Origin of the sequence: Micromonospora okii (genome assembly GCF_020884795.1) — a bacterium.
GTDB lineage: Bacteria > Actinomycetota > Actinomycetes > Mycobacteriales > Micromonosporaceae > Micromonospora > Micromonospora okii.
Genome location: NZ_BBZF01000017.1, coordinates 214,211 through 326,509 on the forward strand (window position 1 = coordinate 214,211; position 112,299 = coordinate 326,509).

General features: G+C 74.6%; 109 protein-coding genes, 1 tRNA gene and 2 riboswitches (2 of these 112 only partly in view). Of the genes, 71 read left to right on the forward strand and 39 right to left on the reverse strand.

The annotated features are described in order from the left end of the window. From LPU43_RS14640 to LPU43_RS14650, 3 genes are all read right to left on the reverse strand, one after another. Window positions 1–427, reverse strand: the start of a protein-coding gene (locus tag LPU43_RS14640) for an MFS transporter (RefSeq protein WP_229400950.1). The gene continues 815 nt to the left of window position 1, outside the view; only the first 427 of its 1,242 coding nucleotides appear in the window; its start codon is at window positions 425–427; the stop codon falls past the left edge of the window. A 95-nt stretch (window positions 428–522) separates the two neighbouring features. Next, a complete protein-coding gene (locus LPU43_RS14645) occupies window positions 523–981 on the reverse strand; it encodes a hypothetical protein (RefSeq protein ID WP_229400951.1) in 459 nt (152 codons plus the stop codon). 442 nt (window positions 982–1,423) lie between these two features. Further along, complete coding sequence (locus LPU43_RS14650) at window positions 1,424–2,590, reverse strand: homogentisate 1,2-dioxygenase (RefSeq protein WP_229400952.1); 1,167 nt, start codon at window positions 2,588–2,590, stop codon at window positions 1,424–1,426. A gap of 94 nt (window positions 2,591–2,684) precedes the next feature. On the opposite strand from LPU43_RS14650, the gene LPU43_RS14655 reads away from it, so the two are divergent. The 8 genes from LPU43_RS14655 to LPU43_RS14690 all read left to right on the forward strand — a co-directional run bounded on the left by LPU43_RS14655 (window position 2,685) and on the right by LPU43_RS14690 (window position 9,419). Continuing rightward, complete coding sequence (locus LPU43_RS14655; RefSeq protein WP_229400953.1) at window positions 2,685–3,551, forward strand: hypothetical protein; 867 nt, start codon at window positions 2,685–2,687, stop codon at window positions 3,549–3,551. Continuing rightward, a complete protein-coding gene (fahA, locus tag LPU43_RS14660; RefSeq protein WP_229400954.1) occupies window positions 3,548–4,744 on the forward strand; it encodes a fumarylacetoacetase in 1,197 nt (398 codons plus the stop codon). The genes LPU43_RS14655 and fahA overlap by 4 nt, the downstream gene beginning before the upstream one ends. A gap of 209 nt (window positions 4,745–4,953) precedes the next feature. Further along, window positions 4,954–5,163 carry a DUF397 domain-containing protein gene (locus tag LPU43_RS14665; RefSeq protein WP_229400955.1) on the forward strand — a complete coding sequence of 70 codons (210 nt, stop codon included), beginning with the start codon at window positions 4,954–4,956 and terminating at the stop codon, window positions 5,161–5,163. 117 nt (window positions 5,164–5,280) lie between these two features. Further along, the gene (locus LPU43_RS14670; RefSeq protein WP_229400956.1) at window positions 5,281–5,763 is read left to right on the forward strand and encodes an SRPBCC family protein; all 483 of its coding nucleotides are present in this window, start codon (window positions 5,281–5,283) and stop codon (window positions 5,761–5,763) included. A 49-nt stretch (window positions 5,764–5,812) separates the two neighbouring features. Then, a complete protein-coding gene (locus LPU43_RS14675) occupies window positions 5,813–7,066 on the forward strand; it encodes an outer membrane protein assembly factor BamB family protein (RefSeq protein WP_229400957.1) in 1,254 nt (417 codons plus the stop codon). A gap of 49 nt (window positions 7,067–7,115) precedes the next feature. After that, window positions 7,116–7,649, forward strand: a complete 534-nt coding sequence (locus LPU43_RS14680; RefSeq protein ID WP_229400958.1) for a hypothetical protein — start codon at window positions 7,116–7,118, stop codon at window positions 7,647–7,649. 59 nt (window positions 7,650–7,708) lie between these two features. Then, window positions 7,709–8,254 (forward strand): hypothetical protein, encoded by a 546-nt coding sequence (locus tag LPU43_RS14685; RefSeq protein WP_229400959.1) that lies wholly within the window; start codon window positions 7,709–7,711, stop codon window positions 8,252–8,254. Window positions 8,255–8,363: 109 nt separating this feature from the next. Beyond that, window positions 8,364–9,419, forward strand: a complete 1,056-nt coding sequence (locus tag LPU43_RS14690; protein ID WP_229400960.1) for a COG1361 family protein — start codon at window positions 8,364–8,366, stop codon at window positions 9,417–9,419. A gap of 46 nt (window positions 9,420–9,465) precedes the next feature. Here LPU43_RS14690 and hisC read toward each other — a convergent pair whose 3' ends face one another. The 4 genes from hisC to hppD are packed head-to-tail and all read right to left on the reverse strand — an operon-like array spanning window position 9,466 to window position 13,673. Then, window positions 9,466–10,569 carry a histidinol-phosphate transaminase gene (hisC, locus tag LPU43_RS14695; protein WP_229400961.1) on the reverse strand — a complete coding sequence of 368 codons (1,104 nt, stop codon included), beginning with the start codon at window positions 10,567–10,569 and terminating at the stop codon, window positions 9,466–9,468. After that, window positions 10,566–11,681, reverse strand: coding sequence for an RDD family protein (locus LPU43_RS14700; RefSeq protein WP_229400962.1), 1,116 nt, complete (start codon window positions 11,679–11,681; stop codon window positions 10,566–10,568). Before LPU43_RS14700 ends, hisC begins: the two co-directional genes overlap by 4 nt. Next, window positions 11,678–12,445 carry an RDD family protein gene (locus LPU43_RS14705; RefSeq protein WP_229400963.1) on the reverse strand — a complete coding sequence of 256 codons (768 nt, stop codon included), beginning with the start codon at window positions 12,443–12,445 and terminating at the stop codon, window positions 11,678–11,680. The genes LPU43_RS14700 and LPU43_RS14705 overlap by 4 nt, the downstream gene beginning before the upstream one ends. 22 nt (window positions 12,446–12,467) lie before the next feature. Beyond that, on the reverse strand, window positions 12,468–13,673 hold the full coding sequence (gene hppD, locus LPU43_RS14710; protein ID WP_229400964.1) for a 4-hydroxyphenylpyruvate dioxygenase: 1,206 nt from the start codon (window positions 13,671–13,673) through the stop codon (window positions 12,468–12,470). Window positions 13,674–13,811: 138 nt separating this feature from the next. Here hppD and LPU43_RS14715 point away from each other — a divergent pair, with 138 nt between their 5' ends. The 9 genes from LPU43_RS14715 (at window position 13,812) to LPU43_RS14750 (ending at window position 23,349) form a co-directional block, all read left to right on the forward strand. Next, entirely contained in the window at window positions 13,812–14,300 is a 489-nt protein-coding gene (locus tag LPU43_RS14715) for an Lrp/AsnC family transcriptional regulator (protein WP_229400965.1), read from the forward strand. A gap of 142 nt (window positions 14,301–14,442) precedes the next feature. Beyond that, window positions 14,443–15,918, forward strand: coding sequence for an outer membrane protein assembly factor BamB family protein (locus tag LPU43_RS14720; protein ID WP_229400966.1), 1,476 nt, complete (start codon window positions 14,443–14,445; stop codon window positions 15,916–15,918). Window positions 15,919–15,996: 78 nt separating this feature from the next. Further along, window positions 15,997–17,664: a fumarate hydratase gene (locus LPU43_RS14725; protein ID WP_229400967.1), complete on the forward strand. Its 1,668-nt coding sequence runs from the start codon at window positions 15,997–15,999 to the stop codon at window positions 17,662–17,664. A gap of 275 nt (window positions 17,665–17,939) precedes the next feature. Further along, window positions 17,940–18,197 carry a hypothetical protein gene (locus LPU43_RS14730; RefSeq protein ID WP_229400968.1) on the forward strand — a complete coding sequence of 86 codons (258 nt, stop codon included), beginning with the start codon at window positions 17,940–17,942 and terminating at the stop codon, window positions 18,195–18,197. A gap of 87 nt (window positions 18,198–18,284) precedes the next feature. Next, window positions 18,285–18,524, forward strand: a complete 240-nt coding sequence (locus LPU43_RS28920; protein ID WP_373321716.1) for a GntR family transcriptional regulator — start codon at window positions 18,285–18,287, stop codon at window positions 18,522–18,524. Window positions 18,525–18,714: 190 nt separating this feature from the next. Next, window positions 18,715–20,124, forward strand: a complete 1,410-nt coding sequence (locus LPU43_RS14735; RefSeq protein WP_229400969.1) for a class II fumarate hydratase — start codon at window positions 18,715–18,717, stop codon at window positions 20,122–20,124. A gap of 303 nt (window positions 20,125–20,427) precedes the next feature. Continuing rightward, entirely contained in the window at window positions 20,428–20,838 is a 411-nt protein-coding gene (locus LPU43_RS14740; protein ID WP_229400970.1) for a pyridoxamine 5'-phosphate oxidase family protein, read from the forward strand. Window positions 20,839–20,884: 46 nt separating this feature from the next. Next, entirely contained in the window at window positions 20,885–21,577 is a 693-nt protein-coding gene (locus LPU43_RS14745) for an HAD family hydrolase (RefSeq protein WP_229400971.1), read from the forward strand. A gap of 89 nt (window positions 21,578–21,666) precedes the next feature. Continuing rightward, complete coding sequence (locus tag LPU43_RS14750) at window positions 21,667–23,349, forward strand: S8 family serine peptidase (protein ID WP_229400972.1); 1,683 nt, start codon at window positions 21,667–21,669, stop codon at window positions 23,347–23,349. A 183-nt stretch (window positions 23,350–23,532) separates the two neighbouring features. Here the strand turns inward: LPU43_RS14750 and LPU43_RS14755 are convergent, their stop codons facing one another. Next, window positions 23,533–24,837: a DUF559 domain-containing protein gene (locus LPU43_RS14755; protein WP_229400973.1), complete on the reverse strand. Its 1,305-nt coding sequence runs from the start codon at window positions 24,835–24,837 to the stop codon at window positions 23,533–23,535. Between the two features lie 289 nt (window positions 24,838–25,126). Continuing rightward, window positions 25,127–25,816, reverse strand: coding sequence for an IclR family transcriptional regulator (locus tag LPU43_RS14760; protein WP_229400974.1), 690 nt, complete (start codon window positions 25,814–25,816; stop codon window positions 25,127–25,129). Window positions 25,817–25,879: 63 nt separating this feature from the next. Between LPU43_RS14760 and cysS the strand changes: the two genes are divergently transcribed. After that, window positions 25,880–27,295, forward strand: a complete 1,416-nt coding sequence (gene cysS / locus LPU43_RS14765) for a cysteine--tRNA ligase (protein WP_229400975.1) — start codon at window positions 25,880–25,882, stop codon at window positions 27,293–27,295. Then, complete coding sequence (gene rlmB / locus LPU43_RS14770; protein ID WP_229400976.1) at window positions 27,295–28,440, forward strand: 23S rRNA (guanosine(2251)-2'-O)-methyltransferase RlmB; 1,146 nt, start codon at window positions 27,295–27,297, stop codon at window positions 28,438–28,440. Before cysS ends, rlmB begins: the two co-directional genes overlap by 1 nt. 197 nt (window positions 28,441–28,637) lie before the next feature. On the opposite strand, the gene LPU43_RS14775 is transcribed toward rlmB, so the two are convergent. After that, the gene (locus LPU43_RS14775) at window positions 28,638–29,729 is read right to left on the reverse strand and encodes an ABC transporter ATP-binding protein (RefSeq protein WP_229400977.1); all 1,092 of its coding nucleotides are present in this window, start codon (window positions 29,727–29,729) and stop codon (window positions 28,638–28,640) included. Between the two features lie 365 nt (window positions 29,730–30,094). Here LPU43_RS14775 and LPU43_RS14780 point away from each other — a divergent pair. The 4 genes from LPU43_RS14780 to LPU43_RS14795 all read left to right on the forward strand — a co-directional run bounded on the left by LPU43_RS14780 (window position 30,095) and on the right by LPU43_RS14795 (window position 31,767). After that, window positions 30,095–30,168: transfer RNA gene (locus LPU43_RS14780), tRNA-Thr, on the forward strand. Between the two features lie 64 nt (window positions 30,169–30,232). Further along, window positions 30,233–30,631: a helix-turn-helix domain-containing protein gene (locus LPU43_RS14785; RefSeq protein ID WP_229400978.1), complete on the forward strand. Its 399-nt coding sequence runs from the start codon at window positions 30,233–30,235 to the stop codon at window positions 30,629–30,631. Between the two features lie 35 nt (window positions 30,632–30,666). Then, window positions 30,667–31,086, forward strand: a complete 420-nt coding sequence (locus tag LPU43_RS14790) for a VOC family protein (RefSeq protein ID WP_229400979.1) — start codon at window positions 30,667–30,669, stop codon at window positions 31,084–31,086. A gap of 57 nt (window positions 31,087–31,143) precedes the next feature. After that, a complete protein-coding gene (locus tag LPU43_RS14795) occupies window positions 31,144–31,767 on the forward strand; it encodes a histidine phosphatase family protein (RefSeq protein WP_229400980.1) in 624 nt (207 codons plus the stop codon). Here the strand turns inward: LPU43_RS14795 and LPU43_RS14800 are convergent. Then, a complete protein-coding gene (locus tag LPU43_RS14800; protein WP_229400981.1) occupies window positions 31,755–32,339 on the reverse strand; it encodes a hypothetical protein in 585 nt (194 codons plus the stop codon). The two genes, LPU43_RS14795 and LPU43_RS14800, sit on opposite strands and share 13 nt — an antisense overlap. Before the next feature lie 223 nt (window positions 32,340–32,562). Continuing rightward, on the reverse strand, window positions 32,563–33,096 hold the full coding sequence (locus LPU43_RS14805) for a hypothetical protein (protein WP_229400982.1): 534 nt from the start codon (window positions 33,094–33,096) through the stop codon (window positions 32,563–32,565). 165 nt (window positions 33,097–33,261) lie between these two features. Between LPU43_RS14805 and LPU43_RS14810 the strand changes: the two genes are divergently transcribed. After that, on the forward strand, window positions 33,262–35,643 hold the full coding sequence (locus LPU43_RS14810; protein ID WP_229400983.1) for a M4 family metallopeptidase: 2,382 nt from the start codon (window positions 33,262–33,264) through the stop codon (window positions 35,641–35,643). Between the two features lie 143 nt (window positions 35,644–35,786). After that, window positions 35,787–36,554, forward strand: coding sequence for an enoyl-CoA hydratase/isomerase family protein (locus LPU43_RS14815; RefSeq protein ID WP_229400984.1), 768 nt, complete (start codon window positions 35,787–35,789; stop codon window positions 36,552–36,554). 79 nt (window positions 36,555–36,633) lie between these two features. On the opposite strand, the gene LPU43_RS14820 is transcribed toward LPU43_RS14815, so the two are convergent. The 3 genes from LPU43_RS14820 to LPU43_RS14830 form a co-directional block, all read right to left on the reverse strand. Next, entirely contained in the window at window positions 36,634–37,941 is a 1,308-nt protein-coding gene (locus LPU43_RS14820) for a hypothetical protein (RefSeq protein WP_229400985.1), read from the reverse strand. Window positions 37,942–38,071: 130 nt separating this feature from the next. Further along, window positions 38,072–39,607, reverse strand: coding sequence for an FAD-dependent oxidoreductase (locus LPU43_RS14825; protein WP_229400986.1), 1,536 nt, complete (start codon window positions 39,605–39,607; stop codon window positions 38,072–38,074). Between the two features lie 58 nt (window positions 39,608–39,665). After that, window positions 39,666–40,148 (reverse strand): MSMEG_6728 family protein, encoded by a 483-nt coding sequence (locus LPU43_RS14830; RefSeq protein WP_229400988.1) that lies wholly within the window; start codon window positions 40,146–40,148, stop codon window positions 39,666–39,668. Window positions 40,149–40,235: 87 nt separating this feature from the next. Here LPU43_RS14830 and LPU43_RS14835 point away from each other — a divergent pair, with 87 nt between their 5' ends. The 3 genes from LPU43_RS14835 to LPU43_RS14845 are packed head-to-tail and all read left to right on the forward strand — an operon-like array spanning window position 40,236 to window position 42,882. After that, window positions 40,236–42,020, forward strand: coding sequence for a potassium channel protein (locus LPU43_RS14835; protein WP_229400989.1), 1,785 nt, complete (start codon window positions 40,236–40,238; stop codon window positions 42,018–42,020). A gap of 47 nt (window positions 42,021–42,067) precedes the next feature. Beyond that, window positions 42,068–42,532 (forward strand): hypothetical protein, encoded by a 465-nt coding sequence (locus LPU43_RS14840; protein ID WP_373321717.1) that lies wholly within the window; start codon window positions 42,068–42,070, stop codon window positions 42,530–42,532. Beyond that, window positions 42,529–42,882 carry a hypothetical protein gene (locus tag LPU43_RS14845; protein WP_229400992.1) on the forward strand — a complete coding sequence of 118 codons (354 nt, stop codon included), beginning with the start codon at window positions 42,529–42,531 and terminating at the stop codon, window positions 42,880–42,882. Before LPU43_RS14840 ends, LPU43_RS14845 begins: the two co-directional genes overlap by 4 nt. Window positions 42,883–42,893: 11 nt before the next feature. On the opposite strand, the gene LPU43_RS14850 is transcribed toward LPU43_RS14845, so the two are convergent. Then, the gene (locus LPU43_RS14850) at window positions 42,894–43,667 is read right to left on the reverse strand and encodes a phosphatase PAP2 family protein (RefSeq protein WP_229400993.1); all 774 of its coding nucleotides are present in this window, start codon (window positions 43,665–43,667) and stop codon (window positions 42,894–42,896) included. A 78-nt stretch (window positions 43,668–43,745) separates the two neighbouring features. Between LPU43_RS14850 and LPU43_RS14855 the strand changes: the two genes are divergently transcribed. Then, the gene (locus LPU43_RS14855; RefSeq protein ID WP_229400995.1) at window positions 43,746–44,969 is read left to right on the forward strand and encodes a DUF4032 domain-containing protein; all 1,224 of its coding nucleotides are present in this window, start codon (window positions 43,746–43,748) and stop codon (window positions 44,967–44,969) included. A gap of 61 nt (window positions 44,970–45,030) precedes the next feature. Here the strand turns inward: LPU43_RS14855 and nagA are convergent, their stop codons facing one another. Genes nagA through LPU43_RS14870 form a run of 3 tightly spaced genes read right to left on the reverse strand, consistent with a single transcriptional unit; the run spans window position 45,031 to window position 47,986 of the window. Then, window positions 45,031–46,140 (reverse strand): N-acetylglucosamine-6-phosphate deacetylase, encoded by a 1,110-nt coding sequence (gene nagA, locus LPU43_RS14860; protein WP_229400996.1) that lies wholly within the window; start codon window positions 46,138–46,140, stop codon window positions 45,031–45,033. Further along, complete coding sequence (locus tag LPU43_RS14865) at window positions 46,140–47,060, reverse strand: ROK family protein (protein WP_229400998.1); 921 nt, start codon at window positions 47,058–47,060, stop codon at window positions 46,140–46,142. The genes nagA and LPU43_RS14865 overlap by 1 nt, the downstream gene beginning before the upstream one ends. Next, complete coding sequence (locus LPU43_RS14870; RefSeq protein ID WP_229400999.1) at window positions 47,057–47,986, reverse strand: SIS domain-containing protein; 930 nt, start codon at window positions 47,984–47,986, stop codon at window positions 47,057–47,059. The genes LPU43_RS14865 and LPU43_RS14870 overlap by 4 nt, the downstream gene beginning before the upstream one ends. A 196-nt stretch (window positions 47,987–48,182) precedes the next feature. On the opposite strand from LPU43_RS14870, the gene LPU43_RS14875 reads away from it, so the two are divergent. The 16 genes from LPU43_RS14875 (at window position 48,183) to LPU43_RS14950 (ending at window position 59,684) form a co-directional block, all read left to right on the forward strand. Beyond that, a complete protein-coding gene (locus LPU43_RS14875; RefSeq protein ID WP_229401000.1) occupies window positions 48,183–48,968 on the forward strand; it encodes a DeoR/GlpR family DNA-binding transcription regulator in 786 nt (261 codons plus the stop codon). 240 nt (window positions 48,969–49,208) lie between these two features. After that, window positions 49,209–50,132, forward strand: coding sequence for an ATP-binding cassette domain-containing protein (locus LPU43_RS14880; protein ID WP_229401001.1), 924 nt, complete (start codon window positions 49,209–49,211; stop codon window positions 50,130–50,132). After that, complete coding sequence (locus LPU43_RS14885) at window positions 50,129–51,148, forward strand: ABC transporter permease subunit (protein WP_229401002.1); 1,020 nt, start codon at window positions 50,129–50,131, stop codon at window positions 51,146–51,148. The genes LPU43_RS14880 and LPU43_RS14885 overlap by 4 nt, the downstream gene beginning before the upstream one ends. Window positions 51,149–51,353: 205 nt before the next feature. After that, window positions 51,354–51,893: a DUF3263 domain-containing protein gene (locus LPU43_RS14890; protein ID WP_373321718.1), complete on the forward strand. Its 540-nt coding sequence runs from the start codon at window positions 51,354–51,356 to the stop codon at window positions 51,891–51,893. Window positions 51,894–51,982: 89 nt separating this feature from the next. Further along, the gene (locus LPU43_RS14895) at window positions 51,983–52,951 is read left to right on the forward strand and encodes a hypothetical protein (protein ID WP_229401110.1); all 969 of its coding nucleotides are present in this window, start codon (window positions 51,983–51,985) and stop codon (window positions 52,949–52,951) included. A gap of 251 nt (window positions 52,952–53,202) precedes the next feature. After that, the gene (locus tag LPU43_RS14900; RefSeq protein WP_229401003.1) at window positions 53,203–53,712 is read left to right on the forward strand and encodes a GNAT family N-acetyltransferase; all 510 of its coding nucleotides are present in this window, start codon (window positions 53,203–53,205) and stop codon (window positions 53,710–53,712) included. A gap of 280 nt (window positions 53,713–53,992) precedes the next feature. Beyond that, the gene (locus LPU43_RS14905) at window positions 53,993–54,601 is read left to right on the forward strand and encodes a hypothetical protein (RefSeq protein ID WP_229401004.1); all 609 of its coding nucleotides are present in this window, start codon (window positions 53,993–53,995) and stop codon (window positions 54,599–54,601) included. A gap of 2 nt (window positions 54,602–54,603) precedes the next feature. Beyond that, complete coding sequence (locus tag LPU43_RS14910) at window positions 54,604–55,821, forward strand: SRPBCC family protein (protein WP_229401006.1); 1,218 nt, start codon at window positions 54,604–54,606, stop codon at window positions 55,819–55,821. After that, window positions 55,818–56,252: a gas vesicle protein GvpJ gene (gene gvpJ / locus LPU43_RS14915; RefSeq protein WP_229401007.1), complete on the forward strand. Its 435-nt coding sequence runs from the start codon at window positions 55,818–55,820 to the stop codon at window positions 56,250–56,252. The genes LPU43_RS14910 and gvpJ overlap by 4 nt, the downstream gene beginning before the upstream one ends. 1 nt (window position 56,253) lies before the next feature. After that, complete coding sequence (locus tag LPU43_RS14920; protein WP_229401008.1) at window positions 56,254–57,009, forward strand: GvpL/GvpF family gas vesicle protein; 756 nt, start codon at window positions 56,254–56,256, stop codon at window positions 57,007–57,009. Between the two features lie 3 nt (window positions 57,010–57,012). Next, window positions 57,013–57,393: a gas vesicle protein GvpG gene (locus tag LPU43_RS14925; RefSeq protein ID WP_229401009.1), complete on the forward strand. Its 381-nt coding sequence runs from the start codon at window positions 57,013–57,015 to the stop codon at window positions 57,391–57,393. Further along, window positions 57,390–57,728 carry a gas vesicle protein GvpO gene (locus LPU43_RS14930; RefSeq protein WP_229401010.1) on the forward strand — a complete coding sequence of 113 codons (339 nt, stop codon included), beginning with the start codon at window positions 57,390–57,392 and terminating at the stop codon, window positions 57,726–57,728. The genes LPU43_RS14925 and LPU43_RS14930 overlap by 4 nt, the downstream gene beginning before the upstream one ends. Before the next feature lies 1 nt (window position 57,729). Next, on the forward strand, window positions 57,730–58,104 hold the full coding sequence (locus LPU43_RS29035) for a gas vesicle protein (RefSeq protein ID WP_229401011.1): 375 nt from the start codon (window positions 57,730–57,732) through the stop codon (window positions 58,102–58,104). Next, entirely contained in the window at window positions 58,088–58,936 is an 849-nt protein-coding gene (locus LPU43_RS14940) for a GvpL/GvpF family gas vesicle protein (RefSeq protein WP_229401012.1), read from the forward strand. The genes LPU43_RS29035 and LPU43_RS14940 overlap by 17 nt, the downstream gene beginning before the upstream one ends. After that, a complete protein-coding gene (locus LPU43_RS14945; protein ID WP_229401014.1) occupies window positions 58,930–59,280 on the forward strand; it encodes a gas vesicle protein in 351 nt (116 codons plus the stop codon). Before LPU43_RS14940 ends, LPU43_RS14945 begins: the two co-directional genes overlap by 7 nt. Beyond that, the gene (locus LPU43_RS14950) at window positions 59,277–59,684 is read left to right on the forward strand and encodes a gas vesicle protein K (RefSeq protein WP_229401015.1); all 408 of its coding nucleotides are present in this window, start codon (window positions 59,277–59,279) and stop codon (window positions 59,682–59,684) included. The genes LPU43_RS14945 and LPU43_RS14950 overlap by 4 nt, the downstream gene beginning before the upstream one ends. A gap of 159 nt (window positions 59,685–59,843) precedes the next feature. Here LPU43_RS14950 and LPU43_RS14955 read toward each other — a convergent pair whose 3' ends face one another. Then, window positions 59,844–62,174: an AAA family ATPase gene (locus LPU43_RS14955; RefSeq protein WP_229401016.1), complete on the reverse strand. Its 2,331-nt coding sequence runs from the start codon at window positions 62,172–62,174 to the stop codon at window positions 59,844–59,846. 116 nt (window positions 62,175–62,290) lie between these two features. On the opposite strand from LPU43_RS14955, the gene LPU43_RS14960 reads away from it, so the two are divergent. From LPU43_RS14960 to LPU43_RS14970, 3 genes are all read left to right on the forward strand, one after another. Beyond that, window positions 62,291–65,161 carry an alpha/beta fold hydrolase gene (locus LPU43_RS14960; RefSeq protein WP_229401018.1) on the forward strand — a complete coding sequence of 957 codons (2,871 nt, stop codon included), beginning with the start codon at window positions 62,291–62,293 and terminating at the stop codon, window positions 65,159–65,161. After that, a complete protein-coding gene (locus tag LPU43_RS14965; protein ID WP_229401019.1) occupies window positions 65,161–66,036 on the forward strand; it encodes a DUF2705 family protein in 876 nt (291 codons plus the stop codon). The genes LPU43_RS14960 and LPU43_RS14965 overlap by 1 nt, the downstream gene beginning before the upstream one ends. A 454-nt stretch (window positions 66,037–66,490) precedes the next feature. Beyond that, window positions 66,491–66,940, forward strand: a complete 450-nt coding sequence (locus tag LPU43_RS14970) for a DoxX family protein (RefSeq protein WP_229401020.1) — start codon at window positions 66,491–66,493, stop codon at window positions 66,938–66,940. A gap of 94 nt (window positions 66,941–67,034) precedes the next feature. Here LPU43_RS14970 and LPU43_RS14975 read toward each other — a convergent pair whose 3' ends face one another. Further along, window positions 67,035–67,343: a hypothetical protein gene (locus LPU43_RS14975; protein ID WP_229401021.1), complete on the reverse strand. Its 309-nt coding sequence runs from the start codon at window positions 67,341–67,343 to the stop codon at window positions 67,035–67,037. Window positions 67,344–67,450: 107 nt separating this feature from the next. Then, window positions 67,451–67,582, forward strand: a riboswitch (SAM riboswitch). A 12-nt stretch (window positions 67,583–67,594) separates the two neighbouring features. On the opposite strand from LPU43_RS14975, the gene thrC reads away from it, so the two are divergent. The 3 genes from thrC to paaN all read left to right on the forward strand — a co-directional run bounded on the left by thrC (window position 67,595) and on the right by paaN (window position 72,150). Further along, window positions 67,595–68,914 carry a threonine synthase gene (gene thrC, locus LPU43_RS14980; RefSeq protein ID WP_229401022.1) on the forward strand — a complete coding sequence of 440 codons (1,320 nt, stop codon included), beginning with the start codon at window positions 67,595–67,597 and terminating at the stop codon, window positions 68,912–68,914. Window positions 68,915–69,403: 489 nt separating this feature from the next. Continuing rightward, the gene (locus LPU43_RS14985) at window positions 69,404–70,468 is read left to right on the forward strand and encodes a GNAT family N-acetyltransferase (protein WP_229401023.1); all 1,065 of its coding nucleotides are present in this window, start codon (window positions 69,404–69,406) and stop codon (window positions 70,466–70,468) included. An 8-nt stretch (window positions 70,469–70,476) separates the two neighbouring features. Next, window positions 70,477–72,150 (forward strand): phenylacetic acid degradation protein PaaN, encoded by a 1,674-nt coding sequence (gene paaN / locus LPU43_RS14990; RefSeq protein WP_229401024.1) that lies wholly within the window; start codon window positions 70,477–70,479, stop codon window positions 72,148–72,150. A gap of 72 nt (window positions 72,151–72,222) precedes the next feature. Here the strand turns inward: paaN and LPU43_RS14995 are convergent, their stop codons facing one another. Further along, a complete protein-coding gene (locus tag LPU43_RS14995) occupies window positions 72,223–72,702 on the reverse strand; it encodes a GNAT family N-acetyltransferase (protein WP_229401111.1) in 480 nt (159 codons plus the stop codon). Between the two features lie 375 nt (window positions 72,703–73,077). Here LPU43_RS14995 and LPU43_RS15000 point away from each other — a divergent pair, with 375 nt between their 5' ends. The 3 genes from LPU43_RS15000 (at window position 73,078) to groL (ending at window position 76,665) form a co-directional block, all read left to right on the forward strand. Continuing rightward, window positions 73,078–73,281: a cold-shock protein gene (locus LPU43_RS15000; RefSeq protein ID WP_007073263.1), complete on the forward strand. Its 204-nt coding sequence runs from the start codon at window positions 73,078–73,080 to the stop codon at window positions 73,279–73,281. Between the two features lie 143 nt (window positions 73,282–73,424). Then, the gene (locus LPU43_RS15005; RefSeq protein ID WP_229401025.1) at window positions 73,425–74,603 is read left to right on the forward strand and encodes a collagen-like domain-containing protein; all 1,179 of its coding nucleotides are present in this window, start codon (window positions 73,425–73,427) and stop codon (window positions 74,601–74,603) included. Between the two features lie 439 nt (window positions 74,604–75,042). Continuing rightward, window positions 75,043–76,665, forward strand: a complete 1,623-nt coding sequence (gene groL / locus LPU43_RS15010) for a chaperonin GroEL (RefSeq protein WP_229401026.1) — start codon at window positions 75,043–75,045, stop codon at window positions 76,663–76,665. A gap of 202 nt (window positions 76,666–76,867) precedes the next feature. Here groL and LPU43_RS15015 read toward each other — a convergent pair whose 3' ends face one another. The 3 genes from LPU43_RS15015 to LPU43_RS15025 form a co-directional block, all read right to left on the reverse strand. Beyond that, window positions 76,868–77,113, reverse strand: a complete 246-nt coding sequence (locus LPU43_RS15015; RefSeq protein WP_229401027.1) for a hypothetical protein — start codon at window positions 77,111–77,113, stop codon at window positions 76,868–76,870. Between the two features lie 191 nt (window positions 77,114–77,304). After that, window positions 77,305–78,396: a GNAT family N-acetyltransferase gene (locus tag LPU43_RS15020; protein WP_229401028.1), complete on the reverse strand. Its 1,092-nt coding sequence runs from the start codon at window positions 78,394–78,396 to the stop codon at window positions 77,305–77,307. Window positions 78,397–78,515: 119 nt separating this feature from the next. After that, window positions 78,516–81,032, reverse strand: coding sequence for a S8 family serine peptidase (locus tag LPU43_RS15025; protein ID WP_229401029.1), 2,517 nt, complete (start codon window positions 81,030–81,032; stop codon window positions 78,516–78,518). Between the two features lie 63 nt (window positions 81,033–81,095). Here LPU43_RS15025 and LPU43_RS15030 point away from each other — a divergent pair, with 63 nt between their 5' ends. Continuing rightward, window positions 81,096–82,931: a glycerol-3-phosphate dehydrogenase/oxidase gene (locus tag LPU43_RS15030; RefSeq protein ID WP_229401030.1), complete on the forward strand. Its 1,836-nt coding sequence runs from the start codon at window positions 81,096–81,098 to the stop codon at window positions 82,929–82,931. 49 nt (window positions 82,932–82,980) lie between these two features. Here the strand turns inward: LPU43_RS15030 and LPU43_RS15035 are convergent, their stop codons facing one another. Then, on the reverse strand, window positions 82,981–84,381 hold the full coding sequence (locus LPU43_RS15035; protein ID WP_229401031.1) for an FAD-binding oxidoreductase: 1,401 nt from the start codon (window positions 84,379–84,381) through the stop codon (window positions 82,981–82,983). Window positions 84,382–84,526: 145 nt separating this feature from the next. Between LPU43_RS15035 and LPU43_RS15040 the strand changes: the two genes are divergently transcribed. Further along, a complete protein-coding gene (locus tag LPU43_RS15040) occupies window positions 84,527–85,744 on the forward strand; it encodes an FUSC family protein (protein WP_229401112.1) in 1,218 nt (405 codons plus the stop codon). 71 nt (window positions 85,745–85,815) lie between these two features. Here LPU43_RS15040 and LPU43_RS15045 read toward each other — a convergent pair whose 3' ends face one another. Further along, on the reverse strand, window positions 85,816–87,072 hold the full coding sequence (locus tag LPU43_RS15045; RefSeq protein ID WP_229401032.1) for an aminotransferase class V-fold PLP-dependent enzyme: 1,257 nt from the start codon (window positions 87,070–87,072) through the stop codon (window positions 85,816–85,818). A 48-nt stretch (window positions 87,073–87,120) separates the two neighbouring features. After that, a riboswitch (SAM riboswitch) is annotated at window positions 87,121–87,240 on the reverse strand. Window positions 87,241–87,263: 23 nt separating this feature from the next. Between LPU43_RS15045 and LPU43_RS15050 the strand changes: the two genes are divergently transcribed. Continuing rightward, window positions 87,264–88,829 carry a PrsW family intramembrane metalloprotease gene (locus LPU43_RS15050; protein WP_229401034.1) on the forward strand — a complete coding sequence of 522 codons (1,566 nt, stop codon included), beginning with the start codon at window positions 87,264–87,266 and terminating at the stop codon, window positions 88,827–88,829. A gap of 144 nt (window positions 88,830–88,973) precedes the next feature. On the opposite strand, the gene LPU43_RS15055 is transcribed toward LPU43_RS15050, so the two are convergent. Continuing rightward, entirely contained in the window at window positions 88,974–89,141 is a 168-nt protein-coding gene (locus tag LPU43_RS15055) for a hypothetical protein (RefSeq protein ID WP_229401035.1), read from the reverse strand. A gap of 275 nt (window positions 89,142–89,416) precedes the next feature. Then, window positions 89,417–89,764: a GroES family chaperonin gene (locus LPU43_RS15060; protein ID WP_229401037.1), complete on the reverse strand. Its 348-nt coding sequence runs from the start codon at window positions 89,762–89,764 to the stop codon at window positions 89,417–89,419. Window positions 89,765–89,904: 140 nt separating this feature from the next. Here LPU43_RS15060 and LPU43_RS15065 point away from each other — a divergent pair, with 140 nt between their 5' ends. Beyond that, window positions 89,905–91,224, forward strand: coding sequence for an AI-2E family transporter (locus LPU43_RS15065; protein WP_306416137.1), 1,320 nt, complete (start codon window positions 89,905–89,907; stop codon window positions 91,222–91,224). Window positions 91,225–91,332: 108 nt separating this feature from the next. Here LPU43_RS15065 and LPU43_RS15070 read toward each other — a convergent pair whose 3' ends face one another. Beyond that, window positions 91,333–93,507, reverse strand: a complete 2,175-nt coding sequence (locus LPU43_RS15070) for an ATP-dependent DNA helicase (protein ID WP_229401039.1) — start codon at window positions 93,505–93,507, stop codon at window positions 91,333–91,335. 138 nt (window positions 93,508–93,645) lie between these two features. On the opposite strand from LPU43_RS15070, the gene LPU43_RS15075 reads away from it, so the two are divergent. From LPU43_RS15075 to LPU43_RS15090, 4 genes are all read left to right on the forward strand, one after another. Then, window positions 93,646–94,152: a DUF402 domain-containing protein gene (locus LPU43_RS15075; RefSeq protein ID WP_229401040.1), complete on the forward strand. Its 507-nt coding sequence runs from the start codon at window positions 93,646–93,648 to the stop codon at window positions 94,150–94,152. Window positions 94,153–94,203: 51 nt separating this feature from the next. Beyond that, a complete protein-coding gene (locus tag LPU43_RS15080; RefSeq protein ID WP_229401041.1) occupies window positions 94,204–95,160 on the forward strand; it encodes a PPK2 family polyphosphate kinase in 957 nt (318 codons plus the stop codon). Window positions 95,161–95,314: 154 nt separating this feature from the next. Continuing rightward, complete coding sequence (locus LPU43_RS15085; protein WP_229401042.1) at window positions 95,315–95,941, forward strand: DUF47 domain-containing protein; 627 nt, start codon at window positions 95,315–95,317, stop codon at window positions 95,939–95,941. A gap of 4 nt (window positions 95,942–95,945) precedes the next feature. Continuing rightward, window positions 95,946–96,953, forward strand: coding sequence for an inorganic phosphate transporter (locus tag LPU43_RS15090; RefSeq protein ID WP_229401043.1), 1,008 nt, complete (start codon window positions 95,946–95,948; stop codon window positions 96,951–96,953). A 61-nt stretch (window positions 96,954–97,014) separates the two neighbouring features. On the opposite strand, the gene LPU43_RS15095 is transcribed toward LPU43_RS15090, so the two are convergent. Then, window positions 97,015–97,983: a Gfo/Idh/MocA family protein gene (locus LPU43_RS15095; RefSeq protein WP_229401045.1), complete on the reverse strand. Its 969-nt coding sequence runs from the start codon at window positions 97,981–97,983 to the stop codon at window positions 97,015–97,017. 80 nt (window positions 97,984–98,063) lie between these two features. Here LPU43_RS15095 and LPU43_RS15100 point away from each other — a divergent pair, with 80 nt between their 5' ends. Continuing rightward, window positions 98,064–98,897 (forward strand): NUDIX hydrolase, encoded by an 834-nt coding sequence (locus LPU43_RS15100; protein ID WP_229401046.1) that lies wholly within the window; start codon window positions 98,064–98,066, stop codon window positions 98,895–98,897. Between the two features lie 67 nt (window positions 98,898–98,964). Here the strand turns inward: LPU43_RS15100 and pstB are convergent, their stop codons facing one another. The 7 genes from pstB to LPU43_RS15135 all read right to left on the reverse strand — a co-directional run bounded on the left by pstB (window position 98,965) and on the right by LPU43_RS15135 (window position 106,368). Then, entirely contained in the window at window positions 98,965–99,741 is a 777-nt protein-coding gene (gene pstB, locus LPU43_RS15105; RefSeq protein WP_229401113.1) for a phosphate ABC transporter ATP-binding protein PstB, read from the reverse strand. A 20-nt stretch (window positions 99,742–99,761) separates the two neighbouring features. Then, a complete protein-coding gene (pstA, locus tag LPU43_RS15110; protein WP_229401047.1) occupies window positions 99,762–100,850 on the reverse strand; it encodes a phosphate ABC transporter permease PstA in 1,089 nt (362 codons plus the stop codon). 241 nt (window positions 100,851–101,091) lie between these two features. Further along, a complete protein-coding gene (gene pstC / locus LPU43_RS15115; RefSeq protein ID WP_229401048.1) occupies window positions 101,092–102,132 on the reverse strand; it encodes a phosphate ABC transporter permease subunit PstC in 1,041 nt (346 codons plus the stop codon). Window positions 102,133–102,176: 44 nt separating this feature from the next. Further along, window positions 102,177–103,274, reverse strand: coding sequence for a phosphate ABC transporter substrate-binding protein PstS (gene pstS / locus LPU43_RS15120; protein ID WP_229401049.1), 1,098 nt, complete (start codon window positions 103,272–103,274; stop codon window positions 102,177–102,179). A gap of 218 nt (window positions 103,275–103,492) precedes the next feature. Continuing rightward, window positions 103,493–104,419, reverse strand: coding sequence for a mycothiol synthase (mshD, locus tag LPU43_RS15125; RefSeq protein ID WP_229401050.1), 927 nt, complete (start codon window positions 104,417–104,419; stop codon window positions 103,493–103,495). 128 nt (window positions 104,420–104,547) lie between these two features. After that, window positions 104,548–105,486: a polysaccharide deacetylase family protein gene (locus LPU43_RS15130; RefSeq protein WP_229401052.1), complete on the reverse strand. Its 939-nt coding sequence runs from the start codon at window positions 105,484–105,486 to the stop codon at window positions 104,548–104,550. A 162-nt stretch (window positions 105,487–105,648) separates the two neighbouring features. After that, window positions 105,649–106,368 carry a winged helix-turn-helix transcriptional regulator gene (locus LPU43_RS15135; RefSeq protein ID WP_229401114.1) on the reverse strand — a complete coding sequence of 240 codons (720 nt, stop codon included), beginning with the start codon at window positions 106,366–106,368 and terminating at the stop codon, window positions 105,649–105,651. Window positions 106,369–106,613: 245 nt separating this feature from the next. On the opposite strand from LPU43_RS15135, the gene LPU43_RS15140 reads away from it, so the two are divergent. From LPU43_RS15140 to LPU43_RS15160, 6 genes are all read left to right on the forward strand, one after another. Then, window positions 106,614–107,660 carry a hypothetical protein gene (locus LPU43_RS15140; protein ID WP_229401055.1) on the forward strand — a complete coding sequence of 349 codons (1,047 nt, stop codon included), beginning with the start codon at window positions 106,614–106,616 and terminating at the stop codon, window positions 107,658–107,660. Between the two features lie 135 nt (window positions 107,661–107,795). Then, a complete protein-coding gene (locus LPU43_RS15145; RefSeq protein ID WP_229401057.1) occupies window positions 107,796–108,584 on the forward strand; it encodes an LmeA family phospholipid-binding protein in 789 nt (262 codons plus the stop codon). A gap of 104 nt (window positions 108,585–108,688) precedes the next feature. After that, entirely contained in the window at window positions 108,689–108,766 is a 78-nt protein-coding gene (locus LPU43_RS28930; protein WP_311202345.1) for an Ms5788A family Cys-rich leader peptide, read from the forward strand. Window positions 108,767–108,978: 212 nt separating this feature from the next. Next, entirely contained in the window at window positions 108,979–109,827 is an 849-nt protein-coding gene (locus LPU43_RS15150; RefSeq protein WP_229401059.1) for a sulfurtransferase, read from the forward strand. Between the two features lie 3 nt (window positions 109,828–109,830). Next, a complete protein-coding gene (locus tag LPU43_RS15155) occupies window positions 109,831–110,154 on the forward strand; it encodes a DUF1416 domain-containing protein (RefSeq protein ID WP_229401061.1) in 324 nt (107 codons plus the stop codon). A gap of 398 nt (window positions 110,155–110,552) precedes the next feature. After that, complete coding sequence (locus LPU43_RS15160; RefSeq protein ID WP_229401062.1) at window positions 110,553–111,401, forward strand: hypothetical protein; 849 nt, start codon at window positions 110,553–110,555, stop codon at window positions 111,399–111,401. A 121-nt stretch (window positions 111,402–111,522) separates the two neighbouring features. On the opposite strand, the gene LPU43_RS15165 is transcribed toward LPU43_RS15160, so the two are convergent. After that, complete coding sequence (locus LPU43_RS15165) at window positions 111,523–111,885, reverse strand: DsrE family protein (protein ID WP_229401063.1); 363 nt, start codon at window positions 111,883–111,885, stop codon at window positions 111,523–111,525. A gap of 23 nt (window positions 111,886–111,908) precedes the next feature. Here LPU43_RS15165 and mtfM point away from each other — a divergent pair, with 23 nt between their 5' ends. Both mtfM and LPU43_RS15170 read left to right on the forward strand, forming a co-directional pair. Next, window positions 111,909–112,013 carry a small membrane protein MtfM gene (mtfM, locus tag LPU43_RS28685; RefSeq protein ID WP_043966460.1) on the forward strand — a complete coding sequence of 35 codons (105 nt, stop codon included), beginning with the start codon at window positions 111,909–111,911 and terminating at the stop codon, window positions 112,011–112,013. A gap of 55 nt (window positions 112,014–112,068) precedes the next feature. Further along, a protein-coding gene (locus LPU43_RS15170) for a heme-binding beta-barrel domain-containing protein (RefSeq protein WP_229401064.1) crosses the window boundary here: on the forward strand, window positions 112,069–112,299 show its start. The gene runs 363 nt beyond the window's last position; the window shows 231 of its 594 coding nt (coding positions 1–231); it begins with the start codon at window positions 112,069–112,071; the stop codon falls past the right edge of the window.

Below are 112,299 nucleotides of genomic sequence, written 5' to 3' on the forward strand. Positions count from 1 at the left end.
CGTCGGGCACCAGCCGTCGCGGCATCGAGCCGGAACTCGGCAGGTAGAAAGCGTCGACGACGCCGATGACGAAGGCGGCGGCGAGAAGCAGACCGGGCCGGGTGCCGAGCAGCAGGAGGGCACCGCCCAGGAGGATCGTGGCGACTGCCATGGTCACGTCTGCGGTGATCATGATTCGCCAGGGGCCGATCCGATCGGCCAGCGCGCCGCCGAGGAGCAGCAGGAGCACGCGCGGGAGGGTGATCGCGGTCAGCACGAGGCCGGCGAGGGCCCCGCCGCCTTCTGCGGCGATCCACGTCATCCCGAAGGCCATGATCTGCGAGCCGAGCAGGGAGAGCAGCACCCCGCCCAGCCAGACCCAGTAGTGGCCGGGAACGGGCGGGGCAGTTCCCTGGACGAGGGTCTTCTCTTCCGCCTGTTGCGCCACGTCGCCTTCTCCCGCCTGTGCGTCGTTCGACGCGCTCACCCTCGGCCCTCGATCAGGTCGAGGGTCAAGCCGTGGCCGGGCTGGCTACGGGGTGCTCACCGCGTGGCGAGGGCGGCGAGGCGGTGGACGGAGACGCAGGAGGTGGCGGCGAGGCCCAGCGCGGCGTCGACGTAGTAGCCCCGGCCGCGGGTGCGGTCGGGCTCCTCCAAGATCGGCACACCGCCGGCCGCCAGGGCGGGCAGGACCGTGTCGGCGAGGCGGTCCCGCAGCACGGGGGAGTCGAGGACGGTGAACCGCAGCCGTGGCGCGGCGTGCGGCACCAGGCGGGCGAGGACCCGCTGCCAGTAGTCGAGGTGCAGTGTCAGCAGCCGGGCCTCGGTGCGGCCCGAGCCGGCGTCGCGGGCGCTGGAGACCAGGGCGAAGAGGCGGAAGTGCGTCTGTAGTCCCGCGCCGAACCGCTGGGCCCGCAGCACCCGGTGGCTGGCCGCGAGGTGCACCTCGTCCGGGCCGTCCCCACGTAGCCGCCGGTCGGCGGCCTCGACCGGCGAGGGCATTGGTGGGGTCGCTGAGGACCTCGACCGGGCGGGTGGCCGTGACGATCCGGTTCTGGCTGGCCGGGGTGACCGCAGCGCAGGTGCCCAGCGGCACGACGGGGGACAGCTCCACGCCCGCGACCTCGGCGGGGAGAAGGTCCCACAGCAGCGCCTGGACGGCGATCGTCGCGCGCGGGTCGCAGTCGGCCGGGCGGACGAAGCGGTCCTCCCGCCAGCGGCGCAGCACCTCGGTCGGCCGCACCCGCGCGGCCCGGGTTCGGGCCAGGGAGAGCAGGAGCGTGGTCAGGTCCGAGGCGGGCAGGGCGACCAAGGTCTCGCGTACGTCGTCCGGCAGTGCGGCCCACACCCGCCGCTCGGCGTCCGACATCCGGTCGTCGTTCATCCCGGCAGGATGGTCGACGGGGCCGGCGCGGTCCATCGATTTGCGTCGGCCGCCTGGTGGCTAGGGGCGGCGGGACCAGGTCCAGGCGTAGGCTTCGTCCTCGCACTCCGACGCCGCGTCGCAGAGGTCGAGGGGGCGGAACGTGTCGACCATGACGGCCAGCTCGTCGAAGAAGTCCGCGCCGATCGAGCGCTCGGCCGCGCCCGGCTGGGGGCCGTGGGTGAAGCCGGACGGGTGCAGCGAGATCGAGCCCTGCTCGATGCCGGAGCCGCGCCGCGCCTCGTAGTTGCCGCCGGTGTAGAAGAGCATCTCGTCGGAGTCGACGTTGTGGTGGTTGTACGGCACCGGGATGGCGTCGGGGTGGTAGTCCACCTTGCGGGGGACGAAGGAGCAGATCACGAAGTTGGGACCCTGGAACGTCTGGTGCACGGGCGGCGGCTGGTGGATGCGGCCGGTGATCGGCTCGAAGTCGTGGATGGAGAACGCCCACGGGTAGAGGTGCCCGTCCCAGCCGACCACGTCGAACGGGTGGTTGGCGTAGACGTACCTCGTCCAGCCGCGCCGGTGCTTCACCAGCACCTCGACGTCCTCGCCGTCGACCAGCAGCGGGGCGTCCGGCCCCCGGACGTCGCGCTCGCAGTACGGCGAGTGCTCCAGGAACTGGCCCCGGACGGAGAGGTAGCGCTTGGGCGGGCCGATGTGGCCGGCCGCCTCGACGGCCAGCAGCCGCACCGGCTCGTCGCCGGTAGGGACGAGCCGGTGGATGGTCGAGGTGGGGATGACGACGTAGTCGCCGGGCACCGCGTCGAGCGCGCCGAACGGGGACTCCACCCGCAGGGTGCCGGACTCCAGGTAGAGGCAGTGGTCGCCGGTGGCGTCGCGGAACAGCGGGGAGGGGCGGTCGGCCAGCACGTACGCGATCCGCACGTCGTCGTTGGCGAGCAGGTACCGCCGGCCGAGGATCGGGTCGGCCCCGGCGCCGGCGAGCTTGTGGGTGCGCAGGTGGCGGGGCTTGAGTGGCAGGTTCGCCACCCGGGTGAGGGCGGGCGGGGCGTACTCCTCGGCGGCGACGATCGCGGTCGGGGCGTGCCGGTGGTAGAGCAGGGACGAGTCGGAGGAGAAGCCCTCCTGGCCCATCAGCTCCTCCGCGTAGAGGCTGCCGTCGGGCTGACGGAACTGGGTGTGCCGCTTGCGGGGCACCTCACCGACGCTGCGGTAGTACGGCATGTCGCCTCCCGATTCGTCCCGTTCACCGGCCGTTCGCGTCCGATAATCGGACGCTGTTGTCCGTTCCTTGTAGCGTCCCGTAAGTTCTTGTCTCGTGTCAACGCAGGTGCCCCGTCTCCTTGCCGGCCTCGTCGACGATGCCGCCGTCTTCCCGCCCGGCAGCGCGACGCTTCCCGACGCGGTCGCCGCGCACCGCCGGTACCGCGTGTCCTGGTACGCCGGCCTGGTCGGCCCGCTGCTCGTCCCCGCCTCGGCCGTCGTCGCCGGCGAGCTGCGCCCGCTGGTCGACCCCGGCGAAGGCCTCGTGGTGGGCCTGATCGGCGACACCGGCGTCGGGGGGCTGCCGGCCGCGCTGTCGGCCCTGGCGGCGGGCGGCGTCACCGCCCGCCAGATCGAGGTGGCCGTCGCCAGGCGCGGCGAGGACCCGCAGCCCGGCCTCGCCGAGCTGCTGAGGCTGGCCGGGCAGCCCGGGGGCGTCGACGTGTACGCCGAGCTGCCGCTGACCTTCGGGCTGATGGCGGCCCTGGACACGGTCGCCGCCGCCCGCGCCGACGGGGTGCCGGTCGCGGCCAAGTTCCGCACCGGCGGGCTGGCCGCCGAGCTGTTCCCGACCCCGGTGGAGCTGGCCGCCGTGATCTGCGCCTGCCGGGACCGGGAGCTGCCGTTCAAGCTGACCGCCGGGCTGCACCACGCCGTGCGGCACCGCGACGCGGAGACCGGCTTCACCCACCACGGCTTCGCCAACGTGCTCGCCGCGACGCTCGCCGCCGTCGACGGGGCCGAGGTGGACGAGGTGGCCGCCCTGCTCGCCGCGACCGACCCGGAGCCGCTGGCCGAGCCGGCCCGCGCCGCCCGGGACGCCGACCGGCCGCTGTGGGTGGGCTTCGGCTCGTGCAGCATCGAGGAACCACTGACCGATCTGATCCGGCTGGGGCTGGTGAACGGGGGATACGAGGCATGACGTGGGTGACGGGCGCCGAGGGCTCGGCGTACGGGGTGCGCAACCTGCCGTACGGCGTGTTCCGCTCCGGCGGGGACGCCCCGCGCGTGGGCGTGCGGATCGGCGACTTCGTGCTCGACCTGGCCGGCGCCGAGGCGGCCGGGCTGGTGCTGGCCGCCGGCGCGCTGGGGCGGCCCACCCTGAACGCCTTCATGGCGCTCGGCCGTCCGCAGTGGACGGCGGTCCGGCAGCGGGTCACCGAGCTGCTCACCGACTCCGCCCACCGGGCGGCCGTGGAGCCGCTGCTCGTCCCGCTCGCCGAGGTCGAGCTGCTGCTGCCGTTTGAGGTGGCCGACTACGTCGACTTCTACTCCTCGGAGCACCACGCGGCCAACGTCGGGCAGATCTTCCGGCCCGGCCAGCCGCCGCTGCTGCCGAACTGGAAGCACCTGCCGATCGGCTACCACGGCCGGGCCGGCACGGTGGTGGTCTCCGGCACGCCGGTCGTCCGCCCCGTGGGGCAGCGGGCCACCCCGCAGGGCCCGGTGGTCGGCCCCTCCGTGCGCCTCGACATCGAGGCCGAGGTCGGCTTCGTCGTCGGCGTGCCGACCGGGCTGGGGGACCGGGTGGCCGCGGCCGACCTGGCGGACCACGTCTTCGGGGTGGTGCTGGTCAACGACTGGTCGGCCCGGGACATCCAGGCGTGGGAGTACCAGCCGCTCGGGCCGTTCCTCGGCAAGTCCTTCGCCACCTCCGTCTCGGCCTGGGTGACCCCGCTGGACGCGCTCGCCGAGGCGTTCGTGTCGGCGCCCGACCAGGACCCGCCGGTGGCGGAGTACCTGCGCGACGCGCCGCACGTCGGGCTGGACCTGCGGCTGGCCGTGGAGTGGAACGGGGAGCGGGTCAGCGAGCCGCCCTTCGCCACCATGTACTGGACGCCCGCGCAGCAGCTCGCCCACCTCACCGTCAACGGGGCGTCCCTGCGCACGGGCGACCTGTACGCCTCCGGCACCGTCTCCGGCCCCGAGCGGGGCCAGGTCGGCTCGTTCCTGGAGCTGACCTGGGGCGGCGCGGAGCCGGTGAAGGTCGGTGACGAGACGCGGACCTTCCTGGCCGACGGCGACACCGTCACCCTGACGGCCACCGCCCCGGGCCCAGACGGCACCACCATCGCCCTCGGCGAGGTCACCGGCACCGTCCGCCCCGCCCGCTGAGCGGGCAGGCCCCGGCACCGTCCACCCCGCCCGCCGAACCGGCGCGGCCTCCCGTCCCGACCATCCGAACCCGGTCGCACATCCGGTGCGACCGGGTTCCGGCGTATCCGCGTTGATCCGCCGGGTCCGCCCCGTCCCGGCGGTGCCCGGCGGGCGGCGCCACGCGGCGTCGTCGGCCTCGTGGGACGTCCAACGGACAGGAGGCAACGATGACCGATCTCGCGGGCGCCGTCTGGCGCACCAGCAGCCGCTCCAACGACCAGGGACTGTGCGTCGAGGTGGCGGACAACCTGGTGGACACCGCCGGCGTGGTCGCCGTACGCGATTCGAAGGACCCGGCCGGGCCGGCGCTGGCCGTCAGCCCGCCGGGCTGGAGCGCCTTCGTCGGCGCGATCCAGGTCGGACGGTTCCGGGCGTGACGTGACAGCGGGGGTGCTCCCGGGTGCCCCCGGATCGGCCACCAGCGGCGGAAATCCCGCCGCTGGGGCCCCGCCGGCCGTTGACTCCCCGTACCGTGGGGGACACGGGAGGTGGCGATGTCGACGGTCACGGTCACCCAGTTCATCGAGGCGCCCGCCGTCGACCTCTGGCGGCTCCTGGTCGACCTGCCGGTCCGCGCCGACTGGCTCTGCACGGTCGGCGCGGTCGAGCTGCTCACCCCCGGCCCCCTCGCCGCCGGCACGGCGTGGCGGGAGACCCGCGCCCGGCCCGGCGGCGGCGCGCAGGCCGAGGAGTTCGTGGTGCTGGAGGCGGTCCCGCCCCGACGACTGGTGCTCGCCTCGTCCGGCCCCGGCGTGTCCTACCGGACCACCTGGGCCCTGCGCACCACGCAGCGCCGCCGCCGGGACTGCACGGCCGTCACGGTGCGGCAGGAGGCGGTGGCCACCGGCCCGTACGGCCGGTTCCTCGCCCTGTTCTTCGGGGGCCTGGCCGTCCGGGCGGTCGAGGGCGCGTTCCGCCGCGACCTCGCCGACCTCGCCCGCGCCGCCCGCCCCCCGGCGTCCGCCCAGGCGGCCTGACCGGGCCCGCGGCGGCCCCCCTCGGTAGGGTGCCGGGCGGAGGTGCGGCATGGGTGTGGCGAAGGGGCGGCGGGGCGCGGCGGTGGCGGTAGCGGCGCTGCTGGCCGTCGCGGCGGTAGCGGTCGTCGTGCACCGGGTCCTCGCCCCCGCCGAGGTCGTCACGGCGGCCCGGGCGACCTATCCGGCGTCGGTCAACCCGGCGATCGGCGTGGTGGGCCGGCTGCCGGTGGCCCCGCTGATCGTGGACGGCCGGCTGCGCGTCTACGCCGCCACCCGCCAGGTCTACGCCGACCAGCCGGCGGACAGCCGGTACCGGGTCACCCCGTACTGGTCGTACCGGCGCTGGCCGGCGGAGGTCAGCGGGGTGGTGGCGGAGGGGACCACGGTGGTCAGCCACTGGTCGGACGGGCGGCTGGTGGCGCTGGACGCGCGTACCGGGCGGGTGGCCTGGCAGGCCGACGGCCCCGCACCCGCCGACGGCTGGACCGCCCGCCGCACCGGGGCCGGCGCGGTCTGGGCCCCGCCGGGGCTCTTCCTCGCCCGGGACGCCGACGGGCGGGCGGTGCTGGTGGTCTCCGGGCCGGACCGGGTGGCCGGCTTCGCGCTCGCCGACGGCCGGCGGCTCTGGTCCGCCGACGTCGACGGCGGGTGCCGCGCGGACGTGGGCACCACGGCGGCCGGGCGGTTCGTGGCCGTCGACCGCTGCGCCGGGCCGGCCGTGGTCGAGTTCCGCGACGTCGCCACCGGGGCGCCGGCGACCCGCTGGCAGCCGCCGGACGCCGCCGCCGAGCTGGCCGTCACCCCGGTCGGCTGCGTGCAGCCCCGGTCCCGGTGCCGGGGCCTGCGCACCACCGGCCCGGGGGAGGGGTCCGGGCGTGGCTGGCTGGCCGGCTCCGGCGCCCCGGTCGCCGCGCCCGGGCTGGACTCCGCCGGGTCCGAGTTGGACGGCGAGCGGGCCGTGGTGACGGCCGGCGGGGTGGTGACCGGGCGGGCCGCCCGCACGGGCGAGGAGCTGTGGCGTCGGGCCGACCTCGGCCCGGCCCGGGTCCTGGCCGTCCAGCCCGGCCGGGTGCACCTGCTGACCGAGGCCAACGACCTGGTCACCCTGGACCCGAGCACCGGCGCGGAGCGTTCCCGCTTCCCGCTGGAGGTGGGCCGCGACGGCCTCGGCTGGGCCCCCGGCCTGGCGTACGCGGGGGGCGGCTACGTGGCGGTGGAGCGGCTCCGCGAGCCGGTCGACCCGGACGCCGACGACCAGCGCCACTTCCTGACGTCCGAGCCGGTGGTGCTGGCGGCGACGTGAGGATACGTCGAATTGGACAAATGACCACATAATCCCTAGAATTGCCCCCGTGCGAGTGCTGCCCACCATCCTCGGCCCCCTGCTGGCGCTCGGCGGGGTGGGCCTCACGCCCCGGGAGACCCCGGGCCCGACCGTGGTCCTTCCCCGCGCCGAGGGGCTGGACATCACGGTCCCGGCCACGGCCAACCTGGGCGCGGGTTTCGTGGGCGGCGCCGTGACCGGCCAGCTCGGCACCGTCGAGGTGCGCGACCAGCGCGGCCCGCTGAACCCGAACCCCTGGGTCGTCACGGTGAGCGCGACCGCCTTCGTCAGCGGCGCGGGGGGGCCGAGCCGGACCATCGCGCGGGGGCAGGTGTCGTACTGGTCGGGGCCGGTGGTGCGGAGCACCGGCGGCGGGGTCCTGGTGCCCGGCCAGCCGACCCAGGCGCAGGCGGTGGCGCTCTCCGTGCCCCGGGAGGCGTTCCGGAAGACCCTCGGGAACGGCAACAACACGGTGAGCTGGGTGCCGTCGATCCGGATCGCGATCCCCGCCGGGGTGGTCGCCGGCACGTACACCGGGACGATCACCCACTCCATCGCCTGATCGGGTCACTTATCCGATTTGTGCCTTTGTGGTGTTTTTGTCGGTCTAGCGTCGGTCGCATGAGGAAGCCACTACTCGCCCTTGCCGCCGGAGCCGCAGCCGCAGCGCTCGCCGTGGCGTCTCCGGCCGCCGCCGCGCCCTCGGGCGACACCACCGTCACCTTCACCGTCTCCACCGCCAACCTGGACATCTCCGTGCCGCCCTCGATCAACCTCGGCGCCGTCTTCGCCGGCACGACGATCGGCGGCCCGCTCGGCAACGTCACCGTGCGGGACGAGCGCGCGGCGCTCAACGCCACCTGGACGGCAACGGTCAGCAGCTCCGCCTTCACGACCGGCGGCAAAACCCCCGAGGAGACCATCCTGCCGAACCTCGTCGAGTACTGGTCCGGCCGGGTCGTCGCCCAGACCGGCACCGGCACCCTCGTGCCCGGCCAGCCCACCTCCGACGACGCCGTGACGCTCAACGTGCCGCGGGTCGCCTTCTCGAAGACGTCCGGCAGCGGCGACAACTCGGCCACCTGGAACCCGTCGATCCGGATCACCATCCCGGGCAGCGCGGTCGGCGGCACCTACACGGGGGTGATCACCCATTCGGTGGCCTGATCGGACCCACGTCCGCGTCCTCGCCCTGGCCGCGACCGCCCTGGTCGCCGCCGGGGCGGCGGCGCTGCCAGCGACCGCCCCGCCTGCCCGGGCGGCGACACCCTCCGCCGTGCCGGCCGTGGCGGCGGCACCGCCCGCGCCGCTGGTCGAGGCGGCGGCCCGCGCGGCGCGACCCGACCCCGGCCTGGTCGAGGCCGGGCAACCCGTCCAGAAGGACGGCCGCGACGGCCAACCGTCGAGCGCCCCGAGCCAGCCTCCCGGCCCGGCCACCGAGGTCGGTATCCGCCTCCTCGACGCCCCGGTCGACCGGCGGGACGACAGCCGGGCGCACAAGTACGTCGTCGACCACGTGCGCCCCGGCACCGTGATCAAGCGCCGCATCGTGGTGAAGAACCCGTCGAAGATCCGCCGGCCGGTCGCCGTGTACGCCGCCGCGGCCGAGGTGGACCGGAAGGGGTTCGTGCTCGCCCCCGGGCGGGCCGAGAACGAGCTGAGTAGCTGGATCTCGGTGGAGCGCGGCGGGCTGAAGCTGGACCCGGGCGAGGAAGCCGTGCTCCGGGCCACCATCACCGTGCCGGAGCGCGCCTCGGCCGGGGAGCGGTACGCAGTCGTCTGGGCCGAGGTATCCGGCGTCGACGGGCAGAACGTCCGCAACATCGGGCGCGCCGGCATCCGCGTCTACCTGTCGGTCGGGCCCGGCGGCGAGCCGCCGTCGAGCTTCGACATCGGCACCCTCGGCGGCACCCGGGACCCGGACGGGGCCCCCGTGGTGACCGCCGACGTCCGCAACACCGGCCGGCGGGCCCTGGACCTGGCGGGTCAGCTCTGGCTCTCCGACGGGCCCGGTGGGCTCTCCGCCGGGCCGGTACGGGTCGAGGCGAAGACCCTCGCGCCGGGGGACAGCACCAGCATGCGCATCGTCCTGGACCGCCGGCTGCCGGACGGGCCCTGGTCGGCCAAGCTGGAACTCGCCAGCGGCTGGACGAAGCGGGAGGCCACCGGCCAGGTCACCTTCGGGGCGAACGCCGCCGTCACCACCGGGACGGACCGGACCGGCCAGGTGCTGACCGGCGGGCTGGTCGCCTCCGGCCTGGTGCTGGCCCTCCTCGCCGCGTTCGCGTACCGCCGTCGCGGTCGGGTGGGCGCGGCGGTGCCGGCCGCCTGAGCGGCGGCCCCCGTGGCACCGGACTGCCACGAGGGCCGCCGCCTCGTCAGGCCAGCGCCGCCTCCGCCACGGCGAGGAACGCGTCGTTCTCCGCCGGGGTGCCGATGGTCACCCGGACGCCGTCGCCCGCGAACGGCCGGACGATCACCCCGCGCGCCTCGCAGGCCCGGCCGAACTCGACCGCCCGGTCGCCCAGCGGCAGCCACACGAAGTTGGCCTGGCTGGCCGGCACGTCCGGCACGAACTTGCGCAGCGACTCGGCGACCCGGTCCCGCTCGGCGACGACCAGGGCGCAGCGCCGCTGGACCTCGTCGGCCTGGGCGAGCGCGGCGAGCGCGCCGGCCTGGGCGGCCATGCTGGTGGAGAACGGGGTGACCACCTTGCGCACGGCGGCGGCCACCTCGGGCGCGGCGACGAGGAAGCCGATGCGCAGGCCGGCCAGGCCCCACGCCTTGGACAGGGTGCGCAGCACCACCACGTTCGGCCGGTCGAGGTAGCTCAGGCCGTCCGGCACGTCGGGGTCGGTGACGAACTCCCGGTACGCCTCGTCGACGACCACCAGCACGTCCTCGCCCACCGAGTCGAGGAAGCGGTCCAGCTCCGCCCTGCGCACCGCCGTGCCGGTCGGGTTGTTCGGGTTGCAGACCAGCACCATGCGGGTCCGGTCGGTCACGGCCGCGGCCATCGCCGCGAGGTCGTGCCCGTGCCCGGCGTCGTTGGGCACCCGCACGCTGGTCGCGCCGCTGGTCGCCGCGATGATCGGGTACGCCTCGAAGGAGCGCCACGAGTACAGCAGCTCGTCGCCGGGCAGGCAGGTGGCCCGCACCAGGTGCTCGGCCAGCGCCACCGACCCACAGCCCGTGGCGATCCGGTCGGCGTCCACCCCGTACCGCTCGGCGAGCGCCGTCCGCAGCGCCACCACGCCCATGTCCGGGTAGCGGTGCGAGCCCGCCACCGCCTCGGCTACCGCCTCCACCACGCCGGGCAGCGGCCCGTACGGCACCTCGTTGCTGGCGAGCTTGATCGCCTCGGGCAGGCCCAGCTCCCGGGCCAGGTCGGCCGGGCTACGGCCGGGCACGTAGTTGGGCAGCGCGTCGAGGTCGGCGCGGGTCAGCCGCAGCGGCGGGCGGTGGCGTCCGGCGTCGGTCATGGGGTGTCTCCCGGGGGATTGGCGGGTTCGGACGGGGTGGCGGTGCCGCTGCCGGCACCGGGGGTGCGGGGGAGCTGAACCACCACGGTCTGCGCGCGCTTGTCGTGCAACGCCCGACGCAGCGGGTGGTCGAACAGGGGAGACACCGCGTCGACGAGCTGGAGCAGCAGGCCGAAGCCGCAGCAGTACCAGAGCAGGGTGGGCAGGCCCAGCGTGCTCCACCGGCGCAGCGCCCGCCCGAAGCCGAGCGGCGCGTCGGCCTCGACCGGGACGGCCCGCACGCCCATCAGCCGCTTGCCGAGGGTCTGCCCGTTGCCGGCCATCGCCGGCACCTCGTAGGCGAACCAGAGGGCGGTGGCGATCAGCAGGATGGCGACCTGGAGGCCGCCGGCCTGCTCGCCGGGCTGGGGCAGCCCCTCCGTCGACGTGTCGCCGGCCATGCTCCGGCGGAACACCTCGCGGAAGTACGGGGTGACCTCCTCGACGTACCGCCAGACGAACCAGCCGTTGACGGCCGCGTTGAGCAGGAACACCGCGCCGAAGTCGATGAGCCGGGCGACCAGCCGGGCACCGAAGGAGGCCAGCGGCAGCCCGTGCGGGCGCGGCTCGGGGGGAGGCCCCGGCCAGTGCGGCTGCGGCCAGCCGGGCGGCGGCCCCTGCGGGTGCCCGTGCCCGGGTGGCAGGCCGTGCCCGTGTCCCGGGCCGCCGACCGGTCCCTGCTGCGGGCCGGGCCCCGGCCAGCCGGGGAACGGGCCGGACCCGGACGGCCCCGGGCCGCCGACCGGTCCCTGCTGCGGGCCGGGCCCCGGCCAGCCGGGGAACGGGCCGGACCCGGACGGCCCCGGGCCGCCGGGCGACCCGGGCTGCTGCCCCGGGGGCGTCGCCTGCTGGCCGGGCGGCGCGGGCTGCTGCCCCGGGGGCGTCGCCTGCTGGTGGGGCAGCGCGGGCTGCGGCGCGGCAGGGCTGACCGGGGGCGGGGGCTCGGCCGGGGGCGGGCCCTCCGGCGGGGTGGCGTCGACCGGGATCGGCGCGCCGATCCAGCCCTCACCGTCCCAGTACCGCCTGGTCTCGGGCTCGGCGGGGTCGACGTACCAGCCTGGTTGCACGCTCACGCAGCAACCTTAACGACGACGGTGCGGGCGAACTTGTCGTGGAGGCACTGCTGCCAGGGCTTGTCCCACAGTTGCCAGAGCCCGTCGACGTAGCTGAGCCCGGGCACGAGCGTGGCCGCGACGAACTGCACCAGGTACCGCCGCCCGGCCGTGCCCCGGTCCAGCACCCCGTTCGGGTCGAGCGGGACGACCCGGATCCTCATCACCTTCTTGCCCAGCGTCTGCCCGGTCCGGCGCAGGTACTCCACGTGGTAGAGCCAGTAGAGCCCGAGCATCACGACGAGCAGCCCCAGCTCGACCAGGAGCAGCGGCAGCATGATGTCGGTCAGGAAGGTGCGCGGGTCGGGCTCGACGAGCGTGCCGTCCGGGGTGGTCCGGGTGAACTCGCGGAACATCCTGACATAGATGAACAGGAAGGCCGGCAGGAAGAGCACCATGGCGACCGCGCTGGCGACGGCGGTGTCGATCAAAAAGGCCAGCAGGCGGTCGCCGAAGGAGGCCAGCGGCTGCCCGTTGGGGGCGACCGGCGCCGGCGCGACCCCGGGACGCGGCGGAACCCAGCCGGGCGGCGGGGCGTACCCGGGCGGGCCGGTCCAGCCGGCCGGCGGCCCGGCGGCGGCACCCGGCGGGGCGTAGCCGGCGGGGCCGGGCTGCGCCGGGACGGCGTACCCGTGCGGGGCCGGAACGGGGGGCGGCGCGACGCCGCCGGCGGCGGGCGGCTGCCCACCGGACGGCGGCGTCGGGTACGTCGGAGGCTGGGTCACGCTCGACAGTCTCGCAGGCGGGCTACAGGTTGCCCCGCTTCTCCTGCTCCCGCTCGATGGCCTCGAACAGGGCCTTGAAGTTGCCCTTGCCGAAGCCGAGCGAGCCGTGCCGCTCGATCAGCTCGAAGAAGACCGTCGGGCGGTCCTGCACGGGCTTGGTGAAGATCTGGAGCAGGTAGCCGTCCTCGTCCCGGTCGACCAGGATCTTGCGGGCCTTCAGCTCCTCGATCGGCACCCGCACGTTGCCGATCCGGGCGCGCAGCTCCGGGTCGTCGTAGTACGAGTCCGGGGTGTCCAGGAAGTCCACGCCCGCCGCGCGCATCGCGTCGACGCTGGCCAGGATGTCGTTGGTGGCCACGGCGATGTGCTGGGCGCCCGGGCCCTGGTAGAACTCCAGGTACTCGTCGATCTGCGACTTCTTCCGGGCGACGGCCGGCTCGTTGAGCGGGAACTTCACCTTCCGGGTGCCGTTCGCGACGACCTTGCTCATCAGCGCCGAGTAGTCGGTGGCGATGTCGTCGCCGATGAACTCCGCCATGTTGGAGAAGCCCATGACGCGCTTGTAGAACTCGACCCACTCCTCCATCCGGCCCAGCTCCACGTTGCCGACGACGTGGTCGACGGCCTGGAAGAAGCGCTTCGGCTGGAGACCGGCGTCGATCATCGGCTGCCGGTCCACGATCGGGCCCCGGGCCACGAAGCCGGGCAGGAACGGGCCGGTGTAGCGGGACCGGTCGACCAGGGTGTGCCGGGTGTCGCCGTACGTGGCGATGGCCGCCATCCGCACCGTGCCGTGCTCGTCGGCGACGTCGTGCGGCTCCAGCAGGCCCGTCGCGCCCTGCGCGGTGGCGTGCGCGTACGCGGCGTCGACGTCCGGCACCTCCAGGGCGATGTCGGAGACGCCGTCGCTGTGCCTGGTCACGTGCTCGGCGCCGGGGGCGTCCGGGCGCACCGCGCCGGTCAGCACGAACCGGGCCGAGCCGCTGGTCAGCACGTACTGGGCGTGGTCCCGGTAGCCCTGCTCCGGCCCCCGGTACGCCACGCAGGTCATGCCGAACGCGGTGGAGTAGAAGTGCGCCGCCTGCTTGGCGTTGCCGACCAGGAAGTGCACGTGGTCGAGCCCCTTGACGGGGAACGGGTCACGGGTGATGTCGTGGTCGACGGCACCGACGAGCCGGTCGACGTCGACGTCCTCGGTCGACTGGGGTCGGTCGATCGCCTGGGTCATGGTGGCCTCCCTCGCGTACCGGCCGGCCCCGTGGGCCGCCGTGGTGGGTTCTGTGGCGAGGATCGCTAAGCCGCCCCCGGTTGGGCAACAGTTACGTCCGATGCTGGTCAGCTTGCGCATTCGGTATGGTCGGAACCCGTGACCGCTGTACAGGATGCCCAGATCGACGAGCTGGACGCGCGACTGATCGAACTCTTCGCCGAGGAGCCCCGGATCGGGGTGCTGGAGTGCTCCCGGCGGCTCGGGGTCGCCCGGGGCACCGTGCAGGCCCGGCTGGACAAGCTCCTCGACCGGGGCGTGATCACCAGCTTCGGCCCGGAGGTCTCGCCGGCCGCGATCGGCTTCGGGGTGACCAGCTTCGTCACGCTGGAGATCAGCCAGCGGCTCGGGCACGACTCGGTCACCGCCCACCTCGCGGCGATCCCCGAGGTGCTGGAGGCGCACACCATCACCGGCTCCAGCGACGTGCTCTGCCGGATCGTCGCCCGCTCCAACGCCGACCTCCAGCGGGTGATCGACCAGATCGTCTCGCACGAGGGCATCCGGCGGGCGTCGACGATCATCGCGCTGGCCGAGCAGATCCCGTACCGGGTGCTGCCGCTGGTCCGCTCGGCCGCCCAGCGGTAAGGAAGGGCCCCTCGTTAACGCTTTCGGTATAGGCGGGGCCCCTTCCTAACAGGCGCGCCAACTCGCGCATCACCCGAGAAAGCGCCGCGACACGGGCGCGGGGGCACTCGGCGTAGCGGTGGTCGTCGTTACCGTGTCCGATGTGGCGAAGGTGGGCGGCCTCAGGTTGCGTGGCTGGTTCCTGCTCGGCCTCGTCACCGTGGTCGCCCTCGCCGCGACCGGGGTGTGGAACCCGTTCCCCACCCTGTGGGACTGGGTCGACCGCAGCGAGCCGATCTCCGAGCCCGACGTGGTCTGGCAGCAGCGCGTCGGCGGGACCCCGAGGAGCGTCACCATCGCCGGTGACACCGTCGTCGTCGAGCAGCGCACCCGGGTCGAGGCGCGCAGCCTCGCCACCGGCGCCCAGCTCTGGGACCGCAAGGCCGACTGGGCGGCCGTGGCCGGCGCGGACCGGGACGCGGTCGTCGCCGTCGGCAAGCTCCTGTCGAAGGGGTACGAGCTGCTCGACCCCGCCACCGGCGCGACCCGCCGCCGCGACGCTCAGGCGGTGGCCGTCTGGACGTACCGGAACCTGCTGCTCGACGCCCGCTGCCTGGAGGCGACCGACTGCACGCTCAGCGCCTGGGACCCGCGCGGCACCGAGCCGCTGTGGACGGCGTTCCTGCCCGGCGTCAGCGCCGGGTTCCTCGCCGACAATCCCGACCTGCGCGGCACCCGCCGGCTCAGCAGCCCGCGCGTCGACGGCGGGGTGGCCGGGCCCGAGTCGGCGCCTCCGCTGCTCGGCTTCCCCGTGGACGGCCGGGTGCACGTCGTGGACACCGCCACCGGCCGGGTGCTCCAGAACGTCGAGCCCGGCCGCGACGAGCGGCTCGCCGTGATCGGCGGCCGGATGCTGCGGATGCGGGCGGTCGGCCAGGACGGGGTGTGCGCGTTCACCCTCACCGGGTACGACCCGGGGACCGGCCGGGAGGTGTGGCGGCGCACCGGGATCAACCCGCGCACCGCCGACAGCGCCGGCTGCGTTCAGCGGGAGGACCCACAGGGCGCGCGGAACGTGCTGCTCGGCGTCGCCCCGGACGGCCGGGAGGCGGTCGTCGACGGGTACGACGGCCGGCTGCTCCAGGTCAACGCCGAGGGCGAGCGGCTGGTCGCGGTCGACGACCGGTACGCGCTGGTGCGTACCGCCGACAGGCGCTCGATCGCGGCCAGGGAGCTGGGCGCGGACCGGACCCGGTGGACCCGGGCGGTCGGGGAGGGCGGCGGCGCGCTCACCCCGTACGCGGCGGTGCTCGCCCAGGAGAAGCCGAACCGGCTGATCGCGCTGGACCCGCGTACCGGAAGGGAGCTGGTCGTGCTGCGGACCTCGGCGAAGGCCCTGGCCGTGGGGCCGGCGGGCATGGTGATCGGCGAGGGCCGCGAGATCGGGTACGTCCGGTTCGGCGCGGGCGGGGCCGGCCCGGGCGCGCCGGCGGGGCCGCCGCCCGGTGGCGGCGACGACGGCGTCCCCGGCCCGGGGAGCAGCGGCGGCGTCCCGGACGGCGGCGGTGACCCGGGCGGTGACGACCCCTGCGGACCGAAGCGCGAGCTGTGCCCTGAGCCCGGCGGCAAGGACGGCTGAGCGCGAGGTGAGAGCGGGGTCCCAGGACCGACCCGTCGGGTGCCACCGATCGGTTGCTCTGCCCTAGGCTTTCCGCTCATGAGCAGTGCCGCCGCGTTCTCCTACGCCCCCTTGCTGCCGACCGGGCCCGACCAGACCGAATACCGCCTGGTCACCGACGAGGGCGTCGACGTCGTCAACGGTCCGGGGGGCCGTCGGTTCCTCACCGTGGACCCGGCCGCGCTGACCGCGCTGACCGCCGAGGCGATGCACGACATCGCCCACTACCTGCGCCCCGCCCACCTGGCCCAGCTCCGGTCGATCATCGACGACCCGGCGGCCTCGCCGAACGACCGCTTCGTCGCGCTGGACCTGCTGCGCAACGCGAACATCGCCGCCGGCGGGGTGCTGCCGATGTGCCAGGACACCGGCACCGCGATCGTGATGGGCAAGCGCGGTCGGCACGTGCTCACCGACGGCGGCGACGCCGAGGCGATCTCCCGGGGCGTCTACCAGGCGTACACGAAGCTCAACCTGCGCTACTCCCAGCTCGCCCCGCTGACCATGTGGGATGAGCGGAACACCGGCAGCAACCTGCCGGCGCAGGTGGAGATCTACGCCGAGGACCCGGACGGCCACCCCGACGCGTACAAGTTCCTGTTCATGGCCAAGGGCGGCGGCTCGGCCAACAAGTCCTACCTCTACCAGGAGACCAAGGCGCTGCTGAATCCGACGCGGATGATGCAGTTCCTGGAGGAGAAGCTGCGGCTCATCGGCACCTCGGCCTGCCCGCCGTACCACCTGGCCGTCGTCATCGGCGGCACGTCCGCCGAGTACGCGCTGAAGACCGCCAAGTACGCCTCGGCGAAGTACCTCGACACGCTGCCCACCTCCGGGTCGCCCACCGCGCACGGCTTCCGCGACCTGGAGCTGGAGGCGCAGGTGCTGGAGCTGACCCGCAACTTCGGCATCGGGGCGCAGTTCGGCGGCCGGTACTTCTGCCACGACGTGCGGGTGGTCCGGCTGCCCCGGCACGGCGCGTCCTGCCCGGTGGCGATCGCCGTCTCCTGCTCGGCGGACCGGCAGGCGGTCGCCAAGATCACCCCGTCGGGCGTGTGGCTGGAGCGGCTCGAAACCGACCCGGCGCGTTTTCTGCCCGACGTCACCGACGAGACGCTGGACGCCTCCGACGTGGTGCGCGTCGACCTGAACCGGCCGATGGCCGAGATCCGCGCCGAGCTGTCCAAGTACCCGGTGAAGACCCGGCTGTCGTTGACCGGCCCGCTGGTCGTGGCCCGGGACATCGCCCACGCGAAGATCGCCGAGCGGCTCGACGCGGGCGAGCCGATGCCGCAGTACCTCCGCGACCACGCCGTCTACTACGCCGGCCCGGCCAAGACCCCCGAGGGGTACGCCTCCGGCTCGTTCGGCCCGACCACCGCCGGCCGGATGGACGCGTACGTGGAGAAGTTCCAGGCCGCCGGCGGCTCCCAGGTGATGCTCGCCAAGGGCAACCGTTCCGCCCAGGTCACCCGCTCCTGCGCCCAGCACGGCGGCTTCTACCTCGGCTCGATCGGCGGCCCGGCCGCCCGCCTCGCCCAGGACTGCATTCGCCACGTCGAGGTGCTGGAATACCAGGAGCTGGGCATGGAGGCGGTCTGGAAGATCGAGGTGGAGGACTTCCCGGCCTTCATCGTGGTCGACGACAAGGGCAACGACTTCTTCGCCGAGGTCACCAAGCCGGTCCTCACCGTCGGCCGCCGCTGATCCACGCAGACCAAGGAGCCCCGGCCATCTGGCCGGTGCTCCTTGGGCGTCGCTGTGTTCGGATGACCCCCGGCAGTCGTACGACTCGTACTTGTAGAGGGCCGTCGCGCCGTCCCCGCGATCCTGGTCGGAGAGGGTCAGAGCGCTACCACGCGAGCCGGGGGCCGACTGCATGATGCCACTGCTGTAAGCCGTAGGTGGCCACCTGTAAATCAGTTAGGTTGCCTCCTGAATATGCCTTCAGTGGCAATATTGGTGCGTGTCAGAGTGGCCACATGGCGGGCGACCTTGAGGCAGCGTCGGAGGCGTACCGGGCGGCCCTCCAGCGGGTACAGGATGGGCTCGCGGAGGTCGCCTCGGCCCGTGCCGATGTTCCAAAGGTGCGCGAACGGCTGGCCGTCGCCATCGTGGCGGCGTACCAGAACGGCGCGCGGGTTGGTGAGATCGCCCGGGTCGCCGGCTACGGCCGCGAACAGGTCCGGCGGATCTTGCGAGCTGCCGGTGTGGAGTCTGGTAAGACCGGTGACGCTTGAGCGTCAAAGGGGTTGAGTAGCGCTGCGATTCTTGGCATGACTCCTGTTGCCCGTGATGATGAAGCCGTGACCGCGAGGATCAACCCGATGTCGCCGGTTCCGCGATACCGGCAACTCGCCGCAATCCTCCGAAAGGCGATTGAGGCCGGCGAGTACCCGCCGGGGAGCCGGCTCCCGTCCGAGAAGACGTTGCCCCAGACTTACGGTGTGGCGCGCGAGACCGCCTCCAAGGCAATGGACGCACTGGCGGCCGAGCGCCTGGCCGTCATGGTTCCCGGTGTGGGCTGGCATGTCCCGCCAGAGGCAGCCGGGATCCCCGACGCTTAGGGGCCTGTGTCGAAGGCGGGAGATGTAGGCCGAAGATCGTGCTCGATCCTGGAAAGAGTGGCCTCCGACTGGGAGTGTCACCCCTCTTTCCCTGATCGAGCGCGATCTTGTCCTCCCGGTCGAGCGGTCGCGGGCCCGCCCGTTCGCCGGAGCGGGCGATCATCTGCGGGCCGGCGGCGGGCGGGGCAGGATGGTACGCGTGACGACTCCAGAGGCAGCGGGCTACCGGATCGAACGCGACTCGATGGGCGAGGTGGAGGTGCCCGCCGACGCGCTGTGGCGCGCGCAGACCCAGCGCGCGGTGCAGAACTTCCCGATCTCCGGGCGCGGCATCGAACCGGCCCAGATCAAGGCGCTGGCCCAGATCAAGGGCGCGGCGGCGCAGGTGAACGGCGAGCTGGGCGTGATCGACACGGAGGTGGCCGCCGCCATCGCCACCGCCGCCGCGCACGTGGCCGACGGCGGGTACGACGACCAGTTCCCCATCGACGTCTTCCAGACCGGCTCGGGCACCTCGTCGAACATGAACACCAACGAGGTGATCGCCACCCTGGCCGGCCGGGAGCTGGGCCGGGACGTGCACCCGAACGACCACGTGAACGCCTCGCAGTCGAGCAACGACGTCTTCCCCTCCTCGATCCATCTGGCGGCGACCCAGTTCGTCGCGGAGGATCTGATCCCCTCGCTGAAGCACCTGGCCGAGGCGCTGGAGGGCAAGGCGGCCGAGTTCGAGACCGTCGTCAAGGCCGGCCGCACGCACCTGATGGACGCCACCCCGGTCACCCTCGGCCAGGAGTTCGGCGGGTACGCCGCCCAGGTCCGCTACGGCGTCGAGCGGCTGGAGTCGGCGCTGCCCCGGCTGGCCGAGCTGCCGCTCGGCGGCACCGCCGTGGGTACCGGGATCAACACCCCCCTCGGCTTCGCGGCGGCGGTGATCGACCGGCTGCGCGAGTCCACCGGCCTGCCGCTGACCGAGGCGCGCAACCACTTCGAGGCGCAGGGCGCCCGGGACGCGCTGGTGGAGACGTCCGGGCAGCTCCGCACAATCGCGGTCGGCCTCTACAAGATCGCCAACGACATCCGCTGGATGGGCTCGGGCCCCCGCGCCGGCCTGCGCGAGCTGCGCATCCCGGACCTTCAGCCCGGCTCCTCGATCATGCCCGGCAAGGTGAACCCGGTGGTCGCCGAGGCCGTCCGGCAGGTCTGCGCGCAGGTCGTCGGCAACGACGCGGCGGTGGCCTTCGCCGGCTCGCAGGGCGACTTCGAGCTGAACGTGATGCTGCCGGTGATGGCCCGCAACCTGCTGGAGTCGATCAAGCTGCTGGCCGCGTCGAGCCGCCTGCTGGCCGACCGCTGCGTGGCCGGCCTGGTCGCGAACGCCGACGTCTGCCTGGCGTACGCTGAGGGCTCGCCGTCGATCGTCACCCCCCTGAACCGCTACCTCGGGTACGACGAGGCCGCCTCGATCGCCAAGGAGGCGCTCGCCAAGGAGATGGCGATCCGGGACGTGGTGATCGCCCGGGGGCACGTGGCGGACGGCAAGCTCAGCGCCGAGCAACTGGACGAGGCCCTCGACCTGCTCCGGATGACGCACCCGTGACACACCCCTGAACCGCCGCCGGGGTCGTCCGGTCGGGGCGGGGGGATGCTGACAACTCCTCATCGAGCTGCCCCGTCCGTGCTACCAGTCCCGCCGGTCCGGGTCTCTAATCCGGTTCCTGATCTGTCCGGGTCCTCGCCGTCCCTCGGGCCGGCGGGGAGACCGATGTCGGATCTATCCTCGGCCGGGGGAGAGCCAGCCGAGGATAGGAAGTGGGGCAGGCATGGAGTTGACCGGCACCGACCGGCGCGGGAGCAGCCGCAACGGGTCCGACGCCGTGCGGGCCCTCGTGGCGGTGCCCCCGTGGTGACCGGCAGGGCCGAACCCCAGCCGGAGGTCCTGGACAGGCTCGACCGGGAGCGGATCGCATGGCTGTGCACGGTGCGGCCGGACGGCTCGCCGCACGTCACGCCCGTCTGGTTCCTCTACCGGGACGGCGAGTGGTGGATCTGCACCCAGGAGCGGAACCGCAAGTTCCGCAACGTCGTCGCCGACCCCCGGGTGTCGCTGGCGCTGCCCGACGGAGTATCCCCGGTCGTCGCCGAGGGCGATGCCGCCGTCGTACGTGCGCCCTTTCCCCGGGCGGTCGTGGACGGCTTCCGCCGCGAGTACGACTGGGACATCACCGTTCCGCCCGGTGGCAACGTCCTGCTCCGGGTCGTCGTCACCCGTTGGTTGATGGCCGGTTCCGCCCCGGACGACCGCCCCACCTGACCACACGGCCCTCACGCTCGTGGCAATCGGTGACATTCTTTCCGCCATGCTGACCCACGTCGTGTTCGACGCCGACGAGACCCTGCTCGACCTTCGCCCGGCGGTGACCGCCGGGCTGGCGCTCGTACTCGAGGAGATGCGGAGGCTGACCCCGGCGGCGGCCGGTGTCAGCCTCGCGGACCTGGAATCCGACTGGGCTGCGGTCTTCGGCGCGATGAGCGCCGCCCCGACCCTGGAGATCAGGCGGGCCGCGTTGGCCCGGTCGCTGGGCCGGGCCGGCCTCGAAGGGCACCTCGACGAGGTCGCGGCGCTCTTCTTCGCCCGGCGCTTCGCGCTGACCCGGCCGTTCCCCGACGCGCTGCCGGCGCTCGCCGCCCTGCGCGAGCGGTACACCCTGGGCTACGCCACCAACGGCAACAGCCGCGCGGAGCGCTGCGGCCTCGCCGGCCAGTTCGCCTTCGAGGTGTACGCGCACGAGAACGCCCTGCCGAAGAAGCCCGCGCCCGAGTTCTTCGCCGCGGTGGCCGCGGCGGCCGGGGCGCCGCCGGAGCGGATCGCGTACGTCGGCGACTCGCCGGGCCTCGATGTGCACGCCCCGCGGCGGGCCGGGATGCGGGCCGTCTGGCTCAACCGCACCGGCGTGCCGCGCCCGGACGACCTGCCTGCCGACGCCGAGGAGGTGTCCACCCTGGCCGAGCTCCCGGAGGTGCTCGCGCGGCTGGCGGCGATCAAAGCCTGATACGCGTCCATTACGGACTCCCGCCTGGCGGAACTGGTGCCGGTGAGATGGGATTGCTGCCACGTCCCTCAACGAGAGGATCTGATGTGGTGAGCAAGCGCTTCACCGCCAGCGCCGTCGCAGCCGCGACGGCGCTGGCACTGACGGTGACCGGCGTGGTGGGCCCGGCGAACGCCGAGCCGGCGGACACCCGGGAGTTCACCGTCGTGGCGGAGTCCGGCGTCTCCGCCGACGCGGCGGTCGCCGCGATCACGGCTGCGGGCGGCACGGTGGTGTCCCGCACCGACGAGGTCGGCCTGTTCCGGGTCACCAGCGACCGCGCCGACTTCGCCAGCCGGGCGACCGCGAACGCCGCCCTGCTCGGCGCCGCCCCGAAGCGGGCGATCGGCCGTAAGCCGAAGCTCGACCGGGTCGAGCAGGAGCACCTGCTGGCCCGCGCGAAGGCCACGGCCAAGGGCGCCGCAGCCAAGGGGGCCGCCAAGCGGGGCAAGAAGATGGACCCGCTCGACGAGCGGCTCTGGGGCCTGGACATGATCCGGGCCGACGAGGCCCGCAAGGTGGAGCCGGGCGACCGCCGGGTCACCGTCGGCGTCCTGGACACCGGCGTCGACGCCAGCAACCCCGACCTGGCGCCGAACTTCAGCTGGTCGCTGTCGCGCAACTTCGCGCCCGACATCCCCGAGGTCGACGGCGAGTGCGAGGTGGCGAGCTGCCTCGACCCGGTCGGCACCGACGACGGCGGCCACGGCACCCACGTCGCCGGCACCATCGGCGCAGCCGCCAACGGCTTCGGCCTCTCCGGCGTGGCCCCGAACGTCACGCTGGTCGAGCTCAAGGGCGGCCAGGACTCCGGCTACTTCTTCCTCGACCCGGTGGTCAACGCCCTCGTGCACGCCGGCAACGTCGGCCTGGACGTGGTCAACATGTCCTTCTACGTCGACCCGTGGCTGTACAACTGCACCGCGAACCCGGCCGACTCGCCGCAGGCGCAGGCCGAGCAGCGGGCGACCATCGAGGCCATGCGGCGGGCGCTCGACTTCGCGCACCGCAAGGGCGTGACCCTGGTCGGCTCGCTGGGCAACAACCACGAGGACCTGGGCGCGCCGCGCACCGACATCTCCAGCCCGGACTACGGGGCCGACCCGTACCCCCGGCCGATCGACAACGCCACGTGCTGGGACCTGCCGGTGGAGGGCCCGCACGTGATCGGCGTGTCGGCGGTCGGCCCGTCCGGCAAGAAGGCCGACTACTCCAACTACGGCACCGAGCAGATCTCGGTCGCAGCCCCGGGCGGCTGGTTCCGGGACGGCTTCGGCACGGACACCTACCGCCTCGACGCCAACATGATCCTCTCCACCTACCCGAAGCACGTCCTTCAGGAGGAGGGGTCGGTCGACGAGAACGGCAACATCGTCGCCGGCTTCGAGGAGTCGGTGTTCAAGGAGTGCCGACCCAACGGCGCCTGCGGCTACTACACCTACCTCCAGGGCACCTCGATGGCGTCGCCCCACGTCAGCGGCGTCGCCGCGCTGATCGTCAGCAAGTACGGCGAGAAGACCCGGGGTGACCTGGGCATGGACCCGGGCAAGGTGGAGCGGCAGCTCTACCGCACGGCCGCCGAGCGGGCCTGCCCCGAGCCGCGCCTGCAGACCTACACCAACGAGGGCCGGGACGCCGAGTTCGACGCGTACTGCGCCGGCGGCCCGTCGTTCAACGGCTTCTACGGTCACGGCATCATCGACGCGTACGCGGCGGTGACCAGGCGGATCTGACCGCCGGACGGATTGGGGGCCCGGGCGACGACCCTTGTCGCCCGGGCCCCGCCATGTCGGCGGCATGGGGCGTTCCGGTGGAGGCCGTTCCCGCCACGCCGCCGACATGGCGGCCGTGACCATGACGCTCCGGGGCGGCCCGGGGTGGCCCGGCCCGGTCCCCGGGTCGTCGGGGGCAGCCGGTCATCGCCGCCAACCGCGCGCGACCAGCGCGGCGCGCACCTCGCGGACGACGGACGGGAAGTCGCGCTGGAGCCGTTGGCTGGTCACGTGCAGCACGACCCAGCCGGCCCCGACGAGGTGGTTGAGGCGCTGGCGGTCCCGGTGGAGCTGGTCGGCGTCGGCGTGCCACTGCCCGTCGTACTCGACCGCGACCCGGAGATCGGGCCATGCCAGGTCCGGGTGCAGGACCCGCCCCGACGCCCCCGGGACCGGATGCTGGGTGACCGGGCGGGGCAGCCCGGCCAGGACGAGCCGGACCCGCAGGCGGGACTCCGCGGGCGACTGCGCGCCGGCGTCGGCCAGCCCGAACACCCAGCGGGCGCGCCGCCCGCCGGGACGGTCGGCGCTCTGCTCGGCGATCGCGGTCAACGCCGCCGGAGTGGTCAGGCCCATGCCGAGCAGGCTGTCGACGATGGCCACCGCCGGGACCGGGTCCAGCCACACGGCGCTCTCCCAGGCGGCCTGGGCCGGCAGGGTCCGCCGGATGCCGGTCGCCCGGCCTCCGGTCGCCATGCTGCCGCCGGTCGCCCGGCCTCCGGTCGCCATGCTGCCGCCGGACGCCCGGCTCCCGGTCGCCATGCTGCCGCCAGACGCCCGGCTCCCGGTCGCCATGCTGCCGCCGGACGCCCGGCTCCCGGTCGCCATGCTGCCGCCAGACGCCCGGCTCCCGGTCGCGAGGCCGCCGTTGAACTCCACGGCGTCGCCGGTCGACACGCTTCCGGTCACCAGGATGTCGCCGAGCGCCGGCGCGTCGCCGGTGGCCAGGCCGCTGCCGGTTGGCGGGCTGGCATCGAGCGCCAGGCCGTCGAGCGCCAAGCCGTCGAGCGCCAAGCCGTTGTTCGCCAAGGGGCCGCCCGCCAGGGCGTCGCCCGCTGGGCCGGCGGGGCTCGGCCCGACGGGCACCGGGGCGAGGGTGCAGGCCGCGCCGACGGTGTGCACGCGGATGCCCGCCTGGGAGTCGATCCGCGCCGACCGGGGGACGAGCACGTGCACGTCGTCGGTGAACGCGGCGGCGTGCGCGACCCCGTGCAGGTAGGCCGCCGACGGGCCGGCGACCAGCGCCTCCGGGGGCAGCCGCAGCAGCGCGGCGCGACAGGCCAGGCCGTGGTCGCGGGGGAGCCGGGAGTCGGCGTACACGTCCTGGCGCAGGCGCCGCCAGGACGCGCCGCGTAGCTGGTGCCGGGTGAGCAGCCCGCGCTGGACGGCGTCCGAGCCGCGGAAGACGTCCCAGGTCAGGGCCTCGGGTCGTACGTGTTTTGGGGGCATGTCGCCAGCGTGGTCCCTCCGCCGCCCCACGCGACAGCCCTGTGGACAACCGCTCGGCCCGGACCGTCCCCACCCTGTGGACAACCGCCCCGCCCCGCGCCATCTGTGGTAGTCGCGGTGCCATGTCGGCGACATGGCGGCATCCGGCCCACGGGGACCCCGCCATGTCGCCGACATTGCGGCCCGGCCCGGCGGCCCGGCCCGGCGGCCCCGGCCCGGCGGCCCCGGCCCGGCGGCCCCGGCCCGGCGGCCCCCGGCGGCCCGGCGGCTCGGTGGGCGGGTCGGTCGGTCAGGGGGACAGGGCCGTGGCGATGGCGCGGGCCGCCGCGAGCACCTGCTCCCCGACGACCTCCGGGTCCAGCGGGGTCAGCGCCACCACGCCGACGCTCGCCTCCAGCCCGGGCACGCCGAGCACCGGCGCGGCCACCCCGTGCGCCCCGGGCTGCAACTCGCCGCTGGAGGCCACCGGCCCGACGGAGCCCGCCCGCCCGGCGAGGATGGCCCGCCCGGCCGCGCCCCGGTCCAGCGGGTGCCGCGTCCCGGTCCGGTACGCGACGTGGAACGACGTCCAGCTCGGCTCCACCACGGCCAGGGCGATGCCCTCGCCGCCCTCGACCACCGTGAGGTGGGCGGTCGCGCCGGCCTGCTCGGCGAGCCGGCGCAGGGCGGGCAGCGCGCCCTCGGCGAGCAGCGGCTGCGCCCGCCGGGCCAGGTGCAGCACGCCCGCGCCGAGCCGCAGTCGGCCGTCGCCGTCGCGCCGCACCATGCCGTGCCCGCTCAGCGCGCCGACCAGCCGGTAGACGGCGGCCCGGCCGATGCGCAGCCGGTTCGCCGCCTCGGTGACGGTCAGCCCGCCCGGGGCGTCGGCGACCAGGTGCAGCAGCCGAAGCCCCCGGTCGAGGGTCTGGGACGTCTCGCCCGCGGGTGCCCCCGCGTCGCTACGGGCCGTCCTGCCGTCGTGCCGCGCCGCGTCATCCACGTGGGGCAGCGTACGACCCGGCACGGGACGACCCGGGTAGGTGTGGACGGCTACCCTTGTACGGTGACGCTACGCTTGTATGACACCGCCACCCGATCGGTGCGGGACTTCGTCCCGCGGGAAGCCGGCAAGGTGGGGGTCTACCTGTGTGGTCTCACGCTCCAGGGCCCTCCGCACATCGGTCACCTTCGATCGGGCGTCAATTACGACGTGTTGCGCCGCTGGCTGCTGGCGCAGGGGTTCGAGGTCCGGTTCATCCGCAACCTCACCGACATCGACGACAAGATCCTGGTCAGGGCCGTCGAGCAGGGCCGGCCGTTCTGGTCGATCGCGTACGCCAACGAGCGGGCGCTGAGCGAGGCGTACCGGGCGCTGAACGTGCTGCCGCCGACGTACGAGCCGCGCGCCACCGGGCATGTCCCCGAGATGCACGAGCTGATCGCGAGGCTGATCGACGCCGGGCACGCCTACCCGGCCACCGACGGCTCCGGCGACGTCTACTTCGACGTGGCCTCCTGGCCGGCGTACGGCGCACTGTCCAACCAGTCGCCCGACGCGATGCAGGCCGCCGACGACGCCCCGGAGCGGGGCAAGCGCGACCCGCGCGACTTCGCCCTGTGGAAGGGCGCGAAGCCCGACGAGCCGGCCGACGCGTACTGGCCCTCCCCGTGGGGGCGGGGGCGGCCCGGCTGGCACATCGAGTGCTCCGCGATGTGCTGGCGCTACCTGGGGGCCGAGTTCGACATCCACGGCGGCGGGCTCGACCTGACCTTCCCGCATCACGAGAACGAGCTGGCCCAGTCCCAGGCCGCCGGCCTGCCGTTCGCCCGCTACTGGGTGCACCACGGCCTGCTCAGCATCGCCGGCGCGAAGATGGGCAAGTCCCTCGGCAACGCCCTCGACCTGGCGTACGTCGCGTCGCTCGGGGTGCGCCCGGTCGAGCTGCGCTACTACTACGCCGCCGCGCACTACCGCTCCCGCATCGACTACACGGAGGAGTCGCTGCGCGAGTGGGCCAGCGGCTACCGCCGGATCGAGGGGTTCGTCCAGCGGGCCGCCGAGCGGGTCGGCCCCGCGCAGCGCGGCGAGCTGCCCGCCGGCTTCGTCGCGGCGATGGACGACGACCTGAACACCTCGGCCGCGCTGGCCGTGCTCCAGGACGTGCTGCGGGACGGCAACACCGCCCTGGCGACCGGCGACGATGTGACCGTCCGCACGGCGCTCGGCTCGACGCGGGCGATGCTGGATATCCTCGGCATCGACCCCCTCGACGAGGGCTGGGCCGGTGACGCCCGCGCGGACGACCTGCGCGGCGTGGTCGACTCCCTGGTCGCGCTGGCCCTGGAGCAGCGCGCGCAGGCCCGCAGTCGCAAGGACTGGGCCGCGGCGGACGCCGTCCGCGACCAGCTCAAGCTGGCCGGCGTGGTCGTCGAGGACACCCCCCAGGGGCCCCGTTGGACTATTGGAGAGCAGGACTGATGGCCGGCAACTCGCAGCGCCGTGGCCGGCGACTGACGCCGAAGGCGGGTGCCCCGAAGGGCTCCGGCGGCAAGAACAAGGACGCCCTCGCGGGCCGGGGCAGGACACTGCCCGCCGACGAGCGGCCCTGGCACAAGGCGTACTCGGGCACCGAGAAGCTGCCCCAGCGCACCGCGTGGAAGCAGGACAAGGAGCGCCGGGCGGCGGTCGAGGAGGGGCGCGCCCCGAAGATCGGCAAGCCCGGCACCAAGGACACCACCTGGGGCAAGGGCAGCCGGGCCGGCGTGCCGCTGCGCGGCGGCGCGGGCGGGCGGGGCGGCGCGGGCGGCCGGGGCGGCAACACCGGCGGGCGTACGGGCCCCCGGGTCGCGCCGGGCCGCAAGTCCAACCCGTCGAAGGACACCCCGGAGCTGCTGGTCGGGCGGAACCCGGTGCTGGAGTCGCTGCGCGCCCAGGTGCCGGCCACCGCCCTCTACACGGCGCACGGCATCGAGACGGACGACCGGGTCAACGAGATCGTCCGCACCGCCGCCGACCGGGGCATCGCCATCCTGGAGATCAGCCGGGCCGAGCTGGACCGGATGACCGGCGGGGTGCTGCACCAGGGCGTCGGCCTCCAGGTGCCGCCGTTCGCGTACCAGCCGTTCGAGGACCTGGTGGCCGCGTCGCTGGAGCAGAGCGCCCCGCTGCTGGTCGCGCTGGACGGCGTCACCGACCCGCGCAACCTCGGCGCGGTGATCCGCTCCGCCGCCGCGTTCGGCGCGCAGGGCGTCTTCGTACCGGAGCGGCGGGCGGCCGGGATCACCGCGACCGCCTGGCGGACCAGCGCGGGCGCGGCGGCGCGGGTCCCCGTCGCCCAGGTCACCAACCTGACCCGGTCGCTGAAGGCGTGCCAGGAGGCGGGCTTCATGGTCGTCGGCCTGGACGCCGACGGCGAGACCGACCTCTACGACCTGGAGGCCGCCGTCGGCCCGCTGGTCGTGGTCGTCGGCTCCGAGGGGCGCGGGCTGTCCCGGCTGGTCGGCGAGACCTGCGACCTGACCGTGAGCATTCCCATGATCTCCGAGGTGGAGTCGCTCAACGCCAGCGTCGCCGCCGCCGTGACCCTCGCCGAGGTGGCCCGCCGCCGCGCCGCGGAGGCGTGACCGGGCCTCATCAGAACGCCGACCGGCGGGCCGTCCCCACCCGGGGGCGGCCCGCCGCCTGTCAGGGCCCCCCTTCGCCGGTACGAGGAGGGGGCCGTCCGCCGCCCGTCCGGGCCCTTCGGCCGTACGACGAAGGGGGCGGCCCGCCGTTCGGCGGACCGCCCCCTCAGCGTCGCTGAGTGGTGCTGGCGGCTACGTCAGATCCGCTTACCGGTGGCGGCGTTGAAGACGTGCGTACGACCGGCGTGCGGCCTGACGAACACGGTGTCGCCCATGTTCGGCATGGTGCGCCGGTCGGTGCGCACCACGAAGCGCTCGTTGTGGCCCCCCAGCGCGGCGTGGCCGTACACGTTGGCGTCCGAGCCGAGGTCCTCCACCAGCTCGACGACGATCGGGATACCGCCGTCGTGCGGGCTCACCAGCTCGCAGTCCTCCGGGCGGAAGCCCACGGTCACCTTTCCGTCGCCGCCCTCGGCGCGGGCCGCCTCGACCTGCTCGCGGGTCAGCGGGAGGTGCAGGTCGGCGAACGCCGCGCCCCGCTCGGTCAGCGGGACGGTCTTGATGTTCATGGCGGGGGAGCCCATGAAGCCGGCGACGAAGACGTTGGCCGGGGTGTCGTAGAGCGCCCGGGGGGTGTCCACCTGCTGGAGGACGCCGTCGAGCAAGACCGCCACCCGGTGACCCATGGTCATGGCCTCGACCTGGTCGTGGGTGACGTAGACCGTGGTGATGCCGAGCTTTGCCTGCATCGACGCGATCTGGGTACGGGTCTGCACCCGGAGCTTGGCGTCGAGGTTCGACAGCGGCTCGTCCATGAGGAAGACCTGCGGCTCCCGGACGATCGCCCGGCCCATCGCGACCCGCTGGCGCTGACCGCCGGAGAGGGCCTTGGGCTTGCGGCCGAGGAACTCGTCGAGCTGGAGCATCCCGGCAGCCTCCTTGACCCGCCGGTCGATCTCGTCCTTCGGGGTCTTGCGCAGCTTCAGCGCGAACGCCATGTTCTCGTACACCGACATGTGCGGGTAGAGGGCGTAGTTCTGGAAGACCATCGCGATGTCGCGGGCCTTCGGCGGCAGGTGGGTGACGTCGCGGTCGCCGATGTAGATCGCACCGTCGTCGACGTCCTCCAGGCCGGCGAGCATGCGCAGGCTGGTGGACTTGCCGCAACCGGAGGGGCCGACGAGGACGAGGAACTCGCCGTCGCCGATCTGAAGGTCGAGCTGGTTCACTGCGGGACGCTCGGTGCCCGCGTAGATGCGGGACGCCTTCGCGTAGGTGACCGTGGCCATGCTGGAGCGCTTCCTCTCACCGGCAGGAACGTGCCGGACGATCCGAGTGAAGGAGCGACCGGCGCCGTGCGGCGCCGGCCTTCGGGCGACGTGCCGGGCAGCCGGAGGCCGCCGGAGATGTCATCCGTGTCACTGCACCGTAAACGGGTTTCCGCAACCTGCCAAGACGGGAAGCCCCGGATGGGACGGACCCCATGCACATTCCGGGCAGTCGGGCACAGCCAGGCATCAATCTCCGCACCGCCGCCGTCACCCACCGCCGAACGTTCCATGACGGAGTCGGGCAGATGACGTTTTCCGTGCTCGGAGGGCCTGCCCGGGGGCAGGTGCGGTGCCCTGTCGCTTATGCTGACCACGCACGACCTGCCCCTGTAGCTCAGCTGGCCAGAGCACTCGCCTTGTAAGCGAGATGTCGCCGGTTCGATCCCGGCCGGGGGCTCCGCAGTTCCACCGGCGTCCCGGGAGGCGGGATTCCGGCGTCCGACGGCCGTACTGGGAGTGGGATGAGCCGCGCCGTGGAGGAGTCCAACCGCGCGATGCTGCGCGCCCGGGACGCCATGGACCGGGCGTACGCCGAGCCGCTCGACATTCCCGCCCTGGCCCGGATCGCGCACGTCTCCCCGGCGCACTTCATCCGCACCTTCCGCGCCACCTTCGGCGAGACCCCGCACCGCTACCTGCAACGGCGGCGCGTCGAGCGGGCCATGTACCTGCTGACCCAGACCGGGCGCGACGTCACCGAGGTCTGCTACGCGGTGGGCTTCGGCAGCCTCGGCACCTTCAGCCGGACGTTCCGGCGGATCGTGGGCGAGTCGCCGACGGAGTACCGCCGCCGCAGGGCCCCGGCGGACGTGCCCGGGTGCTTCGCGATGGCCTGGATGCGACCCAGCAGTTTTGGATAAGCGCCGGGTCGGGCCGGACGCCTAGCGTGATCGGCATGACGATGAACGCGATCAGCCGCTCCCAGATCTACGTCCTCGACCAGGACGAGGCGCTCGACTTCTACGTCGGCAAGCTCGGCATGGAGGTCAACACCGACGCGGATCTCGGTTTCATGCGCTGGCTGACGGTCAACCTCCCCGGCGACCCGGAGCGGGAGATCCTGCTGGAGAAGCCCGGCCCGCCGGCCCTCGACCCGGCGACCGCCGAGCAGGTCCGGGAGCTGCTCACCAAGGGAGCGCTGCCCGGCTCCCTCTTCATGACCACCGACGACGCCCACCGGACGCACAAGGAGCTGGTGGCGAAGGGGGTGGAGGTCACCGACGAGCCGACCGACCGCCCGTACGGCATCGACTTCGGCATCCGGGACCCGTTCGGCAACAAGATCCGCATCGGTCAGATGTTCCCGCGCGGCTGAGCCGGGGGCCCGTCGGGGGCGCGGGTAACATCGCGCCTCCCGACGTGTGAGGTGACGATGGCGAGCCGCCTGCTCTACCTGGCCCGGCACGGCGAGCAGGACCGGTCGTCCGGCGCGGCGGACGACCCGCCGGAGGTCGGCCTCTCCGACCGGGGCCGCCGGCAGGCCGAGCTGCTCGGCGAGCGGTTGGCCGCCGTGCCGTTGGCCGCCGTCCACCACGGGCCGCTGCCCCGGGCCGCCGAGACGGCCGCGCTGGTCGCCCGGTCGCTGCCCGGGGTTCCGGTGTACGCCACCGAGCTGGCCGGGGACCATCTGCCGCACGACACCGACCCGGTCGGCCTGCCCCCGTCGCACGCGCGGCTCCTGGCCTCCTACTCGCCGGCCGAGCGGGTCGACGGGCCGCGGCTGACGGCGGCGGCCGTGGCCCGGTTCGCCACCACCCCAGCCGACGGCGACGACCGGGTGCTGGTGGTCACCCACACCTTCCTGATCGCCTGGCTGGTCCGGCAGGCGCTGGACGCCCCGCCGGGGCGCTGGCTCGGGCTCAGCCACCAAAACGCCGGGCTCACGGTGATCCGCTACAGCTCGGCCGGCCCGCCGGTCCTGGTCGCCGTCAACGACGTGGCCCACCTGCCGGCCGAGCTGCGCGGCACCGGGCTGCCCCCGGACTACCGTTTTTGACGCCCACCCGCGTGCTCCAGCGCGCCGCGTACCTCGACGAGGCGCTCCTCGGGACGCTTGCCGGCCGGTAAGTTCAACATGCTCACCAGGGCAAAGCTCCCGCTGTCGGCCCACGCGCAGGCGTGTGCGGTGAGGCCGTTGGACGAGTAGCGGCTGCACGCCGCGACGCCGCCCAGCGGCCCCGGGGGCACCGCCCGCACGTCGCTCACCTTTGGCAGGCCGGAGAAGACCCGGGCCAGGGTCGCCTGTGGATCGCGGACCCGCCCGGAGACGCCGCTGACCATGAGCGCTGCTCCGCCTTTGACGGGCGCCCAAGCGGTGCCGACGGCGCTAATCGTGTCGCCGTCGAGGAACTGCCTGAACTGGCCCATGTTCTTCTCGGCGGGCCCGCGGAGGTGTCTGTCCAGCGACTGGGGCCAGTCGAGCAGGACGTCCGGCGCGTCCAGTCGCACCTCAACCGCCGGTGTGGGCACCGGTTGCTCGGCGGGCCGGCGGCCGGCGTCGTCGGAGAGGCGGGCGCATCCCGTGGCGAGTAGCACCCCGCAGAGCGCGAGCGCGGCGACGCGAGCCACCCGTGGTCCCGCCCCCGCCGGCCTCGTTCCCGTCATGCGCCACCCCCGCTCTCGTCCTCGGCGGCAGGACGATACCGTACGTGTTCTCCGCTTGGTGCCCCGCTGGTCACGGGCCGCCGGCTGCGGATCCTGTGCGGAGGCTACAAGGGGCTCATCCCAGCCGCGGCCGGGGGCGGCCGACTCGGGGTGCGGGGTGACGGGCCGGGTCAGCCGGTGGGCCGGATCAGCCGGCGGTGGTGAGCACGAGCGCCGCCAGTTCCGCCGCGATCGGCGGCGGCGTGCCCGCCACCGGGCAGTCGGTCCAGTCGACGGTGACGCCGCCGACGGTGAGCCGGTACTCGAAGGCGTCCGAGCACCGACCGTCGGGGCCCGCGATGCCGCCCGAGGCGAGCCGGGGGTCGGCGGCGAGCCGCCGCAGCCGGTCGAGGTCCGCCCCCGCCAGGCGGCCGGTACGGCGGGCGCCGGCCCGGTCGACGGCCGTCCACCGCCCGTCCGGCTCGACGGTGACCGTGTCGTCGCGGCCGGCGTAGCCGCCCGAGCGGGACACCACGAGGCGGGCCGCCGTCGGGGCCGGGGACGCCTCCGCCGGGGCGGTGCCACCGGGATTCCCGGGGAGGGCCGGCGACCCCGTCGCGGCCGACGACGGTACGGGGCCGGGCGGCGGCGGTGCGGGCGGGCCGGGGTCGCCGGCCGAGCACCCGCCGGTCGCCGCGAGGAGTGCGCCGACGAGGGCGGCGCGCAGGCGAGTCGATCTCATGACCGTCGGACGTGTCCCGATCGCGCCCGGTTCCGTCGCCTTGGCTCCTCACCCTTTCGGTCAATGTTCCGGCCTGGAAGCGCTTCCCCCTTCCCCTCGCCTCGAAAGATCTCTATATCTACATGCGTGACTACCCCCGTCACACTTCTCCTCCCTGGAGGGCACGTGAAAAGAACCATCGCCGCCGCCGGTGCAGCGCTGCTCACCGGCGGCCTGCTCGCCGGCGTCGCCAGCACGGCGCAGGCGGCAACCCCCGCCGCCCCCGCCCCGGACCGCGCCGAGTCGGTCCTCCGCAGCAACCCCGGCGCCGTCCAGGGCACCAGCGCGGAGGCGTACCAGGCGGTCCGCACGAAGGTGGACGCCAACGGCGCGTCGCACACCCGCTACACCCGGACGTACAACGGCCTGCGGGTGTACGGCGGTGACTTCGTCATCCACGCCGCGCCCAACGGCGACCTCGCCGGGACCTCGGTGGGCCTCGCGGCGCCGCTGACCCTCGGCACCAGCCCGAAGGTCACCGCGGCCAAGGCCAAGGAGGCCGCCGGCAAGGCGTTCTCCGGCTCGCTGACCTCGGTGGGCGCCCCGGAGCTCTTCGTCGACGCCAGCTCCGGCAAGGGCCGCCTCGCCTGGGAGACCGTCGCCTCCGGCTGGAAGGCCGACAAGCAGACGCCGTCGAAGCTGCACGTCATCACCGACGCGGTCACCGGCAAGGTCATCGGCTCGTACGACGAGATCGAGTCGGTCGCCGGCACCGGCACCGGCGTCTACAGCGGCGCGGTCAGCATCGACACCACGCTCTCCGGCAGCACGTACCAGTTGATCGACCCGGTGCGTGGCAACGGTCGTACCTGCGACATGAACAACGGCACGTCGACCTGCACCACGCTCACCGACCCCGACAACGCGTGGGGCACCGGCGCCACCTCCAACCGGCAGTCCGCCGCCGTGGACGCCCACTTCGGGGCCGCCAAGACGTACGACTACTTCAAGAACGTGCACGGCCGCAACGGCATCTTCGGCGACGGCCGGGGCCTGCCGAGCCGGGTGCACTACGGCAACAACTACAACAACGCCTTCTGGGACGGCGCCCAGATGACGTACGGCGACGGCGCCAGCAACTCCCGCCCGCTGGTCTCCCTCGACGTGGCCGGCCACGAGATGAGCCACGGCGTCACCGAGGCGGTCGCCGGCCTGGTCTACTCCGGCGAGTCCGGCGGCCTGAACGAGTCCACCAGCGACATCTTCGGCAACATGGTGGAGTTCTACGCCAACGCGCCGAGCGACGCGGGCGACTACCAGGTCGGCGAGAAGATCAACATCAACGGCAACGGCACGCCGCTGCGCTACATGTACAACCCGTCGCTGGACGGCTCGTCCGACTCGTGCTGGTCGACCAGCACGAAGAGCAAGAACGTGCACTACTCCTCGGGCGTGGGCAACCACTTCTTCTTCAACCTCGCCGAGGGCAGCGGCTCCACCGCGTACGGCACCTCGCCGGTCTGCGGCTCCGCCCCGGCGGTGACCGGGATCGGCCGGGCCAAGGCCGAGAAGATCTGGTTCCGGGCGCTGGACACCTACTTCACCTCGAACACGTCCTACGTCAACACCACCACCCCGGCGAACACCTCCCGCGCCTACACGCTGCGGGCGGCCACCGACCTGTACGGCAACTGCTCCACCGAGTACAAGGCCGTCCAGGCGGCGTGGACCTCGGTGAACGTCGCCGGCAACGACGCGCCCTGCTCGTCGAACCCCGGCAACGACTTCTCGGTCTCGCTCTCCCCGACCTCCGGCTCGGTGGCGGCAGGCAGCTCGGTCTCCACCACCGTGGCGACCGCGACCACCGCCGGCTCCGCGCAGACCGTGGCGCTCTCCGCGTCCGGCCTGCCGAGCGGCGCGACCGCGTCGTTCAGCCCGGCCTCGGTGACCTCGGGCGCCTCGTCCACCCTCACCATCGCCACCACGACTGACACGCCGTCGGGCACCTACACCGTCACGGTCACCGGCACCGGCGCGGCGGCCAAGACGGCCACGTATTCGCTGACCGTCACCGGCGGCGGCACCGGCTGCGGCAGCGCGGGCCAGAAGCTCGGCAACGCCGGCTTCGAGTCCGGCAACACGACGTGGACGGCCAGCTCCGGCGTCATCGCCCAGCACGGCACCAGCCAGCCCGCCCGCACCGGCACCTGGAGCGCCTGGCTGAACGGCGCCGGCACCACCCGCACCGAGACCCTGTCCCAGTCGGTGAGCCTGCCGGCCGGGTGCAGCTCGTACAACTTCAGCTTCTGGCTGCACATCGACACGGCCGAGACCACCACCAGCACCCAGTACGACAAGCTCACGGTGCAGGTGCTCAACTCGTCCGGCACCGTGCTGTCGACCCTGGCCACGTACTCGAACCTGAACAAGGCCACCGGCTACAGCCAGAAGTCGTTCTCGCTGGCCTCGTACGCCGGACAGACCGTCACGCTGAAGTTCACCGGCACGGAGGACGCCTCCCTCCAGACCTCCTTCGTCGTCGACGACACCGCGGTCGACGTCGCCTGACGTAGCCGTACCGCCGGCACCTGAGCGTGCCGTCGACGGGCCCGGCGGCCACCCACGCGGGTGGTCGCCGGGCCCACGGGCGTTATGGTCGCCGCACCGGCCCGGCGCACCCGCGCCCCGGCCGGGCGAAGGAAGGTGGGACGGTGTCGGACGCGGAGCTGACCGTCGAGGTGACGGGCGCGGTGGCCACGGTCTTGATCAGCAACCCGGCGCGGCGCAACGCGATGACCCCGGCCATGTGGCGGCAGCTCCCGACGCTGCTGGACCGGCTGGAGGCGGACGATCGGGTCCGGTCGCTGGTGCTCACCGGGGCGGGCGGCACCTTCTGCGCGGGCGCCGACCTGGGCGACCTCGACGAGCTGCTGGACGCCGGTGACACCAGCATCGCCGTCGCCGCCGAGGAGCGGCTCGCCGCCTTCGCCCGCCCGACCGTCGCCGCGATCTCCGGTGCCTGCGTCGGGGGCGGCTGCCAGCTCGCGGTCGCCTGCGACCTGCGGCTCGCCGCCGCCGACGCCCGGTTCGGCGTGCCGCCGGCCCGGCTGGGATTGGTCTATCCCGCGCCCACCACCCGGCGGCTGGCCGGGCTGGTCGGCCCGTCCGCCGCGAAGCACCTGCTGTTCACCGCCGAGCTGATCGACGCCGAGCGGGCCCTGCGGATCGGGCTGGTCGACGAGGTGCTGCCGCCCGACGCGCTCGCCGCCCGGGTGGCGGCGCTCACCGCCACGATCGCCGAGCGCTCGCGCCTCACCGTCACCGCCGCGAAGGAGATCGTCGACGGGCGGGCGGACCCGGACCGGATCGCCTGGTGGCACGGGCAGGTCCGGGCCAGCGGGGAGGCCCGGGAGGGCGTCGCGGCGGCCAGCGAACGCCGGCCGCCCCGGTTCCGCTGGGCCCCGCCCACCGCCGGCTGATGCCCGGCTGGCGGCCGGTTGGCGGCGCGGGACGGTGGCCGGTTGGCGGCGCGGGACGGCGGCCGGCGGCGGGTGGTGATCACGGTAGGTCGGCGGGGGAGAGCCCGGCGACGTGCTCCGACCTGCCGACCACCTCGTCGGGGCGGCGCTGCCGGCCGCTGCGGGCGGCGGCCCGGGCGCTGGCCAGCGGGCGGTCGACCCGGTCGGCCATCCGCACGATCAGCTCGCCGTCCAGCAGTGGCCGGTTCACCTCACCGGCCACCGCGAGGGCCGGCCCGGAGACCGACCGCCAGATCGCGGCCAGCCCGGCACCAAGCCCGACCAGGGCGACGGCGGCGCGGGCGGTGGGGGAGCCGGTCGCGGCCACCGCGCTCACCCCGACCACCGCGAGGAGCGCCACCAGCAGCGGTACGAGGACCGGCCAGAAGATCCCCCGGGCGGCCTGCACCACCAGCTTCCGGTCCCGGATGATCACATTTCGGGCGACGACCGCGTAGTCGTCCTCGTCGAGCAGGTCCCGGGGGTTCAGCCCCCCGGTCAGTACGCCCCGCCACAGCTCGCCCTGGTTGCGCAGCTCCCGGGCCAGCTCGCCGAGGCCGGCCTCGGCCGGGTCGCCCATCCCGGCCCGGGCGACGGCGTCGGCCCAGGCCGCGAGCGACCGACGCACCACCGCGGCCGAGTACGGCGGCAGCACGCTCGCCAGCTCGTCGAGCCAGCGTCCGATCTGGAACCGGCGGCCGGCGAAGCGCCACGGCACCTGGTCGGCGTCGCCGCGCCGGACGGTGTCGGCCAGCGACCGGCCGAGCCGGTACGCCAGCCCCACCCGGTGGTTGGTGGCCGTCGCCCAGCGGAGCACGTCGACGTTGAGGTCGTCGAGGGCGAGCAGGAACTCGTCCGCCTCGGTCGGCGGGACCGCCCGGACGGCGGTAGTGGACGGCGGAACCCCGGGGCTGTCGGCTCCGACCGAGCCGGCCTCCGTGCCGGCGCTGCCGGAGCCGGAGCCGGCGGTGCCGGGGTCGGGGTCGGGACGGGTGCCGGGGCCGGGCGCGGCGGCCCGGGTGGAGGCGGGGCCGGGCGGGGCGGCGCGGGTCAGGTCGGCGATCTGGGCGAGGGCGACGTCGACGCCGTCCAGGTACATCCGCATCCGCCGCCGACCGGACATCTCGGTGACGTTGGTGAGCTTCGCCGGTGGCGTCTTCGGCCGCTCGTCCGTGGTCAGGTCGGCGGTCTGCGCGTGGTGGTACGCGTCGGCCAGCCACCAGCCCAGCCGCAGCGCGGTCACGACGCAGGCCCGCTCGTCGCACGGTGGTCCGTGCGCGTCGTCCCCTCGGGCGGCGTCGTCGACCGGCGGCCGGTCGGCCGGCCCGCGCCGGTGCGCTGTCGACACCCCTGCCCCGCCCTCCCGGCTGCCCCCGTCGCTGCGGCCGATGGGCCCGCCAGGAGAGCCTAGAACAGCAGATGACCGTTTTGCCGGGATTTGGAGTTGTTAACGGGGGGCCCTTCCTCTACCGAAAGCGTTAAGAAGGGGCCCTTCCTTTCAGCAAGCCGTGGGGGCGGATCGAGTGGAGCGGTTCCGCCGCCGCGCCGCACGAGCGCAGGACGTGGTTCGCCGCGACGATCCCCGTCGCCGCCGCGCGCTCCATCAGGGCGCTCGGGAGGTCGGTGCGGATGCCGTCGCCGGCCAGGTACAGGCCGTCGGCGTCGGTGCGCACCCCCGGCCGCCCCGCGTGGCTGCCGGGGGCGAACGCCGGGGCCTTCGCCTCCACCCGGGCACGCAGCTCGCGCACCCGCAGCCGGGCCGCCTCCGGCCAGAGCGTCACCAGCTCCGCGCGCATCCGCTCGGCCAGCTCCTCGGCCGGCACGCCGGCGTCGCAGGCGTACGCGTGCAGCTCCAGCACCGAGCCGCCGGTGCGCTCCGCCCAGCGGCGGGACTCGTTCTCCAGCCGGTGGTAGAGGGTCACCGAGTCGAGGGTGGGCTGCCGGGACACGCCGCTGAACACCGCCCGTCCCGGGTCGACGTCCCCGTCGCACCAGTACCGCGCCACCGCGTACGGCGGGCCGGGGGTGCCGAACGTGGGCGCGGCGGCCACCAGCCTCGGTGCGGCCCCGGCGAGCACCGGGGAGGCCGCCACCAGCGCGGCCAGCGCGGGCGGGTCGACGGCGAGCACCACGTGCCCGGCCCGGTACGTCGTGCCGTCGGCCGCGCTCACCCGCCAGCCGTCCGGGCCCCGGTCCAGCCGGGTCGCGGCGGCGTCGGTGCGCACCCGCCCGCCGTGCCGCTCGACGTGCCGGGCCAGCGGCGCCCAGATGGCGGTGCCGTAGTCCTCGTCGGGGCAGTCGAACGCGAGCCCCTCCGGGTTGCCGAGCAGGTAGAAGTGGAACTGGGCGAGCATCTCGGCGGCCGACATCTCCGCCTCGTGGTTGAAGAACGAGTGGGAGAAGACCTCGAACAGCATCGCCCGGGCCCGGTCGGGCAGCCGCAGCGAGGTGAGCAGCTCGTCGGCGGTGGCCCGGTCGAACTCGGCGTACGTGCGCACCGGGTCGTAGGCGAGCAGCGGCAGCGCCGCGTCCCGGTCCATCGCCCGCAGGTCGGCCAGGCGCAGGCTCGGGCTGCGCAGCAGCAGGGCGAGCAGGTTCGCCGGCGCGGCCGGCGGCAGCCGGCCGAACTCCTCCGTCGGCCAGTCCGCGCTCAGCACCGGGTAGCCGGGGACCGGCCGCAGGAAGCGCAGCGCCGGGTCGATCCGGCGCAGGATCGACCGCCAGTTGTAGTACTGCCGGAAGAACGCGTGGAAGCCGTGCTCGTTGGCCCAGGTGTCGCCGTCCACCCGCTCCGGCCACGCGCCGAGCCGGCCGCCGAGCGTGGGCGCGGCCTCCAGCACGGTCACCCGCACGCCCCGCTCGGCGAGGACCACCGCCGCCGACATCCCGGCGATCCCGCCGCCCACCACCACCGCCTCGACCACGCCGGGCACGCGCGGGGCGCCACCGCCGCCGGGGTCCACCACGTGCCTGCGTACGCCGAGCAACCGGCCCATCACCCGAGACAGCGCCATGCGGCCCAGGCTAGAGGAAGGTGCCCCTTAACGCCTGAGGTGGAGAATGGTGCCCCTCTCACACTCCGGGGCAGCGGCGCTCGCGGTCCGAGGCGGGCCAGACGTACTCCAGGGTCGGGTCGACGTCGCCGAAGATCGGGCCGTAGTGCGCCGGGTCCTTGCGCAGCAGCGAGGAACGGTGGCTGCGGTGCAGGTCGTCGCGGCCCAGCCAGGGCGGCAGCTCGCCGGCGGCGGCCAGCTCCACCTGCGTGCGTACGGTGGCCAGGCCGCACGCGGCGGCCAGGTCGGTGGCCAGCGTCGCCGCGCAGGTGTCGGCCCGCCCCGGCTCGCACCACACCGCGCAGACGTCCAGGCCGTAGCGGACCAGCGCCTCCTCATACCCGGCCCACATCTTCACCGCCGGGTGGTTGCGCCAGCCGTAGCCCGGCCAGGTCAGCCCGCGCAGCACCTGGAGGGCCTCCACCCGCTGCTTGCCGAGGCGCTTCGCGTCCAGCGTCCGGGCGCTGGCCAGGAAGTCCGGGTACGGCAGGAACGTCTGCATGGCGCTGCTCTACCCGCCACCGACCGCGGCATTCGTGCACGATCACGGGGCTGCGGGGTCTTTCGCCCGCTGACTACGATTCGGCGCATGGCGGAGCCCCTGCGTGACCGCGCGCGCCGCGCGACCGGGTGGCGGCTGCGGATGAACGGGGAGACCCGCCCGCACTACGTCGTCTGCGGGTCGGACCCACTGGCGTACTGGGTGGTGCGGGCGCTGCTCGCCACCGAGCTGGACAGCGGCCGGATCCGGATCACCCTCGTGGTGCCCGAGCGGCGCCGCTCCGACGGCCCCGACGGCCGGGACGTCGAGGGCATCCAGGTGGTCCGCGCCGACCGGCTCGACGAGGCCACGTTCCGCCGGGCCGGGCTGGCGGGCGCGCACGGACTGGCCCTGCTGCACCAGGACGACGTGGGCAACATGCACGCCGCGCTCTGCGCGCAGGAGGTGGAGCCCCGGCTGCGACTGGTGGTGCGGATGTTCAACACCAGCCTGGCCAACGGGGTGCGGCGGCTCTTTCCCGACTCGGCGGTGCTCTCCGACGCGTCGATGGCCGCCCCGGCGTTCGTGGCCGCCGCGCTGGGCGAGGTCGCCCCGACCCACTTCCGGCACGGCGGGCGCACCCTCTACGTGGCCCGCCGCGCCGACGTACGCCCGGAGACCGTGGTGTGCGGGGTGGCCGACACCAGCGACCCGGCCCGCGCCCGGCTCCTGCCCGCCGACGAGGCGACCGCCGACCTGGTGCTGGCGGAGGCGGCCGGGCAGCCGCCCGGAACCGAGCTGGCGGCCCGCCGGCTGGCCCGCGCCCGGCGTCGCCGCCGGCCGCTCACGATGCTGCTCCGGGCGGTCCGCAGCTTCGCCACCCGCAAGATCGGCATCGCGGTGCTGGTGCTGCTCGGGGTCATCGCCACGCTGGGCTGGCTCAACGCCCGCGCGACCCGGGTGGGCTGGGGGGACGCGCTCTACCTCACCCTGGTCACCACGCTCACCGGCGAGGACCCGGACGTCAACAAGCCCGTCGCCGCGCAGGTCATGCAGGTGGTGCTCAACCTGGCCGGGCTGGCGCTGCTCCCGCTGATCACCGCCGTGGTGGTCGACGGGGTCGTCAACGCCCGGCTGGCCCTGCACACCGGCCGCATCCAGCCCCAGCGGTCCGGGCACGTCGTGGTCGTCGGGCTGGGCAACATCGGCACCCGGGTGATGGCCCAGCTCCATGACTTCGGCGTCGAGGTGGTGGCCATCGACCGGACCCCGGACGCGCGCGGCGCCTCGCTGGCGCACCGGCTCGGCGTGCCGCTGCTGGTCGGCGACGCGGCGCGGGAGGAGACGCTGCGGTCGGCGTCCGTGCAGACCTGCCAGGCCCTCGTGGTGGTCTCCACCGACGACGGGGTCAACCTGCGGGCCGCGCTGAACGCCCAGGTGCTCAACCCGGACGTGCGGGTGGTGCTGCGACTCTTCGACGGCGACTTCGCCGAGCGCATCCAGAAGGCGTTCGGCATCGGCATCTCGCGCAGCGTGTCGTACCTGGCCGCGCCCTCGTTCGCCGCCGCGCTGCTGGACCGCGCGGTGATCGCCACCATTCCGGTGGGCCGGCACGCCCTGCTGGTCACCGAGGTGCCGGTGGTCGCCGGATCGCCGCTGGACGGCCGGCCGCTGGCCGCCGTGGCCCAGCCCGGCGAGGTGCGCCTGCTCGCGCACGCCCGCGCCGGCCAGAAGGCCGACTGGTCCGCCGACCCGCGCCTGGTGATCAACGCCGGCGACCGCCTGACCGTGGTGGCCCGCCGGGCCGGGCTGACCGCCCTGCTCCGCGAGACCACCCCGCACCCGCCGGGCGCCCCCACCGGCCCGCCCGCCCCCAGGGCCACCCAGGAGTAGGCAGACCCGTCGGCGACTTCCACGGTAGTGTGGAAGTCGTGGCGGCCATGTACGAGGAACTTCCCTTCAGTGATTTCCTGCACAAACCCGTCGCCGGAGCGGACCGGCTGGAATCGGTGCGCGCCCTGCGCCTGCGCCGACGGGGTGGCGGTGACCTCGCCTTGACGCGCGCCGACCAGCTCGAGCGGGACGCGGTCGTCATCGACTTCACCGCCCGGCTGCTGGCCGGACTGGTCCGCACCCAGCCGTCGGACGCCGTGCGCCGGGTCCTCGGCGAGGCACTGCCGTGGGTGTCCTTCCTGCCCGAGTCCGACGTCGACGAGATGCTCAGCGAGCTGATCACGGTGGCGCAGGGGGCCGCGTCGCTGGAGAACCTGTCGCCCGTGGCGGTGCTGCTCGCTCAGTGGCGGCACACCGCCGAGGTCCATGCCGACCCGGCGCTGCTGGAGATTCTGACCCGCGAGCCGGCGGGGGACCTCGGCCCGGTGCCCGTGCCCGAGGGGCGGGAGTGAGCCCGAAGCGCGGGGACCGGGCGGCACCGCCCGCCATCGGGACGGAGTACGAACTTCGCTTCGCCGACTCGGCCGCCGCGGACGGCTGGGAGGACCTCGCCCGCCAGGCACCGGCGAACCTCCGGCGCGCGTACGAGGCCCTGCGGGCCGGCCCCCGGGCGAGGAACTCGCCGGAGCGGCAGCATCGCCTCAAGGGCTCGCTCGCGTCGGCCGTCTGGAAGGGGCAGGAGTTCGAGCGCTGGCAGTACGAGGTGACCGGCGGCGGGCGCATCTGGTATCTGATCGACGATGAGCGCCGTACGGTCTGGCTCACCTGTGCCGGCGTCGGCCACCCGCGCGAGACGGCCTGACGACGCGTCTGTCAGCGGACCGGGGTGGGCAGGGCGGGCCGCCTCAAGTCGCCCAGCCGGGCGGGCAGCGGCACGCCGTCCCACGGCACCCGGTGCAGCAGCCGGTCGAGGAGCAGGCCGAGCAGCAGCCCGGCCACCGAGTCGGTCAGCCAGTGCCAGCCCAGGTACGTGGTGGTGCAGAGCACCACGACGGGCGGGACCAGCCGGACCACGGTGACCAGTCGGGGCGGGACGGACCGGCCGAAGCCGGCCAGCAGCGGCGTCAGCAGCAGCGCGATCACCCCGTACCAGACGATCGCGTTGGCGACGTGCCCCGACGGGTACGACTGGGCGAACCGCACCGGCAGGTCGTGCTGGAACAGCGGCAGCGTCGCGTCGGGGGAGAGGAACGGCTCCTTCACGCTGGCGCTCGGCGCGGGCCGGGCGGTCCAGACCTTCAGCGGGCCGATCGTGAGGTAGGTGAGCACGAAGGCGACCGCCGGCGGCAGCACCGGGCGCACCGACCGGGCCCGGACGGCCAGCAGCACCCCCATGCCCAGCGCGATCAGCGTCAACGGGGTGCCCTGGCCGAGATAGTTGAAGACGACCGCGAGCCAGTACGCCGCCGTGGGCCGGTGCGCCTCGGCCCAGTCGGCCACCGCCCGGTCGACGCCGAAGAGGCGGTCGGCGGCGAGCGCGGCCGTCAACCCGACCAGGGCGGCGAGCAGCAGCGCGTCCCACCACCAGCCGGCCGGCCGTACCGTCCTGAGCTGCGCCTTCCGCCGTACCGCCTGGGTTTCCCGCACGCGGACACGCTACCGGCCCGCCGGGCGGCGGTTGTGGGGCGAGCCACGAAGGGGAGCGTTCGACGGGGGTGAACCGTCATGCTTGTCGACGTGCGGATCACCTCTGCCCTCGTGGACCCGGCCCTGCTGGACCTGCCCTGGTCGACCCCGCTGGAGCGCTGGCCCGCCGAGCACCTGGTGGCGCTGCCGCAGGGCATCTCCCGGCACGTCGTCCGGTTCGTCCGGCTCGGCGGGTACGTCTACGCGGTGAAGGAGACCGGCGAGCGGGTCGCCGAGCGGGAGTACGACCTGCTCCGGGCGCTGGAACGGATCGACTTCCCTTCGGTGCGGGCGGTGGCCATCGTCGCCGACCGGCAGGACGACGCCGGGGAGCCGCTGGACCCGGTGCTGATCACCCGGCACCTCCAGTTCTCGCTGCCGTACCGGGCGCTCTTCTCGCACACCCTGCGCTCGGAGACGATGGGCCGGCTGCTCGACGCGCTGGCCGCCCTGATCGTGCGGATGCACCTGACCGGCTTCTTCTGGGGCGACTGCTCGCTGTCGAACACCCTGTTCCGGCGGGACGCCGGCGCGTTCGCGGCGTACCTCGTGGACGCGGAGACCGGGGCCCTGCGCCACTCGCTCTCCAACGGACAGCGCGGCGAGGACCTGGAGATCGCCCGGGTCAACATCTTCGGCGAGGCGCTCGACCTCCAGGCCGCCGGGCTGCTGCACGAGTCCATCGACCCCGAGGTGGTGTGCGAGGAGGTCGTGCAGCGCTACGAGCGCCTCTGGCACGAGATCACCTACGAGCAGCAGATCGAGCGGGAGGCCCGGCACGACATCGAGGGCCGCATCCGCCGCCTCAACGAGCTGGGCTTCGACGTGGCCGAGGTGGCGATGTCGACCATCGCCGACGGGCGCTACCTGGTGCGACCCAAGGTGGTCGACGCGGGGTACCACCACCGCCGGCTGCTCCGCCTGGCCGGGCTGGACGCCGAGGAGAACCAGGCCCGCCGGCTCCTCAACGACCTGGACGCCTACCGGGCGGAGAGCGACCTGACCGACGAGCAGCAGGCCGCCCACCGCTGGCTCACGGAGGTCTTCGAGCCGGTGGTGCGGGCGGTGCCGGCGCACCTGCGCCGCAAGCTGGAGCCGCAGGAGCTGTTCGCGCAGATCATCGAGCACAAGTGGCTGCTGTCGGAGAAGGCCGGCCGCGACGTCGGCATGGGGCCGGCCGTGCAGTCGTTCCTCTCCGACGTGCTGGTGCACCGCCCCGACGAGCAGGCCGTCCTGGGCGTCGAGGTCGACGCCCTGAGCTGACGGCGTTCCGGCGGGGCGCTGCTGCCGAGTGCCCGGCCGGGGCCTGCGACCCCGACCCGGGTCACTCCACCCAGGCGCCGCCGCGCATCACGCGGATCACGTTCAGGTCGTCGTCGAGGACGACCAGGTCGGCCCGGAGCCCGACCTGGAGCGCGCCGACCCGGTCGCCGAGGCCGATGGCGCGGGCCGGGGTGGTGGCCAGCATCCGGCAGGCGTCGGCCATCGGGATGCCGGCCCCCACGGCCTGCCGCAGGGCGGCGTCCATGGTGAGGGTGCTCCCGGCGATGTTCCCGCCCTCGGCCAGCCGGGCCCCCCCGTCGGCCACGATGACGCGCTGGCCGCCCAGCTCGTACTCGCCGTCGGGCATTCCGGCGGCGGCCATCGCGTCGGTGATCAGGGCGGCCCGCTCGGGGCCGACGGTCGAGGTGGCGAAGGCGAGCATCCCGTCGTGCAGGTGCACCCCGTCCGCGACCAGCTCGCAGACCACGTTCGGGGCGTCCAGCAGGGCCACCACCGGGCCGGGCTCGCGGTGGTGCACCGGGCGCATGCCGTTGAACAGGTGGGTGGCGACGCTCGCGCCGGCCGCCACGGCGGCGCGGGTCTGCTCGTACGTGGCGTCGGTGTGGCCGACCGCGGCGACGACCCGGTGGCCGGCGAGCAGTTTGATGGCCTCCAGCGCGCCGTCGCGCTCCGGGGCCAGGGTGACCATGCGGAGCGCGCCGCCGCCCAGCTCGATCAGCGCGGTCAGCTCGTCGGTCGACGGGTCGCGCAGGAACTTCGGGTTCTGCGCGCCGCAGCGGACCGCCGAGAGGTAGGGCCCCTCGAAGTGGACGCCCGCCAGCACGCCCGACTCGACGAGCGGCCGGAAGGCGGCGGTGGCGTCCCGCATCAGCTCGTACGGGGAGCTGACCAGGCTGGCCAGCAGCGTGGTGGTGCCGTGCCCCAGGTGGAACGCCGCCGCCTGCCGGGCCGACTCGGCGTCGCCCGTGGTGAAGGTGTGCCCGCCGCCGCCGTGGGTGTGCATGTCCACGAAGCCCGGCACGATCCAGTGCCCCTCGCGCGCCGACGGGTACTCGGCGACGGCGGTGATCCGGTCGCCGTCCAGCTCCACGCAGCCCTGCCGGATCACGCCGGTCGGGGTCACCACCTTGCCGTTCACCCGCAGGGTCATCACTTCTCCAGACTGTCGAGGGCGAGCAGGGCGGCGCCGAGGCAGCCGGCCTCGTCGCCGAGGGCCGCCGGGACCAGGCGCGGCTCCCGGTGGAAGGTCATCCGCTCGTGCAGCGCGGCGCCCAACGGGTCGAAGAGGCGGGGGCCGGCCTGGGCCAGGCCGCCGCCGATCACGACGGTCTCCACGTCGAACAGCGCCTGAACGCTGGCCAGCCCGTCGGCCAACGCCTCGACGGCCTCCGCCCAGACCCGCCGGGCGGCCGACTCACCGGCGGCGGCCCGGTCGGCCACCTCGGCGGCGGTCGCGGCCGTGCCGGCCAGCTCGGCGTACCGGCGGGCCACCGCCCCTGCCGAGGCCACCGCCTCCAGGCAACCGGGGCGACCGCAGCCGCAGAGGGGGCCGCCGGGGCGTACCAGGATGTGGCCGAACTCCCCAGCGGCGCCGTGCGCGCCGACGGCGGCCGACCCGTCGACCACGTGCGCGGCGGCGATGCCGGTGCCGATCGCGACGAAGAGCACGTGCCCGGTGCCCCGGCCCGCGCCGAGCCGGGCCTCGGCCAGGCCGCCGACGCGCACGTCGTGGCCGAGCGCCGTCGGCAGCCCGAGCCGCGCCACCGCCAGGTCCCGCAGCGGTACGTCCCGGAAGCCGATGTTCGCCGACCAGACGGCCACCCCGGCGGCCTGGTCGACGACGCCGGGCACGGCGATGCCGAGCGCCACCGGGTTGAGCCCGTCGGCCCGCGCCTTGCCGGCCAGCCCTGCGGCGATGTCGAGGATCGACTCGACCACCGCGTCCGGGCCCCGCTCCGCGCCGGTGGGGTGACGTTCGGTGCGCACGACTGTCCCGTCCGGGCGGACCAGGGCGCACTTCATCCCGGTGCCGCCCACGTCCACCGCGACGACGACGTCGTTTGCGCTCATGCGAGCACCACGGAGCGGCTCAGGTGCCGGGGCGCGTCCGGGTCCAGCCCACGGCTGGCGGCCAGGGCGACGGCGAAGCGCTGGGCGAGGATCAGGTCGGCCATCGGGTCGACCGGGGTGCGGCCGGCCGCCCAGCTCCCGAGGACGGTGCGGCAGCCGTGGGTGCGGCTGTGCGCGAAGGCGGCCCCGGTGGCGGCGACGTCCTCGGCCAGCCCCTCCGGGATGTCGCCGAGCGCCCAGACCAGCCGGCCCGGGGCGGCGATCGAGATGGGGCCGTGCCGGTAGTCCATGGCCGGGTAGGCCTCGGCCCAGAAGCTGGCCGCCTCGCGGCACTTGAGCGCGGCCTCCTGGGCCAGCCCGACCGTCCAGCCGCGGCCGAGGAAGGTGACCTGCTCGACCCGGGCCGGGTCGATCGGCAGCGGTGCGCGGACGGCGACCTCGGCGTCGGCGGCGAGCGCGCCGAGGTTCTCGCCGAGGTGCGCGCGGAGCAGGGCCAGGGCGGTGGTCGCGAACCGGGTCTGCACCACGGACCGCTCGTCGGCGAACGGCATGGTCACGGCGGCGGTGGCGAGCTCCACGGCGGGAGAGCCGGGGTCGCCGACGAGCACGGTGGCGGGGCACCGTCCGCGCAGCGCGGCGAGCAGCTCCAGCACCTCGGTGGTGGTGCCGGAGCGGGTGATGGCGATGAGCCGGTCGTAGCGGCGGCCGAGGGGGAACTCGGAGGCCTGGAAGGCGTCGGTCTCGCCGTGGCCGGCGGCCTCGCGGAGCCCGGCGTACGCGGCGGCCATGAACCACGACGTGCCGCAGCCGACCACGGCGACCCGCTCCCCGGCGCTCGGCAGGTGTGCGGCGACCGTGGGGGCCAGTATCGCGGCCTCCCGCCAACAGTCGGGTTGACTCGCGATCTCCGAGTGGACGAAAGCCATGAGAACTCCTCGCCGGGAGGCCGTGCGCAATACGGCGCAATACCGCCGTCTTTCGAGCGATATTCTGCGCGAAACCTCGCGGCCCTGGCAACCGGCGGCCGGATCGCGCAGCCCACTATTTTGCACCTTGGCAGTTTCGCGCACTACTGTGCACGCAATCAATCACCGTTCGTGCAGAGTCAGTGGAGGCCCCGCGGTGGACCGGTACGCCCGATGGAACGCGCTGCTGGAGATGCTGACCGACAGCGGGCGGGTGAGCGTCGAGGAGGCCGCCGCCCGGCTCGACGTCTCCCAGGCCACCATCCGCCGCGACTTCGACCAGCTCGCCCAGCAGCAGATGATCACCCGCACCCGGGGCGGCGCGGTGGCCAACGGCGTCTCGTACGACCTGCCGTTGCGCTACAAGACCGCCAAGCACTCGGCCGAGAAGCAGCGGATCGGGGCCGCCGCCGCCGCGCTGGTCAACCCGGGCGCCGTGGTCGGGCTCAACGGCGGCACCACCAGCACGGAGGTGGCCCGGGCCCTCGCCGTCCGGCCGGACCTGAACACCAGCGCGGAGGGCGCCCAGCTCACCGTCGTCACCAACGCCCTCAACATCGCCAACGAGCTGCTGGTCCGCTCCCGGATGAAGGTGGTGGTGGCCGGCGGGGTGGTGCGGCCCAAGTCCTTCGAGCTGGTCGGCCCCCTCGGCGGGGCGCTGCTGCGCGAGGTCACCCTGGACGTCGCCCTGCTGGGCGTGGACGCGATCGACCCGCAGCTCGGGGCCGCCGCCCACCACGAGGGCGAGGCGGCGATGAACAACCTGATGGTGGCCCGCGCCAAGCGGGTGGTGATCATCGCGGACTCGTCCAAGCTGGGCGGGCACGCGTTCGCCCGGATCTGCCCGGTGGACCGGGTGGAGACGCTGGTGACCGACTCCGGCGCGGCCCCCGAGGTGGTCGAGGCGTTCCGCGCCGGCGGCGTCCACGTCATCTGCGCCTGAGGTGTGTAAGGAAGGGCACCCTGTCAACGCCTGAGGTGGAGAAGGGCACCCCTCTCACCACTCCCCGACACGCGGATGCATACCGGGTATTGCCTCCGGCTGCATACCGCGTATGGTGTGCGACGTCACCGCACCCATCGGGGGAGGCGCAGCTTGTCCGCTGTCCTGGAAATCGAAGGTCTACGTAAGACATACAAGAGTCGACGACGAGGCGTCCGGCACGCCCTCGACGGCTTCGACATGCGGGTCGAGCAGGGGCAGGTGCACGGCTTCCTCGGCCCCAACGGGTCGGGGAAGACCACCACCCTGCGCACCCTGCTCGGCCTCATCCGGCCCGACGGCGGCCGGATGGCGATCCTCGGTCAGGAGGTGCCCGCAGCCCTCCCCGAGGTGGTCGGCCGGGTCGGCGCGATCGTGGAGAGCCCGCAGTTCTTCCCGCACTTCACCGCCAGGGACACGCTGTCGCTGCTCGCCGGGGCGGGCGAGGTGCCACAGAGCCGGGTCGACGAGGTGCTGGAGCTGGTCGGCCTGCGGGACCGGGCCGGCGAGCGGGTCAAGACGTACTCGCTCGGCATGAAGCAGCGGCTCGCGGTCGCCTCGGCCCTGCTCAAGGACCCGAAGCTGCTGATCCTGGACGAGCCGGCCAACGGCCTCGACCCGGGCGGCATCCGGGAGATGCGCACCCTCACCCGCGACCTGGCCAATTCCGGGATGACCGTGCTGCTCTCCAGCCACATCCTCGGCGAGATCCAGCTCATCTGCGACTCGGTCACCATCATCTCGCTCGGCCGCCGGGTCGCGTACGGGCCGGTGGACCAGGTGCTCGCCGAGCACGCCGGTAGCGAGGTGCGGGTCCGCCTGGAGGCGGTCGCCGACCTGCAAAGGGCGGCGGACCTCCTCTCCCGGGCGGGCGCGACGGTCACCGTCCGGCCCGACCACCTGATGCTCGCCGGGGTCGAGAAGACCGCCACGGTGAGCCGGGTGCTCGCCGAGCACAACCTGTACGTCAGCGAACTGACCCCGGTCACGGTCGACCTGGAGAGCGTCTTCCTGGAGCTGACCGCGACCGCGCCCGTGCCCGGGCAGCACCGCCAGGTCGACCAGTCCACGAAGGTCGGTGGCGCGGGCCAGCCCGACGCCGCCGCAGGAGGGTGGGGCGCGTGAGCCTCTATCGCACGGAGTTGCGCCGGCTGGGCAAGCGGCGCCTGACCCGATGGATGACGCTGCTCGGCGTGCTGGTGATCGGGGCGGTGATCGTCGGCACCTTCTTCACCAACCAGAAGATCGGCCCCGAGCAGCGGGCCGCCGCCGTGGCCGAGGCGGAGCAGCAGTACCAGGAACAGGTGACCCAGGCCGAGCAGGAGCGGGCCGCCTGCGTGCAGGCCAAGGCGTCCGGCCAGGAGACGCCGGAGGGCCGGTACCCGGAGGACTGCGCGGCGATCGAGGCGCCGCCGAGGGGGAGCATCCAGCCCGAGTGGTTCCTGCCCTCCACGTTCGACTTCCGAAAGGGCTTCGAGGAGACCATCGTCACGTTCACCGCGATCGTGGCGCTGCTCGGGTTCCTGGTCGGCGGCTCCTTCGTGGGTGCCGAGTGGAGCAGCGGCGGCATGATGAACCTGCTGCTCTGGCGGCCCCGGCGGCTGACCGTGCTGCTGACCAAGCTGGGGGCCCTGCTGACCGGGACGGTCGCCGTGACCGTCGCCGCGGCGACGGTCTGGACCGCCGGGTACTGGCTCGTCGGCACGCTGCGCGGCAGCACCGCGACGATGACCTCGGGCGCGTGGCAGTCGTTCGCGCTGACCGGGCTGCGCGGGCTGGTGCTGATCGTCGTCGCGGTGACCCTCGGGTTCGCGCTCGCCTCGCTGGGCCGGCACACCGCGATGGCCCTCGGGGCGGCGATCGGGGTCGCCGTGGTCGGCCAGTTCGGCCTCGGCATCGTCATGGCGATGGCGGGCGTGCGCTTCCTGGAGGCGTGGCTGCTGCCGACGTACGCGCTCGCCTGGATGCAGAAGAAGGTGACTCTGGAGGACTGGCAGTCCTGCAACGTCACCTACTACGGGGAGTGCAAGCCGGACACGCTCGACGTGACCTGGGGGCAGTCCTCGATCCTGTTCGCCGCCGCGCTGGTGGTGGTCCTGGGCGCGGCGCTGGTCGCCATGCGCCGCCGCGACGTCGCCTGACCGTCGCGTGCCGGGGCGACCCGGACCGCACGTCCGATGCGGTCCGGGTCGCCCCTGGTTAGGCTGGGGATCTCCTGGTCGGCGCGCCCCTGCCGGCCCCTCGCCCGCCCGCGTGAGGAGCGCCATGCCGCCTGCCGATGCCTCCCCGGCCGCCACCGACCGGCCCGAGCCGTCGCGCCCCGGCGAGGGGGGTTTCGGCGAGGGCGTGGGGGCCCCGGAGCGCGCGGGCGGCCGGGAGCGCGTCGTCCCGCCGCCCCGGTCCGCGCCCGAGTCCACCGCCCCACCACCGGCCCCGCCCGCGCCGGCCACGGCACCCCCGCCGGGAGAGCCGGTCACGGTGCCCGCGCCGGCCACGACGCCCGCGCCGGCGGAGTCAGCCGAGTCGGCCGCGCCGCGCCAGCCGGTCGTACCGGGTCAGCCGGCCCCACCGCCCGCGCCGGGCCAGCCGGCCGCATCGGTCGTGCCCGGCCAGCCGGCCGCGCCGGCCGAGTCGGCCGGGCCGGGCGTCGGTGCCGGCGGGCTCACCGAGCGCGAGGGGCGCATCCTCGCCTTCGAGCAGCAGTGGTGGCGGCACGCCGGGGCCAAGGAGCAGGCGATCCGGGACACCTTCGGCCTCTCCGCGACGCGCTACTACCGACTGCTCAATGCGTTGCTGGACAACCCGGCCGCGCTGGCCGCCGAGCCGGTGCTGATCGGCCGGCTGCGCCGCCTGCGCTCCTCGCGGGCCCGCAACCGGCGGCGCTGACCCGGCCCGTCCCGGCCGCGCCGCCCGCCCCGGCCGGGAATGTCCACGGCGGGGCGGGGTAGCCGCGCGGCGGCGGAGGGAGCGTGAGCATGGCGGCAGGGCACCGGAGCGTACCGGACGGGCAGGGCCGCGTCGGGCGGCCGGTCGCGGGCGGGCGGACGATCGCGGCGGCGGAGGCGGCGGCCGGGCCGGGGACCCGCGCCGGGTCGGCGGGGCCGATCATGCGGGTACGGTCGGCGTCCGCGCCGGCCCCCGGCCGGGCGGTCAACGAGGATCTGGCCTTCCAGTTCGGCCCCCTGGTCGGGGTCCTGGACGGGGCGACCGTGCCCGAGGGCTTCGACACGGGCTGCCGTCACGGGCCCGCCTGGTACGTCCGGCACCTCGCCGCCCGGCTCGGGCTGGCCGCCGCCGCGCGCCCGGCGGCCACCCTGGTGAGCAGCCTCGCGGCGGCGATCCTGGCGGTACGGGCGGACCACGGCGGCGAGTGCGACCTCGACCATCCGGGCACCCCCTCGTCGACGGTCTGCCTGCTGCGGTCCAGCGGCGACGAGGTCGACTGGCTGGTGCTCTGCGACAGCCCGCTGGTGCTCGACGTCGGCGGCCGGGTGGACGTGGTGGTCGACGACCGGCTGGAGACCGCGATGGTCGACCTGCGCCGGATGGCGGCCACCCTGCCGGAGCCGGCCGACGACGGCGACCGGGTCGACCGGTTCCGGCGGGCCGTCGGGCTGCAACGGGAGCGGATGAACCGCACGCACGGCTACTGGGTCGCCGCCGCCGACCCCGACGCCGCGTACCACGCGCTCACCGGGACGGTGCCCCTGCGCGGCCCGGGCGGGCTGCGCCGGGCCGCCCTGCTCACCGACGGCGCGTCCTGCGCGGTGGAGCAGTTCGGGCTCTTCGACTGGGCGGGGCTGCTGGACCTGCTCACCACCGAGGGGCCGGGCGCGCTCGTCGACCGGGTCCGCGCCGCGGAGCGCGACCGGCCCGACCGGCTGCGCCGGCACAAGCCGACCGACGACGCCTCGGCGGTCCTCTGCGAGTTCGACCCGGCGTGACCGGTCGCCGGGCCGGTGGTCGCCCCGACCACCGGCCGAGGTAGCGGTGACGCGCGGCCAAGACGGGCGCCGGCCGGGGGCGACGGCGCGCGACCGAGGCGGGCACGGAGGGGGCGACGGCGCGCGACCGAGGCGGGCGCGGACCCGGGGCGACGACGCGCGGCCGAGGCGGACACCGGCCGGGCGACCCGCCGGGGGAGCGGGACGCAAAGGGTGGACTCGGGCGGGTGCGGACCGGCAGACTGCGGCACGTGACTGGTGCGGTGCGGCTGGAGCCGGTGGAGGAGCGCAACCTCGAATCGCTGCTCTCGGTGGCGGTCGCCGAGGCCGAGCCGGACAACGTGATGCCCCCGGTCGACGCGCCCGCCGGGTGGTCGCACGCCCGCCGGGAGGCGTTCCGGGACTACTACCGCTCGGGTTTCCCGGGGCTCGACGGCCCGGCCCGCACCGCGATGTACGCGGTGCTGGTGAGCGGCGAGGTGCTGGGGATGATCCGGATGACCCGCCGAGCCGAGCCGGGGACGGTCGAGACGGGGATGTGGCTCGGCCGGTCCGCCCAGGGACAGGGCGTGGGTGCCGCGGCCCTGCGCGAACTGCTCAACCTCGCGGCGGCGGCCGGAATGCACACGGTCGTCGCGGAAACCACCCGGGACAACGCGGGCGCCATTTCCGTGCTTCGCAGATGCGGCGCGAAAATGATCGAGGACGGCGATGCCGTCCATGCGGAGATCAGTTTGGACGCCACCCCGCCCATTCTCTGAACCGGCGGCGGGAACTATTGCGTCCCGTGGCGGGAAGAGTGCCTTTCTGTCGCCTTCCGGCCTGCTCGTGAGGTAATCGACCCCACGTCCTGAGCTGCCCGGCCAGGTGGCCGGTAATTGCGTTGCGACGTTTCGCGGAAATGTCGCCGGGTACTGCCGGCCTGTCCGCTGAAAGCGGGACGTCCAGGCGGAGGGCCGCTGTCGCGCTGATCCCCGGTAGCTGTTTTCCGGCCTCTCCGAAAAGGGGCGTACCCGCCAGCCGGGGAGCTAAGGAGAACTGATGAAGAGCGGAACGCGAATCGGACTCGCGATGGGTTTCGGGTACCTCATCGGCCGCCGGAAGAAGCTGCGGACGGCCCTCGTCCTGGCCGCCGCCGTGGCGGCAGGGCGGGCCAGCCAGGGTTCCGGTGGGCTGCTGAAGCAGGGGCAGAACCTCCTCCAGTCGTCGCCCCAGTTGGGCAACCTCGGTCGCCTCGGCAGCCCGCTCGTCTCGGCCGGCAAGGCCGCCGCGACGGCCGCCGCCGGCAACGGCATCGACGCGCTGAGCGGCCGGTTGCGCGGCGGCGCGGACGCCCTGCGCCGGCGGTCGTCCGCCGCGTCGGGGGGCGACGGTGGCGGCGGGGACGAATCCGGCCAGAACCAGGGCCGTGACCAGAACCAGGGCCAGGGCCAGGGTGGCGGTGACCAGAACCAGGGCCAGAACCAGGACCAGGGTCAGAAGCAGAAGCAGGGCCAGGGCCAGGGCCGCGACCAGGGCCAGAACCAGGGCCGCGACCAGAACCAGGGCCAGGGCGGCGGTGACCAGAACCAGGGCCAGAACCGGAACCAGGGCCAGGGGAACGGGTCGGAGCCCGCGACCGAGGGCGCCGGCAGCCGGCGGGGGCGGTGAGCATGGCCGAGAACCTGAAGCCCGGGGGCCTCGCCGGCCGGGCCCGCGACCAACTCGGGGGCGAACTGCGCAATCTCGCCTCGGCGATCGGTGAGCGCGCGATGTCGGTGGTGACGGAGAAGGTCACGGGCGCGACCGGGCGGCTCAGCGAGTACGCCCAGCAGGGTGGCCCCGGCCTGATCGCCGCGGCCACGGGCGCCCAGAAGCTCGCCGAGGGCAAGTCCCCGGTGAAGGCCATGTTCCATGCCGGCCTGGCCGGCGGTAAGGAGAAACTGATGTCGGCTCTCGGCAGGGGCGGCAAGGGTGGCAAGGGCGGATCGAAGAAGCTCAAGGTCACCAACATCGTCGAGTCGATCGAGGTCGGCGTGCCGGTCCGGGTCGCCTACAACCAGTGGACGCAGTTCGGCGACTTCCCGAGCTTCATGAAGAAGGTCGAGAACGTCGGCACGGAGAGCGACGAGAAGCTGACCTGGAAGGCCCAGGTGTTCTGGTCGCACCGGACCTGGGAGTCGACGATCGTCCGGCAGATCCCGGACCGCCTGATCCACTGGCGCTCCAAGGGCCAGAAGGGCGCGGTCGACGGCACCGTCAGCTTCCACGAGCTGGCCCCCGACCTGACCCGCATCCTGGTCGTCCTGGAGTACCACCCGCAGGGCCTCTTCGAGCACACCGGCAACCTCTGGCGGGCCCAGGGCCGGCGGGCCCGGCTGGAGCTGAAGCACTTCGTCCGGCACGTGATGACGCAGACCGTCCTCGACCCGGACTCGGTCGAGGGGTGGCGCGGCGAGATCGAGGACTCCCAGGTGGTGCGGGACCACGAGACGGCCGTGCGCGAGGAGCAGGAGGAACGGGAGCGCGGGGAACAGGAGCCGACCGGCGAGGAGCACGAGGAGCAGGAGGAGCAGGAGGAGCGCGAGGAGCGGCCCGCCGGGCGTCGCCGCCCGGAGCAGCGCCGCCGCCCCCGCGACGAGGAGTACGACGAGTACGACGAGGACGAGTACGACGAGTACGCCGACGAGGAGGAGGAGGAGGAAGAGGAGCCGCCGCGCCGCCGCCGGCCGGAGCGGGCCCGCCGCCCGCAGCCGAGCGAGGAGACGCAGCGGGCCCGTCGGCCGCAGCCGAGCGAGGAGCCGGAGCGCCCCCGCCCGGCGGCCCGTCGACGCCCCGAGCCGCCCCGGCGACCCGTGGTCCGGCGTCGGCGAGAGGAGCGGGGCGAGTGACGATCGCGACGGGCGGCGGCGCGGGCGGCGCCCTGGAGCAGGGCGGCGGCGCCGGTGGGGGACTGGCCGACCTGGTGGAGACCGTGCTCGACAAGGGTGTAGTGATCGACGCCCAGGTCGTCATCGGGGTGATCGGCATTCCGCTCGTGGAGATCAACGCCCGGGTGGTCGTGGCGAGCATCGACACGTACCTGCGCTTCGCCCAGATGGTGGACCGGCTGGACATCTCCGGCGGAAAGGGCAAGAACGAGGGGCTCGGTGGACTGGTCGGGAACGTCACCGAGGCCGCGCAGGGGCTCACCTCCGGTCTCGGCGAGGCAGCCGGCGGGGCGGCCCGGGAGCTGGGCAGCGCGACCGGCGGCCTCACGGGGGCGGACCGGGAGGCCCCGCCCGAGCGGCGACCGCGCCGACGAGAGAACGAGGAGGGCTGAGATGGCCGACGAGACGGGCCTGTTCGTCTACGGCATCGTGCCCGCCGACGTGGAGCCGACCCCGGACGCCGCCGGGGTCGGCGACCCGCCGGGCGAGGTGGCGGCGGTCCGCCACGGCGAGCTGGCCGCCCTGGTCAGCGAGGTGGCGCTGGAGGAGCCGCTGGGGCGGCCGGCCGACCTGACCGCGTACCAGGAGCTGCTGGACGGGACGGCGGCCGTCGCGCCGGTGCTGCCGGTGCGCTTCGGCACCGTGGTGACCGGCCCGGAGGCGGTGACGGAGATGCTCACCGCCCACCACGACCGGTTCGCGGCGGCCCTCGACGAGTTCGAGGACCGCATCGAGTACGTGCTGCACGGCCGCTACGACGAGCAGGCGCTGCTCGGGGAGCTGCTCGACGCCGACCGGGAGGCCGCCGATCTGGCCCGGCAGGTGCGCGGGCAGCCGGAGATCGCGACCCGGCCGCAGCGGATCCGCTTCGGCGAGATCGTCAGCCAGGCGGTGGAGCTGCGCCGGGAGGCCGAGAACCGGCACGTCCTGGACGCCGTGGGGCCGCTCGTGGCGGACAGCACGGTCCGACCGCCGAGCCACGAGCTGGACGCGGTGAACCTCGCGTTCCTGGTGGAGTCCGCGCGGGTGGACGAGTTCATCGACGCGCTGGAGGAGTACGCCGAGCAACGCCGGGACCTGATCCGGATGCGGCTGCTCGGCCCGCACGCCCCGTACGACTTCGTCTCCGCGCACGAACTGGCGGGGTGACCCGTGGACATCCTCTGGGCGCTGCTGACCTTTCCGTACGCCCCGGTGCGGGGGGTGACCGCGGTGGTGAAGGTGATCGCCCGGGAGGCCGAGTCCCGGCAGCACGACCCGGCGAACGTGCGCCGCGAGCTGGAGGCGCTCGACCGGGCGGCGGCGGCCGGCGACATCACGGAGCGGGAGCGGGACCGCGCCCAGCAGCGGATCCTCGACCGGCTGACGGGCACGGGCGGGCGTCGGGCGGGGCAGACGGGCGGGCGTCGGGCGGAGCAGACCGGAGGGCGTGTGGCCGGGCAGACCAGCGGGCTTCGGGCGGCGCAGAGCCCCGGCGGCGCGCGGCGGCGCAGCGGCGGTGGGGCCGGCAGACAAGGGAGGCGAGCGGGATGACCCAGGGACGGACCCGGGACGCCGACAGAGGCACCCGACGCGGGGAGCGTGACGACGAGGAGGAGGAGTACCTCGAACCGCTGTCGGCGGCCGAGGCGGCGCGCGAGGGGCTGCGCCTGATCGACGCCCTCACCAACCGGGAGGCGCAGGGCGTCGTCTCGCTGGAGCCCACGGACGAGGGCTGGCGGGTGGGGGTGGAGGTGGTCGAGGACCGCCGCATCCCCTCCTCCACGGACCTGCTCGGCCTGTACGAGATCGACCTCGACGTCGACGGGGAGCTGCTGGGCTACCGGCGGGTGCGCCGCTACCAGCGCGGCAAGGGCGAGGTGGGCTGAGATGACGAACCCACGCACCCCCTCGGTGGTGCAGAACTCCGGCCAGGTGCTGCCGGCCGGCCACGAGCCGGCGAACCTCGGCGACATCCTCGAACGGGTGCTCGACCGGGGCATCGTGATCGCCGGTGACATCCGGGTCAGCCTGCTCGACATCGAGCTGTTGACGCTGAAGCTGCGCCTGGTCATCGCGTCGGTGGACACGGCGCGGCAGATCGGCATCGACTGGTGGGAGCACGATCCGTGGCTCAGCTCGCGCGCCCGCCCGCCGGTGGAGCCGGGTTTCCGCGACCCGGAGGAGGTCGACGCCGAACGCCGACCCCGGGTGGAGCGGAAGGCCGCCGTGCGGGGGGAGGGCTGGGATGAGCTGGACCGCTGAGCCGGCACCGGGCGGCGCGGAGCCGGCCGGGGACGCCGCCGGGTGCTGGCTGCACGGGGTGACCCGCGAGGTCGACCCGGCGACGCTGGCCGCCGGGAGCGGGATGGACGGCGGGCCGCTGCGGGCCGTGTCGGCCGCCGGCCTGGTCGCGGTGGTGAGCGCCGCGCCGCCGGCCGAGTACGGCGAGGAGGCGCTGCGCCGCAACCTGGAGGACCTGGCCTGGCTGGAGCGGGCCGCGCGGACGCACCACGGGGTGGTGGCCGCGCTGTCCCGGGCCGGCGCGGTGGTGCCGACCCGGCTCGCCACCGTCTACCGCGACGAGGGGGGTGTCGCCCGGCTGCTCGCCGAGCGCCGGGCCGAGCTGGCGGCCACCCTCGACCGGCTCACCGGCCGCGCCGAGTGGGGCGTCAAGGGGTACGCGGTGCCGGGCGCGGCCGTCCGTGCCGCCGCCGCTGACGGGGCCGCGCCCGAGGGCGCCGGGGTCGCGTACCTGCGGCGACGTCGGGCCGCGCTCACCGCCCGGGACGAGGGGCAGCGAATCGCCACCGAGGCCGCCGCGACCGTGCACGAGGCCCTCGCCGGGTACGTGGTGGACGCCCGTCGGCACGCCCCGCAGGACCGCCGGCTCTCCGGCGCGGCCACCGCGATGGTGCTCAACGGGGCGTACCTGGTGGACGTGCCCGCCCTCGACGGGTTCACCGGCCTGGTCGCCGCGCTGGCCGGCCGCCACCCCGAGGTGCGCCTGGAACTCACCGGCCCCTGGCCGGCGTACTCCTTCGCCCAGGACCGCCCGGCGGAGCCGGCGCTGACCGTCCGGGAGCCGGCATGGTGACCACCGCCCTCGCGCCGAGCAGCGCGGACGACCCGCTGGCGTACCGGCCGGTGGCGCTGGTGGACGTGCTCGACCGGGTGCTCGCCAGCGGCGTGGTGGTCTCCGGGGACATCACCATCGCCATCGCCGAGGTCGACCTGGTGCGGATCTCCCTGCGGGCGCTGGTCGCCTCGGCCGGCGCGCTCGTCCGGCCGGAGCAGGAAGGGGCAGCGGGGCCGGGAGGTCCAGCGGGGCCGGGAGGGACGCCGGGGCCGGAAGGAGCGACACAGCCGGAAGGACCGCCGCAGTCGGATGGGACGCCGGAGCCGGTGGGGCCGTACCCGCCCGGTGGGGCGGCGCGATGACCGGGACGGGCCCCGACCGCGCCGGGGACGCCACGGCCGGGCCCGGCGGGATCGTCCGGTGGGACGAGGCGGGCGAACTGGTCGCCGCCCTCGACGTGTCGCAGTGGCGGGCGCCCCGGGTGACGCCGCTGGACCAGCGGCTCTCCGTGGACCGGGACTCCGTCGAGCGGGGGCTGGCCAGCCTCGTGCTCACCGTGATCGAGCTGCTGCGGCAGCTCATGGAACGCCAGGCGCTGCGCCGGGTCGACTGCGGCGACCTCACCGACGAGCAGGTGGAGCGGATCGGCGTCACGCTGATGGCCCTGGAGGAGCAGATGACCGGGCTGCGGGAGTACTTCGGCCTGGAGCCCGAGGACCTGAACCTCGACCTCGGCCCGCTCGGTCCGCTGCTGCCGACGGACTGACCGACCGCCGCCTCCGACCGGCCGCGCCGACGACCCGACCGACCCGACCGACCGCGCCGACCGACCCGACCGACCGCGCCGACCTGCCCGCGCCGACCCGAGCGACCGGCCGACCCGACCGGCCGCCCGGAGCGGCCCCGCCGGGGCGGGCCGGCGCTTTCAGCGGGACGCGCGGGCCTCCGCGTACGCGGCCAGCCAGGCGACCTGGCCCGGGTCGAGCGACGGGCGGACCCGGTCCCGCGCCGTCTCGACGTGCGCGGCGGTGACCGTCGAGGCGGTCAGCGACTCGCGCATCGCGGCGAGCGCCGCCTCCCGCACCAGCGCCGCGCAGTCCGCCGCCGAGAAGCCGTCCAGCCCCTCGCCGAGCGCGCCGAGGTCGACGTCGTCGGCCAGCGGGACGTTCCGGGCGGCGGCGCGCAGGATCTCGGCGCGGGCGGCCCCGTCCGGCGGCGGCACGTAGACCAGCCGCTCCAGCCGGCCGGGGCGCAGCAGCGCCGGGTCCACCAGGTCCGGCCGGTTGGTCGCGCCGATCACCACCACGTTGCGCAGCGACTCCACCCCGTCCAGCTCGGTGAGCAAGGCGGCGACCACCCGGTCGGTGGTGCCCCCGTCGCTGGCCTGACCGCGCACCGGGGCGAGCGCGTCCACCTCGTCGAGGAAGACCAGCGTCGGGGCGGCCTCCCGGGCCCGGCGGAACAGCTCCCGCACCGCCCGTTCGCTCTCGCCGACCCACTTCGACAGCAGCTCCGCGCCCTTGACCGAGAGCACGTTCGCCCGGCCGGAGCCGGCCAGCGCGGTGACCAGGTACGTCTTTCCGCAGCCGGGCGGGCCGTACAGCAGCACCCCGCGCGGCGGCTGCACGCCGAGCCGGGCGAAGGTGTCCGGGTAGGTCAGCGGCCACAGCACCGACTCGGTCAGCTTCTCCTTGACCTCGACCATGTCGCCCACGTCGTCGAGGGTGACGTCGGCCAGCTCCAGCGTGGACGCGGCCATCGTGGTCGGCCGGACCACCTCCAGGGCAGCGGTGAAGTCGCCCATCGCCACCGTCGGCGCCTCGGCCGTCCGCTGCCGCAGCGCCGCCCGCACCCCGGCCTCCCGCACCAGCGCGGCCAGGTCGGCGGCGACGAACCCGGGGGTACGCCCGGCCACCTCGTCCAGGCGCACGTCGTCGGCCAGCGGCACCTGCCGGGTCAGCACGGTGAGCTGCTCCCGGCGCAGCGCCTGGTCGGGCAGCGGCACGGTGATCCGCAGGGAGAGCAGGTCCGGTGCGCGCAGCGCGGGGTCGACCGACTCGGGGCGGCCGGTCGTGCAGACCACCGCCGCCCCGGCCCGGACGGTCTCGGCGAGCACCTGCCGGAACACGGTCGCCACGGGGCCGGGCTCGTCGGCCGGGGCGAGCGCCTCCACGTCGGTGACCAGCAGCACCGCCGGGCCGTTCGCGCGCACCTCGTCGGCGGCGGCGCGCAGCCGCCGGGCCGCCGCGTCGTTGCTCAGCGCGGCCAGCTCGGGCGCCCAGAGCGGGCAGACCCGGGCCCCCACCCGGGCGGCGACCGCCCGGACCAGGGCGGACTTGCCCGACCCGGCCGGCCCGGCGACCAGCACCCCGAGCGACACGGTGGTGCCCAGCCGGCCCAGCACCTCCCGGTGGTGGAAGCCGAGGTCCAGCAGTTCGGTCAGCTCCTGCGCCTGCGCGCGCAGGCCGGGCAGCTCGTCCACGGTGGGCGCGTCGTCGCCCCCGGCGGGCGTGTCCCCGGCCGTGGCGGTGTGTTCGGCCCGGACCGCGCCCTCGACCCCTGCCGCGCCCCGCAGCGAGGCAGCGCTGTGGCCCGCCGGGTCGGCGGCGCTGTCGCCGGATGCCCCGGTGACGCCGCGGCCGGCCGGGACGTCCACGGCGGGCCGGCCGCCCGTACGGGTGGCCGGGCCGTGGTCCCAGCCGACCACGGTGTCCATGGTGACCAGCGCGGCGACGTCCGGCTCGGCGGCGGTCACGGTGAGCAGCGTGCTCGTCCAGGCGTATCCGACGCTGCTGGAGAGGCTGCGCCGGGCGGCCTCCACGAGGGCGCGCACCGAGGCGTCGGGCAGCACGTCCTGGGGCAGCAGGGAGACGTCGTCCCCGGCGGTGACCACCTTGCCGAGCAGCGCGAGCCGCAGCATCTCCGGGGAGACGGCGGCGACCACCTGCACCGGCCCGGCCAGGGTCACCCGGCGGGCGGGGACCACGGGCGCGGGGCTCACCGTCACCTGCCCGCCGTCGCGCACGCCGAGGTTGCCCAGCAGCAGGTCGTCGGCGTAGAGCAGGGCGGTGCTCGCGGCGGGCCCGGCCGGCGCGACGATCCCGGCGGTGACCCGCCGGCCGGCGAGCCGGACGGGGTCGCCGGGTCGCAGCGCCAGCGCCGTCAGCACCTCCGGGTGCAGCCGGACCACGCCGCGTCGGCCGTCGAGCGCGGCGGGGCGCAGGCTGGCGGTGAGAGTCAGGTCGGGTGCGGCCACCCGCCCGAGGTTAGCCGCCGCCCGCCTCCCCCGCCCCGCACCCGGCCCCACCTGGGATCGAACGACGTACCGAGGATCCCAGCCGACGCTCAGGAAACACCCCGTACCGTGGCCGCATGAGATCGCCTTCGTCGGCCGCGCCGGTCCGGCGGGCCCTGGGCACCCGCCGCCGTCGGATCGTCGCCGGATCGGTGGCCGTCGTGCTGCTGGCCGCCGCCGCGCTCTGGGCGGCCCGGCCCGGCGAGGCCGGCTTCCGCACCGAATCCGCGCGGATCACCGTCCGCTCCGGCCCGGCCGGTGACGAGCCGGTCGACCTGGACGCCACCTTCTACCTGCCGGACGACGCCTCGGCCGGCCGGAAGGTGCCGGCGGTGCTGCTCGCGCACGGCTTCGGCGGCACCAAGGAGTCGGTCCGCGCCGACGCCGAGGACCTGGCGGCCCAGGGGTACGCGGTGCTGGCCTGGACCGCCCGGGGCTTCGGCCGCAGCGGCGGCCAGATCCACCTGGACAGCCCCGACCACGAGGTGCGCGACGCCGAGCGGCTGCTGGACTGGCTGGCCGCCCGCCCGGAGGTGCGCACCGACGCCCCGGGCGACCCCCGCGTCGGGGTGGTCGGCGGCTCGTACGGCGGCGGCCTGGCGCTGCTGCTCGCCGCGCAGGACCGGCGGGTCGACGCGATCGTCCCCATGATCACCTGGAACGACCTGTCCCGCGCGTTCCTGCCGGAGAGCACCGGCGGGCCCGCCACGTCCGGCGTGTTCAAGAAGGGCTGGGCCGGGATCTTCTTCGGCGGCGGCGGCAACGCCGGCTCGGGGCCGGCGGGGCTCTCCGGCGGCTCGGCCGCCGAGCCCGAGGGCAACCCGGCCTCGGCGGGGCCGCCGAGCCCGACGCCGGGCACCGGGCCGGGCACGGGCTCCGGTCGCGCCCCGGCCGGGGCCGCCGACCCGGCCTGCGGCCGGTTCGCCGCCGACGTCTGCGCCGCGTACCTGCGGATCGCCACCACCGGGCGGGCCGAGCCGGCCGACGTGGAGCTGCTGCGCCGCTCCAGCCCCGCCGGGGTGCTGGACAGGATCAAGGCTCCGACCCTGCTGGTGCAGGGCACGGCGGACAGCCTCTTCCCGCTCGCCGAGGCCGACGCGAACGCGCGCGGCATCGCGGCCAACGGCACCCCCGTCCGGGTCGCCTGGTATACGGGCGGCCACGACGGCGGTGCGGGCCCGACCAGCGACTCCGACCGGGTGAAGTACCTGACTCTCCAGTGGCTCGACCACTACGTCACCGGCGACGGGCCGGCCCCGGGCGACGACTTCACGTACTCCCGGGTGGCCGGCTTCAACGCCCTGGAGCGCGGCCTGGTCGCCACCGGCTACCGCACCGCCGACTACCCCGGCCTCGCCGGGGACGACCGCCGGGAGGTCGCGGTGACCGGCCCCGCGCAGCCGGTGGCGAACCCGCCGAACGGCAACCCGGCGGCCATCTCCTCGGTGCCGTTCGCCGGGGCGCTCGGCTCGCTGCTCGACGGGGTGGCCGGCGACGTACCGGGCCAGCACGCCCGGTTCGAGTCGGCCCCGCTGACCGAGGCCGTGGACGTGACCGGCGCGCCGACGTTCTCGATCCGGGCGGCCTCGCCGACCGGGGAGGCGGTGCTCTTCGTCAAGCTCTACGACGTCGACCCGGGCGGCGCGGCGACCCTGCCGAACGGGCTGGTCGCCCCGGTCCGGCTGACCGGGCTGCCGGCGGAGATCGGGGCCGCGAAGCCGGTCACCGTGACCCTGCCGGGGATCGTCCGCCGGGTCGAGGCCGGGCACCGGCTGCGGATCACGGTGGCCAGCACCGACCAGGCGTACACCACGCCGGCCCAGCCGACCGTCTACACCGTGGCGGCCGGCGACGCCCCGCTCGTGCTCCCCACCGTGACCGGCGAGCCGATCCCCACCGCCGCCACCGTGTGGCGCTGGGTGCTCGCCGGGCTGCTCGCGGCCGTCGTCGTCGGGCTCGTCGTGGTCGTCCTGCTGGCCCGCCGCCGGCACCGCCGCCAGGACAGCTCGGTGCACCCGGAGTACGCGGGCGTCCCGCTGGCCGTCCGGCAGCTTCGCAAGGAGTACGCCGACGGCTTCGTCGCCGTGTCGAACGTCGACTTCGAGGTGCACCCCGGCCAGGTGGTCGGCCTGCTCGGGCCCAACGGCGCGGGCAAGACCACCACCCTGCGGGTGCTGATGGGGCTGACCCAGCCGACGGCCGGCGAGATCTACGTCTTCGGCCGGCGGCTGGTGCCCGGCTCGCCGGTGCTGTCCCGCATCGGTGCGCTGGTCGAGGGGCCCGGCTTCCTGCCGCACCTGTCCGGCCTGGACAACCTGAAGGCGTACTGGCGGGCCACCGGGCGGCCCTGGGCGGACGCGCACTTCGACGAGGCGCTGGAGATCGCCGGGCTCGGCGAGTCGGTGCACCGGAAGACCCGCAAGTACAGCCACGGGATGCGGCAGCGGCTCGCCATCGCCCAGGCCATGCTCGGCCTGCCCGAGCTGTTGGTGCTCGACGAACCGACGGACGGCCTGGACCCGCCGCAGATCGCCGAGATGCGCCGGGTGCTCCAGCGCTACGCCACCGACGGCCGGGCGGTGCTGGTCTCCAGCCACCTGCTCGCCGAGGTGGAGCAGACCTGCACCCACGCCGTGGTGGTGAACAAGGGGCGGATCGTGGCGTCCGGCCCGGTCGCCGAGATCGTCGGCGAGTCGCCGAGCGTGCTGTTCGACGTGACCGACCCGGCCGCCGCGCGCGACGTGCTGGGCCGACTGGACGGGGTGACCGTGCTGCCCGACCCGGAGGGGAACCTCGTGGTGGACACCAACGGCACCGCGCGCAGCGAGGTGGTGGCCGAGCTGGTCCGGGCCGGGATCGGGGTGGACCGGGTGGTGCCGCGCCGCCGCCTGGAGGACGCGTTCCTCGCCCTGGTGGGCGAGAACTCTCGGGGAAGCGGGGACCGGTGATGGGGCAGTCGTCCTCCACGGTGGGCGCGGCGGCCGGCTACCGGCCGTCGGCGACCCTGCCGTTCGCGGCGGAGTTCCGCCGGCAGGCGTCGCGGCGGCGCACCCAGCTCGCGCTCGGGTTCATGGTGCTGCTGCCGCTGATCATCCTGATCGCGTTCCAGTTCGACGCCGGCGACGACGACCGCGACGGCGGCGGGGGCGAGTTCTCCAGCCTCGCCGACCTGGCGACCTCGGGCGGGCTGAACTTCACCCTCTTCTCGCTGCTGGTCTCGGCGTCGTTCCTGCTGGTCGTGGTGGTGGCGCTGTTCTGCGGCGACACGGTGGCCAGCGAGGCGAGCTGGGGCAGCCTGCGCTACCTGCTGGCGATCCCGGTGCCCCGGGCCCGGCTGCTCGCGGTGAAGCTGCTGGTGGCGCTCGCGTACTCGGCCCTGGCCCTGCTGCTGCTCGCCGGCACCGCCCTGCTCGCCGGCACCCTCCGGTACGGCTGGGAGCCGCTGCGCAGCCAGGTGTCGGCCCAGCTCGACCCGGGCGAGGGGCTGCTGCGGCTGCTGGCCGTGCTCGGCTACCTGGCGGTGGTCCTGCTGGCGGTGGCCGGGCTGGCGTTCCTGCTCTCGGTCGTCACGGACGCGGCGCTGGGGGCGGTGGGCGGCGCGGTGCTGCTGTGGATCCTGTCCAGCATCCTGGACCAGATCGAGGCGCTGGGCGCCGTGCGGTCCTTCCTCCCCACCCACTACGCCAACGCCTGGCTGGGCCTGCTGTCGACCCCGGTGCAGACCGACGACCTGGTACGCGGCTGCATCTCGGCCATCGCCTACGCCACCCTCTTCTGGTCCGTGGCCTTCTGGCGCTTCACCCGCAAGGACGTCACGAGCTGACCCACCCGCCCCCACCCCACCCCCCGGACTCCGTTGATCATGGAGTTGGCGGCACTTTCGATCTCCCTGACTGCCGTCAACCCCATGATTAACCCGGGGCCTGGTGGAAGGCTGCCAGGGGCGGGTGCAGATCTTGGTACTGAACAGCCCCTCCGGGGGCCGATTCGTACCAAGGTTCACGTTGCCGGGGTTTCTGGAGGGCTGGGGCCGGGCCGGCCGCGGTTCGCCTGGCCTTCGCGTGACTGATCACAGGCGCAGCGGATTGCGGACGAGCCTCTTGGGCGGCGGTCGGAATTCGTCGGGCATTGCCCTGGTCCGTCGCGCGCCGGGCGGGGGCGTGGGTGCCCGCCGGTTGCGTTGGCGTGCAAGCGTTCCCACAACGAGAGATCACATCGACCTGTTCAAATTCATGTCGCACTCTGTTGAAATCTACCCGTCTCAATGGAGGTGTTCCATGAATCTCGATCGGCTCGGCGGACCCGTCCTCTCCCTCTTTCGCATGGTCCTCGGCCTGCTCTTCCTGTGCCACGGGCTCTCGTCGCTGTTCGGGGTGTTCGGCGGGGCCCGAGGCAGCGGCCAGGCGGTCCCGTTCGGCCAGTGGCCAGGCTGGTGGGCCGCGTTGATCCAGGCCGCCTGCGGCGCGTTGGTGCTCGCCGGGCTCTTCACCCGGCCCGCCGCGCTGCTCGCGTCCGGCTCGATGGCGTACGCGTACTTCGTGGTGCACCAGCCCGAGGCGCTGCTGCCGCTGCGCAACGGCGGCGAACTGGCGGCCCTGTTCTGCTGGTCGTTCATGCTCGTCGCGGTGCTCGGCCCGGGCACCTGGGCGCTGGACACACTGCTGCGCCGCCGCCGCGAGCCTCCCGTCGCGGCCCCGGCTGCGGACAGGGCGTCCGTGTCGGCCTGACCGACCGGCGCGGCGTGGACCGCGCGAAGCGCAACGGGGCCGCCGGCCCGGCGAGGGATGCCGCCGGCGGCCCCGGCCCGTGTTCTCCGGTCGATCACCCCCCGGGCCGGAGCCGGGTGAACTCCTCCTCCGTCGACCGCTCGCGCAGCCGCTGGCAGAGCCGGGCGTACGCCGCCGGGTGGTCGCCCGCCCTCGTGTCGTCCAGGTACGCGGTCGCGGCGTCCCGGGCCGGCGCGGTGGCCTCCCGCACCGTGCTGAACAGCCAGAAGCCGCCGCCGATCGAGCCCGCGCAGCAGACCAGCGTCACCACGGCGACCACGACGATCACGATGCGGGCGGTCCGGCCGAGCCCGGCGGGCTTCGGAGGTGGCCCGGGCGCGCCGGGCGCCGTGGGGTGCGTCACGCGGCCAGCGTAGGAACCGCCGGCCAGCACGGGCGGGACCCCATCCGCTGGGAACCCGGGGGTGACCGGCGCGGCGATCGGCCGTAGAATCGGCGGCACAACTGAATACCTCATCCAGAGGGGCAGAGGGATACGGCCCGACGAAGCCCCGGCAACCACCCGCGCGCTCGACGACGAGCGGCACGGACAGGTGCCAATTCCGTCCCCGCCGCAGGGTGCGATGCGGGGAAAGATGAGAGGACATCCTCGACATGACGTCGACCCTCGCCGCGTCCGGCACCACCACGACCACCACCGGCACCGCCAACGGCATCGACACCACCGTCAGCCCCGCCCGTGCCCTCGTCTGTCGGGCCTGTTCCGCCCGCTACCCGCTCGCCGCGCAGCACGCCTGCTACGAGTGTTTCGGCCCGCTCGAGGTCGACTACGACGCCGAGGCCCTGGCCCGGGTCACCCGGGAGCAGATCGAGGCCGGGCCGAGCAACCTCTGGCGGTACGCGGCCCTGCTCCCCGCCGGCCAGGACCCGGCCACCCGGGTGACCGTCGACCCGGGGCTGACCCCGCTGGTCGCCGCCCCGAACCTCGCCGCCGAGCTGGGCATCACCGCCCCGCTCTGGGTCAAGGACGACAGCGCCAACCCGACCCACTCGTTCAAGGACCGGGTGGTCTCGGTGGCGCTCACCGCCGCCCGCGCGCTCGGCTTCACCCGGTTCGCCTGCGCCTCGACCGGCAACCTGGCCAACTCGGTGGCCGCGCACGCGGCCCGCGCCGGGGTCCCGTCGATCGTCTTCATCCCCAGCGACCTGGAGCCGGGCAAGGTGGTCACCACCGCCGTCTACGGCGGTGAGCTGGTCGCCGTCGACGGCTCGTACGACGACGTCAACCGGCTCTGCGGCGAGCTGGTGGAGACCGACGAGTTCGAGGACACGGCGTTCGTCAACGTCAACGTCCGGCCGTACTACGCCGAGGGTTCCAAGACCCTGGGGTACGAGGTCGCCGAGCAGCTCGGCTGGCGCATCCCGGCCCAGGTGGTCATCCCGATGGCGAGCGGCGAGCTGCTCACCAAGATTGACAAGGCGTTCGCCGAGCTGGTCGAGATCGGCCTGGTGGAGGCCCCGGCCGGCGGCTGGAAGGTCTTCGGGGCCCAGTCCGCCGGCTGCAACCCCATCGCCACCGCCCTGCACGCCGACAGCGACACCATCACCCCGGTCCGGCCGACCGGCATCGCCAAGTCGCTGAACATCGGCGACCCGGCCGCCGGCCTGTACGCGCTGGAGGCCGTGCGGCGCACCGGCGGCTGGATGGAGTACGCGGACGACGACGAGATCCGCGACGGCATCCGGCTGCTGGCCCGCACCACCGGGGTCTTCGCCGAGACGGCCGGCGGGGTGACCGTGGCGGTGCTGCGCAAGCTCGTCGAGTCCGGCCGGCTCGATCCGGCGGCGGAGACGGTGGTGTTCAACACCGGCGAGGGGCTGAAGACCCTCGATGCCGTCGCCGCCCAGGTCGGTCCGACCCACCGCGTCAAGCCCTCCCTGCGCGCCGCCCGCGACGCCGGCCTGCTCGGCTGATCCGTCCGCCTGCCCGCCTGCTCGGCGGGGACGACCGCCACGCACGCCCGCTCGGCGGGGACGACCGCCACGCACGCCCGCCCGGCGGGGACGACCGCCACGCACGCCCGCCCGGCGGGGACGACCGCCACGCACGCCCGCCCGGCCGAACCGGCCGCCACGCGCGCCCGAACCGCCCGTCACGCCCGTCCGCCCGGCCGATCCGCTTCGGCCGGGCGGGCGAGGGGCGAGTCGCCCGGTCGGGGGACTCGGCGGAGTCGGCGGGTGACCGCCGCTTTGCCCTCGGTGAGAAAAACCGTCGCCGGGGACTTGACGGCAGGAACCGGACGGCGCAAGATGCTCCGTGCGGGAGGGCGTGTCGCCGAAGACTTTTAGTTCTTACGACCCAACGCCGGAGGCGTTGTGCGATCGTCCCTCCCGACCAGCCTCCGATCGGGCCGGCGAGAAATTCGCTGGCCCGATCGTCGTTTCCGGGCCACCCTCGGTCACATGGGCATCACGATCGCGCCGATCGACCAGGCCGACCAGGCCGCGCTCGACGCGGCGTACCGGATCAGGGCCGCCGCCGACGAGCGCGACGTCCCCGACTTCCCGCCGCTGTGCCGCCGGCGGCTAGAGGCGGGGCTCCGGAACCCGATGCCGGGCATCGCGCCGGTCTGGGCGCTGGCCCGGTGGGACGGCGAACCGGCCGGCTACCTCGCCCTGTTCCTGCCGCAGCTCGACAACACCGACAACGCCACCGCCGACCTGTTCGTGCACCCCGCGTACCGGCGGCGCGGGGTCGGCCGGGCGCTGCACGCGCACGGCCTGGGGCTGCTGCGCGCACGCGGGCGCAAGCGGGTCGTCGCGATGGCCGTGTCGGGGCTGCCCGGCGGGCCCCGGCGCGACGAAGCGGGCGACGCGTTCGCGGCGGCGGTGGGCGCGCGGGCGGCGCTCGCCGTGGTACGCCGACGGCTCCACGTCGACCGCCTCGACCGGGCCGCGCTCGATGTGCAGGCGGCAGACGCCGCGTCCCGGGCCGCCGGCTACCGCGCCGTCCGCTGGCGGGACCACACCCCCGAGGAGTACGCGGCGGACGTCGCCTACCTCGACAGCCGGCTCATGGCCGACGCGCCGCTCGGCGAGGTGGAGTGGGAGCCGGAGCGGGTCGACGTGGCGCGGCTGCGGGAGACCGAGCGGGGGCTCGACGCCCGGGGGCGGCGGCGCTACCACCACGGCGCGGTGCACGTCGCCTCCGGCCGGTTGGTCGCCTGGACGCTGCTCGACCTCGGCGCGAGTGTGCCGTGGCACGCGTTCCAGCAGATCACCATCGTCGACCCGGCGCACCGGGGGCACCGGCTCGGCCTGCTCGTGAAGAGCGAGAACCTGCGGTACGCCCTCGCCCACGAGCCGGAGCTGCGGGCGGTGGACACCTTCAACGCGGCGGAGAACGCCCACATGATCCGCATCAACGAGCAGCTCGGCTTCCGCCCCGTCGACGCCTGGACGGACTGGCAGCTCACCCTCTCCAGCGCGGTCGCCGACCCTACTGTCCGGTGTCCGGCTGCGGCATGATGGCGGGCATGACGGAGACCCCGCATCCCCTGTACGACAGGCACGCCGACACCCTCCACCGCGCGCTGACCGCGATCACGGAGCGGGGGTACTGGTCCGCCTACCCGGAGTCGCCCAGCCCCCGCGTGTACGGCGAGACCGCCGCCGCCGACGGCAGGGCCGCCTTCGAGGCGTACCTGAACGGCGACTTCCCGCTCGACCAGCCCGGCGCGGGCGACCGGGTCGCCACCGAGGCGAGCCCCTTCGGGCTGGAGCTGAACGTCCGGTACCCGCACGCGGGCGCCGACGAGCTGGTGGCCGCCGCCTCCGCCGCCCTGCCCGCCTGGCGCGACGCCGGCCCGCAGGCCCGTGCGGGCGTCTGCCTGGAGATCCTCGACCGGCTGCACAAGCACGTCTTCGAGCTGGCCAACGCGGTGCAGTTCACCAGCGGCCAGGCGTTCGTGATGGCCTTCCAGGCCGGCGGGGCGCACGCGCTGGACCGGGCCCTGGAGGCGGTCGCCTACGCGTACGCGGAGATGACCCGGCACCCGGGGACGGCCGGCTGGGAGAAGGCCGCCGGCAAGGGCGACCCGCTGCGGCTGACCAAGACGTTCCACGTGGTGCCGCGCGGGGTGGCCCTCGTCATCGGCTGCAACACGTTCCCGACCTGGAACTCGTACCCGGGGCTGTTCGCCTCGCTGGTGACCGGCAACCCGGTGGTGGTCAAGCCGCACCCCCGCGCGGTGCTGCCGCTGGCCATCACCGTGCGGTACGCCCGCGAGGTGCTCGCCGAGGCCGGCTTCGACCCGAACCTGGTGCTGCTCGCCCCCGAGGCCCCCGGCGAGAAGCTGGCCTCGACCCTCGCCCTGCACCCGGCCGTGCGGATCGTCGACTTCACCGGCTCCACCGAGTACGGCGACTGGCTGGAGGCCAACGCCCGGCAGGCGCAGGTCTACACCGAGAAGGCCGGCCTGAACGCGGTGGTGATCGACTCCACCGACGACTTCGCCGGCCTGTGCCGCAACCTCGGCTGGACGCTGACCCTCTACAGCGGCCAGATGTGTACCACCTCCCAGAACATCCTGATCCCGCGCGACGGCATCGCCACCGACCAGGGGCACAAGAGCTTCGACGAGGTGGCCGCCGGGATCGCGGCGGCCGTCGGCAAGCTCACCGCCGACCCGGCCCGGGGCGTCGAGCTGACCGGCGCGATCGTCAACGACGGGGTGCTGGAGCGCCTCGACGAGGTCACCAAGGTCGGCGAGGCCGTGCTGGAGTCGCGCGTCGTGGAGCACCCGGCCTTCCCCGGCGCGGTGGTCCGCACCCCGACGATCCTGAAGCTGGCGGCCGGCGACACCGGGACGTACTCGCGGGAGTGGTTCGGGCCGATCTCCTTCGTCATCGCCACCGACTCCACGGCGCACAGCCTGGAGATCCTGCGCGCCACGGTGGGGGAGTCCGGCGCGCTGACCGCCGCCGTCTACTCCACCGACGAGGCGGTGCTCGACGCGGCCGAGGCGGCGGCGGTCGACGTCGGGGTGCACCTGTCGTGCAACCTGACCGGCGGCGTGTTCGTCAACCAGTCGGCGGCGTTCTCCGACTTCCACGGCAGCGGCGCGAACCCGGCGGCGAACGCGGCGCTGACCGACGGGGCGTACGTGGCGAACCGGTTCCGGGTCGTCCAGTCCCGCCGCCCCGCCTGAGGGTGCAAGGAAGGGCACCCTCTTAACGCCTGGCGTATAGAGGGTGCCCCTTCTCACCGGCTCCAAGGGCTGTCAAGCGGGGCGGCGCATCTGGAGCTCGCGCAGGGTCGGGATCGTCGGGTGCGGGACGCGCACGCCCGAGTCCACGAAGCCCAGCCGCCGGTATGCCCGGTAGGCGCGGTCGTTGCCGACCACCACCTCCAGCATCAGCTCCGGCCGGCCGCACTCGCGCGACCAGGCGGCCACCCCGTCGATCAGCTCGGCGAGCAGGCCGGTGCCCCGCCGGGCCGGCGTGATGTAGACCGCGTACACGATGGTCAGGCCGGGTTCGTGCGGGGCGACCGTGCCGCCGGCGTGCCCGACGAAGCGGCCGACCGGGCCGCCGGGGCGCTCGCCCCCCGGGTCGGCGACGAACTGCGCGGTGTGCCCGCCGGTGGACACCGAGGCGATGCGGGCCGCGTAGTCGGCGTGCGTGCGTGCGGCGGCGTCGGCGAGGGTCTCGATGAACGCCAGCGGCGCGTCGGCGAGCATCTCCAGCCGCAGGGCGCGCATCCGGGCCGCGTCCGCCCGGGTCACCCGGCGCACGGTGGCTGCCCGCGCGGCCGGGGCGCTCGTCCCGGCCGAGGCCGTCGTTCCGGTGCGGGCCGTCGTCGCGGCCGACCCGTCGGGTACGCCGGACCCCGGGCGGAAACCTGCTGTCATCCCGCATACCTACCGCAGTGACGTACGCCTATGCCTACCTGGGTCGAGGACGGTCCGATATTGACCGATTTGTGGTCGTGCGAGGTCGTCACGCTTCGTGTACCGTGCGATTTCGGTCACTGATTTCGCGGTCGTCGTGGACTGACGGAAACGGTGGTCCCGGGGCCGCCGGTTCCGCAGGCGTACCCGGCTCGTGGAAGGCCGCGCGACGTTAGGAAGTGCACCGTGGCACAGGGCACCGTGAAGTGGTTCAACGCCGAGAAGGGCTACGGCTTCATCGCCGTCGACGGGGGGCAGGACGTCTTCGTCCACTTCTCGGCGATCGAGATGGACGGCTACAAGGCGCTGGACGACGGCCAGCGGGTGGAGTTCGAGATCGCCCAGGGGCAGAAGGGGCCACAGGCCGAGCGCGTGCGCGTCGTCGCCTGACCGCTCGCGGCCGGGCAGCGGCGGCCCGTGAGGGTCGTCCGAAGTAGGGCAGGGCCGCGCGGGATCGTCCGCGGCGGGGCAGCGGCGCGGGGCCGCGCCAGGGAAGATCGTGGCCGTTCCGGCGTCGTCGCTGAGGAGGGCCCATGTCCCTGCCGATCCCACCCGACCAGCCCCGCCCGGGCCCCGAGGGCCCCGGCGCGGCCGGGTCGCCGCCGGGCGGCGATCCCGCCCCACCCGAGCAGCGGGGCGGGCCGGTCGGCTGGGCGTACCCTGATCCGCCCGCCGCCGGCGGCACCTACGCCGGGCTGCCGGTGTACCCCGGCCAGCAGATCCACCCCGGGCCGGCGATACCGCCCGGCCAGGTGCCGGGGCAGGCGGGCTCCTGGCCTCCGCCGGGCCATGCCGCGCCCTGGCCTCCGCCGGGTCAGCGCGGTTCCTGGCCTCCGCCGGGCCAGGCCGGTTCCTGGGTTCCGCCCGGCTACGACGCGGGCGACCCGCTGGTCACCCTGCCCGGCGAGGGGCTGAGCGGGTGGCTCTCGCGCTGCACCGGCGCGCTGCGGCGCGGCTGGCGGGTGCTCGTGCCGATCCTGGCGCTCACCCAGGCGCTGCCGGCGCTGGCCCTGATGCTGGCGATCGTGCCGCTGTACCCGGTGCTGCCACTGGAGCCCGAGACGCCCGGTGGGCCGCCGCCCCCACTGCCCGACGGGTTCCTCACCGACATCGGGGTCTTCCTCGCGGCGGCGGCCGGGCTCGGCTGCCTGCTCACGTTCTTCCAGTCGGTAGGCTGGGCCGCCGGCACCTGGGCGCTGACCCGGCGGGCGGCCGGCGAGCCGGCGTCGGTCGGTGCCGCCCTGGCGTACGGGCTGCGCCGCGCCCCGGCGCTGTGGGGCTGGACGCTGCTCTACGGCCTGCTGGTGGCGATCGGGTTCGTCCTCTGCTACCTGCCCGGCCTCTACGTGATGGCCGCGCTGAGCCTCTTCGGCCCGGTGCTGCTCTTCGAGCGCGTCGCCCCGTTGGGCCGGGCCCGCCACCTCTTCCACGCCCGCCTCGGGCCCGTGCTGGGGCGGATCGCCCTGGCCGGGCTGGTCTCGTCCATGACCACCATGGTCGCGGCCCCGATCCAGGTCGCCGCCGGGCTGCTGGCCGACCCGGCCGACCTGGCCCGGTTGGACGCCTGGAACATCGCGTACGCGGTGGTGTCGAGCGTGGTCGCTGTCCCGGCCGCCCTGGTCTACCTGGTCGGCCTGGTCGTCACGTACGCCGAGCAGCGGGCCTACGAGGGCCCGGTCACCGCCTCCCGGCTGGCCGCCGAGCTCGGGTGAGCCTGCTGGCGGGCCCGAGACGGGACCGCCAGCCGGGCCGGCCTGAGCTGCTGGCGGGCCCGAGACCGGACCACCCGCCCAGCCCGCCTGAGCTGCTGGCGGCCCCCGAGAACCGGCCGCCGCCGGTTGCCCGGGTCGCGCTGGTCAGCTTGGGCGCGAACCCCGCGAGACGCGGCATCGTGCTTGCACTCGGCAGGGGAGAGTGCTAAACAGGTTATTGGCACTCGCCTGGCGCGAGTGCCAATGGTCGGGGCGGTAGGGCCACGGTCGCCCGACGGTAATCCGTCGGGTGGCACATGGCCGGTCGTCGCGGGCTATCCGGCCCGGCCGGACGGACGTCGTCGTCGCCAGGTGGCGACGTCCCAAGGTGCGTACACCAGGCGGCCCATCCGGGACACACACTCGGGTGGCCCGTGAGTGTCCAGGAGGACAACGCCGTATGGCCAAGATGATCGCGTTCGACGAAGAGGCTCGCCGCGGCCTCGAGCGGGGCATGAACCAGCTCGCCGACGCCGTGAAGGTGACCCTCGGCCCCAAGGGCCGCAACGTCGTGCTCGAGAAGAAGTGGGGTGCCCCCACCATCACCAACGATGGTGTGAGCATCGCCAAGGAGATCGAGCTCGAGGACCCCTACGAGAAGATCGGCGCCGAGCTGGTCAAGGAGGTCGCCAAGAAGACCGACGACGTCGCCGGTGACGGCACGACGACGGCGACCGTCCTGGCCCAGGCCCTGGTCCGTGAGGGCCTGCGCAACGTGGCCGCCGGCGCCAACCCGATGGCCCTGAAGCGGGGCATCGAGGCCGCCGTGGCCAACGTCTCGGAGGAGCTGCTCAAGCTCGCCAAGGACGTGGAGACCAAGGAGCAGATCGCCTCCACCGCCTCCATCTCGGCCGGTGACACCAGCGTCGGCGAGATCATCGCCGAGGCGATGGACAAGGTCGGCAAGGAAGGCGTCATCACCGTCGAGGAGAGCAACACCTTCGGTCTGGAGCTGGAGCTCACCGAGGGCATGCGCTTCGACAAGGGCTACATCTCCGCCTACTTCATGACCGACCCGGAGCGTATGGAGGCCGTCTTCGACGACCCGTACCTCCTGATCGTCAACAGCAAGATCTCCTCGGTGAAGGACCTGCTCCCGATCCTGGAGAAGGTCATGCAGTCGGGCAAGCCGCTGCTGATCATCGCCGAGGACATCGAGGGCGAGGCCCTGGCCACCCTCGTCGTCAACAAGGTCCGCGGCACCTTCAAGTCGGTCGCCGTCAAGGCGCCGGGCTTCGGTGACCGTCGCAAGGCCATGCTGGCCGACATCGCCATCCTCACCGGTGGCCAGGTCATCAGCGAGGAGGTCGGCCTCAAGCTCGACGCCGTCGGCCTCGACATGCTGGGCCGCGCCCGCAAGGTCGTGGTGACCAAGGACGAGACCACCATCGTCGACGGTTCCGGCGACGCCGAGCAGATCCAGGGCCGGGTCAACCAGATCCGGGCCGAGATCGACAAGAGCGACTCCGACTACGACCGTGAGAAGCTGCAGGAGCGCCTGGCCAAGCTGGCCGGCGGTGTCGCGGTGATCAAGGTCGGCGCGGCCACCGAGGTCGAGCTGAAGGAGCGCAAGCACCGCATCGAGGACGCCGTCCGCAACGCGAAGGCCGCCGTCGAGGAGGGCATCGTCCCGGGTGGTGGCGTCGCGCTGGTGCAGGCCGGCAAGACCGCCTTCGACAAGCTGGACCTGGCCGGCGACGAGGCGACCGGCGCGCAGATCGTGAAGATCGCGCTGGACGCCCCGCTGCGGCAGATCGCCGTCAACGCCGGCCTCGAGGGTGGCGTCGTCGTCGAGCGCGTCCGCAACCTGGACGCCGGTCACGGCCTCAACGCCGCCAGCGGCGAGTACGTCGACCTGCTGGCCGCGGGCATCATCGACCCGGCCAAGGTGACCCGCTCGGCGCTGCAGAACGCCGCGTCGATCGCGGCGCTCTTCCTCACCACCGAGGCCGTCGTCGCCGACAAGCCGGAGAAGGCCCCGGCCGCCCCGGCGGGCCCGGGCGGCGGGGACATGGACTTCTGAGTCCAGCCCCACCAGTACGCCGAGAGGGGGCGGGCCGCGTCAGCGGCCCGCCCCCTCCGTCGTCTCGCCCCCCCGCAGCGCAGCCGGCCGTGGCCTCGTTCCCGCCGGCGCTGCGTCATCCCCGCGGGCAGTGGCGCTGTCCCCGCCGGCCGCGCCTCTTCCCCGCCGGCGCTGCGTCGTCCCGCCGGCCGTGCCCGGCCCGTCACGTCGGCAGGGGTCGTTGGTTGCGCTGCTTCCGGCCCCGGTCGTAGGGCGGGTGGATGCGCAGCGGCTCGTCCACCAGGGCCACCGGCTCCTCGACCGGGGGCGCGTCGACCCCCGTCATCTCCGCGAGCTGCTCGGCGTCGCCGTAGTCCAGCCGGTCGAACGGCAGTTGCCCCGGGATCTCCTCGACCGGCACCCAGGCGATGGGTCGAGTGCCGTCGGTCTCCTCGTCGTCCGTGGTCATGACCGCCTCCTCTAACCAGACGGTAGGGGGCCGTCGATGCGGGGGCAGCCGAACGGCGCTATGCGGATCGCTGCCCGTTCTGCTCGATCTGCCCCGGATCGCGGTCGGTCATGCAACTTCGTCCTTCGGCCAGGGGCGTCGGCCGGCGGCACCCCTGCCCAGCCCCGTCCGGGCCGTTCTTGCCCCGCCGTTCAGCCCCCGACCGGCGGGAGCGCCTTGCGGTACAGGAAGAAGACCCGCTCGATCCGGGCACCCGCGCTGCGCGAGTAGAACGGCACCGGGCCCACCCAGCCGATCTGGGCGGTCTTCACCCCTTCGGCCCGCTGGTCGCGCAGGCACCGGCGCAGCAGCACCCCGCCGATCCCCGTACCCTCGGCCTCCGGCGCGGTGCCCATCGGCCCGAACCAGCTCGGCCGGGACGAGCCCCAGGCGGCGAAGCCGAGGACCGCGCCGTCCCGCTCCGCCAGGTGTGCCCCCGCGCCGGGCCGCCCCACCGAGCCGGCCAGCTCGCCGTCCCACGCGCCGCCGAAGGTGGACCGGGCGAACGCGACCAGCGCCGGCAGGTCCGCCGGCTCCGCGCGCCGCACGGTGATCCCCCGCTCGGCCAGCCGCCGCTCCGCCGGCTCCGTCGTCCGCAGTGCCGGCGATTCGTCGTACGACAGGTCGGCGGTCATGTTCCAGGCGGTACGGTCCTGCCGGTAGCCCAGCGCCAGCGCGGCGCAGACCGCCGGGGTGTACCGCACGTCGATCCCCGGCCAGACGTAGTACGGCGGATTGCCGGCGAGCAGCACCTCCGTCGCGCCGCGCTCGGCGAGCCCGCGCTCGGCCCGGGCGAGCAGGGCCCGGCCGACCCCGCGGCGGCGCAGCTCCGGGGCCACCGCGACCAGGTCGACGTGCCCGACCACGGGCTCCGCCGTGGCGAGCGAGGCGATCAGCACCCCGACCGGCTCCGCCCCCCGGTACGCGACCAGCCCCAGCACCGTCCGGTCGGCCGAGGCGCGGGTGTGGAGGGTGTCCACGAGGGCCGCCGCCTCGGCCGAGTCCTCGGGCAGGTCGAGGGCCCGCCGGCACAGGTCGACCACGGCGGGCAGCGCGCCCGGGGTCAGCTCGGCCAGGGTCAGCCCGTCCGGGGCCGGTCCGCCCGGGACCGGCGATCCTGCGCCCGGTGCGCCCGGCGCCGGCGCGCCCGGGCCCGGCTGACCCGGGGTCAGCGATCCTGGGGCCGATTCACCCGGGGTCGGCTCGACCGTCGTCGGCTCGGCCGGAAAACTCTCCGCGTCCATGGTCGCCGACCCTAGACGACCGCCGTCGCCCGGCACACCCCCCGCCTGGTCCCGCCGGGGACAGGGGCGTGAGAAGGGAACCCTTCTCTACCGTATGCGTTAACAAGGGGCCCTTCCTTTCACCCGAGGGCGGCGCGGACGGCCGCGTACGCGTCGACCATGCCCGCGCCCGCGACGTTCGCCCCGCCCCCGCAGGAATCCCCCGGGTCGTCCGAGCGGGGAGCCGGCGCGATCGGCACGGCGGTGTCGCGCAGGATGCGGCGGGTGCGCTCCAGGTCGCCGACCAGGGCCGGGTTCGCCGACCACATCAGCGCCACCACCCCCGCCACCTGCGGGGTCGCCATCGAGGTGCCGTCCAGCGTGGCGTACCCGCCGCCCGGCATCGCGGAGAGCACCCCCGCGCCCGGGGCGACCACGTCCGGCTTCGACGCGCCGGGCACGGGCCCCCGGCTGGAGAAGGGGGCGATCCGGCGCTGCCGGTCCACCGCCCCGACGGTGACCACGTCCGGGTACACCGCCGGCGGGTCCTCGATCGACCCGCAGTACGGGCCGGTGTTGCCGGCCGCCGCGACGACGAGGATGCCGGCCGCGTCCAGCGCCGCCGTCGCCGACCGCAGCGCCGCCGGGTCGCAGCCCTCGATCGGCGGGCAGCCCCAGGAGTTCGTGAGCACCTGCGGGGCCCGTTCCGGCCGCCCGTCGGTGAACGGGTCGCCGCCGGCGGGGAACGGGGCCAGCATGAACTGGAGGCAGTCGAGGTAGCGGGCCGGGCTGCCGAGGTTGCGGGCCAGGTTGACGCAGCCGACCCAGCTCGCCCCGGGGGCCACCCCGATGCCGTCGCGCCCGACGGCGCTGCCCGCCGTGTGGGTGCCGTGCCCGCCCTGGTCGGTCGGGGCGGTAGTGCCGTCCCACGGGTCGTACCAGGAGTCGTCGCCGCCCCGGAAGCCGGCGGACAGCGTGGGGTGCCGCCCGTCGACCCCCGAGTCCGAGCTGCCGACCACGATGCCGGCCCCGGTCACCCCGAGCTGCGACCAGACCCGGTCGGCGCGGATCAGCGAGACGTTCCAGGTCGGGCCGCCGGGTGCCGGCTCGTCGCCCCTGCTGGTCGGCGCGGGGGCCGGCAGGGGGCGCAGCCGCTGGCTGAGCAGCACCCGGTCCACCTCGGGCCGCCGGGACAGCCAGGCCCGCACGGCCGGGCCGCCGTCCACCTCGATCGCGTTGACCAGGTAGTACGGCGTCGGGTCGAGCCGCAGCCGGGCCAGGTCGCGGCGCAGGTCGGCCTGGGTGCGCGCGGCGGTGTCGACCAGCCGCCGGTACACCTCCCGGGCCCGGGCGTCCCGTCCCGCCTGCCCGGGTGCCCCGGCGGGGATGCCGCCCAGGTCGGCCTGCTCGCGCAGCACCACCAGCAGCCGCTCGCCGTGCGAGCCGGGCTGGCCCGGCCCGGCGTAGACGACGGCGGCCACGGCGAACAGGAGCGCGGCGGTCGCCGCCGCGACCGGTCGGCCGGGCGTGCGACCGCCGGGGCGGGCCAGCAGCACGCCGTACGCGACGGAGAGCACCGCGGCCACCGCGAGCCCGGCGGCGGCGGTGAGCGCCACCCAGTACGGCACGTCCCGGGTCGCCGCCAGGACCAGGGTGATCTCCTCCGGGTCGGCGAATGCCAGCGGCCCGAACACGCCGAGCCCGACCAGCCAGCGGGCCGGGCCGGGGCCGGTGACGCCGCCCGAGCGGGCGGCCGGGGCCTGGAGGGCGGCCAGCGCGAAGCCGAGCGGCGGCAGGGTCAGCAGGGCGGGAAGCTGCGCGCCGGACTGCCCGGTGCCGGCGGCGACCAGCAGCAGCGCCACCCCGGCGACCAGGCCGCCGAGCAGCACCAGCCGGGCCGGCCGGGCCGGGCGCCCGACCGTGAAGTGGGACCAGAACCGGCCGTCGAGCAGCGCCCCGACCAGCACGCCGACGGCCGCCGCCGCGAGCGCCGCGAGGACGGTCTCCAGCGGCCCGCCGAGCGCCCCGAGCCACGCCCAGGGCAGCAGGGCCGCCAGCCCGGCGGCCACCGCCAGCAGGGTCGCCGCGCCCGGCCGCCGCGCCCGTGGCCGGTCAACGGCGGGCTCGCCGCCCGCACCCGGTGCCGCGCCTCCGGCCGGCATCCAGGCGGCGGCCGGCCGGTCTCCGGGGGCCGGCGGGGCCGGGGCGTCGCCCCGGGGGAGCCGGCCGAGCACCACGGCGAGCAGGGCGGCCGTGGCCGCCAGCGCGGCCAGGTACGCCTCGTGGTGCGCCGGCGGCAGGGCGCGCAGCAGCGTGAGCGCCCCGAGGGCGAGCAGCCCGCCGAGCCAGGCCCGGCCGGTGGCCCGCACCGCCCCGGGGCGGGGCAGCAGGGCCAGCAGCAGCACCGGGACGCCGGCCAGCAGGAGGGTGACCACGGCCGCCACCGGCCACAACCAGGCCGCCCGGCTCAACCCGCTGAGCATCATGAACTGATCGGCCACCCAGCCGACCAGCTCGGCGGGGACGGTGACCGCGACCGCCCAGCAGCCGACCAGCACCGCCGCCACCACCGGCCACGGGCCGGGGCGGGCCGGCGGGGGGCCCGGCACGGGCGGGGGGAAGGGACGACCTGCGAACGGTGGGGGACCGACCTCCATCCCCAGACAGTACGGCGCGACCGCGACATGCCGTCGTAGCACCGTGGCGGCTACCGTGGACGGGTGCGCGACCCCAACGTCTCCCGAACCGTCGCCGGCCGGCTCTCCCCGCAACGCCGCGCCGAGGACCTGCGGCGACTACGTGCCGAGCAGTTCGACGTCCTGGTCATCGGCGGTGGCGTCACCGGCGCGGGGGCGGCGCTGGACGCCGCCTCCCGGGGGTTGAAGGTGGCCCTCGTGGAGGCCCGCGACTACGCCGCCGGCACCTCCAGCCGGTCGAGCAAGCTGATCCACGGGGGCCTGCGCTACCTGGAGCAGTTGGAGTTCCACCTGGTCCACGAGGCGCTCACCGAGCGGGGGCTGCTCGCCACCCGGCTCGCCCCGCACCTGGTCCGGCCGGTGCCGTTCCTGGTCCCGCTCCCCGCCGGCCGGGGTGCCCGGGCCCTGCCGGGGCGCACGTTCCGCCGGTCCTACTACGGCCTCGGCGTGGCCGCGTACGACGCGTTCGCCGGGCTGTTCGGGGGCGGGCGGGGGATGCCGCTGCACCGGCACCTGACCCGGGAGGGGGCGCGGCGGGTCTTCCCGAGCCTGCGCGCCGACGGGCTGGCCGGGGCCATCCGCTACTACGACGGGCAGGTCGACGACGCCCGGCTGGTGGTCACCCTGGCCCGTACCGCGGCCAGCCTCGGCGCGACCGTGGTCAACAGCGCCCGCGCGGTCGGCCTGGTCCGGCAGGCCCGCGAGGTGACCGGGGTCCGGGTCCGCGACCTGGAGGCCCCGCCCGGCTCGCCGGATGCCGAGTTCGAAGTGCGGGCCCGGACGGTCGTCGCCGCGACGGGCGTGTGGAGCGACGACATGTCCCGGATGCTCGACGACGTCGGGCTGCGCCCCGGCTTCCGGGTCCGGGCCTCCAAGGGCGTGCACCTCGTGGTGCCCCGCTCGGCGATCACCGGCGAGGCCGGGCTGATCCTGCGCACCGCCACCAGCGTCCTGTTCGTGATCCCGTGGGGCGGCCACTGGATCATCGGCACCACCGACACCGACTGGCGGCTCGACCGGTCCCACCCGGCCGCCTCCGCCCACGACATCGCCTACCTGCTGGAGCAGGTCAACACGGTGCTGGACCGGCCGCTGACCACCGCCGACATCGAGGGCGTGTACGCCGGGCTGCGCCCGCTGCTGGCCGGCGAGGCGGACTCCACCTCGAAGCTGTCCCGGGAGCACGCGGTGATCGAGCCGATGCTCGGGCTGCTGCTGGTCGCCGGGGGCAAGTACACGACGTACCGGGTGATGGCCTCCGACGTGATCGACCGGGCCGCCCACCGGCTCGGCGGGGTCCGCCCGTCCCGCACCGCCGACCTGCCGCTGCTGGGGGCCGACGGGTACGCGGCGATGTGGCGGGACCGGGCCGGCCTGGCCCGCCGCCACGGGGTGCCGGTCGGGGTGGTCGAGCACCTGCTGGAGCGGTACGGCACCCTGACCCTCGACCTGCTGGCCCTGGTCGACGCGGACCCGCTGCTGGCCGCCCCGCTGGCCGGCGCGCCGGAGTACCTGGCGGCCGAGGTGGCGTACGCGGCCCGCGCCGAGGGGGCGCTGCACCTGGAGGACGTGCTCACCCGGCGTACCCGGATCTCCTTCGAGACCGCCCACCGCGGCCTGGCCTCCGCCGAGCACGCCGCGGAGCTGATGGGCGCGGTGCTGGGCTGGGACGCCGCGACCCGGGCGCGGGAGGTCACGCACTACCGGGCCCGGGTGGAGGCGGAGCGGGAGTCCCAGCTCATGCCGGACGACGCGACCGCCGACGCCGCGCGGCTCGGCGCGCCCGACGTGCGGGGCTTCGCGCCGGACCGGGGCGTCGACGACGACCCCGTCGGGCTGCCGTCGTCCTCCCGCAGCTAGCCGGCCGGCCCGGCCGCCGCCCGGCGGCGACCCGGCCGGGCGCGGGCCCTCAGAGCACCTTGCCGGGGTTGAACAGCCCCTCCGGGTCCAGCGCCGCCTTGATCGCCTGGTGCACCCGCACCCCGACCGGCCCGATCTCCCGGGCCAGCCAGTCCCGCTTGAGCAGCCCCACCCCGTGCTCGCCGGTGCAGGTGCCGCCCAGCTCCAGGCCGAGCCGCATGATCTCGTCGAAGGCCCGCCGCCCCCGCTCCAGGCTCGCCGGGTCGGCGCGGTCGACCACGATGTTCGGGTGCATGTTGCCGTCCCCGGCGTGCCCCACCACACCGATCGGCACCCCGCACTCGGCGGCGACGCGGGCCACCCCGTCGAGCAGGGCGGCGAGCGAACCCCGGGGGACGGCCACGTCGTCGATGATCAGCCCGCCGTTCCCGCCCGGGTACGCCTCGGCCGCGAACCGCTCCATCGCCGGGTGGGCCATCCGGCGGGCCTGCAAGAGGGCCGCCGCCTCCACGGCGTCGCTGGCCGCGTAGACCTCGTCGGCCCCGGCGGCCTCGCACACCTCGGCGATGCGGGCCAGGTCGTCGGCGGCCCGCGAGCCGGTGTCCACGGCGGCCAGCAGCAGCGCCTGCGCGTCGGTGCGCAACCCCATCGGCCGGTACGCCTCGATCGCCCGCAGGTGGGTGCGGTCGAGCAGCTCCAGCAGGCTCGGGGCGAGGCCCTTGGCGGCGATCTGGGCCACCGCCGCGCCGGCCTCCGCCGTCGAGTCGAACACCGCGACGAGGGTCAGGGACTCCTCCGGGGCGGGCCGCAGCGCCACGGTCACCTCGGTGACCACCCCGAGGGTGCCCTCCGAGCCGACGAAGAGCCGGGTCAGGTCGTACCCGGCGACCCCCTTGGCGGTGCGCCGGCCGGTGCGCAGCACCTCGCCGGAGGCGAGCACCACCTCCAGGCCGAGCACGTACTCGGTGGTCACGCCGTACTTCACGCAGCACATGCCGCCGGCGTTGGTGGAGACGTTGCCGCCGATCGTCGACGACTCCCAGGAGCCCGGGTCCGGCGGGTAGTACAGCCCCTCCCGGCGCACCGCGCCGGCCAGCGTCGCGTTCACCACGCCGGGCTGGACGACGGCGATGCGGCTCACCGGGTCGATCTCCAGGATGCGGTCCATCGCCACGGTGCTCAGCACCACCGCGTCGGCCACGGAGTTCGCCGCGCCGGCGAGCCCCGTGCGCGCGCCCTGGGGCACCAGCGGCGCGCCGTGCCGCGCCGCCGCCCGCACCACGGCCGACACCTCCTCCGTGGTGCGCGGCCGGACCACCACCAGCGGCGTCGCCGAGGCGCACAGGTCCGCCTCGTCGCGCTCGTGCATCCGCAGCAGGTCCGGGTCGGTCAGGACGGCGTCGTCGCCGAGGGCGGCGCGCAGGTCGGCGAGGAGGGGGGAAGTTGCCACGCAGCAGAGGCTAACCCTCCGGCGGACGTCGGTCACCCGGTCGGGACCCCGCCCGGGGCGCGAGGATTCACCGTTGCCACGGCGGGTAGTCCGCGCCATGGCCGTGGCCCGGGACCGCCGAGCGTCGTTGCTGCGGCGCGTCGGGATGCACGGGCGGGTGACGGACCTCGACTCGGCGCGGATCACGTCGGCGTTGGAGGAACTGCGGCACCGGAGCCGGGACACCCTGCACGACCGCCTGCACCGGGTCCGGATGACGGCCGGCCTGGCCGTCCAGGCCGGGCTCGCCGCCGCACTGTCGTGGGTCGTGGCGTACCAGTTCCTGAAGAACCCGCAGCCGGTCTTCGCGCCGATCTCGGCGGTCGGCACCCTGGCCGCGTCGGTCGGCCAGCGGCTGCGCCGGACCGTCGAGCTGATCGTCGGGGTGGCGGTCGGGGTGTTCCTCGGCGACGCGCTGATCTACTTCGTCGGCACCGGCCCCTGGCAGCTCGGAACGGTGGTGACGGGGGCGATCCTGCTGACCATCTTCTTCGGCGGGAGCGTGGCGATCGTCATGCAGGCCGCCGCGACCGCCGTGCTGATCGTTACCCTCACTCCGTCGACCGCCAACCTGGAGATACCGCGCTTCATCGACGCTGGCGTCGGCGGCGGGATCGCGCTGCTGGTCACGGCGGTCCTGCTGCCGCTGAACCCGCTACGGGTGATCAACCGGGCCGCCCGGCCGGCGCTGGACCTGCTCTCCGATCAGCTCGACGTCGCGGCCGTGGCGCTGCGCGACGGGGACCGGGCCGCCGCCCAGCAGGCCCTGGAACGGCTGCGGGAGAACAAGGAGGAGCTGGCCACCCTCGTCGAGGCGATCGAGGGGGCGAAGGAGACAACCACCCTCTCCCCGGCCCGCTGGCGTCGCCGCGACGTGCTGACCCACTATGCCGAGGCGGCCGACCCGATCGACCGGGCGATGCGCAACAGCGGCACCCTCATCCGGCGCGCGGTGACCATGATCGAGGACGGCGAGCCGGTGCCGGAACCGTTGCCCGACGCGGTGGCCCACCTCGCCGAGACGGTCCGGCTGCTCCGGCACGAGTTCGCGGTCGGGGCGGAGCCGGAGGACGCCCGGGAACGGTCCCTGCGCGCGGTCAGCGAGGCCGGCCGGGCGTACGCGCAGGGGGTCGGCTTCTCCGGCAGCGTGGTGGTCGCGCAGGTGCGCACCACCGCCAGCGACCTGCTGGTCGCCTCCGGCATCGACCAGGAGGAGGCGAACCGGCTGATCCGACAGTCCTTCGGCGAGCAGGAGCGGCCGAGCGGGGGCCCGGTCGAGCGCACCGGCGCCCCGAAGCCCCCCACCACCCCGCCGCTCGGCTGAGCGACGGGGCCGCCCGGGACCGGGCGGCGGGCCCGCCGAGGGCCGCGAGGCGGGGGAGGGGACCGGGCGGCTCAGCCCAGCTCCGCCAGGGCAGCGAGGAGACGGTCGACGTGCGCGGCGGTGCTCCCCAGGCCGATGCTCGCCCGCAGGGCGGTCGGCGGCAGGTCCGTCCGCCCGCCGCGCGCCGCCGCCTCGGCGAGCAGGCGCCGGGCCAGCGGGTGGGCGCAGAACAGCCCGTCGCGGACCCCGATGTCGTGCCGGGCGGCCAGCTCCGCGGCCACGTCGCCGGAGTCCCGGCCCGGCAGCACGAACGACACGATGCCGACCCGGGGCGCATCCGGACCGAAGGTGCGCAGCTCCACCACGTGCGGCAGGGCGGCCAGGCCTTCCCGCAGCCGGGTCAGCAGGGCCTGCTCGGTGGCGTGCAGCGCGGCCCGGTCCTCGTCGGCCAGCGCCGCGCAGACCGCCGCGAGGGCGACCGCGCCGAGCAGGTTGGGGGTGCCCGCCTCGTGCCGGGCCGGCCCGCTGGCCCAGCGCACGTCGTGGGTGGCCGAGCCGACGTGGCTGGTCGCTCCCCCACCGGCCAGGTACGGCGGGGCCGCGTCCAGCCAGTCGCCGCGCCCGAGCAGAACCCCCGCGCCGAACGGCGCGTACAGCTTGTGCCCGGAGACGGCCAGGTAGTCCACGTCGAGCGCGGCCACGTCGACCGGGGCGTGCGGGGCGAGCTGCGCGGCGTCCACCGCGATCCGGGCGGCGTGCCGGCGGGCCACCAGGGCCAGCTCGGCCACCGGCCAGCGCTCCCCGGTGACGTTGCTCGCCCCGGTCACCGCGACCAGCACCGGCGGGTTGGCGTGGGTGCCCCGGCGCAGCTCGGTGAGCGCGGCGTCGAGCGCCCGGACCGCCCCGGCCGGGCTCTCCGGCACCGGCAGCCGCACCGAGCCGCGCGGCCAGGGGAGCAGGTTGGCGTGGTGCTCCCCGGCGAACGTCACCACCGTCGTGCCGGGCGGCAGACAGCGGGCCAGCAGGTTCAGGGCGTCGGTGGTGTTGCGGGTGAACACCACGTGGTCGCCGGGCCGGGCGCCGAAGAAGTCGCCGATCGTCTGCCGGGCCCGCTCGTAGGCGAGGGTGCAGCGCCGCGACAGCGCCCCGGCGCCGCGGTGCACGCTGGCGTACCAGGGGAGCAGTTCGGTCACCGCGTCGGCCGCGGCCCGCGCACACGGCGCGCTGGCGGCGTAGTCGAGGTTGACCTGCCCCGGCACGCCGAGCACGTCGAGCGGCCGGGGCGGCGCGGGCAGCGGGGTGATCGGGGGTACGAGGGTGAGGGTCATGGCCGACCTCCGGGTCCGGGGACCCCGGGGTGACGCCCACCGGGACGGGGTCCGCGCTTGCCCAGCGCCGGACGGGGCTGGGCCCGGTCATCACCCGGGGCACCCCACCGCGAACTCGACGAGGGTTGCCGGCCAGCAAGCCGGGGCTTCGCGCTGGCACTCGTGACCTGACGACAGGATAACGCTGCCCGATGCGGCCGGAGCGACCGGCCGGGGGTGACTACGCTGACGGAATGGCCGACACCCCACCCGGCGGCGCCCCTGCGCCGTCGTGGCACGCGCCCGACGTCCCCGCGCCGGACGGCGGGGCCGCCCCGCGGATGCCGCTGCGCCGGCCGGGCTGGCGGCGCATCCTGGTGCTGGCGTTGGCGGTGCTGCTGATCGCCGGCTGCGCGGTCTACATGCTCTTCGTGCTCGGCTCCAACCTCGGGGCGCAGGCGCTGCTGATCGGCGTGGTCGCCGCGATCCTGCCGGTGCCAGTGCTGGTCACCTGCTTCCTCTGGCTCGACCGGTACGAGCCGGAGCCGCTGAAGTACCTGATCTTCTGCTTCGCCTGGGGCGCGTTCGTCTCCACGGCCGCCTCGCTGACCGTCAACGGGTTCTTCTCCGACCGGTTCGCCGACTGGGGGCTGCCCGACGCGCTGACCGCGGTGCTGGTCGCCCCGTTCATCGAGGAGCTGACCAAGGCGCTCGGCCCGATCCTGCTGCTGATCTTCCGCCGGCGGGAGTGGTCGGGGATCACCGACGGCCTGGTCTACTGCGGGCTCTCCGCGGTCGGCTTCGCGATGGTGGAGAACATCCTCTACCTGGGCGGCTACGGCTACGCCTCCGGCGTCGACGAGTACGGCCCGGCGACCGGGGCGCAGCAGGTCTTCGCCATCTTCATCGTGCGGATCCTGCTCTTCGGCTTCGCCCACCCGCTGTTCACCTCGATGACCGGGGTGGGGCTCGGCATCGCCGCCCGGACCGCCGACCGCCGGGTGCGCTTCCTCGCCCCGGTCGCCGGCCTGCTGCTGGCGATGATGCTGCACGGCACCTGGAACCTGCTGCCCTCGCTGGCCCAGGCCACCGGGGAGGCCATGATCGCCCTCTACGGCTATCTCGGGGTGATGGTGCCGATCTTCTTCGCGATGGTCGGGCTCGCGGTCTGGTTGCGCGGCTGGGAGGGGCGGCTGACCGAGCGCACCCTGCCCGACTACGTGCGCGCGGGGTGGCTGACCCCGCCCGAGGTGGCGGCGCTGGGCAGCCTGGGCCGGCGGCACGCCGCCCGGACCTGGGCCCGCCGGGTGGCCGGCGACGGGGGGCTGCGGGCGATGCGGGGCTACCAGTTCTCCGCCACCCGGCTGGCGCTGCTGCGCGACGGGATGCGCCGGGGGCTGGACCGCCGACCGGCCGACCGGGAGCGGACCGCCCGGGAGGAACGGGAACTGCTCGACGCGATCGTCGCGTACCGGTCGTTCTTCGCCGGGCGCGACCCGCAGGCCCCGGCCGGGCACTGGGACGGCCACCGCTACCACCTGCGGTTCCCCGACGGCTCGCACCGGGCGGTCGACGCCCCGGACGAGCCGGTGGTGCCGATCCCGGTGGTCCTCGCCCCGCCGTCCCCGGCCGGCTACGGCCCCCCGGCCGGTTACGGCCCGGCCGGTTACGGTCCGGGCGGCTACGGTCCCCCCGGCGGTCACACTCCGGGCGGCTACGGTCCGCCCGGCTGGCCCGGCCACCACCCGGCCGCCCCCTGGCCCCCGCGCGCCGGGTGACCCTGGCCTCCCGCGCGTCGGGCGGCGTTGGCCTTCCGTGCGTCGGCCGCCCCCTGGCCCCCGCGCGCCGGGCGGCGTTGGCCTCCCGCGCGTCGGGTGTCGCCGGCTTCCCGCGCGTCGGGCGACGGTGGGGCCGGGGTCAGCTCAGGCGACCAGGCCGGTGAGGAAGTCGCCGATGCCCTGGGCCATCGCCATCAGACCCGCCCCGATCGCCCTGCACATCCGCGCCGCGCTGTCCGGCCGGAACGCCACGAAGTAGATCAGGAACGCGACGCTTCCCCAGAGCAGCACCTTCTTGACGAATACCGGCACGATCCCTCCCCAGGGCGCTGGACGTGCCTGGCTTCCCGCCGCCGACAGCCGCAAACGGCACGCCGCCGACCGGGACGGTGGCCACGCAGGCCGGGACGCGGCCCAGGGGAGAGGCGTTGATCCCCTGGTCAGAGGGTCAGCCGGCCGATCTGCGCGATCCTCCAACCCACGCCAGGCTTCAGCGGCTGGGCCTGCGGTTCCGGCCGACATGACCTGCGGCCAACTGTTAAGAGGGGGCCCCTGCTCTACCGAAAGCGTTAACAGGGGGCCCTTCCTTACAAGTAGAGGCCCGTGGAGCCCGTGCTCTCCGTCTCGACGCGCTCGGCGGCGACGGCGTGCACGTCCCGCTCGCGCAGCAGGACGTACCCCCGGCCGTGCAGCTCGACCTCGGAGCGGTCGTCGGGGTCGAAGAGGACCCGGTCGCCGGAGACGATCGAGCGGACGTGCGGACCCACCCCCACGGCGGTCGCCCAGGCCAGGCGCTTGCCGACGGCGGCGGTCGCCGGGATCACGATGCCGGCGGTGGAGCGGCGCTCACCCTCGCTCCCCTCCGTCTTGACCAGCACACGGTCGTGCAGCAGGCGGATCGGCAGGCCGGCGTCGAGATTCTGGTCGGCGGTCACGACGGAACGGTACCGCGTCCGCCCGTGGTCGTCCCTCGGTGGTTACACGGTCGCGGGCCGGGGCAATGTGTGGCGGGTCCGCCCTAGGGTGGGGACGACGGACTTGTCCTGTCTGCCCTGCTCGGGGCGGGCGGGCCCTGATGCGGGAGGTGCGCTTGAGCCGTTTCGAGCGGGTACGCGGCCGGCTCCGCCGCGCGTACGAGGCGGGACGTGAGTCGGTGCGGCGCGGCCGTGCCGGCGCGGCCGGGGTCGACCCGCCGGAGGGGGCGGGGGTGGCCACGCCGAGTTCGCCGGGGCCGGCGGCGTCGCCGTCGGCGACGGTGGTCGGCGCCGAGCAGCCCGCCGCGCTGCACAACTCCACCGCCAGCCGCGACGACGCCGACGTGCCGCACGCGCTGCGGATCGGCGCCGCCTGGTCGTGGCGCCTCATCGTCATCGGCGTCGTGGCCTGGGCGCTGCTGAAGATCGTCGCCACCATCAGCATCGTGGTCATTCCGCTGGCCGTCGCGCTGCTGCTCTCGGCGCTGCTCGCGCCGGCCGTCGGCTGGCTGCTGCGGGCGCGCTTCCCCCGTTCGCTGGCCACGGCGGTGGTGCTGGTCGGCGGCCTGGCCGCCGTCATCGGCACGCTCACGCTCGTGGTGAACGAGTTCATCCAGGGCGTGCCGGAGCTGAGCAAGAAGTCGTCGGAGGGCGTGCGACAGATTCAGGACTGGCTGAAGACCGGGCCGCTGCACCTCTCCGACAGCCAGCTCAACCGGTACATCGACGAGGCGCAGGCCTGGATCAACAACAACACCGAGCGGTTCACCAGCGGGGCCGTCTCCACCGCGGCCACCCTCGCCGAGGTGCTGACCGGCACCGTGCTGGTCCTGTTCGCCACGTTCTTCTTCCTGCGCGACGGCAGCCGGATCTGGCGTTTCCTCGTCCGGCTGCTGCCGGTGGCCGCCCGGTGGAAGGTCGACGACGCCGGCCGGGCGTCGTGGGAGACGCTGGTGGCCTACGTCCGGGCCACGGTGCTGGTCGCGTTCATCGACGCCGTCGGCATCGGCATCTTCCTGGTCGTCTTCGACATCCCGTTCGCGTTTCCGCTGGCCGCGCTGGTCTTCCTGGGGGCGTTCATCCCGATCGTCGGCGCGACGCTCTCCGGCGGCGTGGCGGTGCTGGTCGCGCTGGTCGACAGCGGCCCGGTGACCGCGCTGATCATCCTCGGTGTGGTGATCGGCGTGCAGCAGGTCGAGGGGCACGTCCTCCAGCCGTTGATCATGGGCCGCGCGGTGGCCCTCCATCCGCTCGGGGTGATCATCGGTCTCGCGGCGGGCGTGGTGCTCGCCGGGATCACCGGCGCGCTGGTCTCGGTGCCGCTGATCGCGGTGCTCAACACGGCCGTGCGCCGGCTCGCCGCGCGTACCGTGCCGGACACCCCGCCGGACGCCGTGGTCGTCGCCTCGCGGACCCCCTGACCGCCCCGGCCGAGCCGGCGGGCCGACTCCCGCCGAGCCGTCCGGGTCCGCGCCCGCCCAACCGTCCGGGCCCGCTCCCGCCACTCGCGGGGGCGGGCCCGTCCGCGCTCAGGACTTCCCGAGCCGCTCCAGGGCGCCCCGGGCCACCTCGGGCCGGGTCGTGTACCAGAACGGGGGCAGCGAGCGGCGCAGGAACGGGCCGTACCCGCGCGCGGTCTCCAACCGGGAGTCGAGCACCGCGACCACGCCCCGGTCCCCGTTGGCCCGGATCAGCCGGCCCACCCCCTGCGCCAGCCGGACGGCGGCGATCGGCACGCTGACCGCCGCGAAGCCGGAGCCGCCGCCCGCGTCCACGGCGGCGGCGCGGGCCGCCGCGAGCGGCTCGTCCGGGCGGGGGAACGGCAGCCGGTCGATCACCACGAGCTGGCAGGAGTCGCCCGGAACGTCCACCCCCTGCCACAGCGACATCACGCCGAACAGGCAGCTCGACCGCTCCTCGCGGAACCTGCGGACCAGCAGCGGCAGCGACTCCTCGCCCTGGAGCAGCACCGGCAGGTCGGTCCGCGCGCGCAGCAGCTCCGCCGCCTGCTGGGCGGCCCGCCGGGACGAGAAGAGCCCGAGGGTACGCCCCCCGAGCGCCCCGACCAGCGCCAGCAGCTCCTCGCCGGCGGCCTCGGGCAGGCCGGAGACGCTGGGGCGGGGCAGGTGCGCGGCGACGTACAGGATGCCCTGGCGGGCGTAGTCGAACGGGGAGCCGACGTCGAGCGACCGCCAGCCCGGCCCCTCGGTGGCCGGGACGGTCCCCGTGCCGGCCCGGCTGCCCGGCGCGGCGGCGACCGGCGCGACGCCTCCCGGGGCGTCCCCACGGGCCGTGGCGGCGGCCAACGCGGCGGCGGCCGGGGACGGCGGGGCGGGCGGCGGCGCGTCCAGCCCCAGCGCCCGGGCCACCGTGTCGAACCGGCCGCCCAGCGCCAGGGTCGCCGACGTGGCCACGACGGTGCGCTCGTCGTACAGGTGGGTGGCGAGGGTGCCGGCGACCGACAGCGGGGCCACCACCAGCGCCCGGCGGCTGCCGTTGTCGGGCTTCTCCACCCAGGCCACGTCGTGGTCGGCCTCCTCCAGCAGCCGCTGGGCGGTGGCGGACAGCTCGTCCAGCACCGCCTTGGCCTGCTGCTTGCGGACCGGGTCCGGGTCGTCGGACTTCACGTCGCCGATCGCGTCCAGGGCGGCGCGGGTGGCCGAGTCGAGCAGCGTGCACGCCTCGCGCAGCGGGCCGGGCAGCCCGGCGGTGAGCCGGCCCCCCGGCACCTCGCCCAGCCCCACGGCGAGGGCGTCGCCGGCCTCGGTGAGCCGCTCGGCGACCTCCGGGCGCAGCAGCGGCCGGGCCCGCCGGGCGGAGCGGTCGATCAGCTCGGGCACCAGCTCGGCCTGGGCGGCGGAGGAGACCCGGTCGGCCAGCTCGTGCGCCTCGTCGACGATGAGCAGCTTGTGCGGCGGCACGATGTGCCGCCCGGCGAGCATGTCCACCGCGAGCAGGCTGTGGTTGGTGACCACCACGTCGGCCTCCCGGGCCCGCGCCCGGGACGCCTCGGCGAAGCACTCCGCCCCGAACGGGCAGCGGGACGCCCCCACGCACTCGCGGGCCGGCATGGAGACCAGCCGCCACGCCTGGTCGTCGACGCCCGGGTCCAGCTCGTCGCGGTCGCCGGTCTCGGTCTCCATCGCCCAGTCGCGCAGCCGTTGGACCTGCTTGCCGATCCGGCCGGCCTCGCCGAGCCACCTCCCGCCCCCGCCCCCGCCCCCGCCCCCGGGGCGGGGCTCGACGGCGTCGAAGAGGGTGTCCGTCGGCTCCTCATCGGTCGAGTTGTCCAGCCGGGCCAGGCAGAGGTAGTGGTGCCGCCCCTTGAGCACGGCGAACGTGGGCCGGCGGCCGAGCAGCGGCTCGACCGCGTCGGCGAGCCGGGGCAGGTCGTGGTCGACGAGCTGGGACTGCAGGGCCAGGGTGGCGGTGGAGACCACCACCGGCCCGTCCACGGTCAGCGCCGGGGTCAGGTACGCCAGCGACTTCCCGGTGCCCGTGCCGGCCTGCACCAGCAGGTGCTCGCGGGCGGCGACGCACTCCTCGATCGCGGTGGCCATCTCCTGCTGCCCGGGGCGGGCCGCGCCGCCGGGCACCGCACCGACCGCGGCGGCCAGCAGCTCCCCCGCGCTCGCCCGCTTTCCGCGCCGCCGGGGGGCGCTGCGGGGGAGGGCGGAACCGGGGGCGGTGCGCGGCAGGGTCACCGTGCGACGGTACCCGCCGCCACCGACGCGCCGGCCGCCCCCGGCCCCGCGTGGCGGGGTCACGGTACGGAATCCCGGCACCCCGCCCCGTTACTTCCGTCGCGCGACGGATGGGTGGTATCGACTAGGGTGCGACTCATGCCGAGCGACGTGGTCCGCGTGATCTACCGCAAGTACGACGGCAGCGCCCACCGCGACTACCCGGCCCTCCGGCTGGCCGAGGACGACCTCGGCGTCTGGCTCGGCGTGCGCGAGGGCACCGAGTCGGTCTACCACGGCCGGCCCTCGGTCGAGCAGATCCCGTTCGTGCTGCTGGTGCCCCGTCACGCCTGGTGGACGGGGATGTTCAACCCGCCCCCGCGCACCAGCGAGGTCTACTGCGACATCACCACGCCGGCCCGCTGGGAGGGCGGGGACACCGTCCACCTGTTCGACCTCGACCTCGACGTGGTGCGACGCCGGGGCACCGGGCTGGTCGAGCTGCGCGACGAGGACGAGTTCGCCGAGCACCGGGAGCGCTTCGGCTACCCGGACGACCTGGTGGCCGAGGCCGAGGCCGCGTCCCGCTGGCTGCTGGGAGCGCTCGGCGACGGCAGCGAGCCGTTCGCCACGTCGTACCGGAAGTGGCTGGCCCTGGTGGTCTGACCCCCGCCCGCTCGACGGGCGGGAGCGGGGGACGTGGGTGATGATCGTCTCATGACTGGGTCAGGGACAGAGGCGGTCGTGGCGCCCGAGGGCGGCACGGTGCGGGAGTTGCTGCGCGCCGGGCCGTCGGCGGTGGACCTGGGGGCGATCGACCCCCGGTCGACGCCGGGCCTGCCGGCCGCCGCCGGCAGCGGCAGGGGCCGCAAGGCGTGGGCGCGGGGGCAGGTCGAGCTGCTCGGTGCGGCGCTCGGCCGGCAGCAGGAGATGCTGTACGCCGCCGCGAGCGGCGTCGCCGGCCCGGGCGCGCCGGCCGGCGCCCCGACCGCCGCCGACCCGGGGCTGGGGCGCGGCCGTCCCGGGCGGGTGCTGCTGGTGCTCCAGGCCATGGACTGCGGCGGCAAGGACGGCACGATCAAGCGGGTGGCCGGCGCGATGAACCCGCTCGGCCTGCACATCCGCTCGTTCGGGCCGCCGACCGAGCAGGAGCGGCGGCACCACTTCCTGTGGCGGGTCCGGCGCGCGGTGCCCCCGCCCGGGTACGTCGGGATCTTCAACCGTTCGCACTACGAGGACGTGCTGATCGCCCGGGTCGAGTCGCTGGTGCCGGAGGCCACCTGGCGGGCCCGGTACGACGAGATCAACGCCTTCGAGCGGAAGCTGACCGCCGGCGGGGTGACGCTGCTCAAGGTGATGCTGCACATCTCCCACGCCGAGCAGGGGGCGCGGCTGCTGGAGCGGCTCACCGACCCGACGAAGCACTGGAAGTACCAGCCGAGCGACCTGGACTCCCGGGCCCGCTGGGACGACTACCAGGCCGCGTACGCGGAGGCCCTGAGCCGGTGCGGCGCGGACGCCGCGCCCTGGTACGTGGTGCCCGCCGACCGCAAGTGGTACCGCGACTGGGCGGTGGCCCACCTGCTCCGGGAGACGTTCGACGACCTGGATCTCGGGTATCCGCCGGCGGACTTCGACGTGGCGGCCGAACGCCGTCGATTGTGCGGCGGCTGACCCGGGCAAAGTGAACGGCAGGTAAACGACCAATGAATGGCGGCTGACCAGGGGTGGGCCGACGAATTCGTGGTTCTCCCCGGTTTCTAGCATTCCCGTTGCAGACCCTCCGGGGCGTCCGCCATCCTTCCACCGACACGACGAGGTCCAGGCTGTGAAGTTTTCCTTTCGCCCCACCGAGGGCGCCTTCTACGAGCTGTTCACCAGGGCCGCGCAGAACCTGGTGCGGGGCACCGACCTGCTCAACGAGCTGGCCCTGCCCGGCGTGGACGTGCAGTCGGTCAGCGAACGGCTCACCGAGGTGGAGCACGACAGCGACCAGATCACCCACGATCTGTACAAAAAGATCAACTCTACCTTCATCACCCCGTTCGACCGCGAGGACATCTACCGCCTGGGCTCGCTGCTCGACGACGTGATGGACCACCTGGAGGCCGTGGGCAACCTGCTCTACCTGTACGGCCTGACCAAGCTGCCGGCGCTCCCGCGCGAGCTGCACGAGATGGTCAACGTGCTGGACCAGCAGGCCAAGCTGACCGCCGACGCGATGCCCCGGCTGAAGTCGATGAAGGACCTCGAGGACTACTGGATCGAGTGCAACCGCCTGGAGAACGACGGCGACCAGATGTACCGGATGCTGCTGGTCCGCCTCTTCTCCGGCGAGTACGACGCCCTGACCGTGCTCAAGATGAAGGAGGTCGCCGACGAGCTGGAGGCGGCCTGCGACGCCTTCGAGCACGTGGCGAACACCGTCGAGACCATCGCGGTCAAGGAGTCCTGAGCCTGTGAGTCCGGAACTCATCGCCGTGCTGGCGGTGATCGCGGTGGCCCTGGCGTTCGACTACACCAACGGCTTCCACGACGCCGCCAACGCGATCGCGACCAGCGTCTCCACCCGCGCCCTGACCCCCCGGATCGCGCTCGCCCTCGCGGCGGTCGGCAACTTCGTCGGCGCGCACTTCGGCGCCGGCGTCGCCAAGACCGTCGGCGACGGCCTGGTCACCCTGCCGACCGGCATCGGGAGCCTGGGGGTGGTCTTCGCCGGGGTGCTCGGCGCCATCGCCTGGAACCTGATCACCTGGTACTTCGGCCTGCCGTCGTCGTCCTCGCACGCGCTCTTCGGCGGGCTCGTCGGCGCCACCCTGCTGTCCACCGGCGGCATGGTGCAGTGGGCCACCATCGGCGAGAAGGTCCTCCTGCCGATGGTGCTCTCGCCGATCGTCGGCCTGACCCTGGGCTACCTGCTCATGCTGGCCCTGCTCTGGATCTTCCGCAACGGCCACCCGGGCAAGCTGAACCGCGGCTTCCGCTGGGCGCAGACCGCCTCGGCGGCGGCCATGTCCGTCGGCCACGGCATGCAGGACGCCGCGAAGACCATGGGCATCGTGGTCCTCGCCCTCTACACCGGCGGCTTCCAGGACGACAAGAGCCACATCCCGGGCTGGGTCTTCTGGACCTCGGCGGCCATGCTGGCGGCCGGCACCTACGCCGGTGGCTGGCGGATCATCCGCACGCTCGGTCGCAAGATCATCGACCTGGGGCCGTCGGAGGGCTTCGCCGCCGAGACGGTGGCCAGCTCGGTGCTCTACTTCAACGCCCTGGTGCTCCACGCGCCGATCTCCACCACCCACACGATCACCTCGGCGATCATGGGCGTGGGCGCGACGAAGCGGCTCTCCGCCGTGCGCTGGAACGTCGCCGGCAACATCGTGATCGCCTGGGTCATCACGTTCCCGGCGGCGGCGCTGATCGCCTGCGTCACGTACCTGCTGGTCCGCCCGATCTTCGGCTGACCGTGCAAGGAAGGGCCCCCTGTTAACGCCTGGCGTTGTACAGGGGGCCCTTCCTAACACCTCAGCGGTAGTGCACGCCGATCTGCTCCCGCACGGCGTCGAGCAGGCCCATCACCTCCAGGGTGGTGGCGTGCGGGACCAGCGGGCTCTCGGTCAGCCCCTCGGCGAGGCAGCGCTGCACCTCGGCGGCCTCGTGCTGGTAGCCGCCGCCGGTCAGGTCGGCGGGGATCGTCTCCGGCTCGCCAACGCCCCGGTACAGGGTCGCCGACGGCGGCCGGAAGAACGGCGCGGGCAGGTCGATCCGGCCGGTGGTGCCGGTGATCGAGGCGGCCAGCGGGGTGGCCCCGACCATGCCGCAGCTCAGCGTGGCGAGCGCGCCCGAGTCGTACCCGAAGATCATGCCGGTGTTCTCGTCCACCCCCTCCGGGCCGATCTTCGCCCAGGCCCGGACGTGCTGCGGCACGCCGAGCAGCAGGTGCGCCAGGCTGACCGGGTAGACGCCCACGTCGAGCAGCGCGCCACCGCCCAGCGCGCGGGCCCGCATCCGGCTCTCCGGCGGGAACGGCCCGGCCACCCCGAAGTCGGCCTGCACGCTCGTGACCTCGCCGATCGCCCCCTCGGCGATCAGCTCGACCACCCGCAGGACCAGCGGGTTCGTCCGCATCCACATGGCCTCCATGAGGAAGACCCCCCGGCTGCGGGCCGCCTCGACCAGCTCGACGCTGTCCGCCAGGTCGAGCGTGAAGGGCTTCTCCACCAGCACCGCCCGGCCGGCGGCGAGGCAGGTCATCGTCGCCTCGTGGTGCGCGGCGTGCGGCGTGGCCACGTAGATGACATCCACCTCGTCGTCGGCGGCCAGCTCCGCCCAGGAGCCGTACGCCCGCTTCGCGCCGTGCTTGTCGGCGAACCGCCGCGCGCCGTCCGGCGTCCGCGAGCCGACCGCCACCAGCTCGGCCCCCGGCACCAGCCGAAGATCCTCGGCGAAGCGACCGGCGATGTGTCCGGTGGCCAGAATCCCCCAACGTGTCATGCGCTCACGCTAGCCGGGGCCGGCCGGGCCCCCGGGTCCGCCGGAGGGGCCCCTCCACCCGGCGGGACTAGGCTCGGCGCATGACGATCGAGAGTCAGGGTTTCGCCGCGCCGCCGGCCCTGGTCGAGCACGCCCGTCGCTTCCGCGCCGAGGGCGGCACCCCGGCGCGGCCCCGGGTCGCGGCCACCGTGCTGCTGCTCCGCCCGGCCGGCGTCGACTTCGAGGTGTACGTCATCCGTCGCGTCGCCGCGATGGCCTTCGGCGGCGTGTACGCCTTCCCCGGCGGCGGGGTGGACCCGTCGGACTCCCAGGCCCACCTCGACTGGGCCGGCCCGGAGCCGGCCGGCTGGGCGGGGCGGCTCGGTGTCGCGCCGGACGCCGCCCAGGCGGTGGTCTGCGCCGCCGCCCGGGAGGTCTTCGAGGAGTCCGGGGTGCTGCTGGCGGGGCCCGACTCCTCGACCGTGGTGGGCGACGTCAGCGGCGACGACTGGGAGGCCGCGCGGCAGGACCTGGAGGCCCGGCGGCGGGGCTTCGCCGACCTGCTCGGCGAGCGGCGGCTGACCCTCCGGTCGGACCTGCTGCTGCCGTGGAGCCGCTGGATCACCCCGGAGTTCGAGCCGCGCCGCTTCGACACGTACTTCTTCGTGGCGCTGCTGCCGCAGGGGCAGCGGACCCGCGACGTCTCCGGCGAGGCCGACCACACGATGTGGGTCCGGCCGGCGGACGCCCTGGCCCGGGCGGAGGCCGGCGAGCTGACGATGCTGCCGCCGACCCTGGTCACGCTGGCGCAGGTGGCCGCCGCCGGCGACCTCGCCGGGGTGGCCCACGCGTCCGCCACCCGCGACGCCGCCACCCCGGTCACCCCGCGCCTCGACCTGCCGACCGGCGGCGAGCCCCGCTTCGTGCTCGACTGACGTGTGCTGCGTTGGGAGGGGGCCCTTCCTATACCGAAAGCGTTAACAAGGTGCCCTTCCTTGCACCTCAGCCGAAGCGGCCAGTGATGTAGTCCTCGGTCTTGCGCACGCTCGGGTTGCTGAAGATCTTCTGGGTGTCGTCGTACTCGACGAGGCGGCCCGGGTCGCCCGTCCGCTCGATCGAGAAGAAGGCCGTGCGGTCGGAGACGCGGGCCGCCTGCTGCATGTTGTGCGTGACGATGATGATGGTGAACCGGTCCTTGAGCTGGAACATCAGATCCTCGATCGCCAGCGTGGAGATCGGGTCCAGCGCCGAGCAGGGCTCGTCCATCAACACCACCTGCGGCTCGACGGCGATGGTGCGGGCGATGCAGAGCCGCTGCTGCTGGCCGCCGGACAGGCCCGCGCCGGGCTTGCCGAGGCGGTCCTTCACCTCGTCCCAGAGGTTCGCCGCGCGCAGCGAGTTCTCGGCCGCCTCGTCCAGGATCGACTTTTTCCGCACGCCGTTGAGCCGCAGCCCGGCCACCACGTTGTCGTAGATGCTCATGGTGGGGAACGGGTTGGGCCGCTGGAAGACCATGCCGATCATCCGGCGCACGGCGGTGACGTCCACGTCGCGGTCGTAGATGTTCTGCCCGTCGATGGTCAGGTCGCCCTCGACCCGGGCCCCCGGCAGCACCTCGTGCATCCGGTTGATCGACCGCAGGAACGTCGACTTCCCGCAGCCGGACGGCCCGATCAGGGCGGTCACCGTCTTCGGCTCGACGGTCAGGTTGATGTCCTCGATCGCCTTGAACCCGCCGTAGTAGGCGGTCACGTTCGTGGCGTCGATGCGCTTGGCCATGGTGGTGGTACCTCCGATGTTCATCGGCCGAGCCGATTGCGGCGGGACAGCAGCTTTGCCGCGATCGTCAGGACCAGCACGAGGGCGACCAGGGTCAGCGCGGCGGTCCACGCCCGCGCCGGGGCGTACCGCGACGCGTCGCCGGCCTGCTGGTAGACGAAGAGGGCCAGCGACGACTGGTTGTCCTGGAACGGGTTGAAGTTGATCGCCGCGCCGCCGCCGGCCACCAGCAGCACGGGGGCGGTCTCGCCGGCCGCCCGCGCGACGGCGAGCATCACGCCGGTGACGATGCCGGGCAGCGCCGTGGGCAGCACGACCCGCAGGATCGTCTTCCACTTCGGCACGCCGAGGGCGTACGCCCCCTCGCGCAGCGGGGCGGGGACGAGCCGCAGCATCTCCTCCGTGGAGCGGACCACGGTGGGCAGCATCAGCACGCTCAACGCGAGCGCGGCGGCGAAGCCGGAGAAACCGGGCCGCCCGTCGTTGAACACCGGCGAGACGACCAGCACCCAGAACGCCAGCACGAACAGGCCGGCGACGATCGACGGGATGCCGGTCATCACGTCGACGAAGAACCGGATCGTGGCGGCGAACCGGCCCCGGCCGTACTCGACCACGTAGATCGCGCAGAGGAGCCCGAGCGGGACGGTGATCAGGGCGGCGATCCCTACCTGCATCAGCGTCCCGACGATCGCGTGGTACGCGCCGCCGTCGGGATCCCGGGCACCGATGTTGTTCATCGACGTGCCGAAGAAGTCGCCGTCGAGGCGCTCCGCGCCCCGGCTCACCAGCGTCCAGACCACGGAGGCCAACGGCGCGACGGCGAGCACGAACGCGGAGTGGATCAACGCGCTCCAGAGGCGGTCCCGGGCCGCGCGCCGCCCCTCGACGACGTTGGCGACCGCGAAGAGGCCGACCAGGTAGAGCAGCGCGGCGGCCACCACGACGAGCACCGGGCCCCCGGCGCCGGTGCCGTACGCGAGCGCCGCGGCGACCAGCAGGGCCGCCAGGGCGACGGCCGGCGGGGCGTACCGGGGCAGACGCCGGGCCCGCAGCGTCTCCGGCGCGTCCGGCGGCCGGGTCGGTCGGGGTGCGACGGAGGTGGTCATGCTGGGCTTCCTTCGGTTCGCGGGGCTCGCAACACCGGCTCGCTCCTCGCGCTCACGCTGGGCTGGCTTTCGGTTCGCGACTGCGGGGCTCGCAACACCGGCTCGCTCCTCGCGCTCACGCTGGGCTGGCTTTCGGTTCGCGACTGCGGGGCTCGCAACACCGGCTCGCTCCTCGCGCTCACGCTGGGCTGGCTTTCGGTTCGCGACTGCGGGGCTCGCAGGCCCGGCTCGCTCCTCGCGCTCACGCGGCCGACTCGGTGAACTCGCGGCGACGGTGGATGATCGCCCGCGCCGTGATGTTGACGATCAGCGTGATGGCGAACAGCACCAGGCCGGAGGCGATCAGCGCGCCCCGGCCGGTGGCGTTGGCCTCGCCGAACGCGTTGGCGATGTTCGCGGCCACGGTGTTGCCGCCGTTGGTGATGAGGTTGAACGAGATGCCGAAGGTGATGCCGAGGGTCATCGCCAGGGCAATGGTCTCGCCGAGCGCGCGGCCCAGGCCGAGCATCACCGCGGCGACGACGCCGGGCCGGCCGTACGGGAGCACGGCGGTGCGGATCATCTCCCAGCGGGTCGCGCCGAGGGCGAGCGCCGCCTCCTCGTTCGCGGTCGGGGTCTGGAGGAACACCTCGCGGGAGAGCGAGGTGACGATCGGCAGCACCATGATCGCCAGCACCAGCGACCCGAGCATGATCGACCGGCCGAACGGCCCGTCGCCGCCGAAGATCGGCAGCCAGCCGAAGTGCTGGTTCAGCCAGGCGGAGAAGTCCCGTACGGGGTGGACGAAGACGTCCCGGCCCCAGAGCCCGAAGACCACGCTCGGCACGGCGGCCAGCAGGTCGATCAGGAAGCCGAGCGCGGTGCCGAGCCGGCGCGGGGCGTAGTGGGACAGGTAGAGCGCGATGCCCAGCGCCACCGGCACCGCGATCAGCAGCGCCAGCGCGGAGCTGAGCACCGTGCCGAAGGCGAGCGTGCCGATGCCGAACTTCGGGGCGGGGTCGTTGGGCGACCAGCCCTCGTACGTCCAGAAGTTCTCGGTGTTGGCCCGCAGGGCGGGCACCGCCTTGGCGACGAGGAACACCGCGATGGCGGCGATGATCACCAGGACGGCGGTGCCGGCGGCCACGGTCAGGGCGCGGAAGGCGCGCTCCGCGCCGAAGGCCCGCGCCCGGGGCAGGCCACCGCCGCCGCCGAGGGCACCCCCGTCCCGGGTACGCGGCCCGGCCACCGCCTCGGCCTCGGGTGCCGGGGCGACGGCCGGGCGGGCAGTCGTTTCACCCATCTGCTCGCTCGCTTCGCTTCGAGGTGGTGTCGGTGTCCGTACGGTCAGGAGAGGTTTCCGACGGCGGCGGCGACCTTGGTGCGGACCGACTCCGGCAGCGGCGCGTAGCCCAGCTCGGTCAGCTCCTTCTGGCCCTCGGCGCTGGCCGCGTGGCCGAGCAGCCCCTTGACCAGCGGCAGCTTGTCGGCGGCGAGGCCCTTGCCGCAGACGATCTCGTAGGTCACCAGCACGATCGGGTACGCCCCGGCCTGCGTGGTGTTGTAGTCGACCGTCATCTTCAGGTCGTCGCCCTGGCCCTCGATCGTGGCCCCGGCGATGGTCTTGCCCGCGTTCTCGGCGGTCAGCTCGGCGAACTCGCCCGCGCCGTTACCGATCTTGGCCATCTTCAGGCCGGCGTTCTCGGCGAAGGACCACTCCAGGTAGCCGATCGATCCGTCCGCGCCCCGGACGGAGCTGGCCACGCCGTCCGAGCCCTTCGCGCCGGTGCCGCCCGGGGCCTTCCACGCCTTGGCGTTGTCGAAGGTCCAGTCCGCACCGGCGGTCTTGGCCAGGAACTTGGTGAAGTTGTCGGTGGTGCCGGACTCGTCGGAGCGGTGCACCGTCTGGATGGTGGTCGACGGCAGCTTGGCGTCGGGGTTGTCGGCCTTGATCGCCGGGTCGTCCCATTTGGTCACCTTGCCCGCGAAGATCTTCGCTAGGGTGGCCGGCTTGAGCTGGAGGTCGTCCACGCCGCCGACGTTGTAGGCGACGGCCACCGGGCCGATCACCATCGGCAGGTGGATGGCCTTGCCGCCGCCGCACTTGGCGTCGGCCTGCGGCTGCTCCTCCGGCTTGAGGGCGGAGTCGGAGCCGGCGAAGTCGGCCGTGCCGGCGATGAACGCCTGGATGCCCGCGCCGGAGCCGGAGGGCTCGTAGTTGATGGTGCTGCCGGAGCACTTCTGCTGGTACGCCTTGATCCACTCGGCCATCGCGTTCTTCTGCGCCGAGGAGCCCTGCGCGTTGAGGGTGCCGGTGGCGCAGTCGGCCGAGCCGGACGCGGAGGCGCCGGCGGCGGGCTCTTCGTTGTCCGAGCCGCAGGCGGAGAGACCGAGCACCGCGGTAAGGGCGAGGCAGGCGATCGTGCCGTGCCGCTGGAGCTTCACCTGAGGGGTTCCCTTCACGTCTGAGCGAGCCGTCGCCGGTCCGGCCCGGGGAGGGCCGGCGCGACGGGCTGACCTGAAAGCTAGGGGCGTCAGGTAGCCGGATCGCCGGTCGCGCGTGAACGAGGGGTGAACAGGTGAGGCCGGTCAGGTGACCGGCGGCTGAGGTGGGGCTGTCCGTGGCGTGAACTCACGGACGGTCGTCGTCGGGCGGGGCGGCCTCAGCCGAGCTGGTAGTTGACGTGCCCGCACCAGCGGGCGAAGCCGGTGCGCTCGTAGAGCGCGACCGCCGCCGTGTTCGACTCGTCGACGTAGAGCATCACCCGGCTCAGCCCGCGCCGGTCGCGCAGGTGCGCCAGCCCGGCCGTGGTCAGCGCCCGGCCCAGCCCGCCGCCGTGGTAGCCCGGGTCGACCGCGAGCACGTAGACCTCACCGATCCCGGCCGAGTCGGGCCGGGCGTGCACCTTGGTCCAGTGGAAGCCCAGCAGTCGGCCGGTGGCCGACTCCACGGCGAGCAGGAATCCGGCCGGGTCGAACCACGGCTCGGCGAGCCGGGCCCGCAGGTCGGCCGGCGTCCAGCGGCCCTGCTCGGGGTGGGTGGCGAAGGCCCGCGCGTTGAGCGCGAGCCAGGCGTCGTCGTCCGCGCCGGGGACGAACGGCCGCAGGACCACCCCGTCGGGCAGGCGCGGCTCGGGCAGCGGGGCGGCCAGCGAGCGGCGGAGCTGCCAGAGCACCCGGGCGCGGGTGAGGCCGAGGTCGACGGCGAGGGCGGCGGCCGACGGGTGGTCGCCGTGCGCCCAGGCGCGCAGCGGACCGGGGGCGGCGGCCAGCACCGCCCCGGCCAGCGCCCGGCCGGTGCCCCGCCCCCGGCGCGCCGGGTGGACGGCCAGCTCCGCGCCGACGCCGGCGGACGGGTCGGTGGTGTCCAGGTGGGCGTAGCCGGTCAGCGCCCCGTCCGCCGCGCGGGCGACGAGGTGGACGGCCGGGGCCTGCGGGTCGCGCAGCCGCAGCAGGGTGTGCTCGTCGAACGGGGCGGCGCCGTCGGCGTCCCCGGCGGCGCCCGCCAGGGCCAGCACGTCGGCCGCCTCGGCCGGGGTCAGCACGTCGGCCCGGGTCACCCGGTCGGTCGTCGGCTCGGCGCTGTTCACCCGGACAACCGTAACGGGTGGCGGGCCGGTCCGCGGCGCGGCGTACCGACGGCGGGCCGATCGGCGCGAGCTGATCGGTGGCGCGACTCACCGGCGGCGCGACTCACCGCGGTGTGGCGCGCCGGCCGTCAGGCCGTGCCGGTGGGCAGGGCCTCCAGTTCGAAGCGGCCGGTGAGGTCGGGCAGGAGGCGGTACAGCGCGTCGACCGTGCCCTGCCGGTTGCCACCCGCGTCGTGCAGCAGCACGATCGAGCCCGGCCGCACGTAGGTCGAGACGACCGTGGCGATCCGCGCGGCCCCGGGGGCGCGCCAGTCCGACGGGTCGACGTCCCAGTGCAGCGGGACCAGGCCCAGGTCGTCGGCGACCGACACCACCGGGTACGTCCACGCGCCGCCGGGCTGGCGGAAGTAGGGGATCCTCGCGTCCGGGACGGCGGCCCGGATCGCCGCGTTGGCCCGCAGCAGGTCCGCCCGGATCACGTCCACGGATCGGCGTCCGAGCAGCTCGTCGTGGTCCCAGGAGTGGTTGCACAGGGTGTGGCCGTCCGCCGCGATCGCCCGGATCAGGTCGGGGTAGTCCTGGGCCCTCTTTCCGACGACGCAGAACGTGGCCCGGACGTGGTGCTCGCGGAGCACGTCGAGGACCTGCGGGGTGTAGCGCGGGTCCGGGCCGTCGTCGAAGGTGAGCGCCACCTCCGGCGAGCCGGTGGTGACCTGGGCGCCGTAGAGCCCGTCGCCCGGCGTCGCCTCCGGCGGCTGCCCGTCGTCGCCGTTCCGCCCGGGGTCGCCGGCCTGCCCGGGGCCGCCGTTGCGCCCGGCGTCGCCGTCCTGTCCGGTCTCGGTCGGCCCGGCGCTGGGCCCGCCGCTGGCGGGCGGCGTCGGCGAGGCGTCGGGCGTGGGGGCCGCCTCCGGCGGCTGGTCGGCGTAGTGCGCGTCGGTCGGGAGCCCGGTGGACTGCCGGCTGGGCTCGGGCACCATGCTCTGGCCCAGCGCGTACGCCGAGGCGAGCAGCGCGACCACCGCCAGGGCGGCGAGCCCGACGAACCGGCCGGTCGAGTCGGTGCGCATCAGCGGACGCCGCCGCTCGGTCGCCGGGACTGGTTTCTCGTCGCCCCCGTGGTCATGGCACGCACCCCGCCTCTTGCTCCGTCAACCTCGCCAGGAAAGGATAAAGGCGGCTAGTTGGGCAAAAGGGGCAAACGGGAAAGGTCTGGCAGGAGGTGGGGGTGGTCAGGCGGGGAGCGGGGCGTGCTCCGATTCGGGGAGCGCCCGCGACGGCGGCACGACGAACTTGTAGCCGACCTGGCGCACGGTGCCGATCATCGACTCGTACTCCGAGCCGAGCTTGGCGCGCAGCCGCCGGACGTGCACGTCCACCGTGCGGGTGCCGCCGAAGTAGTCGTAGCCCCACACCTCGCGCAGGAGCTGGTCGCGCGTGAACACCCGGCCCGGGTGCTGGGCGAGGAACTTCAACAGCTCGAACTCCTTGTACGTCAGGTCGAGCGGCCGGCCCTTGAGCTTCGCGGCGTACGTGTCCGGGTCGATGGTCAGCTCGCCGGCCCGGATCGAGCCGCCGGCCCCGGCAGTGGCGTTGCTGAGGCGGCCGACCGCCAGCCGCAGCCGGGCCTCGACCTCGGCCGGGCCGGCACCGGCCAGGATGACGTCGTCGACGCCCCAGTCCGCGTTCAGCGCGATCAGCCCGGCCTCGGTGACCACCGCGACCAGCGGCACCCCGGGCCCGGTCGCGTGCAGCATCCGGCAGGTGGCCCGCGCCTCGCTCAACTCCGACCGCGCGTCCACCAGGACGACGTCCGGGCTCGGGCCGGCGACCAGCGTGCGCACGTCGCGCGGCGCGGTGCGCACCGAGTGCGGCAGCAGGTCCAGCGCCGGCAGCACCACGGATGGTTCGCCCGCACGGGCGGTCACCAGCAGCAGGATCTCCACGATCACCTCCGTCCCGGCGGCTTCCACGGCCGCGCGGACCAGCGGCATCCCGGGTCGGGAGTGGCGCTGGGAAATTGCGTGGGCTCCGGCGTCGCTGACGGGCGGGTAACGGCCTGAGCCTAACCGATCGCCCTGCCCACGCCCCCGGGTCGCCTTCCCGTTTGTCCGCCTTGCCCACGATCGCGGCGCAGTTTTAACGCGGTCGAAACGGCGAGCGGCGCTGAGAGCTCCCGGTCTGGCACGATCGGGGCGTGTTCTCCTCGACCTCCCCCGAGGCCGGCCGGGACCCGTGGGCCGACGACGCCCACCCCGGGCCCGGCCGCGCGCACCCGCCGGCTCCGCGCGCCGAGCCGGATGCCGACGACGACGGCCCCCCGGCCCGACGGGGTCGCCCCCGACGGCTGCGCCGGGGCGGCGAGCCGGCCCGCCGGCCCGACGACGAGCCGGACGAGCCGGACGAGGAGGAGATCGAGCCGGTCGAGGTGCGCCGGCCGCTCGCCCTGACCGTCGCCGGGTTCGCCGCGCTGCTCGGCGTCGGCCTGGTGCTCGGCGCGCAGACCGCCGGACCGGGGCATCGGCTGCCGTTCGCCTTCGTCATCTTCGGCGTGCAGCTCCTGTTCGTCCTGGCCTGGACGATGGCCGCGCGCCCGCCCGCGCTGCTGTTGGTCGCCCTGTTCGGCGCGGCGGTGGCCGCCGCCGCCGACGTCGCCGCCGTCCGGTCGGACGTCGCCGGCCTCACCCCGCTCGGCTACCTCGCCGCCGGCGGTTTCGTGCTCGGCGTGCTCGGCCAGCTCGTCCGCCGGGCCGACCGGGTCCGGGTCACCGACGCGCTCGGGACCACCCTCTTCGTCATGTTCGGCGTGGTCGCGTTCACCACGCTGATCGTGCTCGGCCGCCTCCCGGCCGGCACCCAGGCGATCACCGTCTGCCTCACCGCCGCCGGGATCGCGCTGACCGTCGCCCGGATCACCGACGCGGTGCTGCCCTGGCCCCGGCTCGCCCCGCAGGTGCCCCGGGGCGCGGCGGGGGTGGTGCTCGGCGCGATGGTCGGCACGCTGGTCAGCGCGGTCCTCGGCAGCTACCTGGTCAGCTTCACCCCCACCAGCGGCGCGGTCGTCGGGCTGGTCGCCGCCGCCACGGCCGTGCTGACCGACCTCGCCGTCGGGTACGCCGAGGCGGGCCGGCAGATGGCCGGCGAGCCGCCCACGATGTGGGTGGCCCGGCACATGCAGGGCCCGCTCGGCGGCTTCGCCCTGGCCGCCCCGGCGGCGTACGCGATGTGCGTGCTGTTCCTCTGAACGACCGGCGAACCCGCCCGCCGGTGCGCGGGGCCGCGGTTGAGATTTCCACCCTCCGGGTACTGTGCGGTGCGCCGCGGCGGCGCCGGAGCGCGCTGAGCGGCACCAGTCACCGGCGGGACAGAAGGAGGCGGCGTGGCGGAGGCCTACCCGGCGAACGAGACGCGTCCCCGGCGACGCGGGCGCAAGGTACTCATCACGCTCCTGGTCCTCCTGCTGCTCCTGGGCGGGCTGCTGGTGATCGGCGACCGGGTGGCCACCGGGGTCGCCGAGCGGGCCATCGCCGACCAGGTCAGCAAGGAGATCGCCAAGCAGGACGCGCAGTCCTCGCCGCCCGAGGTCGAGGTGGCCGGCTTCCCCTTCCTCACCCAGGTGCTCGACGGTAAGTACGAGCGGATCTCCATCCGGCTGACCGACGTGCGGGGCTCGGTGCGCGGCGACGCGCTCACCCTGCCGACGCTGGACGTCGACGCGCGCAACGTGCGGGCCTCCCTGGAGACCCTGCGCACCCAGCAGGGCGACGTGACCGCCGAGACCGTCGACGGCACCGGCACCGTCACGTACGACAGCCTGGCCAAGCTCCTCGACCGCCCCGGGCTGACCCTCGGCGAGCGGGACGGCCAGCTCGTCGTCACCGCCCCGGTCGACATCCTCGGGCAGAAGCTGACCGTCACCGGCACCGCCGAGGTGAGCGTCGGCCAGGAGAACCAGGTGTCCCTGCGCTTCAACGACCTCGACGCCGAAGGGCTGCCGAACATCCCGCTGGCCCGCACCCTGCTGAACAACTACGCCAAGGGCATCTCGATCGACGTGCCGCTGCCCGAGCTGCCCTTCCAGCTCGCCCTGCGGGAGGTCAAGCCGCTGCCGCAGGGGCTCGCGGTGACCGCCGCGGCGAAGGACGTCCCGATCAACTCCGCCGGCTGACCCACCTGCCGTCCCGCCCGGCGCCGTCGACCTGGCGGGACGGACGTCCCGGATGCTGGTCGGTCCGGTGGCGTCGGGTGGGACGGCTGGTAGTCTCCCTGGTCATGGGGACGCTCCTCACCAAACGGCGCGCGGTCGACCTGTGCCGCGTGGCCACCTGCCTGTGTCGCCCCGTCATCTGACGGCGGGGCTGCTCTCGGCCGCCTGACGGCGGCCAACCGGCCACAGGGTCCGCGTACCCTCCGGTGGTTCTCTCCTCCGAACGCCCGGCAGCGGCGCCGTCGCACAAACCCGTGATCCCGTCCTTCCCTCCGGGGCCCGCGCGTGGTGCGACAGTTGAAATCCCCAATCCATCGCGTGGGCTCACCGTCCATTCTCTTCAGGGAGTGATCTGATGAGTCGCGACACCGCACTCGTCTCGGCCGAATGGGCCGAGAAGAACCTCGACGCCGCGGGCGTCGTCTTCGTCGAGGTCGACGAGGACACCTCGGCCTACGACACCGGCCACATCGCCGGCGCGATCAAGCTGGACTGGAAGACCGACCTCCAGGACCCGGTCCGCCGGGACTTCGTCAACAAGAGCCAGTTCGAGGCGCTCCTCTCCGAGCGGGGCATCTCCAACGACGACGTCGTCGTCCTGTACGGCGGCAACAACAACTGGTTCGCCGCGTACGCGTACTGGTACTTCAAGCTCTACGGCCACGGCGACGTCAAGCTGCTCGACGGCGGTCGCAAGAAGTGGGAGCTGGACGCCCGCCCGCTGGTCACCGACGCGGTGACCCGCCCGCGCACCCAGTACGTCGCGCAGGAGCCGGACAACGCCATCCGCGCCTTCCGGGACGAGGTCGTCGACGCGATCGGCACGAAGAACCTCGTCGACGTGCGCAGCCCCGACGAGTTCGCCGGCCGGCTGCTCGCCCCCGCCCACCTGCCGCAGGAGCAGGCGCAGCGGGCCGGGCACATCCCCACGGCGATCAGCGTGCCGTGGTCCAAGGCGGCCAACGAGGACGGCACCTTCAAGTCCGACGACGAGCTGCGCCAGATCTACGCCGCGGCCGGGCTGGACGATGGCAAGGAGACCATCGCCTACTGCCGGATCGGCGAGCGTTCCTCGCACACCTGGTTCGTGCTCCAGGAGCTGCTCGGCCACCGCAACGTGAAGAACTACGACGGTTCCTGGACCGAGTACGGCTCGCTGGTCGGCGTGCCGGTCGCGCTCGGCGACGAGCCCGGGGAGGCCTGAGCCATGACCATTTCCACCGCCGCCGGGTGCGCCGCACCCGACCAGGCCGCCCCGCTGCCGGCCAGCCTGGACCTGGAGAAGGAAACCGTCATCACCGGCGTCGTCCGGTCCGCCGCCGGCGAGGCCGTCCCGGGCGCGTACGTCCGGCTGCTCGACTCGACCGGTGAGTTCACCGCCGAGGTGGTGACCTCACCGGCCGGTCAGTTCCGCTTCTTCGCCGCCCCGGGCACCTGGACGCTGCGCGCCCTGTCCCGGCACGGCAACGGCGACACCGCCGTCACCGCCACCCGTGGCATCAACGAGGTGTCCGTCACGGTCCAGGCGTAAGGAAGGGCCCCCTGTCAACGCTTTCGGCATAGCAGGGGCCCCCTCTTAACACCCCGACACCAGGTCGGCGACATGGCGCATTCAGCCGCGTGTGAAAGCGCCATGTCGCCGACCTGGTGTCAACGGCTCCGAGCGGGCCCGCCCTTCCCACTTCCAGGGATTTCCGTCTCGCGCTCTGGGAGACGTGTGGATCTTGGTGCGAATTGGCCCCCAGCAGGAGGGCCGTTTCGTACCAAGATCTCGGCGGGTCCGGGCGCTGGCAGCCGCATTCGCTTTCCCGGGGCGGTGCGCCCAGGGCAGCGGCGGCGGGATCGGAAAGTCGGTCGCAGAGCGTGCCGGGCGTCTGAACGAGCCGGCGTGCCGGCGGGGGTGGCGACAGCGCGTGACACGATGGCCCGGTGAGTGGTACTGCGCAGACGGGATACGCCCCGCCGACCGGTCCCCCGGAGCCGACGCCCGCCCGCCGTCGGGCCCGCTGGCTGCTCGCCGCGACCGTGGCCTGGGCCGTCCTGCTCGGCGTGCTGACCTGGGTGTCGGTCCGCGACGACGCACCGACCGTCCGCGAGCAGCGCACCCTGGCCCAGGCCGGGCCGCTGGTCGACCGGGTGGTCGGTGAGCTGGTCGCGGCGGCCGGCGGTCGGGTCGTGGCGCTGGAGCCGGATCGGATCGAGCGCGGCTGCCGGGTGACGCCCCTGCTCGACGGCGCGACCCTGGAGCGCGGGGTGGAGATCCTCGAACCCGGCACCGACCCGCGCGCGGTGCTCACCGAGGTCGCCGACCGGCTCCCGGCGGGCTGGCGGGCCGGGGTACGGGTCACCGAGGACGGCCCCCGGCTGCGCGCCGACGCGGGGGAGTTCGTGCTGGTGCAGGGGCGGCCGGCCGGCGACGGCCGGATCAGGCTCACCGCCGACACCGGGTGCCGCCCGGTCGGCGACGGCTACCGCCCGCCCGCAGCGCAGGGCGGCCCGGAGGCGGACGCGCTCGCCGCCGCCCTGCGGGCGCTCGGCCAGCCGGCCGTCCCGACCGTCCACCAGGTCGCCGCGCCCTGCCCGGGCGGCGACCGCCAGGCCCGTACCGCCCGCGTCACCCTCGACCCGGCCCCGACGGAACCGGCCCGCGCGCTGGCCCCGCTCGCGGCCGGCCCGGCCCGCCTGGAGACCCCCGAGGTGTACGCCTACCGTCAGGGCCCGGTCACCGTGGCCCTGTCCGGCTCCACCCTGGCCGCCACCACATCCTGCGCCCCCTGACCCCCGCCCTCCATGACCCTGCCCGCTCGGGCGGCGTGCGGTGCTGCGGGCAGCGTGGGGCGGTGCGGGGCGTCGTGAGGTGGCGCGGGCGGCGTGGGTTGGTGCAGGGTGGCGTCGGGGCTCAGTAGACGAGGGCCTGGGTGCCCTCGGCCATCGCCTCCTCGACGAAGACCGCCGCGCCGGCGATCCGCACGCCGGGGAGGACGTCGTCGGGGCCGATGTCGCGCCGGGCCGCGCACTGCGTGCAGGCGGTGACATGGCCGGTGGTCAGGATCACGTGCAGCAGCTCGGCCAGCGGGGCGGAGTGCGGCAGCTCGAACTGCTGCGCCCGCCCCGGCAGGGCGAACCAGGTGGACTCCCCGGTCAGCCAGAGCGAGACGTCGACGCCGGCGGCGGCAGCCGTGGCGGCGACGGTGAAGGCTTGGGCGCACCGCTCCGGGGCGTCGGCCCCGGCGGTGACCTTGACGACGAGAGTGCGGGCCACGGGCCCAGCATAGGATGGCCGGGATGGTTACCGAGATCGGGTTCGTCAGCCTGCTGGTCGCCGGCCTGGGCGCGCTCGCCGGTGGCCTGGTCTACGTTGCCGTACGCATTTCGAGAGGACGTTGGTGAGCGCGAGGAGTGAGCCGGGCGTGCGAGCCCCGCAGTCGCGAACGGGGATGACGCGGTGAGCGACGAGAATCCGCTCCAGCCGCCGTGGCTGAACGCGCCCCCGGTCGACCCGTACCCGTACGAGGAGAGCCACGACCTGCGCGTGGGCCCGAAGCTGCACCCGACGCTGGACGGCCTGTTGCCGTACGTCGGGGTGTGGCGGGGCCGGGGCCGGGGCGGCTACCCCACGGTCGAGGACTTCGACTTCGCCCAGGAGATCCGGATCAGCCACGACGGCCGGCCGTTC

Excerpts from the sequence above, each read along its gene's own strand:
- LPU43_RS14940 (WP_229401012.1), top strand. The coding sequence starts at position 58,088 with ATGAGCTGGACCGCTGAGCCGGCACCGGGCGGCGCGGAGCCGGCCGGG.
- LPU43_RS15025 (WP_229401029.1), bottom strand. The coding sequence starts at position 81,032 with ATGGAGGTCGGTCCCCCACCGTTCGCAGGTCGTCCCTTCCCCCCGCCC.
- LPU43_RS15015 (WP_229401027.1), bottom strand. The coding sequence starts at position 77,113 with ATGACCACGGACGACGAGGAGACCGACGGCACTCGACCCATCGCCTGG.
- hisC (WP_229400961.1), bottom strand. The coding sequence starts at position 10,569 with ATGACCGACGCCGGACGCCACCGCCCGCCGCTGCGGCTGACCCGCGCC.
- LPU43_RS15100 (WP_229401046.1), top strand. The coding sequence starts at position 98,064 with ATGACGATCGAGAGTCAGGGTTTCGCCGCGCCGCCGGCCCTGGTCGAG.
- LPU43_RS14670 (WP_229400956.1), top strand. The coding sequence starts at position 5,281 with ATGTCGACGGTCACGGTCACCCAGTTCATCGAGGCGCCCGCCGTCGAC.
- LPU43_RS14650 (WP_229400952.1), bottom strand. The coding sequence starts at position 2,590 with ATGCCGTACTACCGCAGCGTCGGTGAGGTGCCCCGCAAGCGGCACACC.
- LPU43_RS14835 (WP_229400989.1), top strand. The coding sequence starts at position 40,236 with ATGGCGGAGCCCCTGCGTGACCGCGCGCGCCGCGCGACCGGGTGGCGG.
- LPU43_RS14865 (WP_229400998.1), bottom strand. The coding sequence starts at position 47,060 with ATGAGCGCAAACGACGTCGTCGTCGCGGTGGACGTGGGCGGCACCGGG.
- pstB (WP_229401113.1), bottom strand. The coding sequence starts at position 99,741 with ATGGCCAAGCGCATCGACGCCACGAACGTGACCGCCTACTACGGCGGG.
- LPU43_RS29035 (WP_229401011.1), top strand. The coding sequence starts at position 57,730 with ATGACGAACCCACGCACCCCCTCGGTGGTGCAGAACTCCGGCCAGGTG.
- LPU43_RS15020 (WP_229401028.1), bottom strand. The coding sequence starts at position 78,396 with ATGGACGCGGAGAGTTTTCCGGCCGAGCCGACGACGGTCGAGCCGACC.
- LPU43_RS14645 (WP_229400951.1), bottom strand. The coding sequence starts at position 981 with ATGCCCTCGCCGGTCGAGGCCGCCGACCGGCGGCTACGTGGGGACGGC.
- LPU43_RS15050 (WP_229401034.1), top strand. The coding sequence starts at position 87,264 with ATGCGGCCGGAGCGACCGGCCGGGGGTGACTACGCTGACGGAATGGCC.
- pstC (WP_229401048.1), bottom strand. The coding sequence starts at position 102,132 with ATGGGTGAAACGACTGCCCGCCCGGCCGTCGCCCCGGCACCCGAGGCC.
- LPU43_RS14905 (WP_229401004.1), top strand. The coding sequence starts at position 53,993 with ATGAAGAGCGGAACGCGAATCGGACTCGCGATGGGTTTCGGGTACCTC.
- LPU43_RS14895 (WP_229401110.1), top strand. The coding sequence starts at position 51,983 with ATGGCGGCAGGGCACCGGAGCGTACCGGACGGGCAGGGCCGCGTCGGG.
- LPU43_RS15045 (WP_229401032.1), bottom strand. The coding sequence starts at position 87,072 with ATGACCCTCACCCTCGTACCCCCGATCACCCCGCTGCCCGCGCCGCCC.
- LPU43_RS14685 (WP_229400959.1), top strand. The coding sequence starts at position 7,709 with ATGAGGAAGCCACTACTCGCCCTTGCCGCCGGAGCCGCAGCCGCAGCG.
- LPU43_RS14985 (WP_229401023.1), top strand. The coding sequence starts at position 69,404 with ATGGGCATCACGATCGCGCCGATCGACCAGGCCGACCAGGCCGCGCTC.
- LPU43_RS15130 (WP_229401052.1), bottom strand. The coding sequence starts at position 105,486 with ATGCGCACCGACTCGACCGGCCGGTTCGTCGGGCTCGCCGCCCTGGCG.
- LPU43_RS15080 (WP_229401041.1), top strand. The coding sequence starts at position 94,204 with ATGACTGGGTCAGGGACAGAGGCGGTCGTGGCGCCCGAGGGCGGCACG.
- LPU43_RS14840 (WP_373321717.1), top strand. The coding sequence starts at position 42,068 with ATGTACGAGGAACTTCCCTTCAGTGATTTCCTGCACAAACCCGTCGCC.
- rlmB (WP_229400976.1), top strand. The coding sequence starts at position 27,295 with ATGGCCGGCAACTCGCAGCGCCGTGGCCGGCGACTGACGCCGAAGGCG.
- LPU43_RS14995 (WP_229401111.1), bottom strand. The coding sequence starts at position 72,702 with ATGCGCGCCCTGCGGCTGGAGATGCTCGCCGACGCGCCGCTGGCGTTC.
- LPU43_RS28930 (WP_311202345.1), top strand. The coding sequence starts at position 108,689 with ATGGGGACGCTCCTCACCAAACGGCGCGCGGTCGACCTGTGCCGCGTG.
- thrC (WP_229401022.1), top strand. The coding sequence starts at position 67,595 with ATGACGTCGACCCTCGCCGCGTCCGGCACCACCACGACCACCACCGGC.
- LPU43_RS15005 (WP_229401025.1), top strand. The coding sequence starts at position 73,425 with ATGTCCCTGCCGATCCCACCCGACCAGCCCCGCCCGGGCCCCGAGGGC.
- LPU43_RS14825 (WP_229400986.1), bottom strand. The coding sequence starts at position 39,607 with ATGGCGCTGTCTCGGGTGATGGGCCGGTTGCTCGGCGTACGCAGGCAC.
- LPU43_RS15095 (WP_229401045.1), bottom strand. The coding sequence starts at position 97,983 with ATGACACGTTGGGGGATTCTGGCCACCGGACACATCGCCGGTCGCTTC.
- LPU43_RS15155 (WP_229401061.1), top strand. The coding sequence starts at position 109,831 with ATGACCATTTCCACCGCCGCCGGGTGCGCCGCACCCGACCAGGCCGCC.
- pstA (WP_229401047.1), bottom strand. The coding sequence starts at position 100,850 with ATGACCACCTCCGTCGCACCCCGACCGACCCGGCCGCCGGACGCGCCG.
- LPU43_RS14910 (WP_229401006.1), top strand. The coding sequence starts at position 54,604 with ATGGCCGAGAACCTGAAGCCCGGGGGCCTCGCCGGCCGGGCCCGCGAC.
- LPU43_RS28920 (WP_373321716.1), top strand. The coding sequence starts at position 18,285 with ATGTCGCCGGTTCCGCGATACCGGCAACTCGCCGCAATCCTCCGAAAG.
- LPU43_RS14785 (WP_229400978.1), top strand. The coding sequence starts at position 30,233 with ATGAGCCGCGCCGTGGAGGAGTCCAACCGCGCGATGCTGCGCGCCCGG.
- LPU43_RS14855 (WP_229400995.1), top strand. The coding sequence starts at position 43,746 with ATGCTTGTCGACGTGCGGATCACCTCTGCCCTCGTGGACCCGGCCCTG.
- LPU43_RS15040 (WP_229401112.1), top strand. The coding sequence starts at position 84,527 with ATGCACGGGCGGGTGACGGACCTCGACTCGGCGCGGATCACGTCGGCG.
- LPU43_RS14970 (WP_229401020.1), top strand. The coding sequence starts at position 66,491 with ATGAATCTCGATCGGCTCGGCGGACCCGTCCTCTCCCTCTTTCGCATG.
- LPU43_RS15075 (WP_229401040.1), top strand. The coding sequence starts at position 93,646 with ATGCCGAGCGACGTGGTCCGCGTGATCTACCGCAAGTACGACGGCAGC.
- LPU43_RS14725 (WP_229400967.1), top strand. The coding sequence starts at position 15,997 with ATGAGCAGTGCCGCCGCGTTCTCCTACGCCCCCTTGCTGCCGACCGGG.
- LPU43_RS14945 (WP_229401014.1), top strand. The coding sequence starts at position 58,930 with ATGGTGACCACCGCCCTCGCGCCGAGCAGCGCGGACGACCCGCTGGCG.
- groL (WP_229401026.1), top strand. The coding sequence starts at position 75,043 with ATGGCCAAGATGATCGCGTTCGACGAAGAGGCTCGCCGCGGCCTCGAG.
- LPU43_RS14870 (WP_229400999.1), bottom strand. The coding sequence starts at position 47,986 with ATGGCTTTCGTCCACTCGGAGATCGCGAGTCAACCCGACTGTTGGCGG.
- LPU43_RS14920 (WP_229401008.1), top strand. The coding sequence starts at position 56,254 with ATGGCCGACGAGACGGGCCTGTTCGTCTACGGCATCGTGCCCGCCGAC.
- mtfM (WP_043966460.1), top strand. The coding sequence starts at position 111,909 with ATGGTTACCGAGATCGGGTTCGTCAGCCTGCTGGTCGCCGGCCTGGGC.
- LPU43_RS14830 (WP_229400988.1), bottom strand. The coding sequence starts at position 40,148 with ATGCAGACGTTCCTGCCGTACCCGGACTTCCTGGCCAGCGCCCGGACG.
- LPU43_RS14665 (WP_229400955.1), top strand. The coding sequence starts at position 4,954 with ATGACCGATCTCGCGGGCGCCGTCTGGCGCACCAGCAGCCGCTCCAAC.
- LPU43_RS14745 (WP_229400971.1), top strand. The coding sequence starts at position 20,885 with ATGCTGACCCACGTCGTGTTCGACGCCGACGAGACCCTGCTCGACCTT.
- LPU43_RS14775 (WP_229400977.1), bottom strand. The coding sequence starts at position 29,729 with ATGGCCACGGTCACCTACGCGAAGGCGTCCCGCATCTACGCGGGCACC.
- LPU43_RS14795 (WP_229400980.1), top strand. The coding sequence starts at position 31,144 with ATGGCGAGCCGCCTGCTCTACCTGGCCCGGCACGGCGAGCAGGACCGG.
- LPU43_RS14790 (WP_229400979.1), top strand. The coding sequence starts at position 30,667 with ATGACGATGAACGCGATCAGCCGCTCCCAGATCTACGTCCTCGACCAG.
- LPU43_RS14675 (WP_229400957.1), top strand. The coding sequence starts at position 5,813 with ATGGGTGTGGCGAAGGGGCGGCGGGGCGCGGCGGTGGCGGTAGCGGCG.
- LPU43_RS14965 (WP_229401019.1), top strand. The coding sequence starts at position 65,161 with ATGGGGCAGTCGTCCTCCACGGTGGGCGCGGCGGCCGGCTACCGGCCG.
- LPU43_RS14730 (WP_229400968.1), top strand. The coding sequence starts at position 17,940 with ATGGCGGGCGACCTTGAGGCAGCGTCGGAGGCGTACCGGGCGGCCCTC.
- LPU43_RS14930 (WP_229401010.1), top strand. The coding sequence starts at position 57,390 with ATGACCCAGGGACGGACCCGGGACGCCGACAGAGGCACCCGACGCGGG.
- LPU43_RS14755 (WP_229400973.1), bottom strand. The coding sequence starts at position 24,837 with ATGCCCCCAAAACACGTACGACCCGAGGCCCTGACCTGGGACGTCTTC.
- LPU43_RS14880 (WP_229401001.1), top strand. The coding sequence starts at position 49,209 with ATGCGGGTCGAGCAGGGGCAGGTGCACGGCTTCCTCGGCCCCAACGGG.
- LPU43_RS15150 (WP_229401059.1), top strand. The coding sequence starts at position 108,979 with ATGAGTCGCGACACCGCACTCGTCTCGGCCGAATGGGCCGAGAAGAAC.
- LPU43_RS14960 (WP_229401018.1), top strand. The coding sequence starts at position 62,291 with ATGAGATCGCCTTCGTCGGCCGCGCCGGTCCGGCGGGCCCTGGGCACC.
- hppD (WP_229400964.1), bottom strand. The coding sequence starts at position 13,673 with ATGACCCAGGCGATCGACCGACCCCAGTCGACCGAGGACGTCGACGTC.
- paaN (WP_229401024.1), top strand. The coding sequence starts at position 70,477 with ATGACGGAGACCCCGCATCCCCTGTACGACAGGCACGCCGACACCCTC.
- fahA (WP_229400954.1), top strand. The coding sequence starts at position 3,548 with ATGACGTGGGTGACGGGCGCCGAGGGCTCGGCGTACGGGGTGCGCAAC.
- LPU43_RS14805 (WP_229400982.1), bottom strand. The coding sequence starts at position 33,096 with ATGAGATCGACTCGCCTGCGCGCCGCCCTCGTCGGCGCACTCCTCGCG.
- nagA (WP_229400996.1), bottom strand. The coding sequence starts at position 46,140 with ATGACCCTGCGGGTGAACGGCAAGGTGGTGACCCCGACCGGCGTGATC.
- LPU43_RS15065 (WP_306416137.1), top strand. The coding sequence starts at position 89,905 with ATGCGGGAGGTGCGCTTGAGCCGTTTCGAGCGGGTACGCGGCCGGCTC.
- LPU43_RS14950 (WP_229401015.1), top strand. The coding sequence starts at position 59,277 with ATGACCGGGACGGGCCCCGACCGCGCCGGGGACGCCACGGCCGGGCCC.
- LPU43_RS14735 (WP_229400969.1), top strand. The coding sequence starts at position 18,715 with ATGGTACGCGTGACGACTCCAGAGGCAGCGGGCTACCGGATCGAACGC.